Here is a 115,343-nt window from a genome sequence, read left to right as displayed (position 1 = left end):
CTAAGTCCAATAAACGCAATTAATTTAAATTTAGAAACCAAAATATCATTAGCAAGAATTTTTCCTAAAATAAAAAAAGTACAGTGTGCTGCAGATAAAAAATACAACGAAAAGACAAATATAGGTTTTAATTATAATTATCAAAAAAGAATTCAATTATATTCTATACATACTTTTAATTTAAATTACGGATATGAGTGGTATAATGATAAATATAGACATCTATTTACACCTTTAGGTTTAACTTATGTCAGACCTACAAGTATATCTGATTCATTTCAAAATAGATTAGATTCAAATATTATATTACAAAGAAGTTTCGACCAACAATTTATTTTAGGACAAGATTATACTTTTCTATATACTAACCAACAAATAAATGTGGGTAAATATAAAAATCACTTTTTCTTTAGAGGAAATATAAATTTGGCAGGAAATATATTAATGGCATTCTCATCATTAACCAATAAAGATAAAAACAAACCATATAAACTCTCTAAAATACCTTTTGCTCAATACATTCGCTTAGAAGCAGAGCCAAAATACTTCTTCAATTTTAAAAGAGGTCAAGCTTTGGGTTTAAGATTTTTTGGTGGTATAGGTATTCCTTATGGTAACTCTTACTACGATAATAGTAGAATATTACCTTATGTAAAACAGTTCTATGCTGGTGGCCCAAACTCACTCAGAGCATGGCAATTTAGACAAATTGGTCCTGGTGGATATAATTTTCACAACACCAATGTTAGTCAATTAGACCAAACTGGTGATATTCGTTTAGAATTAAATGCAGAATATAGATTTAATATTTATAAATATTTTAAAGCTGCACTTTTTTCAGATGCGGGAAATATTTGGCTGATTAAAAAAGATGAAAACAGACCAAATGCAGAGTTTAATGTTAAACGATTTGGTAAAGAATTAGCTTGGGATGCTGGTATTGGCATGCGTTTAGACTTAAGTTTTTTTATTATTCGTTTTGATGTTGGTGTTCCACTACACGATCCAAGTTTTGATAAAGGTCATCGTTGGATTGGACAAATTATTAAAGACAGAAAAGACTATATCGAAACACAAAGAGAATTAGAACCATCTTTAAGTAAAAAGTATATTCGTAAAAACGATTTAGGTAATCTTCTAGGATTTAATATTGCTATCGGTTATCCATTTTAATTATTTTATATGATTAAAAATACACTTCTTATATTATTGATTGCTTTACTACAAGCTGGATTTAGCCAAACCTATCAACCAACTTACAATATCGATTTTATTGATAACGGCGTTCAAAAAAAGTTTCCATTGGTTGGTGGACTTTCCTACATTCAAATTGCAAATGTAGATGTAAACAATAATGGCATTGAAGATTTAGTAGTCTACGATGTATATTCAAACAGAATAGAAGTGTTTAGAAACAGTGGTATAAACAACAGCATTCACTACACTTACGACACTATAGACTATGGTTTTCCAAATAATTTAGGTGGTTGGGTTTTATTTGAAGACTACAATTGCGATGGCATCAAAGATTTATTTACAGCTAATCAAGAAGAAGGTTCTATTAGTGTTTACAAAGGATATTATTCAAACAATAAAATGAATTATACTTTATCTTATTATAAATTAAATACACTTTCTATTTCTGGAAATATCAATCTATACAATATATCTATCGACAAACCAGCTATTTATGATGTAGACCAAGATGGCGATTTAGACATTCTTTCGTTCAATACAAGTGGCACGAGAATAGTATATTATAAAAACCAAAGCGTAGAACTAAATTTACCTTGCGATTCTTTACAATATAAAACCAACGATTTTTGCTGGGGAAATATCTCAGAAGGAACTTCTTCTTCTGTTATAACATTTAGAGATACATGCGATGGTAAATTTCTTAGAATTGCTAATCCAAATAACATCAAACACGCTGGTTCATCTATTACATTAAAAGATTTAAACAATGATGGTTTGGCCGACTTATTATTATCTGATGCATCTTATAACAATATAAATTTAACATATAATGTAGAAAGTCATGATTATGCGAGTTTTTTATCACTTACTAACGATTTTCCTACTGCTAATCAAAAAGTAGATATTGCTTCGTTACCCAATGTAAATTTTGTTGATATTAACAACGACACAGAAGAAGACATGGTAGTTGCCAACTTTTCAGATTATCTTATCAATAAAGACAATATATGGTATTACCAAAAAAATAATACAAGCAATACTCTTGATTTTACACTCCAAAATAAAAACTTTTTACTAGAAGATATCGTAGATGTTGGTAATAATTCTTATCCATTATTTTTAGATTATAATAATGATGGATTGCAAGATATTTTAATTGCATCTGGTGGAATTAAAAGCACTAACGAAGTTAACAGTACTTACAAAATTAAATTATATAAAAATATAGGAAGTATAATTCAACCAATCTATAATTTAGTTAACGACGATTATTTAAATATTAGTACTCTACAACTTACAGAAATTTCACCATGTCTTGGAGATATAGACAATGATGGAGATGATGACCTAATTATAGGTACAACCAATATAATTGATGGACTAATATTTTGGTGGGAAAATACAGCAAATGCCAATGAAGCACCAATATTTACTTATAGAAATATACTATTAAAAAACAGCAATAACCAAATAGAAAAAGTAGGTTCTTCGCCAAAACCAAGTGTATACGATTTAAATAATGATAATCTAAACGACTTAATTATAGGAATAAGTGCTGGAAGATTGCTATATTATCAAGCCAATAACAACAATTTATCTTTTACTAAGATAAGTGATACCTTATCTGGAATTGATGTTAGAAATACTTCAATTAGTCAATACGCTGGCTTTGCTTATCCAACTTTTGCAGATATAGATAATAATGGTATTACTGATTTAGTATTAGGTTCTTATTACAATGGTGTACAAATTTACTACGATTATCTATTACATTACACCAACAACAACTTGCAAGCAGATGCAGTAATTAATAATAAAAATATAGAACGCTCAACACCTACTTGTATCGACTTAAACAACGACCAACAAATGGAAATTTTAATTGGCAATAAAGTTGGTGGTTTATTATGTTATTCTACTACGCCAAATCTATTTATTAATACTTTTGAAGATAAAAGAATTCCAACAATATTTGTTTATCCAAATCCAGCAACTGATTATATATCAATACATAATAATATCAATATTAATTCCTATGAAATATTTGATATTTTAGGTAAAAACTGGAAATCTGCTACTAGTATCTTTCAGAATAAAATAAATATTAACTTATTACCAAAAGCTTGTTATATTATTCAAATTACAGACATCAATCAAAATAAATACCTAGCAAAATTTATCAAGCAATAATAAAAGCTTGTTTTGTTTTTTAAACAAATAAGTATATTAGAAAGAAAATAAGTATCTATTTTTTACTTTTGCACCATGCAACAACTATTTCCTACAATTGGCATTATTGGTGGTGGTCAATTAGGTAAAATGTTATTAGAACAAACCATGCTTTGGCAAGTTCCAACAATTGTATTAGACCAAGATGCACATTGTTCAGCTGCACCATATGCTCACGAATTAATTATAGGAAGTATTACCGATGAAAATGCTATCGAAGTACTCGCCAATCAGTCTGATATTCTTACTTTCGAGATTGAGCATATCAATGTAAATAAGTTATTGTCATTGCATCAACAAGGAAAAAAAATAATTCCTTTTCCAAGCGTTTTAAATATCATTAAAGATAAATCCAAGCAAAAACAATTTTATAAAGAAAATAATATACCAACTGCACCTTTTGTAATAGTAGACAATAAACAAGCACTACTACAACATTTAGATTATCTACAACAACATCATCAAAAAGTAGCTGTAAAAACTTGTACTGGTGGTTACGATGGGAAAGGTGTTTTTATTACTTCTATCGATGCATTAAAATCTGATATTAATAGCATTCCGTTTGATGGTGCTTTAATGGTAGAATCTTTCGTCAATTATACTAAAGAGTTAGCTGTAATTGTAGCAAAAGATACGAAAGGCAATATCAAAACCTATCCTTGTATAGAAATGGAGTTTGATGAGCACAGTAATTTAGTTGCTTTTTTAGTTTCACCAGCAGATATTAATCCAACAATTGAGAAGAAAGCACAACAAATTGCACTACAAGCAGTACAAGCATTTGATAGTCCAGGTTTATTTGCCGTAGAACTTTTTTTAACAGATGATGATGACATACTTGTCAACGAAATTGCACCACGACCACATAATTCTGCTCATCATACCATCGAAGGTTTTTATACTTCGCAATACGAGCAACTCATTAGAATTTTGTTAGATATGCCTTTAGGCAATACCGAAATGATTATGCCATGTGCTATGATTAATATTGTAGGAACGAATAAAGGCAGTGGAGCATACCAATTAAAACATTGGGAAACACTCAATAGCATGACTGGCGTTTATGTACATTTGTACGGAAAACAAGAAAGTAAACCAAACAGAAAGTTAGGACACATTACGATAATTCATCCAGATAGAACAAAAGTTTTGGAATTAGCACAAAAAGTAAGAACTTTAACCGAAATAGAAATCATCAATGAATAAACCAGTAGCAATAATAATGGGTTCTGACAGCGACAATAGCGTTATGCGTGAAACTGCTCTACTTTTAGATGAATTGGGTATTGCTTACGATTATCGTATTATTTCTGCACACAGAACACCACAAGCTATGTACGATTTTGCTTCAACGGCTCATAAAAATGGTACAAAAGTCATTATTGCTGGTGCTGGTGGTGCTGCTCATTTACCAGGAATGGTTGCAGCAATTTCGCCATTACCTGTAATTGGTGTGCCTGTAAAATCAAGTAATTTAAGTGGCGTAGATTCTATTTTATCAATAGCACAAATGCCAGCAGGTGTTCCTGTAGCTACTGTAGCAATAAATGGTGCAAAAAATGCAGGCATATTAGCAGCACAAATTTTAGCTACGCATGATGTTACTCTACTTCAAAAAATAATAGCATACAAAGAACAGTTAAAACAAATGGTTGAAGATAAAAACAAAGACTTCAAACCATAATTGAACTTTTAGTAGCCAATTATTGTTTATAACCAAAAGAAAGATAAATAAGTTATGATTTTTATAAGCGACACAGCAAAGAAAAGAGTAGAACAAATTTGGCAACAAGACCAGTTGACTAGTGATTATTTTGTTCGTGTTTCTGTAAACAGTGGTGGTTGTAGTGGTTTATCGTATGATATGAAGTTTGACAATGAAAATAAAGTTGGCGACGAAATTTTTGAAGACAAAGGCATTAAGTTAGTAGTTGATGCAAAGAGCTTGTTATACTTATTAGGTACTACTTTAGATTTTTCTGAAGGATTAGATGGCAAAGGATTTTATTTTAACAATCCAAATGCTAGTAGAACTTGCTCTTGTGGCGAAAGTTTTAGTTTGTAATGTATGCAAACCTATATTTCAATTTTAAGAGGTATTAATGTAAGTGGACACAGAATTATTAAGATGGACGCATTAAAAAAAATGTGTGCTGACTTAAAATTTGAAAACATTAAAACTTATATACAAAGTGGAAATATTGTTTTTCAGGCAAACGAAAAAACAACTCAAGCTATAAGTGAAATTTTAAAAACTAATATTGAAAAAATATTTGGCTTTGATGTTCCTGTTATAACATTAACACAAACAGAGTTAGAAAAGATAGTTAACTCAAATCCTTTCTTAAATGATAAATCAAAAGATTTGGCATTCTTTCATATCACATTCTTATCAGAAAAACCAAAAACTGAATACACAGAACTACTAAAACAAATAAATTTAAAAAATGACCAATTTAAAATAATAGATAAAGCACTTTATTTATATTGTCCAGATAGTTACAGCAATTCTAAACTAACTAATAGTTTTATAGAAAGTAAATTAAAAGTAACAGCTACAACAAGAAATTGGAAAACAGTCAATCAACTCTTAAAAATGACAATGAATTAATTTCTAAGCATTAAAGGAATTTTATTTTATCTGAATGCAAGCAGAATATGCTCTTGTGGCGAAAGTTTTAGTTTGTAAGATTAACAAAAGCACATCATATTTCATTTCAAAGTTCAACTAATTTACACAAAAAATTAGCAGTAAGTATTTCTATAATTAATAACAATTAACTATTTTTAGTGATATAAATTTAGAAACATGAAATTTGTTATCATAACCTTAGTCAGTATTGTATTTTCATTTCAAATCATTCAAGCAGCAGAAAACACTAGCTTACCTTACTCTTTGCGTTCTGCTGTCGATGAATCTTTAGCTCCATTTTATCATGGTGTCGCTTCTGGCGATCCAACTCCAAATGCTGTAATTATATGGACAAGAGTAACTACAGAAGATTTGGCTGGAACTGTTAACGGAACTTGGCGAATGGCTACCGATACACTTTTTAATAATGTAGTACAATCTGGCACATTTACAACAGACAGTACAAGAGATTTTACAGTTAAAATAGATGTAACTGGTTTACAACCTTACTCGTGGTATTTCTATGAATTTATTGTTGATGGCAAACACTCTTTAACTGGACGAACTAAAACAGCACCAGTTGGTGGTGTTGACCAATTGCGATTTGCCTTTGTTTCTTGTTCTAATTATGTGTCTGGTTATTTTAATGGTTACGATAGAATTTGGGAAAGAAATGACATTGACGCAGTACTTCACTTAGGAGATTATATCTACGAAAACAACTCTGGCTATTTGTTTGATATTAGAACTGACCAAGAACCACAAAAAGAAATCATTACACTCGAAGATTATCGTTTAAGACATTCTACTTATAAACTAGATAAATCGTTGATGCGTTTACACCAACAGTTTCCTTTTATTTGTGTTTGGGACGACCATGAAACAACCAACAATTCCTATACTACAGGTGCCGATAATCATACGCCATCTACCGAAGGATCTTGGGATGTAAGAAAACATGCTGCTCAAGTAGCTTACGATGAATGGATTCCAATTCGCTATCCAGAAAGTGATGATATCAATAAGATATGGCGTAAAAAATCATATGGCGATTTGGCTGATGTTTTTATGTTAGATACTCGATTGTATGATAGAGATAAACAGAATAGCGATTTAATTAATGATACTTCTAGACATTTACTAGGTCCAGAACAATTAAATTGGTTAAAAAATGAACTCATTAACTCTACTGCTACATGGAAAATCTTAGCACAACAGGTAATGATGGGACAGTTAAATCCGTTTGGCATTGTATTAAACGACGACCAATGGGATGGCTATCAAGCAGAAAGAAAAAGACTGTATGATATAATACTAGATAATAACATACAAAATGTTATTGTATTAACTGGTGATATTCATACTGCTTGGGCAATGGATTTACCATATAATCAAAATAACTATAATAAAAATACAGGACAAGGTTCCGTAGCCGTAGAATTTGTTACTACAAGTATTAGTTCTCCAGCATCTCCAATTCCATTACCACCAGTATATCAAATCATCAAAACTATTTTGCCACATATTAAATATGTAGACTTAAGTAAAAAAGGATATGGTTTATTAAACTTAGAACCTACGCAAGCACAAGCAGACTTTTATTCTGTTCCAAGAGTAGATCAACTAAATCCAAATCAAAGATGGGAAGCTGGTTATTATACAGACATTGGTACAAGATGGATAAGAAGAGATACCGTACCAACTCAACAAATTGCACCAAAAATGTACTATGCTCCTTTTACACCATTACAAGAAGTTAATACTGGTATTAAACCAAACAACAATGACTTTATTGTGTTGAGTATATATCCAAATCCTGTACAAAATGACTTGTTTATTCAATACAATTTAAAACAATCAACAGATGTAAATTTATTGGTTTACGATATAGGCGGCAAGCAAGTCATCAATAAAAATTTAGGATATAATTCTGCTGGCTTACATAATATTCAAGTAGATTTAGACCACTTAGCCAATGGTGCATACAAAGTAGTTTTACAAAGCAAAGATGGATTTATAGAAAAAACAGTTGAAAAAATGTAATTCTTTCGTATATTTATTATAACAAACCTATTATTTTAATTTGTAGGCAACAAATCTAAATATTTTATCTTTTGAAGAAGTATTTTAGCTGAATTTCTTATCATTTTTCTGCTTAATAAAAATTTAACACCAAAATTAAACTGATTATCAATAGGTTACAAAGGTGTAATTTTTATTTTCTATTAAAACAGATAAATATTCAAAATTAAAAGAGTACTTTTGCAGTCCAAAAATTAATATTAAAATTTTTTAGAGTGAAAGCATTAAGTTATAAAACAAAAACGGTTACGCCAAGAGAAGTACAACAAAAATGGTACTTGGTAGATGCCGAAAACAAAACAGTAGGTAGACTAAGCTCTGAGATTGCTAAAATCTTACAAGGAAAAAACAAACCTTCTTACACACCTAATATCGATACTGGCGATTTCGTTGTAGTTATCAATGCAGAAAAAGTAAAATTTACTGGTAATAAACTATACGACAAAAAATATATTCGTCATACAGGGTATCCAGGCGGACAAAGAGAAATGACTCCAAAAGAAGCATTAGACAAAAAACCAACTTTTATTTTAGAAAATGCAATTAAACATATGTTGCCTAGTACAAAATTAGGAAGAGCAATGTATAAAAAATTAAGTGTATATGCAGGTAGCGAACATCCACATGCAGCACAAAATCCTCAACCATTAAACATATAACATGGCAAATAAAGTAAATTTAATCAACGGCTTAGGCAGAAGAAAAAATGCTATTGCAAGAGTTTATCTTCAAACAGGTAATGGTAAAGTTACCATCAACGGTAAAGATATCGAAGACTATATCAATTTAAAATTCTTAAGAGATAGAGCTTTAAGACCTTTAGCAGTTACAGAACAAGATGGCAAATACGACATCTTAGTAAATGTAAAAGGTGGTGGTATCAAAGGACAAGCAGAAGCTATTTCTTTAGGTATCTCAAGAGCATTAATAAAAATTGATGAAGAATTAAAACCTGCTCTTAAAGCCGAAAAATTAACCACTCGTGATCCAAGAATGGTTGAAAGAAAGAAATTTGGTCAGAAAAAAGCGAGAAAAAGCTTTCAATTTAGTAAAAGATAATATTAATCCATCATTCAAAAAAATTATAGAATGTCTAAAATATCTCAACAAGAACTATTGGATGCAGGTGTACACTTCGGTCACCTTAAAAAGAAATGGAATCCAAAAATGTTACCTTATATTTTCATGGAGAAAAAAGGTATTCACATTATAGACTTAAATAGAACACAAGAAAAATTAGAAGAAGCTGGTGCTGCACTTAAATCAATTGCAAAATCTGGTAGAAAAATTTTATTTGTGGCTACAAAAAAACAAGCTAAAGATATTGTAGCTCAAGCAGCACAAGAAATCAATATGCCTTTTGTTACCGAAAGATGGTTGGGTGGTATGCTAACAAACTTTGTTACTATCAGAAAATCTATCAAGAAAAAACAAAACATAGAAAAAATGTTGTCTGATGGTAATGTAACCAACATCACTAAAAAAGAAAGATTAATACTTTCTCGTCAACAACAAAAATTAGACAAAGTGTTAGGTGGTATCGAAAACTTACCAAGAACTCCAGCTGCTTTGTTTATGGTAGATATCAATCACGAGCATATTGCACTAGCAGAAGCTAAAAAATTAGGTTTAAGAACTTTTGCAATGGTAGATACAAATGCAGATCCAAACTTAGTAGACTTTCCAATTCCTGCTAACGACGATGCTACAAAATCTATTAAAGTAATTACGCAATACATCGTAGATCAAATTAAAGACGGTTTAGCAGAAAGAAAAAAAGATAAAGATGCAATGCAATCAGCTCAAGAAGAAAAAGCTAAACCAGAAGAAACAAAAACAGAAGAATAATTTTAATCAAAACAAAAAAATATCATCATGTCAGTTACAATAACAGCAGCAGATGTAAATAAATTAAGACAAGAAACAGGTGCAGGTTTAATGGACTGCAAAAAAGCTTTAGTAGAAACAAACGGAAATTTTGAAGAAGCTATAGACTACCTTAGAAAAAAAGGTGCTAAAATTGCAGCTAACAGAGCAGAAAGAGAAGCTAACGAAGGTGTAGTAGTAGCAATTACTACTGAAGATGGAAAATTTGGTGTAGCAGTAAACTTAAGTAGCGAAACAGATTTCGTTGCTAAAAACGAAGACTTCATCAACTTAGCAAAATCTATTGCAGATGTAGCTTTAAACAACAGAATTAAATCGGTAGAAGCATTAAACGAACAACAATTAGATGGCGTAACTATCAAAGATAAATTGCTAGATACTGTTGCTAAGATTGGCGAGAAAATCGAAGTAAAAAAATACGAATTCATGGAAGGCGAAGGCATCGTTCCTTATATTCACATGGGTTACAGAATGGGTGTTTTAGTAGAGTTAAACAAAGCGTTAAACGATGCTAACACTGCTGTAGGTAAAGATGTAGCAATGCAAATTGCGGCTATGGCTCCAATCGCTGTAGATGCATCTGGTGTGTCTGATGAAATGAAAGACAGAGAAAGACAAATTGCATTAGAAAAAGCAAAAGAAGAAGGTAAACCAGAGCAAATTTTAGATAAAATTGCTGATGGTGCTGTAGCTAAAATGTTGAAAGAAGCTACATTACTAACGCAGCCATTTGTTAAGAACAACAAGCAAACGGTTGATGAATATGTAAAGTCGGAAGATAAAGATTTGGCTATCGTAGATTTTAAACGAGTTACTTTAGCGTAATAAATTTTAAAGAGAGCTTTTTTAGCTCTCTTTTTTTTTGCTATTTTTATAAAACCAAAAAAAATGACACAACAACCAATCAAAAGAATTTTACTTAAACTTAGTGGCGAAGCACTAATGGGCGAAAAAGGTCATGGCATCAATCCAGAAACTTTAAACCAATTTGCCGATGAAATTGTAAGCGTTATCAAAGCAGGTTATCAAGTCGGAATTGTTGTTGGTGGTGGCAACATTTTTCGTGGTTTACAAGCAGACAGCATTGGCATAGAAAGAGCTCAAGGCGATTATATGGGAATGTTGGCTACAGTTATCAATGGTATGGCATTACAAGGTGCTTTAGAAGCTAAAGGCATTTACACTCGACTAATGTCTGCACTTGATGTATCTCAAGTATGCGAACAATATATTAGAAGAAGAGCCATTCGTCATCTCGAAAAAGGAAGATGTATTATTATTGTAGCAGGAACTGGTAATCCATTTTTCACTACAGATACAGCAGCTGCACTTAGAGCCAACGAAATAGAAGCCGATGTCATTTTAAAAGGCACTAATGTAGATGGTGTATATTCTGCCGATCCAAAAAAAGATCCAAATGCAATAAAATACGAAAAAGTTTCTTTTGATGAAGTCATGCAGAAAAACATCAGAGTAATGGACCAAACAGCTTTTGCTTTGTGTAAAGAAAATAATATGCCAATCATCGTTTTTGATATTCATACAAGAGGCAATATATTAAGAGTTTTACAAGGCGAAAATATTGGTACCTTTATCAACTAAAATAACAATACAATGAAAAAATTACTCATCATCTTATCTGTAGCAATGCTATGGTCATGTTCAAAAGACAAAAGCTATGAAGAACCTTACGAAGAACAAGTCAGTAAAATTGCGTTTGGCTCTTGTTCTAATCAAATAGGAGATAAAGGAATTTTTAATACCATTGTCGATAAAAATCCAGACTTGTATATTTCTATGGGTGATGCAGTTTATGCCGACAATCCTTTAAATGCAGATTATGGAGAATGGTTTGATTTACAGTATAATTTATTAGCAGCAGATGCGGCGTTTAAAAATCTAAGAAGAAATGTACCTATGATTGCAACTTGGGACGACCATGATTATGGTACAAATAATGCTGGAAGAGAATTTCCTTATAAATATGTTGCTAAAAATAAATTTGTACAATTTTGGCAAGTACCAAGTAGTCAAGATATATACGGACACAATGGTGTTTTTTCTACTTATAATTATGGCGATGAAGCACATCGAGTACAAGTAATTTTATTAGATACTAGATGGTTTAAAGATTTTATTGGTGGCGAACCAATACAACCTACACTAGATAGTGCTAAAGGATTACTAGGTGAAGAACAATGGACTTGGCTAGAAAATGAGCTAAAGAAACCAGCTAAAATTAGAATTATTGGCTCTAGTACACAACTTTGTATCGAAGCAAATGGCTGGGAATCTTGGGCAAACTATCCAATAGAACTGGATAGATTTTTTAGCTTGATTAGAAAAACGCAAGCCAATGGTGTATTTGTTATTAGTGGCGATGTACACTATGCAGAATTAAGTATGCGTCAACCAACAGGCAATTATCCAATTTACGATTTAACTTCTAGTGGATTAACGCATACAGAAAATAGTTTAGCTACAAATAGTTATAGAATTGGTGATGGATTTAATGACTTAAACTTTGGAATGATAAACATCAATTGGAATGCTAGTCCAATAGAAATTAGTTTAGAAATTTATGACAAAGCAGGTACACAACAAATCCAAAAAACAATCAACTTAAACGAAATTAGTTTCTAAGTATCTATTAAAATGAAAATTACACATATAGGATTTATTGTGTTATTGCTTACAACCGCTTGTTCTACACAAAAGCAATTACAAAAAACAAGCAATATAAAAACCAACTTACAAGTTGAAGCAATAAATCTAAGTGAAAACTTTACTACACTAGCTTCGCAAAACGACGAAGTCTTTATTATTGTACTACAAGGCAACAAAGACAGTGCTACCGTAATTCATAAAACATATACTATTTTCGACTATAACAAATCTTCTTACGAAACAGTACTTGCATTAAAAAAGTTCAATAATGACGATATGCTTGCAGTAGTACTAATTGAAGAAGATACAGGCATAAGTTTAGACGCAATTTCTAAGAAAGTTAGCAATAATTTTGCAGCACTACAATCTGCCTATCAAAATAAAGATTACGCATCAACCTATGATATTTTAGCAGATGATGATTTACTAGGAATAGCAATATTTACCAAAAAAGAGTTACTACAAAAAAATGGTACATTACTTAGCATCAAAGGCAGTCGCTTATTAGACAAATACAATTACAGCGTTCACCTACAATAATGATATATTCGTGATTTGCCATTAGATCAATAATCACTTGTTTTTCATATATTGAGCGATAGTGAAATATCTCATTATACTGTCGTCATGCTCTGAGCAAAGCAAAAGCATCTCCAACACTTACTGAACTCGTTTCAGCATCTACTTAGCAAACAAACCAAAACGGTCAACCTATTTCAGGGACGGACAACTACTAACCAATGACTAATTCCAAATGACTAATAAATAACTTATCTTTATTGCATGGATAATAGAAGCATTGCACAACACTTCGATTTGTTGGCAAAACTAATGGAATTACACGACGAAAATCCTTTTAAATACAAAAGTTACAACTTTGCGGCTCGACATATAAAAAACATAGCAACGCCTTTGCAAAATCTAAATATCAATGAATTAGAACAAATAGAAGGCATTGGAAAAGCAATTGCAGCCAAAATTTTTCATTTATGTCAAACTGGTCACTTAGATTTACTAGACAAATATTTACAAGTTACGCCAAGTGGTGTCGTAGATTTGTTGGCAATAAAAGGCATTGGTCCAAAAAAGATTCGTTTGCTTTGGCAAGATTTAGAAATTGAAAGCATAGGCGAATTGTATTATGCTTGTAAAGAAAATCGTTTAATTACGCTAAAAGGATTTGGTGCTAAAACACAACAAAATATCTTAGAACAAATAGAGTTTCTACAACAAAATGCCAACTCGTTTTTATATGTTACTTTAGAAAATTTAGCGTTGGAGATTATTGAAGAACTACAAACCGAATACAGTTTTCCAATTCAACTTTGTGGCAACATCAGACGATTATTTCCTATTCTAGAACAGATTGATATTTTAATAGCTACAACAAATAATGATATTCAATCTACTATAAAAAACAAATATCAACAATATCCAATTCAACTTCATTTTTGTTCTGAAGATAATTTTACATTTGAATTATTTAAACTTTCATCTGATGAAAGTCACTTCAATAAAGTTAAGGAACAACTCAATAGCAAAACAGATTTTGAAAGTGAACAACAGATTTATGAAACTGCAAAACTACCATTCATTATTCCAGCACTAAGAGATAATCATTTAGAATGGAAATTAATAGAAAATAATCATATAGATAAAATAATTAAATTTTCAGACATCAAAGGTGTAGTACACAATCATAGTAAATACAGCGATGGTAGTAATACCATTACAGAAATGGCTCAAGCATGTATTGACTTAAATTATGAGTATTTAGTAATGTCTGATCATAGTCAGAGTGCTTTTTATGCTAATGGATTAAAAGAAAATGATATCATCAAACAACATCAAGAAATAGATAAACTCAATCAAAATATTTCTCCATTTAAAATATTTAAAAGTATTGAAAGTGATATTTTATACGATGGAAGATTAGATTATCCTAACGAAATTTTAGCTCAGTTCGATTTAATCATCGCATCGGTTCACAGTCAACTCAATATGCAAGAAGACAAAGCCATGGAACGGCTTATCAAAGCGATTGAAAATCCATACACTACAATTCTTGGTCACATGACTGGTAGATTGTTGTTGAGTAGAAAAGGATATCCAGTCAATCACAAAAAAATTATAGATGCTTGTGCTGCTAATAGAGTAGTAATTGAAATTAATGCCAATCCACATCGTTTAGATATTGATTATACTTGGATAGATTACTGCATGGAAAAAGGTGTTTGGATAAGTATCAATCCAGATGCACACAACATTAATGGCATAAAAGACATTCGCTATGGTGTAAATGTAGCTCAAAAAGGTGCTTTACTCAAAGAGATGACACTCAATGCGTTAAATTTACCAAAATTTGAAGCTTGGTTAAAAGAAAATAAAAAGTGGTAGCGTATATTTGTGAAAAATAATTGAATGAAATATTTAACCTTATTCGTAATTGTACTACTCTCGTTTACAGCTTGTAATTCAAAAGAAAAAGCAGAACAAAGAGAAAGAGAGCAAAAGTATAAAGCAATGAAAGAAGATTATCAAAGGAAATTTGATTCTACTGTAAAAGCTCAAGCATTCGATTCTTCAAGTCCATATTTTGTAGATACTGTTAACCAAAAAATTACTTCAATTAAATTTGAACAAGAAATATATAATTTTGGAAAAATGATTGAAGGCGATACATTAAAAGATATTATGATTTATACCAACACAGGTAAATATCCTTTAATTATTAAAAATGCTTGGGGAAGTTGTGGCTGTACACAACCAGAGTTTTCTACTGAACCATTAGCACCAGGAAAATCAGATACTATTGTAGTTGGATTTAATTCTAAAAATAAAGTAGGCAATAATACCAAATCTATTATGATTGATGCCAATACCAATCCACGAATTACTACAGTACAATTTAGTGTAAAAGTGAAAGCCAAGTAATTTGAAAAACTATTTAAGCTTAGTCAAATTTTCGCATACCATTTTTGCAATGCCATTTGCAATGATTGGTTTTACTTTAGGTTTATATTATAGTATAATATATGATCCTACTATTAGAGAGAATTCAAACAGTTATTATCTATTAAAGTTTATATTAGTACTTGTTTGTATGATTACTGCTCGCAATGCAGCGATGGCTTTTAATCGTTGGGCAGACAGACAACAAGATGCACTTAATCCTAGAACAGCGATTAGAGAAATTCCTAGTGGCATCATCAGCGAAAAAAATGCATTGGTATTTGTAGTAATTAACTGTGTTGTTTTTATTATAAGTACATTTTTTATTAATAGATTATGTTTTTATTTATCGCCAATTGCTTTGTTGGTAGTTTTAGGATATAGCTATACCAAAAGATTTTCGTTTTTGTGTCATTTAATTTTAGGTATTGGATTGGGTTTAGCTCCAGTTGGAGCTTTTGTTGCAGTAACAGGAAAATTTGGAATAGTTCCAGTACTATTAGGAATTGTAGTAATGCTTTGGGTAAGTGGCTTTGATATTATTTATAGTTTACAAGACGAACAGTTTGATAAAGACAATAATTTCTTTTCTATTCCTGCGAAGTTTGGCTATCAAAATGCAGTGTCTATATCAGTAATTTTACACATATTTGTAATTGGATTATTAGTTTTTATTGGTGTGTTTGGTAATTTTGGTTTGCTCTATTGGATAGGAACTGTTGTCTTTGCTTGTCTGTTAATTTATCAACATGTTGTAGTACAAAAATTTGGATTGGAAAGAATTAATCTAGCATTTTTTACTTTAAACGGATTGGCAAGCATTTTATTTGGCATGTTAGTCATTACAGATATTATTATGAAATTGACATTGATACGATGAGTAAAATTGTAGCAATAGATTATGGTAAAAAAAGAGTTGGCTTTGCAATTTCAGACGAAACCTTAACTTTTGCATTTGGCTTATCTACACAAGAAAATAAAAATGCATTACAATATATTATTAATCTTATAGAAAAAGAAAAAATAGAAACTATTATTATAGGTTATCCTAAGAATTTAAATAATGAACTCATGGATTTAACCAAAGCCATAGATGTTTTCATTAAACAAATCCAACAAAAATATAGTAGCATTACTATAGAAAAATTAGATGAACGCTTTACTAGCAAACTCGCTTTTCAGTCGATGATTGATAGTGGACTCAAAAAAAAACAACGACAAAACAAAGCATTAGTCGATGAAATAAGTGCTACGATTTTATTGCAAGATTATATTACGCAATTAGCGTTCAGAAAAAAACAAAACAATTCGTAATTTTGTAGTATGATTTTGCCAATTATAGTATACGGACATCCAACTTTAATTAAAGAAACGGAAGATATTGATAAAGACTATCCCAATCTTCAAGAACTAATTAACAATATGTGGCAGACAATGTACAATGCAAGTGGCGTTGGTTTAGCTGCACCACAAGTCAACCAATCTATTCGTTTGTTTTTGGTAGATACTGTACAAATGCAAGATAAAAAAGATGCCAATTTTAAAGGCATTAAAAAAGTATTTATCAATGCAACTTTAATAGAAGAAAATGGTAAAGTATGGAAATACGAAGAAGGTTGCTTAAGTATTCCAGGTTTTAGAGAGAATGTAGAACGAAAACCCAATATTAAAATTCATTATTTTGATGAAAATTTTAATGAGTTTGAAGAAGAATATGATGGCATTAACGCAAGAGTGATACAACACGAGTATGACCATGTTGATGGTATTTTATTTACCGACAGACTGAAACCATTAACGAAAAAACTAGCACAAAAGAAATTAGAAAAAATAAGAAAAGGCATTTTCGAAGCAGATTATAAAACTAAGGTGTATTAGTTGTTTGTATTAAACAACAATCAGCTTAATTTATTTTCTAAACAAAAAATAAATACTTATATTTGATTTATCTATTTTTTATTAATGATGGATAAATGCTAAAAGAAACATTCATAGAATTACTTACCAATTACACAGACAATAATAGTCTGATAAATGAACTATGGACAGAAGTTGAAAAGAATTATTCTAACAAAAAAAGGTATTATCATACGCTACAACATCTTGACAATCTCTTAGAAAATCTAAGCAAAGTAAAACAAGCAATACAAAATTGGAATGGTATTTTATTTACATTATACTATCACGATATTATTTACAACGCACTAAAATCTAACAACGAAGAAAAAAGTGCAGCACTTGCCGAAAAAAGAATGCAACAACTTGCTGTTGATGATAATACCATAGTTCTTTGCAAACAACAAATATTAGCAACTAAATCACACATAAAGTCAAGCAACAACGATACGAATTATTTTACAGATGCAGATCTTTCTGTATTAGGTCAACCTTGGGAAGTTTATGAAATGTATTATCAAAATGTAAGAAAAGAGTATGCTATTTATCCTGATTTTGTTTATTATTCAGGACGCAAAAAAGTTTTAAATCATTTTTTGTCAATGGACAGTATATTTAAAACTGACTTCTTTTATCATCATTTCGAAAAACAAGCAAAGCAAAATATACAAAAAGAAATAGCATTTCTTAATTCATATTATACTATATAATAATACTTATCATTCTGCTACCATCTTCCACACTTTCTCACAGATTTGATAAGTAAGATGTGCTATTAGATAGTTGCCTTTATTTATATTTTTGATTTCGTTAAAATTACTTTCATGCAATAGTAATAGTTGTGTATTTTTTGCCATTCGTTTTCCAAAATTATTGTCTTGATGTGGCGTTACGATTAAGTGATTGCACTGTCCAATAATAGCACTCATCGCTTGTGTCGTATTGTACAATAAATATTTATTTTCATCATTTATTACAGTAGGTAAAACCGTTTGTGCTATAATAATTGGTGTTGAATTTTGATGCAACTTAGACCATAACCATCGAAATGCATTTAAACTAGCAATTGCTAAAAGATAGTGTTGTGGAATTGGAAACAAAACGACATTACTTTTGGTTGTAGTACTTTGCATAAGTAAATCTGCTAGTAAGTAAGTAGTAAATTTATGTGTTTGTTTTGCTTGAATAATTGATTTTTTATTATCAATATTTGAATTTAAAAAATAAATTGGTGCTATATTTATAATTATATCTTTCGATAATATTTTAATTTGTTCCGCTGAAAAATCTTTATGCCGTAAATCAAAAACAATTGAGTTAATTCCATTATTTAAACTATCCAAAGCATCTTGATTAGCTAGTGCAATATTATTTTCGTCAACAATAATTTTTTCGGTAATTAACCAATCTGTATTTTCTTTTTGTGGAATATTGAGTTGATATTGCAATGAATTTTCATAAGTATAAAATGGTTCAATTATAATATTATCATCAATAGATGAAATCAAAGTATTATAATTTTCACCTTTTAATTGTTTATCAATAAGTGCTTTCCAATCTTCGGCTGTAGCATTTTCAAAATCAGCTAAAATATTTTCTAAGTTCCATTCTTGCATAGTGTAAAGATACTAAGCAAAATTATTTATTGTCTACACTTAAGATTTTAATTTCCACTCTTTGATTTTTTGGATTGCCAGCATCTGCAATTAAATAGCGTTTTCCGTAACCAACCGAAGTTAATTTATCAGCAGTAATACCTTTTTTTATTAAGTATTGCATTACTTCATTGGCTCTATCACCAGATAGTTTATTACAGAAATCAGCATCACACAAACCATTGGTATGTCCGCCAACTTCAATTTTTATATTTTTATGCGACTGTAAAAATGCTACCAATTTATCTAATTCTGGATACGATTTTGTTTGAATAAACGCAGCATCTGCTGTAAAATAAATACTACTCATTACAGCAATTGCACCAACTTCTATAGGCACATCAAAAATTTCGTAGCGTTTTACTTCTTGAGCTGCTTTAATCGCATCTGCTTGTTCTTGCTTTAGTTTATTGATATTGGCACTCAGTGTATTAACTTCTGATTGTTGTTGTTTTTTTAATTGCTCTAGTAAATATTTATCTTTTTCTATTTGTTCTTTTTCAGCAGCCAACTTATCTTTCTCTGCTTTCATTTTTGCTAATAAATCGTCCATTTGTTTTTTCTCTGCTTCTAATTGAGCTTTCTCTGCACTCAATTGTTCATTGGTATTATTCAAATTTTTATTTTCATTATTTATTTTATCTTTTTCTGTTTGCAAACTATTGATGTCATTTTCCAAATCTTGTTTGCTTTCATTGAGTGTATTTAAAGTATTGTTTAATTTATTATTCAATTTATCTTGTTCTTGCTGCAAAGCTTCTAATTGTGCTTTCTGTTTAGCCAAATCATCTGGATTTACCGTTGGTTGTTCTTTTACTACTTGATTGTTGTGAACCAATTTTGGTGCTTCTACTTCATTAGTAGAAATAGTATTATTTGTTGTTGGTGTATTTGTAGTAACAATATTGGTAGGCGTTTGATTTTCTTTAATCTGATTTTTTATAGCATCTAATTGATTACTCAACTGCTGTACTTCATCTGTTGTAGTCGTACTTTGCTTTAGTGGTAAATTTTGATTAGGTGTATTGTTTGATTCTACATTTGCCAAAGTAGTTGATGTTGGTTGATTATTAGTATTGCCTATAGCATTCATTTTATCTTGAATGGCTTTCAATTTATCTTCGTACTTGTCTAAATTTATTTTGCTAGATGGTTCAACCGAAGCCGTTGTTGTTACAGTACTTGGTGCATATTTAATGTTTGGATTGTTGTTATCTACTTCTATTTGTGATGCTTTTTTAGGTTTATTTCCAGAAGTTGCATTTTGTTGTTGCTGATTTTTTAGTGCATCAATCTTCGCTTGCATTTCATCATAATCATTACCAAATTTATCTTCTTGTTTTTCTTTTAAAGGTGCATTTTGTTGTTGATAATATGGATTATTATACGATTCTGTTGCTGGCAACTTAGTACTCTGTTGCACTGGTTGATTTAAGTCTTGTAGCTTTTGGTTTTGTGCTTGTGTACTATTATTTGGACTATTATACACTGGCGTCGTTGGATTATTGTAATCTTTTGGCTGAGTATATTCACTATAAGAAGAAGTTGTAGTACTTGTTGGTGTACTGAGTTTAGCTTGCTCTTGCTGTTTTTTCAACTCATCTAATTTTTGTTGATATGGATCTATATACGACTGAGTTTTGAGTGGTGCATTATTTGTTGTAGGTGTTGTTTGATTAATATCAACCTGATTAACTTCTATATTATTAGGTGTTGTTGGTGTATTACTTATTGTTGGATTATTTAAAACTGGATCAACTGTTTTAGGTTTCACCTTAGGCGAACTATTTAAATTATCAAATACTTTTTTATTATAATCGTTATTTTCTACTGCAGGAATATCTTTAAAATCATCTACTTTATAATTGTTTTCTTTAGGAACTTCCATTGTAGCAGAAGGTGGTAGTGTACTATTATTTTTAATTACTTCTGTAGGTTGATGATTGGTAACTGATGCTGGAAGTGTACTATTGCTTTTTACAACTTCTGGTTGCGTAGTTGTAGTAGGTGTACTTTTTACTTGTTGTTGTTGATTTTTTAGTGCTTCTAACTTTTGTTGTAAATCAGCCACTGCGTCATTGTTTGTCGTAGTAGGTTTTGGTGTAGTTGTAGTAGCTACTGGATTGTTGTTTACTGGTACATTCGTAGTAGTAGGTGTATTTACGACTGTAGGTGTTGGTACATTTTGTTGTTGATTTTTTAGTGCTGCCAATTTATCATCTAATGAATTTGTAGTTGGTGTAGTTTTTAAAGGCGTATTGTTTACTACTAATTCGTTTACAAAAACTGGTTCTGGTTTTGCTTCTTTAGGCAGTTTCATTCTATACAAATCATTCAAACCAAAATACGATTTACCACTAGAAAAATAAGCATACTCACCATCAGATGTAATGGTATAATATATGTCCATTTCTGGTGTATTTATTTTTGATCCTAAATTAAGTGGTGTGCTCCAATTCGTCCAAGAATTGTCTAGTCGTTTGGTTACAAACATATCATAATCGCCATAACCTTGATGACCTGTAGAAGCAAAATACATTGTTCTACCATCAGCAGCTAAAAAGACACTACCTTCTGCACCAACAGTATTAATTATTGGTCCTAAATTTTTAGGTTCACTCCAACTACCATCGCTATATTTCAAAGAAACATATAAATCTAAATCGCCGTATGAGTCACTTCTTTGTACAGCCATTAAAATTACTTTTTCATCTAAACTTACATGATAATGTGCAAACTCATTTAAATTGCCAATATTTGGAATAGGAATTAATTTTGGTTCAGACCATGAACCATTGGTTTGCTTGGTACTCAATGATAAACCTTCGCCACCTTTTTTTCTATATCTGTTGGCTAAGTACAATCGCTGATTGTCTGAACTGATATAGCATACAAAATTATTTTTTAAAGTATTTAATGGAGCTCCAATATTTTCTGCTTTGCTAAACTTTCCATTAGGTAATTTTTTAGCATAGTAGATGTCATCTTTTTCATCATCATCAATAAATTTTCTAGCAAAATAAAGCGTAGAGTTATCTGGCGAAATCAAAGGTAAATGATCGTAATAAGAAGAATTAATAAATGGTCCTAAATTCTCTGGATTAGAAACAGTTTCACTATAAAATAATTCGTTTATTTTTAACTTAACTGGTTGTGTACCAGATGAAATCCCAATACAATCAATTTGTTGCATGTTGCCAACTTTTTTGGTATTGAGTATGAGTTTTAATTTATCTACATTTCTAGTATAAGGAACTTTATAAGGAATAAGTGTTTCTCCATAGTTATTTTTATAGGTTAACTCTTTATTCTTGTACACCGAATAACTTTTTCCATCTGTATCGTATAAAATAATTTCTTGCACAGCACCAGCATTAAAAGTTTCGCCAATAATTACTTGTTGTACATCTTGTGGTGTAGCAAAACCAACCGTAATATGCTCTTTGCCTTCAGTGCTTCCTTTTGGTGCCCAAGCCAAACCAGAAACTTTTACAGACATCGTATTAGGCACACCAAGTACTTGCGTTGCTTTGTAGCGAGTAGTATTTTCTGGCATGTCTTTAGTCCATTCACTAGAAAAATTAATTAATTGAGATGCCCATTGTACTTGTTGACTAAAGCCGAAATAGGCACAAAAAGTTAGAATAACAACTAAAAATTGTTTCATAAACAGCAAATTAACACATTAATATAGTTTATTCTAACAATAACTGTTCCATATTTTTAAGTGCTTTTGATTTTTTAACATAAAAGGATAGTTGCATAAAAAGATAATGGCTTCTTTTAATTCTACAAAAAAGATATTAATACCTAACTCTAATAAATATCAAAGACAAATAAGTAGATTAATTACATAATTAAATTTTGTAAATTTGTTGCAGTAGTATTTAATATGGCAAAAAAGAAGAAAATAGAAGTTGAAGGCAAAGAAATAAGTATAATTTTTGAAAATGAACAAGAATATATTTCATTAACAGATATGCTTAAAGCCAAAGATGGAGAATTCTTTATTTCAGACTGGCTTCGTAATAGAAACACTGTTGAATATCTTGGAATTTGGGAAAGTGTTTATAATCCAAATTTTAATTATGGCGAATTTGCCATAATTAAAAGTCAAGCTGGTTTAAATAATTATAAGCTAAGTGTTAAAGATTGGACTGAAAAAACAAATGCTATTGGATTAAAAGCAACGACAGGAAGATACGGCGGAACTTATGCTCATAAAGATATTGCCTTTGAATTTGGTATGTGGATTAGTCCGCAGTTTAAAATATACTTAATTAAAGAATTTCAAAGACTAAAAAGTGAAGAAAACGACAGACTTCAACTTGAGTGGAATTTACAAAGAACCTTAGCTAAAGTAAATTATCAAATTCATACAGATGCAATTAAGGCAAATCTTATTCCACCAGAAATTACTAAACAACAAATTAGTTGTGTTTATGCAAACGAAGCTGATTTATTAAATGTTGCTCTTTTTGGAACAACTGCTAAAGACTGGAGAAAAAATAACATCGATAAAAAAGGAAATATCAGAGATTTTGCAACCTTAGAACAGCTAGTTGTTTTGAGTAATTTAGAAAGCATCAATGCACTACTTATTCAACAAGGATTATCTCAAAATGAACGATTAATAGAACTCAATAAAGTTGCCATTACACAAATGAAGTCGCTTTTAGAAAGCAGTAGTCTAAAAAAGCTAAAATAAGACACTCAGTAATAATTTCTTCATTAGTAGCTATTTACATCTAAATTGTCATTAAAAAAGTGTAGCTTTATTGCTAGTTAATTTCAATAATTATTGATATGTTTCAAAAGCAAATAAAAACACACAACAAATGGACTTAGTATTAGGTAGTAAAATTGGCATCTTATTCAGTGGTATTTTTTTACTGATTGGCATGATAACTGGAGCTTGGAAATATTGGGAAATAAGGCATTCTAGTGAATTTAAAGCACACGATTATGTAGATATTGCACATAGAGCAGCTTTAATGTACGCACCAGCATGTTTAATTTTAGCAGTAATGGCTACCTTTTCTATTTGGTCAGAGCAATTAAGTTGTATTTTAGTTGTTGGCAATATATTTTTCTTTGTTTCGGCAGTTATAAGCTATACTTTTCACGGAATATTAAAAGACACCAACAATCAATTTAAACTACCACATAAAATTGGAAATATCAATTTGCCACCAATATTAATGACACTATTCATGTTTTCATTAGTTATAGTAGAAATAGGATGTACTTTTGTACTAGTAATCGGCACAATGAAATATTTGTTTTGAAGTACAATATTATTCTATTTAACTTGTTGTTTATTTAGAAAAAAATCGTTATGTTTTCGTCATTCCGTAATTTCGAAGCATGAGAAATATACAAAATATATTATAATATAATATATTTCATGATAGATTCCTGATAAATTTCTCCGTTACTCTACGAAATTTTCAAGAATGACGCCCAAATGCACAACAGACTACTATAATTACAAATTATTATACCACTTGATTCTTCCAATAAAACTACTACTTTTGTAGTATGACTACTATCATACATTTTTTTGAATCACTAAATCCAATTATAGCTGCTTTACTAGCCACTACATTTACTTGGTTGGTAACTGCTTTAGGTGCAAGCTTAGTATTCTTCTTTAAAAAAATGAATAGAGCTGTACTAGATGGAATGCTTGGTTTTACTGGTGGTGTTATGGTGGCTGCTAGTTTTTGGAGTTTGCTAGCTCCAGCTATAGCAATGAGTGCTGGCGAAGGATTTAAAAAAGTAATGCCCTCTGCTATTGGTTTTTTACTAGGAGCTTTATTCCTTTTTATGCTCGATAAAATTTTACCACATTTACACATCAACTTTAAAGAAAATGAAGCGGAAGGTGTTAAAACCAAATGGCACAAAACAACGCTATTGGTTTTAGCTATTACACTACACAATATTCCAGAAGGTTTAGCAGTAGGTGTTTTATTTGGTGGTGTTGCCGCAGGAATTGAAGGTGCTACTATTGCTGGTGCTGTTGCTTTGGCTATAGGTATTGGACTACAAAATTTTCCAGAAGGTATTGCAGTAAGTATGCCTTTGCGTAGACAAGGTTTAAGTAGAACTAAAAGTTTTTGGTACGGACAACTTTCTGCTATTGTAGAGCCAATGGCTGGTTTTTTTGGTGCTTGGGGAGTGTTACAATTTCAGCCAATTTTACCATACGCTTTGGCTTTTGCTGCTGGTGCCATGATTTTTGTAGTAGTAGAAGAAGTAATTCCAGAAACACAATTAGACAAGTACACTGATATTGCTACACTTGGTTTTATACTTGGTTTTATTGTCATGATGACTTTAGATGTTGCCTTAGGTTAATTTCACACATTTACTTATTGTAATTCATAATTTGGTATTAATTTTGTCGTTATCAATACTATGTTACAAAAGTTTGGAATTATACTGCTGTTTTTATTATCAATGAATACAGTAAAAGCACAAGTTGCAGCTAATGATTTAGCATTTATTCACTCTATGGAAGATACTTTAATTACTATTGGCGACACTATGATATATTCACCAGTAGAAGCATCTAGATTTATTGCCAGCTATAGAATGATTCGTGGTCTTAAAGCAATTTTAAGTGTTTCAAATTCTTATCAATATCAATTTGATAGTATGTTACCCATTAAAGTACTATATGCTCCAGATAATAAATTTAGAATTATTACTTGGAATGTTATCAGCGATGAGCAATCGTATCGATATTTTGGAGCAATACAAATGAATACAGATACGCTTACACTGTTTCCTTTAATAGATTATTCTGATTATACAGAACAACCAGAAAACAAAACACTCGACAACAACAATTGGTATGGTTGTATGTACTATGATATTATTCCAGTTAAGAAAAAGAAAAAAGGACCAATACAATTTTACACTTTACTAGGTGCTGATGGAAGTGATATTAAATCAAATAAAAAAGTAATAGATGTATTATGGTTTGATGAAGGTCAACCACGATTTGGCTATCCAATACTTAGTATAGACAACAAATTACAATATAGATATGTATTAGAATTTGCAGAAGAAGCATGGGCGACCTTACGATTTGATAAGATAGAAAACAAAATTATTTACGACCATGTAGAACCAAAAGACGAAAATATGGCAGGATTTTTTCCGCAGTATTTACCAGATGGAACTTACGAAGGATTTGAACTCATTAAAGGCATTTGGCATCATATTAATGAAATAGCGTATACCAAAAGAGAAGATGGCGATGTGCCAAACTATCAAAAAACCAAAGGCAAAACACTACGCTACCAAGGCGGAAAATGATTTTCTTCTTAGAATAAACTCATGCTACATCTATTTGTAGTAGTAGATTTATTCAAAATCAATCTAAAATAACAAAGCAGTAGTATCATCTGTTAATTGTATCTTTGCCTATATGCAAAATCCACTAAAAATAGTATTTATGGGAACACCAGATTTTGCTGTTCCATCACTACAAATCCTAGTAGAAAACAACTATAACATTGTAGCAGTAATTACTGCACCAGACAAACCAGCTGGAAGAGGAAAACAAATCAACGAAAGTGCTATTAAACAATTTGCCATACAACACCACTTAAATGTATTGCAACCAACTAATTTAAAAGACAGTGCATTTATAAAAACACTACAAAACTTACAAGCCGATTTATTTATTGTTGTTGCTTTTAGAATGCTACCAGAAATAGTTTGGAAAATGCCAAAACTAGGAACATTTAATTTACACGCTTCGCTTCTACCAAAATACAGAGGTGCTGCTCCAATAAATTGGGCAGTTATTAATGGCGAAAAAGAAACTGGTGCTACTACCTTTTTTTTACAACACGAAATTGATACAGGCAACATCATCTTACAAGAAAAAATTGCCATTACAGATGAAGACAATGCAGGTACAGTACATGATAAATTAATGCTATTGGGTGCAGACTTAGTTCTAAAGACAGTACAAGCAATTGAGCAAAATAATTATACCTTACAACAACAAGACTGGAACGAAAACCTACCACATGCTCCAAAAATTTTTAAAGAAGATGGCAATATTAATTGGCAAGATACGGCTACAAACATTCACAATAAAATAAGAGGTCTATCGCCATATCCAACAGCATATACTACATTACTTAGTAAAAATTTAAAAATATATAAAACAAGAATTACTAAAGATACAAATATAGAACAACATTATATTGCAAACAACATTTATTCTGATGGTAGTTTATTCCTAGCATTTAAAACAGCCGATGATTTTATACTAGTACAAGAATTGCAACTAGAAGGCAAAAAAAGAATGTTGGTACAAGACTTTTTAAGAGGTTTTAAGTTTTAAGTAATTAGACATGCTAGATTCTGAATTTATTTCAGAATCTTTTCTATTAGTAGCATCTTTATCAACAACGCAATCTTTGCTTATTATCTTTTGTTTAGTGCTTTTTTGGTTTTAGATAAAAAAGAACATGACAACCAGAAGCTAAAATTCGTAATGATGATTTTGTTGGAGATGTTTTGCTTTGTTTTCTATAGTAGATGCTGAAATAAATTCGGCAAGTGTTAAGATGCTTTGATTGGTTTTCTAAGTAGATACTGAAACGAGTTCAGCAAGTGTTAAGATGTTTTGATTGGTTTTCTAAGTAGATGCTGAAACGAGTTCAGCATGGCTTGGAGATGCTTCGCTTCGTAAACTTCGCTCATTAGGACAAAATAAGAAAGTCTAAAAATCATGACTCTAACAATCTAAAAATCTTATAAGAAAAATCTTGCTACTTGTATTACTCGTTTAGTTTTAGTACAGCCATAAATGCTTTTTGTGGTACTTCTACTTTACCAATCTGACGCATTTTTTTCTTACCTTTCTTTTGTTTTTCTAGCAATTTTCTTTTTCTGGTAATATCACCACCATAACATTTTGCTGTTACATCTTTTCTGATGGCAGAGATAGTTTCTCTTGCAATTACTTTTGCTCCTATGGCTGCTTGAATGGCAATAACAAATTGTTGTCGTGGTATGAGTTCTTTTAGTTTTTCGCACAAGCGTCTTCCAAAGTCGTATGCTTTGCTTCTATGAATTAACGCAGACAATGCATCTACATTTTCTCCGTTGAGTTTAATATCTAATCGTACTAAATCGCTTTCTCTAAAATCAAACATTTGATAATCGAAACTGGCATAACCTTTAGAAATAGATTTTAATTGGTCGTAAAAATCAAACACAATTTCTGCTAATGGCATTTCAAATTGCAACTCTACTTTTGATGTAGATAAATAAACTTGATTTTTTAATATACCTCTTTTATCCATACATAATTTCATCAAACTTCCAATATAGTCTGGTTGTGTAATAATTTGTGCTTTAATGTATGGTTCTTCTACAAAATCTAAATACGCTGGTTCTGGTAAATCTGATGGATTATTGACCATTAATTTTTCGCCAGATTTGGTATAAGCGTAGTAGGTAACATTTGGAACAGTTGTTAAAATAGATAAGTCGTATTCTCTTTCTAAGCGTTCTTGTACAATTTCTAAGTGTAGTAGTCCTAAAAATCCGCATCTAAAACCAAAGCCAAGTGCTAGTGAAGTTTCTGGTTCAAACACCAAAGAAGCATCATTGAGTTGTAATTTTTCTATAGAATCTCTCAACTCTTCATAATCGTCGTTATCCATCGGATAGATACCAGCAAATACCATTGGTTTTACATCTTCAAAACCTTTTATTGCAGTAGTACAAGGATTGGCAACATGTGTAATGGTATCACCAACTTTTATTTCTTTAGATTGTTTGATTCCTGTGATGATGTAGCCAACATCGCCAGCTTTAATTTCTTGTTTTGGATCTAAGTCCATTCTCAGTACACCAACTTCATCAGCGTAATATTCTTTTTTGGTATTGACAAATTTTACCAAATCGCCTTTTTTTATAGTGCCATTTTTCACTCTAAAGTAAGCAATTACACCTCTAAACTGATTGAAAACAGAATCGAAAATGAGTGCTTGTAGTGGTGCATTTTCATCGCCTTTTGGTGCAGGAATTCTTTCTACAACAGCCGCTAAAATTTCATCAACGCCAATACCTGTTTTTCCACTTGCTTGAATGATGTCTTCATAATCACAACCTATTAAATCAACAATTTGGTCGGAGACTTCTTCAATCATTGCACCATCAACATCTACTTTATTGATGACAGGAATTATTTCTAACCCATTTTCGATGGCTAAATACAAGTTAGAAATAGTTTGTGCTTGTATGCCTTGCGTAGCATCTACAAGTAATAAAGCACCTTCGCAAGCTGCTAAAGAACGCGATACTTCGTAAGAAAAATCGACATGTCCTGGTGTATCAATTAAGTTAAATACATATGTTTTCCCATCTGTATGATGATAGTTCATTTGTATTGCATGACTTTTAATGGTAATGCCTCGCTCTCTTTCCAAATCCATATCATCTAAAGTTTGCTGTTGCAAATTTCTATCATCAATGGTTTTGGTCGTTTCCAAAAGTCTATCTGCCAAAGTACTTTTACCATGGTCTATATGTGCAATAATACAGAAGTTTCTAAAGTGTTGCATGGTGCAAAATTACAATATTAAAAGATTTATTGAATAGTGTATGAAAATAATAATTCGTTAAGCAATTTAGTGTATATATAAATGCCGCTTTGTATTTTATGTTTTCAGATACTCAGCGTCCTCTATGAGTGACTCTGAGTGGAAGAAAGTACTTGAAATAACTATACTTCTTTAAGTACTGTGCTAAAATAAAGTACTTTTTCGCCATATTTGTTGGTGATTTGTTCTAGAAATTTTGGTTCTTTAAATAGTTTATAGTTGTTGAATGCTGCTAAATCATCGAAGTGTATTTGTAATGCATACGAAATATGTTCTTGCGTATCTACATTTTGTAATTCTAGGAAATAAGCATCTTGGCATTCTTTATTGCTTTTTAAATCTAATAAAATAGTAGTTTTAATTTCGTAGATGAAGTCTGTAGCTTCTTTTAAGTCAACCACAAATGTAGTATTGTAAATAATCATACTTTTTCTTTATTAAATTGCATATTATATAATTTCTGATAATATCCATTTTCAATCTGAATTAATGATTGATGATTACCATACTCTTTAATTTCGCCTTTGTCTAACACTAAAATATGATTGGCGTTTTTGATAGTAGACAATCGATGTGCTATAACAATAGCTGTTCTATTTTTAATTAGTGTAGCAATGGCTTCTTGTAGTAGGTTTTCTGTTGCTGTATCTACAGAAGATGTAGCTTCATCTAATATTAATATTTTGGGATTATAGACCAATGCTCTTATGAAAGAAATTAGTTGTCGTTGACCTACCGAAAGTGTAGCTCCTCTTTCTTTTACTTCGTAATCGTAGTTGTTTGGCAACTCCATAATAAAATCATGTGCATTAACCATTTTTGCCGCAGCAATTACTTTATCTTTTGATATATTTTTATTTTTAAGTGTAATGTTGTCATAAATAGAGCCAGAAAACAAAAACACATCTTGTAGTACTGTACCAAAATAAGCTCTTAGTGTTTGTAGTTGATATTCTTTTGCATTAATATTATCAATTAATATTTCTCCTTCTTGAATTTCATAAAAGCGATTTAAAATATTAATCAACGATGTTTTACCTGAACCAGTTGAACCAACGATTGCAAGTGTTTCTCCAGCATTTACTTGAAAGTTAATGTTTTTTAGTACATAATCATCGTCGTTATAAGCAAACCAAACATTTTTAAAAGCAATGTCGCCTTTAATTTCTTTTGTAGTAATTGTGCCTTTGTCTTCAATTATTTCTTGCGTGTCTAGCAATTTAAATACTCTTTCGGAAGCAATGATTCCCATTTGCAATGTATTGAATTTGTCTGCCAACATACGCATTGGTCGAAATGCCATATTGAGTAGCAAAATAAATTCTGCAAAAATACCAACTGATAAATCTTCTTCTCCCATTATATTTTGTTGCATAATGAGTGTTGCTCCGTACCAAATCATCAAAGCAAAAGATATCGCTAAAATTATTTCTACCAATGGAAAAAATATAGAAAAGTACAATACTGATTTATCATTGGCTGCGTAGTGTTCTTGATTGATTTTTTTAAACTTTTCTAGTTCTCGGTCTTGTGCATTAAAAATTTGAATGATACGCATACCAGAAATTCTTTCTTGCACAAAAGCATTGAGTTCTGCTACTTTATTTCGTACTAAGTGAAAAGATGATTTTACTTTCTCTTTAAAAATATAAGTTGCAATCAATAAAAATGGAAAAACAGTTAAGCAAACTAGCGTTAGTTTCCAGCTTTCAAAAAACATCATACCAATTACAAAGAAAAGTGTAAGAATATCTGTAACTAGATTAATAAATCCATCAGAAAAAATATTATTAATTGTTTCTATATCATTAATTGTTCTAGTGGTAATAATTCCTACTTGTGTTTTATCGAAAAATTTTAGTTTTAATCGTTCTACATGATCGAAAAGTTGAGTTCTTAGTCGTTTCATTACTGACTGACCTAAGAGTGATGAGTAATATCCAAAAGCATATCTAAAGAAAAATTCGAGAATGACTATTGCTATGATTAGTATAGTAATTTTAGTTAATGCATTCATATCATTAATCATGATATATTTGTCAACTGCAATTTGAATTAGTTTAGGTCGTACTGGCGAAATGACTGCAATAAGTAAACCTGTAAACATAGAAATAGCAAAAAGTTTTTTAAATGGATTTGTTAGCGAGAGTATCCTTTTAAAAGTTTGCCAATCTGTAGTTTGTTTTGTTGTATTGCTCATTATATATTATCGTAATCGATTTGCCACAAAAATAAACCTTTTGCTGGTACTACAAGTTTTAGTGGCATTTGTTTTTGTGTTATAAAATTGTCTAGAAATGTTTGTTCTGTCATTTTACGAGTACCAATCATCAATAACGATGCTGTAATTGCTCTTACCATATTTCTTAAAAATCTGTCGGCAACTATAGTAAATATTAGTTGTTCATCTTGTTGCGTCCACAAAGCGTGTTTAATAGTACAGATAGAAGTTTTATTATTACTTCCTTTTTTTTCAAAGCTAGTAAAATCATGCGTACCAATTAATTGTTGTGCTACTTGATTCATTAAGTTGACATCTAACTGATTATTGTGCAACAAAAAACTACCTTCATTCAAAAACGGACTAGCTTTGGTATGTATAAAATATTTATAGGTTCTAGCAGTAGCATCAAATCGTGCATGAAAATGACTATCAACTTGTCGAAGCTGGCTAATAACAACATCGTTATTTAATAATGCATTCCATTGATATAAATGTTTTCCATCTAAGCATTTATCATAATCGAAATGTGCAATATAATGTTTTGCATGTACACCTTTATCTGTTCGTCCACAACCAGTAATTTCTATTTTATGATGTTGGAAAGTATAAAAACAATCTTCTAGATGTTGTTGAACAGACATTGCATTGTCTTGTCTTTGCCAACCACAAAAATTAGTACCTTTATAACTTAATTCTAACACAAAACGCATCGACACAAAAATACGCAATGCTAAATAGAATACTAAATGTATCTTTTAATTATGATATTTATTTTATTTTTGAGGCAGTAAAAAATTCATTATGCAAAGGATTCAGAGTGTATACTTATTTTTAAGCAGTTTAGCTGGTATTTTATTTTTGTTTTTGCCACTTGGAAAAATTAATGAGAGTGAGGTTTTTACTGATGTAAAAGGTATAGACGATGTTATTTTTATAATTCTTTCTTGTGTGATAAGTATTATTGCTTTAGGAAGTATTTTTTTGTTTAGAAATAGAAAACTACAAATGAAAGTAATATTGTTTAATATTTTGTGTAGTCTTGCTTTAGTAGGATATACTGTTTATGTTTTTCTAGGATTTCAAGAAAGTGAATTTAAATTTGGTCCTGCTTTAATTTTACCAGTATTTATCTTAATTTTTAATGTGTTGGCATATATTGGCGTAAAAAGCGATGAACAACTCATTGAGAGCATGAATAGATTGAGATAAGATATTTAAACTAATAAGGTGATTTTATTTCACTACTATAGATATCATTATCTAATACTTGTTGCTGTGTAGATATTATAAGTATGTACTACAAAATAATAATCATCGATCTAATAATCAGCTAAAAATCGTAATACTTACTACTCAATACACACTATTATTATAAAAAATATTCGTACCTTTGCACCAAAATTTGAGTATAAAACTAAAACACAATATTTATGATTTTCGATTTAGATATGATTAAAGAAGTGTATGCTAACTTTGCTACGAAAGTAGATAAAGCAAAACAACACTTAAACAGACCATTAACTTTGGCCGAGAAAATTTTATTTGCTCACTTACACGAAGAACAAGCAATTGAAAACTTTGAAAGAGGAAAATCTTATGTAGATTTTGCTCCAGATAGAATTGCTTGTCAAGATGCTACTGCACAAATGGCATTATTGCAATTTATGCAAGCAGGCAAGCAAAAAGTAGCAGTGCCTACAACAGTACACTGCGATCACTTAATTCAAGCTCGTTTAGGTGCTGAAAAAGATTTACAAGAAGCAATTAATCAAAGCAATGAAGTATTTAACTTTTTAGCTTCGGTTTCAAATAAATATGGTATTGGTTTCTGGAAACCAGGTGCTGGTATCATTCACCAAGTAGTGTTAGAAAATTATGCCTTTCCTGGTGGAATGATGATTGGTACGGATTCTCATACAGTAAATGCTGGTGGTTTAGGTATGATTGCCATTGGTGTTGGTGGTGCTGATGCAGTAGATGTTATGGCTGGTATGCCTTGGGAACTAAAATGGCCTAAATTAATTGGTGTTAAATTAACAGGTAAATTAAGTGGCTGGACAGCTCCTAAAGATGTAATTTTAAAAGTGGCTGGTATCTTAACAGTAAAAGGTGGTACTGGTGCTATTGTAGAATATTTTGGCGAAGGTGCTAAAGCTTTGTCTTGTACTGGTAAAGGTACTATTTGTAATATGGGGGCCGAAATTGGTGCTACTACTTCTACTTTTGCTTATGATGATAGCATGGCTAGATATTTAAAAGCGACTGGTAGAGCAGATGTTGCGGATTTAGCAGATAGCATCAAAGATTATTTAACTGCTGATGCTGGTGTGTATGATAATCCTGAACAATATTTTGATCAAGTAATTGAAATTGATTTATCTACTCTAGAGCCACACTTAAATGGTCCTTTTACACCAGATTTAGCGACACCTGTTTCTGAAATGAAAGATAGATTGAAACACGAAGATTGGCCTAAAGAAGTAAAATGGGGTTTAATTGGTTCTTGTACCAACTCTTCTTATGAAGATTTATCAAGAGCAGCTTCTATTGCTAAACAAGCTGTAGCCAAAGGTTTAAAAACTAAAGCTCGTTTTGGTATCAATCCAGGTTCTGAGCAAGTAAGATTTACGGCAGAAAGAGATGGTTTGCTAAGTATCTTTGAAGATTTAGGTGCAGTTATATTTACCAATGCTTGTGGTCCTTGTATCGGTCAATGGGATAGAGTAGGAGAAGACAAAAATGAGAAAAACAGTATCGTTCACTCTTTCAATAGAAACTTTGCGAAAAGAGCAGATGGTAATCCAAATACTTATGCTTTTGTAACTTCACCAGAAATGGTGGCAGCAATTGCAATTTCAGGCGATTTAAGTTTTAATCCTGCTACAGATAAACTGATTAATGAAAATGGAGAAGAAGTAATGCTAGATGAACCTACTGGTGATGAATTACCACCAAAAGGATTTAGTGTAGATGATCCAGGTTTTATTGCTCCAGTAGAAGATGGCTCTGGCGTAGAAGTTGTAGTTAATCCAGATTCTCAAAGGTTACAGTTATTAGCTGGTTTTGCTCCTTGGGACGGAAAAGATTATACTGGCTTAAAACTATTAATCAAAGCAAAAGGTAAATGTACTACCGACCATATTTCTATGGCTGGTCCTTGGTTAAAATTCAGAGGTCACTTAGATAATATTTCTAACAACTTATTAATTGGTGCAGTTAATGCATTTAACGACAATACCAATAATGTTTGGAATGAAGAAAATGGCGAGTACGATGAAGTACCTGCTACTGCAAGAATGATTAAAGCTAAAGGCGATGCATCTATTGTTTTTGGTGATGAAAATTATGGCGAAGGTTCTTCTAGAGAACATGCGGCTATGGAACCAAGACATTTAGGTGTTAAAGCAGTTGTAGTAAAATCGTTTGCTAGAATTCACGAAACAAACTTGAAAAAACAAGGTATGTTGGCATTGACTTTCGTTAATAAAGACGATTATAACAAAGTTCAAGAAAAAGATACGGTTGATGTTGTAGGTTTAACAACATTTGCACCAGGTAAAAACTTAACCATAGTGTTGCATCATGAAGATGGTACTACCGATTCTTTTGAAGTAGCACATACTTACAATGCACAACAAATAGAATGGTTTAAAGCAGGTAGTGCATTAAACTTAATTAAACAACAAAATAATCAATAATAGCAACGCAGTTTATCCTAAGCGAAGCGAATTATCTATTAAAATGGGTCGGTTAAGAAACTGACCCATTTTTTATTGGATACATTTCGAACTTGTTTCGGAATTTGCGAATAAGCTTATTGAGACCGTTGCAAAAGGTGAAATTTTTGTTTTTTATTTATTATATTAATTAGTTTATATTTGTTATATTTTAATTTGTTTGTTTTATTGGCTTATTTTGTTATTTTTTATCTTTTTTGATTGATTTTTGTTTGTTTAGTACTCTTTTTTTTTACTTTTCTTCGCTTTTTTATGCTTTGGACATAAGTATCCCTGGACTTCTGTATAAATTATATGCTATGGCTTCCATTATGTTTTGTGTGTGCATCTTGGCTATGCCTCTGTATCTTGCTATACCGCCGTTAAACCATCTTTTTATACTGCCAAAAGTGCGTTCTATTTTATATCTGGTTTTGCTTATTAGTTTGTTATAATCTGTTTGGGCTTGTGTTAATGCTTTATTTTTAGTTGCTTTTTTTAATATGTTATTTTTTAATCCTAATGTCTTTAACAATTCATTATTCTTCTCTGATTGATAACCTTTGTCTGCTTTTACTGCTATGTCTTTTGGTAAGTCTGCTGTTTTTAATACCGTTTCTAGATTACTAATTTCATTTACACTTGCTTTGGTGGTTAATACGCCTAATACTAATCCTTCGTTGTCTGTTACATAGTGTTTCTTATAGCCATATTTTAGTTGTTTGCCTCTCTTTATCCATGCTGCTTCTATGTCTACACTTGTACTGTATTTTTTTTCTACCGTCTTTGTTGGTACTTCTTGTGATTGCTCTTGTTGTTGTTGTTGTGCTTCAAGCTCATAATTACTTTTTCCTTTGGGTTTTAATGGTGTTTCTACTATACTGGCATCTACTATAGCTCCTGTCTTTACTAGTATTTGATGTTGTTCTAATTGTTTGTTTATGCTTTTTAATAATTCATCATATGCTCCTGCTCCTGTCATTGCTGTTCTAAATCTGCTTATGGTACTATGGTCTGGTGAGGTTTGGTCTATGGTTAATTCTAAGAAAGAACTAAAGGAGAGGCTGTCATTTATTCTGTCTTCTACTTCGTAATCACTTAGTCCGTACCATGTTTGTAGTAAACAGATTTTGAATAATAACAATCCATCATAACTTGGCTTGCCTGTTGCACTTGTGCCTTTGGTGTAATACTTATCTATTTCTGTACTAATTTGTTGCCAATCTATTAACTGGTTAATTTGTGTAAAGAAAACTTGTTTAACTTTCTTTACGCGTGTATCGCATATACTGTCTGCTAATGTGAGTGGCTTATTTATTTTCATAACTCTAATATACTAAATTATAGTATAACTACTAGCATTATTCTATATTATTTTTTATCACTGCCTTGCAACGGTCTTTTATTATAAGTTTTTTTCTTTATCATTTTATAACTATTCAATCCATAGTAAACCATAAAAATCTACTATTTTTGCAAAGCTAATGCCAAAGAAAGAATTTTTAGAACACGAAAGAGAAATGTCGTTTTTCGACCATGTTGAAGAATTGCGTGGACACATTATTCGTTCTTTTATAGTCGTATTAGTACTAATGATAGTAGCATTTTTAAATAAAAAATTTATTTTCGACTACTTGATTTTTGGACCAACACGAGCAGATTTTCCTACTAATAAATTCTTTTGTTACTTAGGCAATCATCTATCTATATTTTCTAGCTTATGTATGGATGGTATTGAATATAAATTTATAAATACCGATTTAGCAGGACAGTTTATGCTACACTTAAAAACATCGGCAATGGCTGGCGTAGTATTTGCCTTTCCTTATATTTTCTGGGAATTTTGGCGATTTGTAAAACCAGCACTCTACGAACAGGAAATTAAAAATACACAAGGCATTGTTTTTTTTACATCTATCTTATTTGTAATAGGATGTTTGTTTGGTTATTTTATAATAGCACCTTTTTCTATTAATTTTTTATTCAATTATCATGCAATAGATCAAGCAGAAAACTTAATTTCTGTCGATAATTATATTGCCAATATTACAAGTATGGTTATTCCAACAGGCATTATGTTTGAATTGCCTATGCTCATGTATTTTTTAACAAGAATAGGTTTAATAGGTCCAGACTTATTACAAAACTCAAGAAAAATTGCCTATGTAGTAATACTTTTTGTAATAGCAGTAATCACACCACAAGGCGATATGTTTAGCTTAATGTTGGTTTCGTTTCCAATTATTTTATTGTACGAAGCGAGTATAGGCATCTCTAAACGAGTGCACAATAGAACGGTTAACGATTTGGCTTAGCTTTTGCTTCTAATACAACACCATAAGTAATAAGTAATTGTGCTACAATATAGGTACTCATAATAACTAATCTATCTAAAGTAAAATGCTTGTAAAATAATGTAACAGCAATAGTACTATCTGATATTACAAATAAAATAGCACCAATAAATACCAATAGATAAGATGAATTGCTAACAAAACCTTTTCTGTTAAAAGCTAAAATCAACATCGCAATAATAGTAATGGCATAAAGCGTAACAGGAATTTTCATAACAGCTAAATGTGGATATAAAAACCAAAGCAAACCAATTCCATAAATTAAGAAAGGAAGCGAAGTATATGGTTTTGAGGTGACTAAGCTTAAATCTATTTTATTTCTTAAGTCTTTTAAAAAAAGTAAGATGTATTGTATATGTGCAATCAAAAAAGCAGCTAATCCAGCTATAAACAATAATTTTGCAGTCGATTCACTATACTGCTCTCTTGGAAACATCAAGAAAATATCACCTAACCAAGAAAAAAATAAACCAAGAATTAAAAAAATATACCTTTCTCTAATTTTAATTTGACTAAAAGCATAAATCGCCAATAAAGGCATCAAGAAAACTTTTGAAGCCATTATTAGTGTAATATTGTTAGTTGCAGTAACCATTAAATGAAAAACACCAAGGATAATATAAAGTATCAGCCAAATCATTTGATAAAATTAACTAAAATAAATATAGCAAATAATAACTATATTGTACAATTATAATAATTGATTTTGTATGGTTGATCAATCTAAAAATAATAAGGTCGTACTAGTATTTATATTAACAATTTCTGTTTTTATAATCTGGATTTTATCTGTAGTCGTTATTTTTTTTATAGGCAAAGATTGGACAGAAAGAGGAACTATTGGTGATGCCTTTGGCTCTGTAAATGCGTTGTTTTCAGGTTTGACTTTTGTTGGATTATTCTATACTATATTACTACAACGAGAAGAAATAAAAATCAATAGAAAAGAGATAGAACAAAATAGAAAACAATTACTCAGTGCTAATAAAACACAAGTAGAATTGCAACAAATTTTATTAGAACAATCCAATCAAACAAAACTAACAGCCAAACTCAATGCAATGTCAACAGTTATTAATTATTATAATAATCAAATTAATAATGATAAATATTCAGTAGAAATACAAGAAAATGCTAGAGTAAAACGAAGAGCATTAATAAAACAAATAGATAGTATGATTGAAGGTTTGCAAAACTCAGACACAGACTAAATCATTCAATTATTAAAAAGTATAAATTATCACTAAATATTTGTATTTATTCTTTCTAAATGCTTGTTTATATTTAAACTTATAGCTAACTTTAATATACCTATTATAAAATATAAATTTATGCAAATAATTCTGTCAAATTTTAAACTTAAATTAATTGCTTTCGTAATTATTGGAACTTTATTCTTCACTGCTTGTAAAAAAGAGAAAAGTACAGATAGTAAATTAAATCCCAATATTTTATTTCAAGTAGAATATTATAACATGGCTTGGGCTTACACACATTTAGGTATATTTATAGATGAAAATGGTAATGTTTTAAAGTACAATCTAAGCAATAATTATCCTAATAATTGGAAAAGAGTAGATAGTTTAGATTATATAAGCTCAAAAGATTTATTAAGTAATATTAATTTCGCTACAATAGATAGTCAAATTAATGTAGATACTTTATTGCAAAAAGCAACTTTAATTCAAGCAACTATAAATGGAACTCTTTCTGATATTCAATACTTAGGAGCAGATATAGGATTGCACAGTTATTATTGCTACTATTGGGATAGTAATAAAAATAAATATAAAAGACAATTATTATTTGTAACAGGAGATTATCAACAATATAACACTACTGCAGAAGCTATAGAGTTAACTGAATACTTAAAAACAATTACATTTTAAACAGATAATCATACTACTTTTTCACACTTCCCACTTAATGAAAATTTAATTTGGAAATTAAACAATCGTTTAATTAACTTTGTGCATGAATTTAAACAATCGTTTAATTAAATATCATGGAAGTAAAAACAGATAAACGAGAAGAAATTATGAATGTAGCAGAGCAACTCTTTGCTCAACATGGTTTCGATGCGGTTAGTATTAGAGCAATTTCTAAAGCTGCAGATATTAATATTGCTATGATTTCCTATTACTTTGGTTCTAAAGAAAGTTTATATGAAGAAGTCATCTCAAGAAAATTAGTGTCTACCGATTTACTCATTAAAACAGTCAATCAATATGAAAATAGCAAAGAGGCACTATTTAGTATTGTCGATTTATTTATCGATCGATTTTTTGCCAATAGAGAATTTCAAAATATCATCTTTAGAGAAATTGCACTCAGCCAAAGAAAAGAAATGCCAGAGTTCATCACCAAAAAAGTGCATCAAAACTTTTCAATAGTATACGATTTAATTGAAAAAGGCATTCAACAAAAAATATTCAAACCAGTAGATATTGAATTAACAGTCATTGCAATTTTAGGAATTATTCGTTCTTATACTACTTCAGGAAATATTGTTTGTAAAGTAATGAATACCAAAACTTCAGAAACTTTTAACAACAAAAACAAAGAACGATTGAAAAATTTTATCAAAGAATTATTAACTACTCATTTAGATATTAAATAATATGAAAAATAATATTTTAACTATTTTAATTTTAATGTTAATGCACTTTTCAAATGCACAAAGCGTAAAACAATTAAGTTTAAACGAAGCATTTAGTTTAGCAACTCAAAACAGTCATCAACTACAGTTAGACAGCATACAAGCCAATGCCATTAGTATTAAAAAAGAGCAAGTAAAAAATGCTATGTTGCCAATAGTAGGTATTTCTACAGCTTATGCACGATTAAGCGATAATATTCCTGCTTTTGGTTTTGATTTACCAGGTGTTGGAAGTGTTGAAATCAATACCAATGTGCCTAATCAATTTAGAAATCAAGTATCGGTACAACAACCAATATTTCAAGGTTTAAAAAATTGGAATACCATTAAAGCACTCGACCAACAATTAATGGCTACAGATTTTGACAAACTGAAAGATGAAGAAGATTTAAAATTAATGGTAGTTCAATACTATTATCAATTATATATTTTACAACAAAGATTAAACTTATTAGATTCTAATATACTTCAAATTTCTTATAGAGTAGATGAATTAACGAAGCAAAGAGATGCAGGTTTAATTTTAAACAATGATGTAATGCGTGCCGAATTACAAAAAACAAATTTCTTGGTAGAAAAAGTAAATACAGAAAGCAATTTGGCTACTATAAATTACTATCTCAATGTTTTATTAGGTTTACCAACTGATACCAAATGTGTAGTTGCTGCACCAAATATTACTACAACTTCTATTGCAAGTGATGTAGCTTATTTAATAGACGATGCTCAAAAAGACAGAGTAGAATTTAAAGCTCAAGATTTTAGATTGTCGGCTTCTAACTATCAAATTAAAGCAGCTAAAGCAGCGTATATGCCAACGATTAGTGCAGTTGCAAACGGACAGTACAACAATCCAAATCAAAGAGTTTTTCCACTCGAAGCAAAGTTTAAAGCAACTTGGGATGTTGGTATCAGTTTAAATTGGAACATCATGCAATTATATACAGCTCGCTCTGTTGTCAACGATGCAAAGAATCAAAAAGCACAGCTAGAAATTGTAACGAAACAATTAAAAGACAAAGTTGCTACAGAAGTCAATACCAATTATCAAGCATTAAAAGTAGCACAAGCAAAAATTGATTTAGCACAACAGGCAATCGACCAAGCAACTGAAAACAAAAGAATTTTAGACAATCGATTTAATGCACAAGTCGCTTTATTAACAGATGTTTTAGATGCTGATGTCTTTTTATTTCAAGCAAAAACCAATTTATTTAATGCCAAAGCAGATGAAGCAATTGCCTATTATAAATTACAAAAAAGTTTAGGAAGAATAAAATAATATAAATAAGAATAAAAATAATTAAAATGGAAAATACAATCGAAACACCAAACCAAAATCCAACCAAAGAGAAAAAAAGTAAAAAATTAATTTTTACTATTGTTGGAATTGTATTATTACTAGGAGCTGCATTTTTTGCATATAAGAAAATTTCGTATGCAATGCAAAATGAAGATACCGAAAATTCGCAAATTCAAGCAAACATAGTACCTATTGCTCCAAGAATTTCAGGTTATGTTGCAGCAATTTATATTAGCGACAATCAGTTTGTAAAAGCTGGCGATACTTTGATAAAATTAGACGACAGAGATTTAAAAATTAAAGTAGAACAAGCAGAAATTAACTTAGAAAATGCTAAAGCCAATGTAGCAGTTGTAAAAGGAAATATTAGTTCTGCCGATGCTTCTGCCAATGCAGTTTCTTCTTCTGTTGCTACAGCACAAGCCAATATTGCTACAGCACAAGCTAATGTAGAAGCTGCTAAAGTAAGAGCTTGGAATGCCAACGAAAATTTTAAAAGAATTGAACAGTTGTACAATCTTACTTCTGCTACAAAACAACAATACGACCAAGCACTTACCGAAAAACAAGCGGCAGACAACCAAGTAATTATTGCACAAAAACAAGTTACTGTAGCACAAACACAATTAAATGCAGCTAAACAACAAAGCAATGCTTCTAAAACACAAGCCAATAGTATCAATACACAGGTTGATGTTGCTCAAATCAATATTAAACAAAGAGAGCAAGATGTAGCGTTTGCAAAGCTACAACTATCTTATGCTTATGTAATTGCACCTTACGATGGTTATATTGCCAAGAAAAATGTACAAATAGGTCAGTTGTTAAATCCAGGTCAAATCATTTGTTCTATTGTCGATGAAAATAAATTGTGGATAGTAGCCAACTTCAAAGAAACACAAATCGAAAAAATGAAAGTAGGTCAAGAAGTAGAAGTTAAAGTAGACGCATATCCTAAAGCAAAAATCGTAGGAAAAGTAGAGTCAATACAAGCAGCTACAGGTTCTACATTTTCATTGTTACCAGCCGATAATTCTACAGGAAACTTTGTTAAAGTAGTACAAAGAATTCCGGTAAAAATCTTGTTAGATAAAAACCAAGGCAATGACATTCAGTTAAAAGCAGGCATGAATGTAAAAGTTGCTGTAAAAGTTAAATAATTATATAATTTATTATTATGGATATAGTTGCAGCAGATAATAGTTTAGTAGAATACGGTTTTCGTAGAGCCATTATTACCATTACGGTAGTAGTTTGTACACTTCTAGAAATATTAGATACAACTATTGTTAATGTAGCTACTAATAATTTAATGGGAAACTTAGGTGCTACACTTAGTGAAGTGAGTTGGGTGGTAGCCGCTTATGCTATTGCCAATATTATTGTTGTGCCAATGAGTGGTTGGTTGTCTACACAATTTGGTAGAAAAAAATACTTTGCTGGTTCTGTAGCACTGTTCACTTTTGCTTCTTTTATGTGTGGCGAGTCTTCTACAATATGGACACTCATTTTTTGGAGATTTGTACAAGGTGTTGGTGGAGGTGCTTTGTTTGCTACATCACAAACTATTTTAAAAGAAATTTATCCACCAGAAAAAATGGGAATGGCAATGGCTATGTTTGGTATGGGTGTAATTGTTGGTCCAACTATTGGTCCTGTTTTAGGTGGATATTTAGTAGATAATTACGAATGGCCAATTATATTTCATGTAAATGTACCTATTGGTATTATCGCTACATTTTTAACTTTAAGATATATTAAAGATAATCCAAATGAAGAAAAAAATAGTGGTAAAATTGATATTATTGGAATTATACTATTAATTATTGGTGTAGGTGCTTTGCAATTAGTTTTAGAGCAAGGAGAAAGAAACGATTGGTTCGAATCTAGATATATTGTTTCTTTTACTATAATTGCTTTATTAGGTATATTCGGATTTTTATTTAGAGAATTAAGCATTAAAAATCCAATTGTAGACTTAAAAGTAATGAACCGAGGAAATGTTGCTATTGGTTCTTTCTTAAATTTTTTACTAGGATTTATATTATTTGGAACAGTATTTGTTTTTCCAATATATTTTCAAGGTTACTTAGGATTTACAGCCATGCAGTCTGGTTTAATGTTTACACCAGGAGCAATTGCCAGTGCATTGTGTATGCCTTTTATTGGTATTATGCTAACTAAAGGTGTACCACCAAAATTTTTAATTATGGCAGGTTTCGCTATTAACGCAGGATTTGTTTGGTGGTCGCAATCATTACTTACAACAACTACAAGCGAAGATGCATTCTTTTGGCCATTGCTTATAAGAGGCGTTGGAACTGGTTTGTTATTTGTACCATTATCTAACTTAACTTTAGGTGGTTTACACGGAAAAGACATAGGACAAGCATCTGGTTTATCCAATATGGTTAGACAGTTAGGTGGTTCTATAAGTGTTGCTTTAATTGGTGTAATGACTGAAAGATTTTCTGGACAGCACTACGCCGATTTAGCCAATAACATCACGCTAGATAATCCACAATTAATCCAAAGATTAAACGGATTTGGTGCAGCACTATCAACACATACAACAGATAGAAGTCAAGTATCAACACAAAGTTTGGAGTTAATACATTTGGCTATAAAAAAACAAGCCATGATATTATCTTATATAGATATATTTCAGTTATTTGTAGTATTTATATTAATTGCAATACCAATCGTAATGATAGCCAAAAACTATAAATTAGATGCAGAAGCTCAAGGTGGCGGACATTAATTAAGAAGCTTACTCACATTTAAGTTTGTTTATTTAGAATGAATATTATATCAAACTCAATTTAATATTTATTATTAGAATAGCTTTGAATGTGTATATATTGTTAAGTTATGAATGCTATATATAACTAATTGTATAAAATCTATTAATTTTTATGGATAAATAACTATATTGGCGACTCTATAAATAATTAAACTTATGAAGTTAGTAAAATCAAATTTTATTGTATTAATAGTGTTATTAATACTTGGTGCAAAATCCTACGGGGCTGAAACTATTAAAGTGTCTATAAAAGATAAAACACTTGTAATACCTATGCTAAATTATTCTAAAGATTTTGAAAGTTATTTAGTGAAAAAAGGAAAAATATCAGATCTCGAAAAAGCAAAAGCAAAAGTAGAGGAGTATAACGAAGCATGGAAAAAAGGTATTTCTCAATCATTATATGATGCAACGCCTTATGAATTATCTACAGATATTGAAATGTCAGAAATAGATAAAAATTCAGATAAGTACTTAAAATTATTATTTTCTTATAACAGAAAAACTTCTAGTTTTTTTACAATCAAAACATACGATAGCAATAAAGAGTTAGTAAAAAATAAATATAATGGATTATGATTTGAATGATCCAAATGATGTACGAAGAATAATGAATATATTGAGTTATAAAATGAAAGAATATGCAGCTAATGAAGATATAAAAAAAGGAAAGATACCCGAATCATTCAAATCAGATATAGCTAATAAAACATTCTATTTTGCAGAACTTACAAAAGATGATACAAAAAAATATAATAGATATAATAAATCATTATCTAAAACATTAAGAGAAAAGTGGAAAATATCTAACTATAAAGTGGTATCTCAAGAAAAATTAAATGAAACCATAGTAAATGGTGAAGATCCAAACGGATTTTATATGATAGCTCAAAAAAGAAAACCAATGGTTGCTTCTTTGTTTATTTATTCGCTTTATAGTGGAGGATTAGCAGGTATGATATATGGTTTAAAGAAACATGCTAGACAGACTGTACTCTCTACAGATGATGAAAGTGTTGTAATGCAGTTTAAATCATATTCTAGATTCAAAAAAGGAAAGGTGCTAAAAATGCAAAAATATCTTCAAAAGAAAGACACTTATAAAGTATTAGATTATATCAAATAACGCAAGTTAGCAAGCTTAGTGGCGTAAAAAGAAGTAACATTTTAAAGAACATATACAACTGTGGTATAATTATTGTATCATATAAATAATAGTATAAAACTTATTATTTTTTATTGGTAAATTGTTATATTAGTAGTTTGGAAATAACTAAACTCATGAACTCAACAAAATTAAACTTTTTAGTATTAACTGTGTTTTTAATACTCGGTGGAAAAATGTATGCATCAGAAACATCTAAGGTGTCTATAAAAGACAAAACACTTATAATTCCTATGCTAGACTACTCTAAAGACTTTGAGAATTATATGTTGAAAAAAGGCAAAGTACTTAAATTACAAAAACATTTAAAGAAAGGTAAATAGTTTAATCACTATTCTATCTCATTATAAATAAAATATTATTTATTTAAATATAAAAATATGATTTTTCTTATAAAAAATAAAACGCTAAGAACCATTAATTTACTCCTATTACTTTTGTTCTTTAATGTGGCTTATACTCAAACAGATATAGACTATACTAATTTAAAAAGTCAATTTCCTAATGAAGATGCAGTAGTTGTAGACAATAGTATTACCATAAAATATTTTGTAGATAATAATGGAAATATAAAAGCAAAAGCTATAGTAAGTGAAGCTTATTTTGTATTAAAAGATAATATAAGTGCTTTGCAATCTGTAGAAGTACCTTTTAATGAATTTGAAAAATTAAACTTTTTAAGTGGAAGACTTTTTTCTATTAATGACAAAAATGAAAAGAATTTAATAGAAAATATCAAGTTTAAAAATGCTTCAGATAAAGATTATTATATAAATAATATTTTTTATAGCGATTTAAAGCTGAAAACATTATCACTAACAACAAAAGTTAAAAAAAATAACTTGCTTGTATTTAGTTATGAAGTAATATATGATGACTTAAAATTTTTGACTTCTTTTAAGCCAAGCTATGAATATCCAACTATTAACTTTTCAATTAATTTAGAAGCACCAAGCAATAAAGTTAATGCAGACTTGGTACCATTTAATTTGCCGAATAATGTCTTAAAAAAAGAAACAGATAATAATGGCATAAAAAAAATTACTTATACACTTGATACCATTTCACTGCACAATTATAAAAATGATAATGGATTTTCTGCACCAGCAAGCTATTTTCTACCACACTTTGTTGTAGTTACAAAATCATATACCAACAGCAAAAATCAAAAAGAAAAAGTAATTGAAGATGCAACAGATTTATATGCTTGGTATAGCGATTTGGTAAATGAACTTAATCCAGATAAAGAATATCTTAAAAAACTAAGTGACGAAATAGTGAGAGGACAGAACACTAAAGAACAAAAAATAGAAGCCATTTTTGATTGGGTTAAAGCCAATATCACTTATGTAGCATTTGAAAATGGCATAGCAGGCTTTAAACCAGAAGAAGCTCAAAAAGTAGAAAAAAATAGGTTTGGAGATTGTAAAGGAATGGCTAACTTACTTACAGAATTATTAAAAGCTCAGAATTTAGATGCTCATCTATGTTGGATAGGTACAAATGCATTACCATATTCTTATGACTTACCTTCGCTCTGTGTAGATAATCATATGATTTGTGCTTTATTTAATAATAATAATACTTATCTATTAGATGCAACAGGAAAAAATAATACTTGGGATAATTATCCATATTATTTAGAAGATAAAGAAGCTCTGATAGAAATGGGAGAAACTTACAAACTATTTAAAGTACCTATAACAACAGCTAATGATAATCTATGTAATGTAAGCTATACACTAGACTTAAATAACTATGAAATAAGTGGAAAAATTATATTAAAAGGAGCATTTAAACATATTTATCAAAGTATATATGAAGATACTAGAGTAGAAGAAAAACAAGATTTTACTAATGAGTTAGTATTAAACCTATTTTCTAAATCAATATTTCCAAAGCAATCTAAACTCAATATTACAGCTACAGAAATTCAAGTAGATTTTAAAGGAGATGCTAGTATGTTATTACAAAAAAACAATAATAATTACTACATATATAAACCAAAATTTAATTTTCTTCCACAAACAATTGTAAATAAATCATCTAATGCACCACTATTCTTTGAATTTCCATTTACCTATTCTGTTAATGCAAAATATAATGGTAACTATAAACTCAACTCAAAAGCAAATTATAATATTAATAATGATGTTTTTGATATTCAACAATCAGTCACAGTAGCTGCATCACAAATACAAGACAATAGTACCGTAAAAGTAAAGAAAGCCATTGTTAATGAAAATGAATTTAATAATTGGAATGATGGTGTAATACAGTATTTTTATCAAAATGGTATTGTTAATATAGCTAAATAAATTATTAGTAATAAATAAATAAATATGAAAATTAAAATAATTTTTCTCCTTTTTATATTATTGATATTCAAATCTAACTTTTCAAGATCAATTCAGTTAACCAAGAATTACGAACAGGTAGATGATAATATTATTAAAAATAATAGTGCTTATGTATTACTAGATAATAAACATGTAGAATATAAATTTGAAGTAGGTTCAACTTCTAGCTACTTCTTTAAAGTAAATACACTTTACAAAGCGTATGAGGTTACAACTTATCATAGAAAAATTAGAATTAATAACTTAAATGTTATTAATGATTTTAATAAAATATATATACCAATTTTTAGTAAATCAACAACCGAAGTTGAAAATATTAAAGCCGTAACTATAAAACCTGATGGCTCTACTGTTGAATTAGATGTTAGCGATGTTAAAGAAACCACTTTGCCTGCAAATATACCTTATTTAAGAAAATATAAAGGTTTAGTTAAACTGTTTGTTCTGCCTAATGTAAATGTAGGAGATGAAATTGAATATATGTTTACTGTAAAAACACAAATCAACTCAAGAGTTAATACCAACTACTTTAATGTATTTGATGTTAATTATTTTGAAGCAGAATATCCTACAAAAGAAAAGAACTTAACAGTTACGATGTCTAAAAAATTTACTTTTAAAAGCTTTCCAATTAATATATCTGAAAAATTTGTAGAAACAACACAAGGAACAGGAAACGACGCAATGAGTATTTACACTCTAACACTTAAAAATCTTCCTGCATTACTTTCTGAAGATTATACCATTGAAGCCAATCAAATTCCTGGTGCTATTTATCAAGTTATAGGCAAAAATGTATCAGATAATGGAGCTACAGCAACATGGGATGATGAATTAGATGACTTTTTTAAGAAAACAAAAACATCTTCTATTGTTACTGAAGATTTAACGATAAAAGATATTGTTAAGAAAATAGCTGCAAAAAATGGCTTTAATAATCAAATGCAAGAATTATGTAGCATTATCAATAAATCATATTATACTAATGACGGAGAATATATTGATGACGCTTACAATGCTGCATTTAGTAATCAAGACTATAATATATATAATAAAATTGCCGAAGAATTAAACTATACAGTTAATTTTTGGTTTGTAACAAATATAAAAAATGGTAAACTTAATAAAGACTTTCCTAGCTTAGAACAGTTTGATGATGTTGTTGTGGAATTTGTAAATCCACAAACCAAAGAAACTGCTTTCTTGCCTTTATTTAAACCATTAGATTTATTGAACTATGTAAACTATGATTATAACAATGAAGCACTTAAAGTTTACAATACAAAAGAAGGAACCAAATACGAATTCGTAGATTTCAAAACTAAAAAAGTTTATCCAAGTAATAAAATAGTATTCGACTATAATGTAAAATTTAATACCAACAGTGGTTATAGTACAAATTATGATGTAACTACTACATATTATGGTAAGTATATGGAAAAATATAAAACTGAGTTTTACAAATATAAATATAATGATAAAGATAATAAATTATATAGATATATGGAAAATTCTATATATAATATGGCAGAGAATGTTCAATTAACCGATTTAAAATTGAATCCTTATGATTATGAAAAAGATACAGACTTATCTATTAATAAGAAATTTTCTATAATTAATAATACTGCTACAGTACCATATTATCCACTTACTTTAAACAAAATAATGGATAGTTATTCAGATATTATTATTAATACAGAGAATAGAAAAACCGATGCTTATTTCGGTGTACCACATGCTTTTGAATTTAACTTTAAGTTCGATTTAGATCAAGGTAAATTTATATCAAATGATATATTTAATACCAATTTCTCTAATGAAATAGGAAGCTTAAAATCTACAGTAACAAATACTTCAGATAAATCAATAACGGTTAATATTGTTTATAAAATTGATGCAGACAAATGTAGTAAAAGTGACTGGAGTAAATATAGTGAATTAAATAATAAATTTGAATCTTTATTCTTAATCTCATTTTTAATTGCCAGTAATTAATTACCCAACACTTACAGAACTCGTTTCAGCATCTATAGAATAGTAATGAAAAACCTAGAAACCACTCAATTTTAATTCATGAATAATATGTGCCATGTATCGTTTAGCATCAAATTTCGTATTGCCAATAAACTGACTTAAACCAACCATATCACCATGACTTACACTATTCACTGTAGTCGTTTGCATCAGTCCTTTGTAATTTCCCCATTTTGCTGATTCAATACCAACAATACCATCATTACTGCCTTCAAATGGTTTTAAAATTGCAGCCATTGCTTTCCACATTTGGCTACTATAATCTTTATTTATATGTGCAGCATAACTTTGATAGTAGATAGAAGCAATATCAGGCACTTCATCATTAAATTTTTTCATAGCATCAGTAGTCACTTGTATTACTGAGCGTAAGCTATCAGGTCTATCATCACCAATTAATCTTGCATATATATTAACTAATCTTGATAATGCTATTTTAGGTATAGGGATTTTTCCTAGCACAATTTCTGCTAATTTAGCTCCATGGTGTGGCGTTCCTAGCGTAGTTACACTTGCTATGTGTTGATGAATGCCTAGCATACTTGCAGTATATCTTGCTTCAATACCACCTTTAGAATGTCCAATTATATTTATTTTATCTTTATTGGTAGTAGATAATATATCTAAAATTCTATATTTTAATTTAACACCATTATCAGCAATACTTAAAAAAGCATCTTGATTGGCAGTATACACATCACAACCATATTGTTTTAAAAAATCAGGAATAATTCCCCAATAGTGTAATAGTCTTGTTTGGTCTTTTAATCCTAAACCACTCACTAAAATCACAGGATATTGTGTGTCACAATAGGAGAGTTTCTCTACAGCACTTAAATTTTTTATTTCAGAAAAGTCCAACATTAACTCGCAATATTAAATATTAAATCTTTATTTCAGTAAAAATCAGCTCAAATTATTTGTTAGTTTTTTTATTATAAGGAAATTTTATGAAAAAGTAAAAACGAAATGAGGTTTTACTACTGAATCATTTTCAGCAATAGATGTAAATGTCTCGAAATTGCATTGCGAGGAACGAGCAATAGGCATGAAGAGACAAATTTATCATCGGTTTGCTTCACCAAAACAAAAAAATAGAGAAAAGCAAAATTGCCTTAAATGCTTCTTGATTTTTTGCTTCGTTTTGTATCAAGACAAAATGAAGATAAATACCTATATTGTCTTTTCCGTAAGTAAATATTTTAATAAAAATTGATAGCTATTAAGTTTATAGTAGCATTTTTTAGAAATAAGCTTTAGTTTGTAAATTGCTACTTAATACATATTTAACATACACACTGTTTGTTTTATAAATTTATTTGATTTGTTTTGTTGTATGAATAAATTTTTCTTTTACGGTTTTTATTATGTACTACACTAGTGGGACAATTATAACTGTATGAGAAATAGTAATAAAAATGTCCCGCTTCGTAGCGGGATTTTTTTTTGAAAATAAACAACATGAAAAAGAAAATTGCAATACAAGGTTTTAGTGCTTCTTTCCACGAAATAGCTGCTTTAAAATATTATGGAAACGATATTGAGTGTGTTGAGTGCAATACATTCAGACAGCTGTTTAACTATACTACCAATAAAGAAGTCGATTTTGCAATTTGTGCTATAGAAAACTCTTTGGCAGGTGCTATTTTACCAAATTATGCTTTGCTAAGAGAACATCATCTAAAAATTATTGGCGAAGTTTATTTGCGTATCGAAATGAATTTAATGGCTTTAGCTAATCAAAATATAACTGATTTAAAAGAAGTGCATTCACATCCAATTGCTTTGTTGCAATGTGGCAATTTCTTCAAAGATTATCACAATATTCAATTGGTAGAATCTGATGATACGGCTTTGAGTGCAGCTATCATTAAAGAACAACAAATTATAGGAAGAGGTGCTGTGGCAAGTAAAAGAGCTGCCGAATTATACAACTTAGAAATTTTAGCAGAAGATATTCACGACAATAAAAGAAACTTTACTCGATTTTTAGCTTTAGCTACACCAGATTTCCAACAAGAAATAAATTTCAATAAAGCATCCTTGTCGTTTAGAGCCAATCACACACCAGGAAGTTTAGCAAAGGTATTAACTATTATTGGAGAAAATAATATAAATCTTACTAAAATACAATCATTACCAGTTATAGGAGAAGAATGGCAATACTATATGTATGCAGATTTAGAATTTAATGATGCCAATCAATATCATACTATGATAGAACAAATCAAACCATTTACTTCTGAGTTGATGATTTTAGGAGAATATAAACAAGGTGAAAAAATAATATAAAATAATATGATAATCCAAGCAGCCAATAAATTACAACATATTAACGAGTACTATTTTAGTACTAAGCTTAAACAAATTGCTCAGATGAAAGCAGAAGGCAAGCCAGTCATTAATTTAGGTATTGGCAATCCAGATATGCCAGCATCTCAAGCAACAATCGATGCTTTGGTATATTCTGCACAACAACAAAATACCAATGGTTATCAAAGTTATGTTGGCATTCCTGAACTACGACAAGCAATGGCTGTTTGGTATGAAAAAATTTATCGTGTTCATCTAGATAGCAATACAGAAATTTTACCGTTGCTAGGTTCTAAAGAAGGAATTGGTTTTATTTCCAATGCTTTTTTAAATCCAAATGATGTAGTTTTAGTACCCAATCCTGGTTATCCAACTTATACTTCTGCAACTTATTTGGCAGGTGCAATTCCAGTAAATTATAATTTAGATGAAAACAATCATTGGTTACCAGATTTATCTTCAATTGATGAAACTTCGTTACAACAAGCTAAAATTTTGTGGTTAAATTATCCCAATATGCCAACAGGTGCAGATGGAAATATAGAAGCACTTAAGAAAATAATTGCTATTGCTAAAAAATATGAAATATTAATATGTAATGATAATCCATATAGTTTAGTTTTAAATAAAGAACATCCTTTTTCTATTTTTCAAATTGAAGGTGCAAAAGAAGTAGCTATAGAATTAAACTCATTAAGTAAGTCGCACAATTTAGCTGGTGCAAGAATTGGTATGCTATTAGGCGATGCTGCTTACATTCAAACCGTACTCAAAGTAAAATCAAATGTAGATAGTGGTATGTACTTGCCAGTTCAACAAGCAGCAATTGCAGCACTATCTAATTCTGATGTTTGGCATGAAGAAAGAAATAAAGTATATGAAAAAAGAAGAACTATTGTTTGGCGAATTATGGATGCACTACATTGTGTTTACGATAAAGAGCAAGTAGGTATGTTTATTTGGGCAAAAATTCCTGTAACATATAATAGTGTAGAAGATTTAACCGAACGCATTTTACACGAAGCCAATGTTTTTATTACACCAGGATTTATTTTTGGCAGTAATGGAAATAGGTATATAAGAATTTCGTTGTGTAGTAATGAAAATGATTTGAACGAAGCGTTAAATAGAATTAAAAGTTTATCAAATATATAGTATGAATATTTGTATTGTAGGTGTTGGATTAATGGGTGGTTCTTTAGCACTCGATTTACGCAAAGCAAATTTTGCACAGCACTTTATTGGCGTAGGTCGTTCTGAAAAAAACAATCAGTTGGCTTTAGAATTAAATTTAGTAGACGAATTTTTACCAAAGCTAGAAGCTATTCAACAAGCAGACTTAATTGTATTGACTGTTCCTGTAAATATTTTAGTCAACGAGTTGTTGTTTGTGCTAGATAATATTCAAGCACATCAAATTGTAACAGATATGGGTTCTACTAAATCTAATATTATAGAAGCAATTAAAAATCATCCAATGCGTAGCAGATTTGTAGCAGCTCATCCAATGGCTGGTACTGAAAATTCTGGAGCTAATGCAGCTATTTATGATTTATATAAAGATAAAGTATGTATTATTTGCGATAAAGACAATTCTGATGAAGATGCATTACAGTTAGTAGAACAAATGTATCAAACATTAGGAATGCATATTAAATATAAAGATGCAAAAAGTCATGATATGCACGCTGCTTATGTGTCGCATGTGTCGCACATTAGTTCTTTTATTTTAAGTGCTACAGTTTTAGAAAAAGAAAAAGACGAAGCTGCTATCTTAGAAATGGCAGGTGGTGGTTTTGAAAGCACTGTACGATTAGCAAAGAGTTCACCAGAAATGTGGACACAAATCTTTGAACAAAACAAAAACAATATTTTAGAAGTAATGGATACTTATATAGAAAAGATGTATCACTTCAGAAATTTAGTCAACAAAAACAAATTCGATGAACTTAAAAACTTCATGCAAGAGGCAAATCAAATTAGAAAAATCTTGAAATAAGTAAAAGCTAACAACAAGTAAAATATAAATCAATATTATCTTAACATAAAACAAAAAATTAATATTAAAGCAAATTAAATCACACTAAATTTGAAAATTATGGCAGTATTAGACATTATACCTATTAAAGATTGGGGTTTTAACTTTGAAAAACCAATTATCATCAGTGGACCATGTTCTTGCGAAACTGAAGAACAAATGATGGAAACAGCAAAGCGATTAGCAGACAAAGGCATCGATGCTTTGCGAGCTGGAATTTGGAAACCAAGAACAAGACCTGGAAGTTTTGAAGGTATTGGCAAAGAAGGTTTGCAATGGTTGGTCAATGCAGGTAAAGCAATTAACAAACCAGTTACGGTTGAAGTTGCTACAGCTCAACATGTGCAAGATTGTTTAGAATTAGGTGTAGATATTTTGTGGTTAGGTGCAAGAACTACGGTAAATCCTTTTTCTGTTCAAGAAATTGCTGATGCATTACAAGGCGTTGATATTCCAGTTTTGGTAAAAAATCCTATCAATCCAGATTTACAATTGTGGATTGGTGCTATGGAAAGAATGAATAGAGTAGGTATTAAAAGATTAGGTGCTATTCATAGAGGTTTTTCGAGCTATGAAGAATCGCAGTATAGAAATAAACCTACTTGGGAACTACCAGTGGAGTTAAAAAGATTATTTCCTACAATGCCAATTATTGTAGATCCATCACATATTTGTGGTAATAGAGAGTTATTACAAAGTGTTTCTCAAAAAGCATTAGACTTAGATTTTGATGGTGTGATGATAGAATCGCATAGAGATCCAGACAATGCTTGGAGTGATGCTAAACAACAAGTAACACCAGAAAGATTAGGAGAAATTGTAGCTTCTTTAGTTGTTAGACATAGCAATTTAGATGGTTACGAAGAAAATAAATTAGAAGCATTAAGAGGTAAAATTGATAGAATTGACAATTATATCTTAGAAATAATGAGTGAAAGAATGGATATTGCAAGAGCAATTGGCGAGTTTAAAAGAGACAATGGCATTACGATTTTCCAAAATACAAGATGGGACGAAATTGTAAAAGATAGAATTGTAAAAGGAGAGGAGAAGCAACTTTCAGAAAGATTTGTAAAACATATTTTTGAAGCCATTCACCAAGAATCTATCAGTAATCAAGAGAAAATAATGAACGAAACCATAGTTGAAAAATAGTTTCTCCAGTGTTTGTTATGCTGAGAATAGTAAAGCATCTCAAAATAAAAACAAAGAAGTCAACCAAAAAAGGTTGGCTTTTTTAAAACTAAGAGAGTATTGAAATAATTTAGTTTTATAGTAAATATTTTAACTTTATTACTATATTTATAGAACTATATTTTTTAAATCGTATATTATGAGAAACAAAACTTTATTTTTATTGCTTGTGTTATTTATCATCAGTGCATGTAAAAAAGAAAATGATACTAGCAACGATTTAGTGGAAGGTAGTTGGAAATTAGTTAAAGTAGAACAATATAATTCCGTAGCTGATAGTTTAATGTTGTTTGATTATTCATTAAATAATATAATATATAAATTTAATGATGATAATAAATTAATTGTATCAGGCGTAGGACACAATACTACGCTTACTTTTAATCCATTTTTAGATGGAACATATGATTATAAGTTAGTGTATGATTATTTCAGTGATCATCCTGCAAATGAAGAATTGAAAGCACATTATTTACTTCTTAGAAATTCAAAATATGTAGTTGATATAGAGAACAATCAATTAAAATTAGATAATAGATATATAGATGGTTCTTTGTTGATTTTTGAAAAATTAAACAACTAATAATTATAATGATAATAAAAAATATAATATATATTATAATTAAATAACAGGGTAATGTACTGAAAAATAGTTGGTGAATTTACCAGAAATAATACTTAGCTTGCTCCAGTTTATCTAAAGAAGACAAAAGCTTTGGTAGATGTCAACCTTTTTAGCAATAAGATTAATGTATATACAAAAAAAATGATAGTTATCTGTCACCTTTTTCAATAAATTTCTTTCATAATTCATGCACTTCAAAGCAGCGTCTTCTAAAAGAGACTCTGCGAAAGTATTTTTTACCTTTAAATTATCGCAGCGTCCTTTTACGAGAAACATCTGCTACGAATAAACTAAAAAAGACTTATCAGTAACATCTATTATTATGAAAGAAGTCTAATGATTAAGTTATTAAAATTGGTATTGTCAATAATAATATGTGCTAGTTGTTCTGGCTGATTTAAATCTATATACATCGCAGATGCTTTGTGATATCGATTATTATATTTTTCTATAGCTTTATCAATTCCACCTAATAATGGAGCATCTCTCTGAATGCCACGATTTAAAGCAGTTTCAAAATCTGTTTTAAGATAAATGATTAAATCCCAATGTGGTTGATATATTGGTTTAAGTAAATAAGCACCATCTGTAATAAGTATAGTGTTGTTGCTTATTGCTATTGGTTGAACATCAATTGATTCATCAGTATCTAAATTATGAATAGCAGTAACAATTGTTGCCTTTTCTTTCTGAGAATTTTTGAGTACTAAATCTACAAATGCTTGTTCATTATAAGCATCTTCATAATAACCTAAAGCACTATCATTTCCTTGTTGGTATCTTATTGCTTTCGTATGATGAAAACCATCTATAGAAATATGAATGACATTTGCATTTTTATGATTTAAATAAGCAGTGAGTTTTTGAGCAAAAACAGTTTTTCCAGTTCCTTCAATACCATTTATAACAACACGAATTGGTTTTAACTTTTGTAATGCCTTTGTTTTTATCTGTTGATGAACAATTTCAAAAACTTCATTTTCTTGCATATAAAATACAAATTCATTTATTCCAAATGCAACTTAGCTTTTTTAGCTAATAACTCATCTTCAGTTTCTTCAAATAGTTCGTCAGGAATACAACAATCTACTGGACAAACTGCTGCACATTGTGGTTCTTCATGAAAACCTTTACACTCTGTACATTTATCAGTTACTATATAATATAAATCATCAGAAACTGGTGCTTCTTTTTCATCTGCATCTACAACAGTACCATTCATTAAAGTATAACTACCTTTAACTTCTGTTCCATCTGCAATACACCATTCCATTCCACCTTCGTAAATAGCATTATTCGGACATTCTGGTTCACATGCTCCACAGTTTATACATTCTTCGGTAATTTTGATAGCCATTTTGCTTACTTTTGTAACAAAAATAGAACAAGAATATCTAAAACCACTAAAATTTGGTAAAAAAATAGTTAATGAATAATCAAGAAAAAATAAATGCATTAGTACAACTCGGAAATTATTTGCTAAACAATACAGAAGCATATCAAGCTATTATTAATGAAGCATATCTAAAAAATCCTTGGTTTACTAAAGAAAATAGTGTCTTGGCTATAAATGCAATTGCCCAAAATTATTTAAATGCAACACAATTAGAACAATGGATTACTCAATATGATACTTCTAGTCAACAAAACAAAATAGTAGGTTTGGTTTTGGCTGGTAATATTCCTTTGGTTGGCTTTCATGATATATTATGTGTACTAATGAGTAATAATATTGCTCAGATTAAATTATCAAGTAAAGATGAAGTCTTACTGCCATTCATTTTATCTAAATTAATTGAAATTGATGAACGATTTAAAAACCAAATTAATATCGTTCCTAGATTAAACAATTTTGATGCCATTATAGCTACAGGAAGTAATACTACAGCACTACATTTTGAACAATACTTTGGCAAGTATCCACATATTATTAGAAAAAACAGAAACAGTATTGCTATTATTGATGTTGCTACTACAAAAGAAGATGTACAGGCATTAGGTAAAGATGTGTTTAGTTTTTTTGGAATGGGTTGTAGAAATGTGTCTAAAATCTATGTACCAAAAGACTTTAATTTTTCTATTTTAAATGAAGCTTGGGACACTGATTTTGGTGATGTAATGCTACATCATAAATATAAAAACAACTTAGACTATCAAAGAACTGTTTATTTAATGACGAATACTCCATTAGTAGATATCGACTTTATAAATATTGTTGAAAATAAACAAATTAGTTCGCCAATTGCTTGTTTGTATTACGAGTATTATGATGATATAACTGCTTTAAATGAACAACTACAAACCAATGCAGATGAAATTCAATGTACTGTTGGAAAAAATCATATACCATTTGGTGATGCACAACAACCAACACTCAACGATTATGCAGATGGAATTGACACCATGCAATTTTTATTAAGTTTATAGCCAATAGTCATTAGGTCTATCGGCTATGCTGAGCGTTAGCGAAGCATCTCCAATCTATGCTAAGCAAAACAAAAGATTTCATGTCTTGGTTCTAACAATCTTGTTTCTTACAATCTTACTCAAATTTAATATTGCAATAATTGGCTAATAAAAATATTTTTCCGATATTTGCACCTCGTTAAAAAGAATAACATGTCAAGATTTTGTGATTTAACAGGGAAAGGACCATTAGTAGGCAATAAAGTGTCGCATTCTAACATTAAAACTAAAAGAAGATTTTTACCAAACCTTCAAAAAAAGTCATTCTATATTCCAGAATTAGATAAATGGGTAGATTTGAAAGTATCGATGAAAGCAATGCGTACTATCAATAAAAAAGGGATTTTTAATTATTTAAAAGAACTAGAAAAGAAAGGAGAAATTTCTTTAGGTTTATAAAATTATATTACAATGGCTAAGAAGAAAGGCAATAGAATACAAGTAATATTAGAGTGTACCGAACACAAAACTTCAGGTATGCCTGGAACTTCAAGATATATTACTAAGAAAAACAGAAAAAATACACCAGATAGATTAGAATTAAAAAAATTCAATCCTATCCTTAAAAAAATGACTGTTCACAAAGAAATAAAATAATTTGTTATGGCTAAAGTATCAAAAAACGCGAAAGTAAACAGAGGTCAAGATGTTGGAGAATCTAAAAACATGGTTAAAATTATCAAGTTTTTAAAGTCTGATAAAACTGGTTCTTATACTACAAGAGAAAAAATTGTTCACAAAGATAAACTTCAAGATACTTTAAAAGACCTATAAATCTTTTAACCGTTATCTTTGTTTAAAATAAATCAAGCTTCTCTTGTAGAAGCTTTTTTTTAATTTTACAACATGGGTGTTTTCGACAGAATTTTTAAAGGCAAATCTAATAAATCAACCGAAGAGTTGGTTAAAGAAGAAGCCGATTTACAACAAGGTTTAGAAAAAACCAAGCAAGGTATCTTTTCTAAAATTTCTAAAGCTGTAGCTGGTAAATCTACTGTAGATATTGCTTTTTTAGATGATTTAGAAGAAATTCTCATCACTTCTGATGTTGGTCTTCAAACAACTATTAAAATAATTGATAGATTAGAAGCACGCGTTGCAAAAGACAAATACATCAATACCAATCAACTCAATCAAATTCTAAAAGACGAGATTGCTACAATTCTTGCTGAAAACAACACCACCGATGTCTATAATTTTACAGATGGAATTACCAAAAAACCACATGTAATTTTGGTAGTTGGTGTAAATGGTGTAGGTAAAACAACTACAATAGGTAAGTTGGCATATCAGTTTAAACAAGCTGGTAAAGAAGTCGTTTTGGGTGCAGCTGATACTTTTAGAGCTGCTGCTGTAGATCAATTAACTATTTGGAGCGAAAGAGTTGGCGTTGGTATTGTAAAACAAGCTATGGGAAGCGATCCTGCTGCTGTTGCTTTTGATACAGTACAATCTGGTTTAGCCAAAAATGCAGATATTATTATTATTGATACTGCAGGAAGATTACATAATAAGTTAGCATTAATGGACGAGCTAACCAAAATTAAAAAAGTAATGGCTAAACTCATTCCAGATGCACCACACGAAGTGTTATTAGTTTTAGACGCATCAACTGGACAAAATGCAATGGAACAAGCAAAAGCATTTTCGGCGGCTACACAAGTTACCGCATTGGCACTAACAAAATTAGATGGTACAGCTAAAGGTGGTGTGGTATTAAGTATTGCAGACGAATTTAAAATTCCAATTAAATATATTGGCGTTGGCGAACAAATGAACCAACTACAAGTTTTTAACCGATTAAGTTTTATTGAAACACTATTCAATTAATAAATTATGATTACAATTAGAAAAGGAACCATAAACGACTTAGAGCAAATAGCTATTTTATTTGATGAATATAGACAGTTCTACGCTCAAAAATCTGATGTAGAAAAAGGAAAAGCTTTTCTTAAAGATAGAATTACCAATAATGAATCTATTATTTTTGTAGCAGAAAAAGACGAACAATTAATTGGTTTTATACAATTGTATCCAACATTTTCTTCTGTTTCTTTACAGCCAGATATTATTATGAACGATTTATATGTTTTTCCTAAAGAAAGAAAACAAGGTATAGGAAAAGCATTGTTAGATACAGCCAAACAATTTGTAATTGATAATGGATATAAAGGCATTTGGATTGAAACAGCAAATGATAATCCAGCACGATTCTTATACGAAAGTCTATCTTGGGAAAAAGATGTTGCCTTTACTAATTATTATTGGCAAGTATAGTTTCGTTTGATGATTAAATTTCTAAAGGGAATATTATTTCTAATCATCACATTGATAACACTATTCGTAGCGTATCACTTTCTTAGAAAAAATCACATTATATCTAAACAAGAAGCTATTGCAAAATATAAACATGCAGGTAGTGAGTTTATAAAATGGAATAATTTAGACATACAAGTTGTAGAACAAGGTAAAGGTACTACTGTTTTTCTAATTCACGGACTAGGTGGAGCATTACACGAGTTCGATTTACTAGCAGATAGTTTAGCCAAACATTATAAAGTTGTCCGATTTGATTTGCCAGGATTTGGTCTATCTGATGGAACAAAAGACGAACAACCAGAATTTCAGCAAGTGTATAAAGACTTCATGCATTTTATCATCAATAAGTATAGTACAGATAGTTGTTTTGTAGTAGGCAATTCAATGGGTGGATTAATTGCTTGGAATGCAGCTTTAGATACGAGTAATCACATTAAAAAATTAGTATTGTTAGCAGCAGCAGGTTACGAAATGGAACAAATGGCTAAGGAAAATGCTGAGTGGATTGATAAACCAATGATTAAATTTCTATTGGCAAAAGGTGCACCAAAATTTGTAGCCAAAATGAATGTACAATCTTGTTTTTATCACGATGATGCTATTGACCCAACATTATATGATATAAAATATGGTATGATGAATAAACAAGGGAATTTAGAATGGTTAAAAAAACTAGCAAAGTATAATAACTATACCGATTCTGCTACTATAAAAAATATTGCTTGTCCTACACTAATTATTTGGGGCGATAAAGACGAAATCATACCATTCAATCATGCCAGTAGATTTAAAAGAGATATTCCTAACAGTCAACTCATTACTTACAAAGACTGTGGTCATGCACCAATGACAGAAAACTATCAACAATGCAGCACAGATATTATACACTTTTTTGAAAAATAAATATCTTTATAACTAGGTATGTTTTTAATAAGTGAAAGAAATCAAAAAATAATTGTCATTTCACTTACAGTTATTTTTATTGGATTATTTTTTTTCTTGTCTGAAAAAGAACACAACAAGTTAGACAAAGAAAGAAAAGAAAATGCTAAATACACTATTGGTATTACTAAAGGAGTAGACTGGGTATATAAATCATCGGCTGTACATATAAAATATGAGTATAAAATATTTATAGATACTTATACGGCTACAGATGTTAAACCATCAAAACTAAAAGTAAAAAAGAAAGGTGGATATTATATCGTAGAATTTAGTAAAAAAAATAGACAAAACTCAAAAATGCTGTTTGATTTAGGAGAAATTCCGCCTAAAAAAGTAAAAGAATTATTTGAGTACTCGATTGGTTTTTGGGATACAATTCCAGCATGGTAGCTCAAATTTATTGGTAATGACCATATAGAGCAAAAACAACAATTCTTGTATCTTCAACTTTGTAAACAATACGATGTTTTAAATTTATTCTTCTAGACCAATAACCACTATAATTGGCTTTAAGTGGTTCTGGCTGTCCTAAACCATCAAAAGGAGTTTTACAACAATTTTCAAGTAATGCATAAATCTTTTTAACAGTTTTAATATCATTTTTAATCCACCAACCTAAATCGTACCAAGCATTAGGCATAAAAACAAGATCAAGCATCAATCATTGCTTTAAGTTCGTTTAAACTAAGCGGCGTTGGTTTTATCTTACCTTGTTCATAAGCTTCAATGTTATCAAGTAAAGTAGCATTAGAAATATGTTTTTCATTAATAGGTTTAGCATTTTTTAAAAAAGAAACAGACTTAAAAAACTCTTCAGCAAAAGCTACTTTATCATCAGGTATTTCTAAAATATATTTCATTATTTAATTTTTTGACAATTCATTATTATATTGATAGTAAATATACAAATTTTAAATGGTATTGGTAATTTTACTATTGTTATTTAAAATTCACAGCAGAGTTTGTTAAAAGGGACTCTGCATAAAATATTTTCACATTAAAATTTAATAATACAATTCGCAGAGTGCTATACTAAAAACTTCTATTTTTAAATTTAACCCAAATTACGCATTAGGAAAAATAGGTTTTCATTTTAGGTGGCGTAGCTGCATCACACTTTATTTAAAAGAAAGCGATAATAAAGTTGAAGCACTACGCACTTCCTCTCTAGACCTAGAAGTATGAAATACTTCAATTTGAGTAACCATGTGTGCAACTCATGGCATAATACCAAATTAATTTATAAACCTGAGTTCGGTTTTTAAAATACCAAAAAATATTATAAGTACTTAATTTATATTTTATTATTTGTATATTTTAGTAACTTAATAAGTGCGTAGCACTTCAACCTTATTAGAAATGATAGAAAATTTATAAAATACAGCGTAGCTGTATCACCTTTAAAATCTGTTTTTAAAAGACTCTGAAATAGGTTCAGGATGGAGTCATATGTAATTTTTGTCTATTTTCAATATCACTTTGGTATAAAAAGTATCTAATGCGTAATTTGATATTTTTGAATAAATATTAATTATATTTAAATAATAATAAAAATAGATTAAGCATCTTTATTGTCAATCAATAACAAAATTATAATTACATAACTTCTTATCTTAAGTAAATTCAATTTTTAGAACTATATTGCCACTTTAAAAACAAGTTTTATGAGAGAAGTATATATTGTATCTATGGCACGAACACCAATAGGTAGTTTAGGTGGTGTTTTAGCAAGCGTTAATGTAATAGATTTAGGAGCTACAGTAGTAAAAGCGGCTATGGAAAGAGCTGGCGTTAATGGAAATCAAATTGATGAGGTGATACTAGGCAATGTACTACAAGCTAATGTTGGACAAGCACCAGCACAGCAAGTGTCTATAGCAGCAGGAATAAATACCAATACACCATGTACTACAATCAATAAAGTATGTGCTTCTGGTATGAAAGCAATAATGTTAGGTGCTCAATCTATTTTATTAGGAGATAATGATATAGTTGTAGTAGGTGGAATGGAAAGTATGAGCAATGCACCACATTACATTCCTACAGGCAGAACTGGTATAAAATATGGCAATGGCGAAATTTTAGATGCTATTGTAAGAGATGGCTTACAAGATCCGTATAAAAAATACATGATGGGAAATGCTGGCGAGGTTTGTGCTAAACACTATAACTTTACTAGAGAAGACCAAGACAATTACGCTATTGCTTCATATAAAAGAGCAGCAGAGGCATATCAAAATAATTATTTTAAAGATGAACTGGTAGATGTAGTCATCAAAACAAGAAAAGGAGATATTATTATTAGCGAAGATGAAGAATACAAAAAATTCGACGAAAGCAAAGTCGGACAATTAAGACCTGCTTTTGAAAAAGAAGGAACCATCACAGCAATCAATGCCTCTAAAATTAATGATGGTGCAAGTGCAATGGTATTAATGAGTGGCGAAAAAGTTAAAGAATTGGGTATTAAACCATTAGCTAAAATCTTATCATTTGCCGATGCTTCTCAAGAACCAGAATGGTTTACTACAACACCAGCAAAAGCTTTACCAAAAGCTCTACACAAAGCAAATTTGTCTACTACAGAAGTAGATTTCTATGAAATTAACGAAGCTTTCTCAGTAGTAGCATTAGCTAACATGAAAGAAATGGACTTAGCACATGATAAAGTAAATGCATTAGGTGGAGCTGTTGCATTAGGACATCCAATTGGTTCTTCTGGTTGCAGAATTGTTTGTACGCTTATTTCTACACTACAACATAAAGAAGGAAAAATTGGTGCTGCTGGTATTTGTAATGGTGGTGGAGGTGCTAGTGCAATTGTAATCGAAAAAGTATAATTCAATTATCAAAAGTTAATAGTTGACAAAAATTTGTTGATTGTCAACATAAGTTTATATTTAAATGTTGTCTTTTAATAATATTTATACAATATTTGTGTCAAATTAAAAATTATGAGAAAAATACTAATGACATTAATGATTGGTTTAATAGTTACCAGTCTTTCGTTTGCTAGCGAAGCATTCGATTATCAAGCAAAAACTATTGAAACTGCTATGCTAAAAGCTAATTACATGGCTAAAGGCGATAATGCTGGCGGAAGTGGTGCTGCTCACAAAGGTATGTTTATTTTACAACCAGATTTAAATGTTGGAAGCAATTATGGTGGAAGATACTACAATGGTGGTTTTTTTATGCCAGGATTTACTTTTAATATTGATATAGGTGTTCACGACTATGTAAGTGTTGGTCCTTATGCTGGATTTGGTGCTAGAAATGGATTTTACTATATTGGTGCTGGTGCTAGAGGAGTTTTTCACTGGTGGCAATTAGTAGATGATAAAGTGAGTGCTGACTTAAAATCTGATGCAATTGATTTCTATTTACCTGTATTTTTAGGTGTTGATTTTGGTAAATACAAAGGTTATGGTAGTGGCGCTAGATTTAAAGGCGGTGCTGGTCTTGGTTTTAGATACTATTTTGTGGAAAAATTTGGTGTTAATCTAGAATGGGGTTGGATGGAAATGTCTTATGCTAAAATTGGTGTAACTATCAAAGTAAAGTAAGCATTTAAAGGTTAGTGTCTACACCAACCTTATCTAAACTAAGCTAATATTTAATTAAATTATTATATGTCCTGAATATTAATTATTCAGGACTTTTTTTTTATTAATTCTGCATTCTGTATTTTTACAAAAAAATATTTATACCATGAAAAAAATAAAATATCTGTTAGTTAGCATAATAATGCTTAGTACAGTTTCTACTTATGCTGTAGAAAAAGGAGATTTTCATTTAAATGTAACTACCAACTTAGGTCATCATAGCTTTATTGGAAACTCAACAGGAGTTAAAGGTTACGGTTTTGTTCCTGGAGTAACAATTAATATGGATTATTTAGTAAGTGATTATTTTAGTTTTGGAGGTTGGTTTTATTTCAATGGGAAAAAAATAGCAGATACTTATAAATACAGAAACTTTGGTTTAGGTGTAAGAGGTAATTTTCATTTATATCAATTAATCTCCGAAAAAGGTAATACTAGTTTAGATAGCGATGCATTTGATTTATATATTCCTCTAGCAATTGGTGGAGGTTTCATTTTAAAAGATAAAAATGCTGGTACTAAATTTAGAGGTGGTGCTGTTGTTGGTGCAGGTATTGGTGCTACTTATTATTTTGTAGAACACATTGGTGTTAATCTAGAAGCTGGTTATATGGAATCTTCTTATGCAAAATTTGGTTTATCATTTAAATTTTAATCAATAAAAAATATTCAATGAAAGTAACAGTTGTAGGCGTCGGTGCAGTTGGCGCAACTTGTGCAGATAATATTGCACGAAAAGAAATTTGTGAAGAGTTAGTAATGCTCGACATCAAAGAAGGTATGGCTGAAGGTAAAGCAATGGACTTAAATCAAACTTGCTCGCTTTTAGGTTTCGATACTAAAATCGTAGGTTCTACTAACGATTATAGCAAAACTGCTGGTAGTGATGTTGTAGTAATTACTTCTGGTTTACCAAGAAAACCAGGTATGACTAGAGAAGAATTAATCGGAACCAATGCAGGAATTGTAAAAGGTGTAGCAGAAAATATTTTAAAATATTCACCAAATGCTATCTTTTTAATTATTTCTAATCCAATGGATACCATGACTTACCTTACACTTAAATCTACTGGTTTACCAAAAAACAGAGTAATAGGTATGGGTGGTGCTTTAGATAGTGCAAGATTTAGATACCGTTTAGCAGAAGCTTTAAATTGTTCTCAAAGCGATTTGAATGCAGTAGTAATTGGTGGTCATGGAGATACAACGATGATTCCTTTAACAAGATTTGCTAACTTAAATGGAATTCCAGTTACTGAGTTATTATCTCAAGAAAAATTAGACGAAGTTTCAGCAGCAACAATGGTTGGTGGTGCTACATTAACTAAACTAATTGGTACTTCAGCTTGGTATGCTCCAGGTGCTGCAGGTGCTGCGGTTGTAGAAGCTATCTTAAGAGATGAGAAAAAAGTAATTACTAGCTGTGTTTATTTGGAAGGAGAGTACGGACAAAACGATATTTGTATAGGTGTTCCTGCTATCATTGGTAAAAATGGTGTAGAAGGCATTTTAAATTTCGACTTAAACGAAGCAGAACAAGCTAAATTTAATGCTAGTGCAGATGCAGTTAGAAACATGAATGATGTTTTAAGCACACTATAATTAGTACAAAAAAATATTTACAAAAGCATCAGCAATTTTGTTGATGCTTTTTTTGTTTATATTCTTTTAATTTTCGCGAACCAAAATTTTTAACTATTTTTACATTCCATAACAAGCACATTGGTTATGGCAAAATATATCTTCGTTACAGGTGGCGTAACTTCTTCTCTCGGAAAAGGCATTCTCGCAGCTTCACTCGCAACTTTACTACAAAATCGTGGATTAAAAGTAACTATTCAAAAGTTAGATCCATATATCAATGTCGATCCTGGAACAATGAATCCTTATGAACATGGCGAATGTTTTGTTACTGAAGATGGTGCAGAAACCGACTTAGACTTAGGTCATTACGAAAGATTTTTAGGCACACCAACTTCGCAAGCAAACAATGTTACTACTGGTAGAGTCTATCAAGAAGTGATTAATAAAGAAAGACGAGGCGATTATCTTGGAAAAACAGTACAAGTAGTTCCGCATATTACAGACGAAATTAAAAAACGCATTAAACTACTAGGAAAAAATAATCAGTACGATGTTATCATTACTGAAATTGGTGGCACTATTGGTGATATTGAATCTTTGCCTTTTATTGAAAGTATCAGACAGTTAAAATGGGAATTGCCAAAACAAGATTATTTGGTTTTACATCTTACGCTAGTTCCATATTTAGCTTCTGCAAAAGAATTAAAAACCAAACCAACTCAGCATTCGGTAAAAGAAATGCAAAGTGCAGGTGTACAACCAGATATTTTAATTTGTAGAACAGAATATGAGTTAGGAAAAGAACGCAAGCAAAAAATTGCCAACTTTTGTAATGTAGAAAAAAACTGTGTAATTGAAGCACTCGATGCAGAAAGTATTTACGATGTGCCATTGCATCTTCAAAAAGAAAAGCTAGACGATATTGTAATAGAAAAAATGCAGTTAAAAGCAACACCAAAAGCCAATTTAAAACTTTGGAAAACATTTTTAAAGCAACTTAAAAATCCAACACAAACAGTAAATATTGGTTTCATTGGAAAATATATCGAACTAAAAGATGCTTACATTTCTATATACGAAGCATTGATTCATGCAGGAGCAAAACAATCTACCAAAGTCAATATTATTCAATTGCATGCAGAAGAAATCAGCAAAAAAAATGTAGCACAAAAATTAAAAGACATCAATGGTATTTTGGTAGCACCAGGTTTTGGCGAAAGAGGTATGGACGGAAAAATTGCAGCCATAGAGTTTGCTAGAAAAAACAATATTCCATTTTTTGGTATTTGTTTAGGAATGCAAATGGCTGCTATAGAATTTGCTAGAAATGTGCTACAACTTAAAGAAGCTAATTCTACCGAAATGAATGAAAAAACACCTTTTCCAATAATCCACTTTATAGAAAATCAAAAGTATATAAAAAATAAAGGTGGTACTATGCGTTTAGGTAGCTACGACTGTAGTATTGATAAGAAATCATTAGCATATAAAATATATAAATCTACAGCAATAAGCGAAAGGCATAGACATAGATATGAATTCAACAACGATTTTTTAACTCAGTTTGAAGAAAATGGTATGTTGGCTTCTGGAAAAAATACGCAAAACAATTTGGTAGAAATTATTGAATTGAAAGACCATCCATTTTTTGTAGGTGTACAATTTCATCCAGAATATCAAAGTAGTATTTTACAACCACATCCTTTATTTAATGCTTTTATAAAAGCAACTTTAGGAAAGTAATTATTTCTTTTTTATAGTGTTGAGAAATTCTGTAATTGTTAAGATTGTAGTTTTCTTAATTCTTTTCAATTCGAGTAAATCTTTATCACCAGTAACTAAATAATCAGCATTTGAGTCTTTAGCTAATGACAGTAAAAAGTTATCCTTCTTATCTCTGCACAATTCAATTTTTGATGTAACTTGAACAAAGTTGGCATATTCTTCTATAGTTTCTAATAACTCTTCTATGTCTTCACTATTAAAAAAATTTCTAAACTTTGGTCTCTTTACTACATCAAGAAATTCTTCCAAAAGTTCTTGACTAAATATTAAACGAACATCTTCGACAAATAGAATATGGTCAAGTTGATTGTAATTTTTAGTTATCAGAAAACTAATCCAAAGATTAGTATCAAGAATGAGCTTTTTTTGATACTTTGTCATATCTTTTACTTCTTACAAGTTCAACTTCTTTAGTAATTTCTGCTAATGTGGGTTTAGTTAATTCTTTTGAGCGTAATTTTTCTAGCAATTTAGTAAAACCACTTTCTGAATTGTCTCGAATAGCAATTAAATCTAAATCTTCTAAATTTTTTAAAAGTTTTTTAGCTTTTGGATTTAATATATCAACCTTAATTGTAGTCATTAATCAAATTTACATAAAAAAATATTACATTACGAATAATAATGACTGCTTAAGAAATTTATTACAAAAAGGATAAAGCTATCTTTTGTACAAATTGATGAATAAGATTAAAAACTTTTAAAGCAAAGATTTGTTTCTATTATCTGTCGACTCATATATTTTTAAACGAATAGACAATGAAATCTGCCATTAACAAAACAGAATTAATTTTAAATAAATACCATTGTTTTACTAATCCTTGATTTTTAACTAACTTTGCATCTTTAATTGATTATGGATAAGAATACCATTACTGGAATTGTAATTATTGCACTCTTGTTTTTAGTGATGTCTGTTTACAACAACAAACAACAAGAAAAACTGGAAGAAACACAAGCAACCGAACAAAAAGCAGAGAATAAAGCATCTGAAAAAGCACTTAAAGATTCTATTCAAGAAACTGTTGTAGTAGATGAAACGAAAGATTCTGTAAATAATGTTCAAGCATTGGGAACTTTTGCTTCCTTTGCTAACGGAACAGCAGAAGAAATTCAAGTAGAAAACGAAGATTGTATTTATACTTTTTCTACAAAAGGTGGCTATCTGAAAAGTGTAGAACTAAAAGCTTATAAAACTTACTATCAAAAACCATTGATACTGTTTGAACAAAGTCCGAGCGATTTTAATATTTCGTTTGTAAGTAATAATGGACAAAAAACCATTGAAACAGCTAATTTATATTTTACACCTAATGGTGGAAATCAAAAAGTAAGTGGCGACAATCAATACAACCTAACATTTAGTATTCAATTAGAAGATGGAAGCTCTTATCAGCACGAATACATTATTCATGGTAAATCGTATATGGTTGACTTTAATATTCATGCTACGAATTTCGAGAAAGTAATTCCATCAACAGCAGCTTATTTTACGCTTAATTGGCGACAAGTATTGCATTCGCAAGAAAGAAGCGTACAAGACGAAAGAACTTTAAGTACTATACATTATTGCGATAACGAAGAAAGAGTAGATGATATTAGTCCGAGAAAAGATGTAGAGCAAACCATAGAAACACCTTTAAAATGGTTGAGTTTTAGTCAGAAGTTTTTTAATACTACTATTATCACTAAAGACAAACCATTCCCCAAAAATGCAAAAGTAACTACAACTGTACCAACAGATGATAGTTCTTTGGTAGTAAAAACCATGACTGCACAAATAAAAATTCCATTTAATCAGTCTTCAAAATTTGATTTTAATACAAGCATTTATACAGGACCAAGTAAATATAAATCATTAAAAAAACTTGGCAATAACATGCAAAAAATTGTAAGTATTGGAGGAAGTATTTTAGGTTTAGTCAACAAATGGATCGTAATTCCTTTATTCGATTTCTTACATAAATTCATTAAAAATTATGGTATTATCATATTAATTTTAGCATTATTTATTAAAATCATTACACTACCATTTACATACAAATCTAATCTATCAATGATTAAGATGCGTGTATTAAAACCAGAGTTAGATGAATTGAAAGAAAAATACAAAAACGATAAATCTACTTTTTCTGCAAAACAAATGGAGTTGTACCAGCAAACAGGTGTAAGTCCATTAGGTGGTTGCTTACCAATGCTTATGCAGTGGCCATTTTTAATTGCCATGTATCGTTTCTTTCCAAGTGCAATTGAATTAAGACAAGAAAAATTCTTGTGGGCAAGCGATTTATCTACTTACGATGCACCAATACATTTGCCATTTAATATTCCGTTAATTGGCGACCATTTGAGTTTATTTGCACTTTTAGGCGTAGCAACATCATTTGGTTATACTTTAATCATGATGAAATTACAACCACAACAACCTACAAGTTCTAGTGGCGATGGTGAAGACTTTGCAGAAGCTATGCAAAAACAAATGCGTGTAATGCAGTACTTCTTTCCAATTATGATTTTGTTTTTCTTTAATAAATCATCTGCTGCATTAAGTTATTATTTCTTTTTATATAATGCATTTTCATTATTACAACAATGGATAATGACAAAGTTCTTTATAGATGAAAAAGCAATTAGAGCACAGATAGAACACAATAAGAAAAATCCGAAAAAGAAATCGGCATTTCAACAACGCATGGAAGAAATGATGAAGCAACAGCAAGAGCTAAAAAATCAACAGAAGAAAAAGTAAACTAGAATCATTTCTATAGTATGATTGTAGAAGTAGCTATTTTAATTGTTAAAGCAGAACAAATTTCTCAATTTGAACAAGATTTTGCTATTGCTAAACAATACATTAGTTCAATTAAAGGTTATATAAAACATTCTTTACTAAAGTGTATTGAGCAAGAAAACAAATATATTTTACTAGCAGGAAATAATGATTTTCAAGAATTAAATAATGATTGGAAATTTCATGGTCAAGTTTTGTGTTTTTATGATGATTCTGATACCATTGCTGGAAAAAATTATGACTATTGGAAAAATAAACCTAACTATACGACTAAGTTTGAACAAATTAAAATAGATAAAAACTTAGGTCATGGTTTTTTGTATCAACCATATAAAGAATGGATTGAGCCAAGTAAAAAATGGATTTTATATCAAGAGTTGTAATTGCACAAAAAGAATTTTATAGTTTTAAAGACAATAGTTTATTATTTTAGTCAACTTTTTTATGAAGACAATAACCTATTTTTTATTAGTAATAATTTTGTGTAGCAGTTGCAAAAACTATCCATTCAACAAAAAACCATTTATACAGCAACCTAAAAAAATAGAAAAAGCATTTAATCAATTAGAAAAAGTAACTACACTTAATAATAACTTAGTTAAAATTATATTTGATTATGAAAGTGTAAACTTTATATCAGCTAATCAAAGTATTCATTTCTTTGTTGTAGACTCTACTCAGCAAATCAATAATTATACTTATTGCAATAAAATGATTATCGGACCAAACAAAGTCAGTTTTTCATTAAAAGGAGGTACTATAAAAGATATTTTGTTCGATAAAAAACGCATTAATTTTAATCAACTAGCAGCAATTGCAAAATCAATTCGTAAGCAATACAACATTTATCAAGTAGTAATAGATAAAACTGATGATAGCGATATTACAACTTGGCTAACTTATTCTTTTTATGTTGGACAGAATAAAATAGAGAAAAAAATGTTATATTCAGAACATGGAAAACGCATTAAAACTATCAATCAGTAAAATAATAATGAGGTTATAATTTGTGTATGAATGTTATGGTTCGTGTATGTACGCCATAGTTCGTGTCTCACGAACCATTATAAGAATAATTATTATGGATTATTTTAAATACGATAGAAAATCATATATAAATTTGGATCAAATTTATTTTTGGACTGCAACGATATACAATTGGCAACACTTACTTAGTGAAGATGAATCTAAAGATATTATTGTTGACTCTGTACGCCATGGTTCGTGTCTCACGAACCATTATAAGAATAATTATTATGGATTATTTTAATTACGATAGAAAGTCTTATATAAATTTGGGTCAAATCTATTTTTGGACTGCAACGATACACAATTGGCAACATTTACTTAGTGAAGATGAATCTAAAGATATTATTGTTGACTCTGTACGCCATGGTTCGTGTCTCACGAACCATTATAAGAATAATTATTATGGATTATTTTAAATACGATAGAAAATCATATATAAATTTAGGTCAAATCTATTTTTGGACTGCAACGATATACAATTGGCAACACTTACTTAGTGAAGATGAATCTAAAGATATTATTGTTGACTCTGTACGCCATGGTTCGTGTCTCACGAACCATTATAAGAATAATTATTATGGATTATTTTAAATACGATAGAAAATCATATATAAATTTAGGTCAAATCTATTTTTGGACTGCAACGATATACAATTGGCAACACTTACTTAGTGAAGATGAATCTAAAGATATTATTGTTGACTCTGTACGCCATGGTTCGTGTCTCACGAACCATTATAAGAATAATTATTATGGATTATTTTAAATACGATAGAAAATCATATATAAATTTAGGTCAAATCTATTTTTGGACTGCAACGATATACAATTGGCAACACTTACTTAGTGAAGATGAATCTAAAGATATTATTGTTGACTCTGTACGCCATGGTTCGTGTCTCACGAACCATTATAAGAATAATTATTATGGATTATTTTAAATACGATAGAAAATCATATATAAATTTAGGTCAAATCTATTTTTGGACTGCAACGATACACAATTGGCAACATTTACTTAGTGAAGATGAATCTAAAGATATTATTGTTGACTCTGTACGCCATAGTTCGTGTCTCACGAACCATTATAAGAATAATTATTATGGATTATTTTAAATACGATAGAAAATCATATATAAATTTAGGTCAAATCTATTTTTGGACTGCAACGATATACAATTGGCAACACTTACTTAGTGAAGATGAATCTAAAGATATTATTGTTGACTCAATGAAATATTTAAGTGATATGAATAAGATAGATGTATTTGCTTTTGTAATAATGCCTAATCATATACACATTATATGGCGAATTATTGAGAATGGAGTAAAAGAAACTACTGTTGGCTCATTTTTAAAATTTACAGCACATCAATTTTTGAAAAAAATAAACACCCAAAATAGTAATTTGTTAAACAAATATAAAGTAATTGCTCATAATAAACAACACGAATTTTGGCAAAGAGATTCATTAGCAATACCATTATTTACAAAAGAAGTAGCATTTCAAAAGTTAGATTATATTCATAACAATCCAATAGTAGAAAAATGGAGTTTGGCGAAAGAACCTGTCGATTATAAGTATTCTACAGCATCTTATTATGAAAATGAGATAAATAATTATACATTTATAAAAGATTTAAGAGAAGAGTTTTAGTTTAATTTGTGATTCGTGAGACACGAACCACTGCAATAGACTTATTCTTTTTATGTTAGACAGAATAAAATAGAGAAAAAAATGTTATATTCAGAACATGAAAAACGCATTAAAACTATCAATCAGTAAAATAATAATTCTACTGTTTACTATTTGCACAATCTCATCTTGTGATAAAACAAGAGAAGGAAACGGAATCGTTTTAGATAGCGTAACCAAACAACCATTAGATAGTGTTAATGTAGATATTTACTTAATGTCTATTCATAATGATTCATTGTTTCCAAAAGTATATACCAATGCAAAAGGAGAGTATCATGTAAAACACGAACATGGTAGAAAAATGGTACAGTTTTCTAAAGAAGGATACATTGGTTATGTAGCTGACCTCAGAAAAAATGACACCATTTATATGGAAGTCTATCATCCTGATGACTTTGAATAAATTCGCAATTCTTTTAATAACATTGAATATCCTTTCTTATTCGTACCTTTGCACTTTAATTTACAAATATGGACGGATTTAGAGCATTAGGACTCGGAGAAGAAATTTTACTAGCACTAGAAAAAAAAGGGTTTGAACAACCAACACCAATACAATCATTAACTATTCCTTTATTACTAAATGGAGAAAAAGATGTAGTAGGACAAGCACAAACAGGAACAGGAAAAACAGCTGCTTTTAGTTTACCTATCATCGAAAAATTTGATGAAAAAAGCAAAAAAATACAAGCGTTAGTTATTACGCCAACAAGAGAATTAGCATTACAAGTTGCCAACGAAATTGTTGCATACAAAGGAAGCAAACGCATGTGGATAACTACAGTTTATGGTGGTGCTCCAATTGGAAAACAAATGAGCGAATTAGAAAAAGGAACGCATGTAGTAGTTGGAACACCAGGAAGAATCATCGACTTAATTAAAAGAAGAAAATTAATATTAGACGATGTAAAATATGTAGTTTTAGATGAAGCCGATGAAATGCTAAATATGGGTTTCATAGACGATATAGAACTCATACTACAATCATGTAATGAAGATAGAAGAATGTTATTGTTTTCTGCAACAATGCCAAAACCAATTTTGCAGCTAGCAAAACGATACATGAAAGATTTTGAAAAAGTAGAAGTACAAAAAGAAGAATTAACCAACGAAATGATAGATCAACTCTACTACGAAGTAGGAGAGAGAGATCGTTTTGATGCACTGTGCAGAGTATTAGATGTAGAAGAAGATTTCTATGGCATCATCTTTTGCAATACTAAGGCAGAAGTAATAGAAATTTGTAATCACTTAAACGATAAAGGATATTATGCAGATGCTTTGCATGGCGATATCCAGCAAAATTTAAGAGAAAAAGTAGTTAAGAACTTCAAACAAAATAAATACGGTGTTTTAGTAGCTACAGATGTAGCAGCAAGAGGCATCGACATACAAGACTTAACACATGTAATCAACTACGGTTTGCCACAAGATCCAGAATCATATGTACACAGAATTGGAAGAACTGGTAGAGCAGGAAAAACAGGTAAAGCCATTGCATTTGTTTCAAGAAATGAAAAACGCAAAATGCTAATGATAGAAAGAATTAGCAATAGCAAAATGCAAAAAGTAAATTTACCAGATGCTTTTGAAATGGTAAAAATTAAGAAAAATCGTATTAAAGATGATATTGAATCTATTATAGAAACAGAACATTACGAAGAATACTTAACTTTTGCTCTCGACTTACTAAAAGAAAACGATCCAACTACTTTAGTAGCAGCAGTTCTAAAACATTTTGTAAAAGACGAACTCGATCCAAAGAGTTACAAGAAAATCAAAGAATCTACTTCTGAAAATTATAGCAAAAAAGTAGTACGATTATTTTACGCTAAAGGCAGACAAGATGGCATTACGCCAAAAGTTATCTTAAACGAGCTGAAAGACAAAACAGGTGTAGATAGTAGAAAGATTAACGATATAAAAATTATGCAGAATTTCTCTTTCTTCAATACCAATGGCGATGATGCAGAATTAATTTTAGCAGTTTATAAAAAGAACAAAGGCAAACGACCAATTGTAGAACGAGCTAGAGAGAGAAATTAATTTTCTGCTTATGTCTTAGCTTTAATTCAAAGCAGCACCTTCTAAAAGAGACTCTGCGTGAAAAAAATCACATTAAAACACAAAAGAATAAAGCTGTTTTGAATGCTTATTAGTATCAATTCAAATGTCAAATTCTTCTTAGCTAAAATATTCAGTCAATACTTAATATAAGTTGTACCTACTTATAGTGATTTTAACTTTTTTCTTGATAATTTTAATAATGAATATTACTTTTACACCGACTACTAGCTAAACTCATTTTCGTTTAGCAACATATTGAAAAAAATAAAATGTTGAATATGAAAGCATTCTACAGTTCATATTTGTACATTGTTGTTATCATATTGTTTGCAGCAAATACAAATATAATTAATGCTAATGAGGTTGAAAAAAATACTATTTTTAATAGTATCAACAAAACCATTAAAATTAATTACTTTATTGTAGATAAAGAAGTAAATGAAAAAGAACCAATAGTCCACCAATTGAGTTTAGTAATTCCTAAAGAAAATTTCTATTTATTTACTCATAATAAACTAGGTAAATTTTTAGTTAACCACAATTGCTTAGATGAAGAAAAAATAATAAATACATCTGTGTATGCATCTATCAACGATATAAGTAAAGATGGAAACTGCTTACTAGAAGTTTGGAAACATAAAAACCCAATTAATGTTTCTAATTATACTTTCAATCTCGCATGGACACTAGCAGATATTGGTGCTTCATGCGATTTTGATGGTATTGTTAATAGCTTAGCTATAGATAATCCTAGAATTATAGATGCAGTAGGAAATTCAAATATGTCAGCCGCAATTATTCAAACCATTACTTTAAGTTTAATAAGTACAAAAGATAATCGAGCTGATGGTATTCAAATACTACAAAATAGATTAAATGCTTTGACTTTTAACTACAGTGAAGGTTAAAGCATCATTATTAATTATATAGAGGTCTAGACCAGTATATATAAACATATTAACCCTTTTTTTGGCCGCACATTTCTTATGAAAGTGTGGCTTTTTTTCTATATTGTCAGCAATATAAATGAAACAATTAGAAAATATATTTAGTAGATTTCCGCAAGCACTTATACAAGAAATCAAAGAAAAAGCAACAATAAAAACACTAGCAACCAATAGTATGTTGCTTAAATCTGGTGCGTACTTAAAAAGTGCCATGTTGGTTATTGATGGTGTTATAAAAGTGTATAGAACAGATGAAAATGGCAATGAGTTTTTTGTCTATTTTGTTCAATCTGGAGAAGCTTGTGTAGTAAGTATGATTTGTTCGCTAGAAAACTATCAGAGTAATATTGCAGCAAAAGTAGACGAAACAGCAACTATTGCATTTATTCCATTGTCAGAAATGAGTAATTGGATGAATGAATATCCAGTTTGGTATGAGTTTGTCATTCAGTCGTACAGAAAACGATTTGATGAATTGTTGACAGTAATAGATCACATAGCATTTAAATCAATGGATGAAAGACTAAGTTTTTATTTGAAAAAATACGCCAATCAACATCAACAAAATGAAATTAATTTATCGCATCAAGAAATTGCAAATGATTTAAATACATCAAGAGAAGTAGTATCACGATTGTTAAAAAAAATGGAGCAAAATGAACAAGTCGCATTGTACAGAAATCAAATTGTATTGTTGCCAAAGTTAATAGCAGATTAATCAAAAAAACGAAAGAACTTTACTTTTTTATAAAAATACTATATATTTGTGCAAGACACGCTTTGTAGGCGTGTCTATTTTTTTCATTAAAATTATAGATTATGTCAGATATAGTTTATGTTACAGAAGAAGGTCTTGAGAAATTGAAACAAGAACTAAATCAATTAATTGCAGTAGAAAGACCAAAGAGTGCTGCTGCCATTGCCGAAGCTAGAGAAAAAGGAGATTTGTCTGAAAATGCAGAATACGATGCAGCTAAAGAAGCACAAGGATTGTTAGAATTAAGAATTTCTAAGTTACAAGCAGATATAGGCAACGCACGAATTTTAGATCCAAGTCAATTAGATATGTCTAAGGTATCAGTGTTGTGCAAAGTGAAAGTAAAAAACCTTAAAATGAAAAAAGATTTTACTTATCACTTGGTATCAGAAAAAGAAGCCAACTTAAAAGAAATGAAGATTTCAGTAAAATCGCCAATTGGTGCTGCATTATTAGGAAAATCAGTAGGCGATGTTGTTGATGTACAAATTCCAGCAGGAATGATGTCTTTAGAAATATTGGATATAAATATATAAAAATGCCTAGTATATTTACTAAGATAATCAACGGAGAAATTCCATCTTACAAAATTGCAGAAGATGATAACTTTTATGCTTTCTTAGATATTAGACCACTGCATCTAGGACATACATTAGTAGTACCAAAGCAAGAAATAGATTATATTTTTGATATAGATGATGACTTGTTGGCAAAGATGATTGTTTTTGCAAAAAAAGTAGCTTTAGCAATTCAGAAAGCTGTGCCATGCGAGAGAATTGGAATGACCGTAATTGGATTAGAAGTTCCACACGCACACATTCATTTATCACCAATAAATACTATTCACGACTTAAACTTTAGCAATACCAAGCAATATTCGCTAGAAGAAATGCAAGACATTGCTCAAAAAATAAGTGGTTATTTGTAATTAGTCATTGGTCATCAACTGACTAGCGACAAATAACTAACAACTAATACCTAGTTTTATCTTGTTTGGCTGTCCATTGTTCAAAAACAGGTATTGCTTCTTCTTGCATTATTTTAATAAATTGTATATTTCTATTAGATATATCTTTATCTAATTCATTATAAATGAACTGATCATCAAAATTAATTTTTGCTGCATCTTCTTTAGTACAAGCATAAAATACCATTTTAGGTCTTGCCCAATAAATTGCACCTAAACACATCGGACATGGTTCGCAAGATGTATAAATAATACAATTGTCTAACTGAAAAGTATTCAATTTTTTGCAAGCCATTCTAATAGCCACTACTTCTGCGTGTGCCGTTGGATCATTGGTAGAAGTTACACAATTATGTCCTTCGGCAATTATTTCGTCATCTTTTACTATAACACAACCAAATGGTCCGCCTGCATTTGAGTTCATTCCTTTTGCTGCCATTTGTATAGCACGACTCATATAATACTGATCTTTTTCTGTCATAATGAATGATTTAATACACAATCAAAAGTAAGTAATTAAATACATTATACTTATTACCTTATTGTTTCGTGTGATATTAAATACTACTCACTAAAAAGGTGTATTCAATTTTATATAAAATTTATTTATTTTTGTGTTGATGCAGTTGAATAATAAACAGAAAGATATCGTTGAAAAATTAATTGACTCGTGGAAAGACAAACAACTGGTTGATGAAACACTTGCCAATAAACTAAAAGAAGATATTGCTATTGAAACTAGCAATTGGCGACAGTTGGCTTTCTATGCTTTTGTTGTTGCTATTGTTTGTATTGTACTATCGATAGTTGTTTTTTTAGCTGATGAGCAATTGAGATTTCTGCTAGAGAAAATACTAGACTTATCTAATTTTGGCATTGCTATTTTACAAAGTCTTATTGCTATTCTATTGTTTTTTCTCGCCAAAAAAAGTATAGATAAACGACCACAAAAAGTTTTTACCAATGCTAGTTTATTAATTATTGCTTCGTTCTTTGCTATTATAGCACTTTCATTTTATGGCAAAGCATTTAGCTTAGGCGAAAGTCAAATGTATGGACTATTTTTATTCGGAACATTCTTATATGTTTTATTGTACTTTATTTTTAAATACAAATATCTTTGGGTAATTGCATTATTATTTTTGTATATGAGCTACGCTGCAATTACGGTTCAATTACAAAGAGATGACGACTACTTTCTAAGAATGAATGTTTTTGTAAGATGCATTCCGTTTAGTATGCTCTTAATTTTTTCTACTTATGCTATTCAACAAATAAAATCACTACAATCGATAATAAAAACTCATTTTATAACTAATTTAATACTATTATTATTTATACTTTGGCAAGTGTCTTTATTTGGTAATTACAATCAATATGAGCAATGGTTAACAACACCACAGTTGCACTACTTTCCATTTGCTATTATCAGTATGATTGTTTGTACTGCTGTACTATTTTATGGTTGGAAAAAACAAAATGAATTGGTCGCTAATATTGGTTTAATTTTTTTAGTGATTAATTTACTCAGTAGGTATTTTGAATACTTTTGGAAGCCATTACATAAATCGGTATTTTTTATAATACTAGGAATTATTTTTGCAATCATTGGTTGGAAAGCAGAAAAGCTATGGAATAAAAACAGTTAGATTACTGTTCAAACATACAAGTAGTGCCTACAGTTAGTTTGGCTTTTTTTCCTAAAATAATAGCTCTGTTATCTGCAATGTGTCCTGCTGGAAAATTATAACAAATAGGGAAATTATATGCAGCACAGTGTTCTTGTATAATTTCATAAGCAGTTTGTCCGTATGGAATATCGTTATCTATCATATTGGTCATTCCACCAACAATTAATCCTTTTATAAATTGCAGTTTTCCTGCTCGTTTTAGTGCCATCATCATTCTATCTATATGATATAAATATTCATCTAAATCTTCAATAAATAAAATAGCATCTTTAGTATGTACTATACTTTTTGTACCTAATAAACTATAAATAATAGACAAGTTGCCACCAATAACTTCTCCTTCTGCTACTCCATTTCGGTTCATTTCATGTGCATCAAAAGTGTAGTGTAGTAATTTACCAAATAGTGCCTCTTTAATGGAATGAATACTTGCAGTAGTACTATTTTTTAGTGTGGTCATCATTGGTGCATGCAAAGATTCCACACCAATATTGCAGTTTAATAAAATATGTAAATAGGTAATATCTGAAAAACCAACAATCCATTTTGGTTGTTTCATAAAAGCAGTAAAATCTAAATCGTCTATAATTTTAACCGTTCCATAACCACCTCTTCCACAAATAATGGCATTAATATTTGGATTGTTCAACATCTGCTGAAAATCTTTTCTTCTTAAATCATCATTACCAGCAAACTGATGGTGTGAAGCACCTACGGTTTCGCCAAGTACTACATTTAAATCCCAACTTTTTAAAATATTAATAGCTGTTTCAATTTCTGCTACGGTTAGTTTTTTAGCAGGACAAGTAATACCAACAGTATCTCCAGCTTTTAAATAAGTAGGTTGTATCATAACACAAAAATAGACAAATTTACTAAAGCCAAGTTATAAAGCGTACTTTACTCATCGTTAAAGATTTAGTTAAACTAAAGTGTGCATAATTGAGTAATTTTACAAAATAAAAAATAAAACATTTATGAAGTTTTTAAGCACATTTAGTTTAATATTTATCGTATTATTTAGTTTTGCACAAACAGAAAGTGTTAACTACGATTATTTAGAAAATACATTTGAAGGAAGATATCCATTACCAGCAGATAAAAGATTTAATATTGTTGGTGATGCATTTGAAGATTTAGCATATGTTGAAATTGCTATTTATAAAAATATTGAGAAACCAAAATCTCAAGTAGCTAAAGCCAGTTGGTCGCAAAATTACTATAAGTCGAACGATAAATACACCTTAGAAATTGTTGATATTTTAGAAGGCGACAAAGCTTATGATATTGAATTTAAATATTATAGAAAAGCAGATGAAACTTTTAAAAATTTATTTTTATCAGAAATTAGTGAACAAGTTGCTTTGTTTTTAAAACACAGTAACACCACAGGCAAAAAAAATGTAAACTGGAACAGCAATCCTAAAGATATTAAAGCTGAAGTAGAAAACATTATAAAAGCAGCTATTGCAGATATTAGAACTGATGAGACTAACATTCAGTTTAAAGACTTATCAGACAATGTTTTAGTTGGTATTGAATATGTAGAACAACTACAACTTAGTAAAAGCCAAGTAATGAATGATGCTAATAATTTTGTCGTTGAACAAGCCATTGACGAACTTACAAAACAAATTGCTTTTGAAGTAAGTAATGTTTTGCCAAATACTTATTATATCTTAAGTGAAAAAAAAGTAATTAAACAATATAAAACCGAAAAAGGATTTCATACATTGGCAATTCAAGCAGGTTATGGCGTAGCTTGGTTTAATGGTGGTTTTAATAAATTTAACTACGGACATGCACCTTATGCTGGCTTTGGTATTCCTTTATCTAAAAATCCAAATAGAGGAAACTTTATTAGAAACTTATCTATTAATGCTGGTGTTTACTTTTTAAATTTTAAAGATGTAAACGATGTAGAATATTCTGGTCCGTTTATAAAAAGACCAATTTATGTAAACCTAGGATATAAGTTTTTAAAAATAGTAAAATTTCAAGCTGGAGCAGTGCTTTTAGAGCAAAAAAGCAATAATGGCAACTATGTTAATTTTAACAAGATTACAGTCAGACCAAATATTTCTTTAGGTTTAGAACTAGATTTATGGTTAGGCATTAAAAATAATAGATAATGAAAAATATAATATTCATTGTAGTTTTTGTGCTAAGTATTTTAGGTGGTTTTGCACAAAGAGCCAACAACAGCTTTTTTATTAAAGGTGGTGTAGGTGCTTTACAATACTACGGAGATTTAAGCAATAAATTTATCAACATAAAAGAAAGTACACTTGGTTATCATGCTGGAATTGGCTTTCAACCGAATAATTTTTTAGGTATTGAGTTGAGCTACTTACAAGGAACTGTAAAAGGTGACGATAGAGCTAGTGCATGGTTAATTAAAAACAATGCCACTAAAAATAACAATTATAGTCGTTCATTAAATTTTAAAACAGATATTAAAGATTTAAATTTAAAACTCTACTTAAATTTTGATAATGGCAAAATGATTTCAAAATATAGTGCCGTTGCTCCATATTTAATTGTAGGATTTGGTGTAGGAAAGTTTACGCCTTATGCTGACTTATTAAATAGCAATGATAGATATTTTTATTGGACAGATGGTACTATTAGAGATATAGACCAATCTGCTACTAATGCAAATGATGCACAAATTATTGAAAGAGATAATACTTACGAAACAAATTTATCAAATTTAAATATTGAAAAAGACTATAAACAATGGAAAATGCAATCGTCTTTGGGTTTTGGTTTAAACTTTAAGTTGGCTAAATTTATGTATTTGTATTTGCAAACAGAATGGACTTATAATTTCACAGATTATATTGATGATGTTAGCAATGGAAAAGTAGAGTACACTACAAATGATTTCAAAAACTATGCTGCTAATCCTGCAAATATGATAACCAATACAAGAAGCAACAACAATAATAAAATTGGCGATAACTACTTATACACTAGTGCTGGCATTGCTTTTTACTTTGGAAAAAAGAAAACTAACTACCTAACTATTAATACTAAAAATTTATACAATGATATGTATGGTTATAAAACTCCAAAGTTTTTAAATGATACCACTACTATTGCTATTAAAAAAGATAGTATTGAAATTAATTTAAATGATAGTTTACTAATAGACACTATTAACTTAAGCACTATCAAAAAAATAAACGACAGTACTTTTTATTATAAATGGATATCTAATAATAATTTTAATACTAATGACAGTATGATTATTTTAATAGATACACTAAATCTAGCAAACAACAAAAAAATAATTACTAAAAAACTAATTTATATCTATAATGATACTATAAATACAGTTGTAGATAGTATAAAACCAAGTACACTTAGTAATACATCAACAGATAGCTTACTTAAAGTACTTGATGTAGAAATTAAAAGTCTTTATAATGATTTAAAAATAGACAGTACTAATACTAGTATTCAAAATGATTCTTTTGTTTGGATTCAAGTAGATTCATTAAATCAACCAATATTTATAAATAACTCAATAGATACTATAAAAAACAATAAAAAAGTAAGTTATATTACAATATCTACTGATGCTATTAAAGACACCAACAACAATGATTACATCAACAAACATTTAATCTACTTAAAAAATCAAGATACAATTAAATATAACTCATTAGATAGCTTAAAATTAGTATATAATAATATATTAAATACTAAAAAAGATACCAATAAAATTATTGATACAGTTGTTATCAAACAAATAGTAAAAGATACTATTATTAAAATAAATGCAGTAGATACTTTTAAAACTAATATGCTTAAAGATTCTATTTCTGCTACTAAACCATATATTTCAACTACAAATAATAACTTTTTAGATAAACTAGATAGCTTAAGAAATGAATTGAATATCATCAATACATCATCTGATAAAAAGAAAAAATCTAAAAAAGATAACTCAACTACAGCAGTAGATTACAACTATGTAAGCAAGTTAGCAAATGCTAATACAGATACGCTTGTTATTGCTAATACGAATAATAATGTAGTAAGTAAAACTATACAAAAAACAGATACCATTAAAATAGTACAGTACAATACACCAAGTATTTCTAGTACTTTTCCGACTACAACAACTACAACTGTTGCCAATGAGCAAGCACTACAATCATTACAACAAAATGATGTAATACTAAATCAGAAGCTAAATGAAATATACAATTTACTTCAACAAAAAAGTTTAAGTACATCAGCAACAATACCAAATAACAATTATACAATACCAAACAATACTATTCCTTCAAATTCAATAAATTCAAATATAGTTCCCAATACTACAAGTACTAATATTGATAATGCATTAAAAGATAGTGTAGCACTACTACAAAATCAAATAAAAGCAATGCAACAAGTTAACCAATCGCAACAAATGCAAATAACACAACAGCTAAAAAGTATGCAAAAAAGCGATTCTCTAATGTTTGAATTACTACAAGCCAATGCCAATACACCATCAAATAGTACTAAAAAACAAAACAACGATGTTAAAACTCAAAATCAAATATTGCTAGACGACATCAATCAAATGCTACAACAATACCATATTAAAAGTATAGATACACAGTCGTTAAACAATCAAAAACAAGTAAGTGCTTTATATAATGAGTTGAACAATATAAAATCAGAACTTAAAAATATTCAAACAAGTGTAGAGAGCAAAGAAGCAACATCTACAGTAAATCCAAATAAAGAAACACTGGTATTAAGTATTTACTTTGGTGTTAACAAAACAAATATTGACAACCAATATACCAGTCAACTAAATGATATTGTTAATTTACTTAATCAAAATACAAAACTAAAATTGCTACTTAAAGGTTATGCCGATGCTTCTGGAAATGTAGCTTACAACAAAAAATTATCGGTAGAAAGAACGCAAAGTGTCAAAGATTTCTTTATATTGTTAAACGGAATTAATTATTACAGAATAAACGAGTTAGGTTTTGGCGAAGATTATGCAAATATTGTAGGCGATAGTCAACACAACCGAAGAGTTGATATTTATGTAGTAGGAAATTTTTAATTTTAAAATTATGACAACTGTAAGATATATATTATTAGTACTATTATTATTAATTGTTTTAGTTTTTGGCATTCTAAATGTAAATGAAGCAAGAATCAATTTTTTACTGTTTGATGCAAGAATTTCTATTGCATTAATTATTTTCTTATCATTTGCATTAGGTAGTATCATTACTGTATTATTTTCAATTCCTTCTTATTTTAAAAGAAGAAAAATGAAGAGCGAGTTTGAATCTAAAATTAAAACCTTAGAAACAGATTTAGCTCAAAAAAGTAATGAGCTTAAAATTGCTAATGAAAACTTAGTAAAAGCTAAAGGAAATATTCAGTAAAATAATATTAGTCTATTTAGGAATCTTTTTTCGTTTCTTAAGTTCGTACCAAATGCCTACATGTGGTTGAAAACCGAGTACCTGCGAGTAAGAAGTAGCAAAGTCGATATGCAAACCTTGTTTTAAATTTACACCAACACCAGCTGTTCCAATTGGTGGATCTGTAGAAACACCACCTCTAAAACTAATAATTTCTTTATAAGTATAATCAAATCCTGCTCTAAAACGCATTTTCTCGCCAAATTGTTGTTCTAATTCTATGCTTACAAAAAACTTTTTAACGGCTTCGTAGGTAGCACCAAATTTTAAAACCGTAGGTACTTTTTCTGTATTCGCATCATCTAAATAAATTTTTACAGGATTATAGATATGAGCTGCAATACTCAATTCTTTCAATGGTTTTGCCAAGATACCTAACTCAAAAGTAGCTGCATTTTTACTTCCATAACCTACAATTTGTGTATTCAACCAATCTAGTTGCATACCAATCGACATAAACTTGGCGAGCTTAATAGCATAGGACAAACCCAGTTTCTTTTCATTAAATGCATCGTAACCAAAGTAACCAAATGACAAGCCAAATGTGCCTGCTTTTTTTGCAGGAAAAGCCATTACCGAAGAAATATTATTTACGCCTTGTCCTACAAAAACTGGACTATAATAAAAACCTATAGATGGTCGTTCTATAAATGCAGAAGCAGCTTGATTATTATATACAGAATAAACAGAAACTAATGAAATAGAATTCATTCCCATTCCTACTTGTCTTGCACCACTCGTTCTTGGTTCGCCAGTTGCAAAAGCCACAACTTCTAAAAACAAGAATAAGTATAAGAATATAAATAGTTTTATTTTGTATTTACAATACAAGCTCATTAAAGAACAAAGTAAGTAATATTCTTTAAATTTTTAATATCAGATGAAAAATCAATAAAAAAAATAGCTGAAATTGACATAATTGTGGAAAACTAAAAAAAATAGTACGGTTTTTGTATTTAATATTGCATAAATAAGAAAAAGTATGAAAAGGTTAGCCATTTTAATAAGTTTTTACGCTCTATTTTTGATGAATATGAATGCTCAATCATCATTTAATGATTATGAATTTTTGCAAGATATCACCTTTAAATTGTACAATGATAATCTAGCACCGTATCAATTACCAGAAAGATCTAAATCTGTAGAAGAGTCTTTATTGTATGATGTTATTCATGCTGTTTGGAGCGAAAATAAATGGGTAGCTTATACTTTAAATAAAAATTTGTTAGGCACCTACAAAGTTGGTAGTCCTGCATTACTAGATAAAGGAGATTTTAAAAGAGTGGTTTTTTTAGCTAATTTTCCTGGAAGTAGAGGTGGAACAGATTTATATATGGCAGAATATGCTAATGGTGCGTGGTCAAATCCAAGAAATATGGGCGATGGTGTAAACTCTAGTTATAATGAATCTAATCCAGGATTTTTAGATGACAATACACTTACATTTTCCTCTAATGGAGTAATTAAAAAAGTTGATTTAAATTCTTTCTTAGTTGAAACGGTAAATAATAATGCTACTACGGCAAGCAATAATACTCCACCAGTAATAAAAAATGAAGTAAAGCCAACAGCACCTGTTGTAGTAAAAACCAATTCGCCTGTAGTTAGTAGCAATAGTATTATTACTTATAACAATCAGCCATTAAAATTAGGCGTACAAGATAAAGAGTCAATGAAAGCTCAATATCCTAATGCAATACAATTAGGTGTATTTAGTAATCCAAATTGGGGAATTTTAAAGCAATTTGCTACACTTGGTAATTTAGTAAGTTTTCAAAATAGTTCTGGCATTAACACTGTATGGTTAACTGGTTACGATAGTATGAGTCAAGCGAATGAAGTACTTGGAAAAGTTAGAAGTTACAGTGGCTTTGAGAAAAGTTTTATTGTAAAGTAAGTGTGTATCTTCTAATTAAACCAATTAATACATATATTTTATATTAGGAATAGTACATCTGTTGTCTTCGCAGAGATATTTTAAGAATAGTTCTAAGGCAACTTTTTTGTCATCATCTAAGTAATATTGTATCGATTGATTTAAGTAGTGTGCTACAGAAAAATTAGGATAAGTATGCTGATATTGTTGTACTACTTCGCTTCTGTGTTCTAAACCTAAATTAAATGCTGCATTTAATTCATCAACAATAGATTTATTAATGTCTTGTTTGGCTATCCAAGCTGCAAACACAAAAGGCAAACCAGTATACGCTTTCCAAGCTTCAGATAAATCATATATATACTTATATTGATTAAATAAATTAATTGTTCTATCTCCAATTACAACTACTGCTGTTTTATCACTTGCTTTTTTTTCAAAACCTGCCGTAGCTTGTATAAACTGCACTTCTTTCTTCCAAAAATTTCTACATAAAATTTTAACTAATTGTACTGAAGTTTTAGATTGATAATCGAGTAGGATAGTGTCAATCTCTTCTAGTGGAACATTGGCAAATAAACAAACAGTTGCTACTTTTCCATTTGCTCCAATACAATAAGGTGAAATGATTTTAGGTGCATCAAGTTGCGGAATTACTGCTACTGGAACTAAGGCAATGTCTACTTCATTGTTTAATAATTTTTGAGCAGCAATTGCAGGAATATCTTCTGATAGAATACAATTAAAATTAAATTGATAATTATTTAATCCATAAATAAATGGCTTGGTGTTTAAATACGATACTGCTGAAATACGACACTGTTCTTTCATTAATCAACATTAATAGTATTTAAATGATTGATATTGTTAGATAATATCAATTCTATCGTATCATTATTTAATGCTAGTTGGTACAAACAAGTATTGCTGTGCGAATAATTGTCCATATTGGCAATAGTTTCGTTATTAAACAAACACAACAATGCTCTTAAAGTTCTACCATGTGTGCAAATTAAAATATTTTGATATTCAGACGATTTTATTTCCTCTATAAATGGTAGCAATCTTTGTTGTAAATCGTAGGCACTTTCTCCACCTTCTATTTTTATAGTTAGGTTGCCATTTTTCCACTCATTAATTATATTATAATATTTTTCTTTTAGTGTAGGATGATGTTCAATGCCTTCAAAAATTCCCCAATCAATTTCATCAATACTCTCTCTAATAATATGATTAAAATTATCATTTAAAAACGACTGAACTGTTTGTTGAGTTCGTTTTAGTTTAGAAGTATATACTACATCAAACGGAATGTTTTTATATGCTTGATAAAATGCTTCTGCTTGTGCTATACCTGTTGTATTAATATCAGAATTAATGCCTCTACCTTGCACTACTTCTCTTATATTAAAATCAGTTTGTCCGTGTCTAATAATGTAAATATTCTTCTGCATGATTTGCTTGCAAAGATAAATATTAGTAGATTAAGTTAATATTGTTTCGTGAGACACAAATCAAGGTATAGATTTATTGAATAGTGTATGAAATAATAATTTGTTGAGTAATTTAGTGTTTACATAAATGCTGCTTTGTTTTTTAGTGTTATCTTTTTTTGATGAATAAGATTTATGCTAAAATATTTTTAATTAATTTAAAAATTATGAATTAATTCAATTTAAATAAAAAAGTCCCAAATAAATTGGGACTTAAAAAATATTTTAGTTTAGTTACATCAAGTAAAAAGACTCTTGAAATAGCTACTACAATGACATTTTTACATCATGCCAGGCATTCCGCCTCCACCCATTGGTGGCATTGCAGGTTCATCTTTTGGTTTTTCTACGATAGCACATTCTGTTGTTAAAATCATAGAAGCAATTGATGCTGCATTTTCTAAAGCTACTCTTGTTACTTTAGTTGGATCGATAACTCCAGCTTTAAATAAGTTCTCATATTTTTCTGTTCTAGCATTAAAACCGTAGTCTTTTTTGCCTTCTTTTACATTGTGAACAATGATAGAACCTTCTAAACCAGCATTAGCAGAAATTTGTCTTAATGGAGCTTCTAAAGCAATTTTAATAATTTCAATACCTGTTTTTTCGTCTTCATTATCACCTTCTAATTTATCTAAAGCTCCTTGAGCTCTAATTAAAGCTACACCACCACCAGGAACGATACCTTCTTCAACAGCAGCTCTTGTAGCGTGTAAAGCATCATCAACTCTGTCTTTTTTCTCTTTCATTTCTACTTCTGTAGCAGCACCAACATAAAGCACACCAACTCCACCACTTAATTTAGCTAATCTTTCTTGTAGTTTCTCTCTATCATAGTCAGATGTAGTGGTTTCAATTTGAGCTTTAATTTGGTTAATTCTTCCTTGAATATCTACTTTTTTACCAGCACCATTAATGATAGTAGTATTGTCTTTATCTACTACAATTTTTTCAGCAGTACCTAATTGATCTAACTGAGCATCTTGTAATTTATATCCAATCTCTTCAGAAATAACTTGTCCACCAGTTAAGATAGCAATATCTTCTAACATCGCTTTTCTTCTATCGCCAAAACCTGGTGCTTTTACTGCTGCAATTTTTAATGAACCTCTTAATTTGTTTACTACTAAAGTTGCTAATGCTTCGCTTTCTACATCTTCAGCAATAATTAATAAACCTTTACCAGTTTGAACTACTTTTTCAAGCACTGGTAATAAGTCTTGCATAGAAGATACTTTTTTATCAAAAATTAAAATGTAAGGATTATCCATTTCTACTTCCATAGACTCAGAGTTAGTTACAAAGTATGGTGAGATATATCCTCTATCGAATTGCATACCTTCTACTACTTTGATTTCTGTTTCAGTACCTCTAGCTTCTTCAACAGTAATAACACCTTCTGTAGTAACTTTTTCCATTGCACTAGCAATTAAAGTACCTATTTCTTCATCGTTATTAGCCGAAATAGCTGCTACTTGTTGAATTTTACTAAAGTCTTTTCCTACTTTATTAGATAAAGCTTTCAACTCTTCTACCACTTTAGCAACTGCTTTATCGATACCTCTTTTTAAATCCATTGGATTAGCACCAGCAGTAATACTTTTTAAACCTGGACCAATGATAGCTTGTGCTAAAACTGTAGCAGTTGTAGTACCATCACCAGCTGCATCGTTGGTTTTAGAAGCTACATCTTTTACCAGTTGAGCTCCCATATTTTCAAACGGATCTTCTAATTCAATTTCTTTTGCAACAGTAACACCATCTTTAGTAATTTGTGGTGCACCAAATTTTTTCTCTATAATTACATTTCTACCTTTTGGACCTAATGTTACTTTAACTGCATTAGCCAAAGTATCAACACCTTGCTTTAATTTATCTCTCGACTCAGTGCTATAATTAATTAATTTTTCACTCATAATTTTTTATTTTATTCTTTTTATTTTTAAACAATTGCTAAGATATCAGCTTCTCTCATAATTAAATAGTCAACACCATCTATATTGATTTCAGTACCACTATATTTTCCGTATAATACTGAATCGCCAACTTTAACTGTCATAGGTTCCTCTTTTTTACCAGCACCTACCGCTACAACTTCGCCTTTTTGTGGTTTTTCTTTAGCAGTATCAGGAATAATGATACCAGATTTTGTTGTTTGTTCAGCTTCGGCAGGTTTAAGTACCACTCTATCTGCCAATGGTTGAATGTTTAATTTACTTTTCGACATACTATAATTTTTTGTTGTTTGATTAAAATTTCTGCAAAGATAAACAACTAAAGTTATGCCAAGTACTAAATAATGTCATTTTGGCAATTGATAATTCTGTTAGTCATAATAATATGCTATCAAACGAAAATATGTCAGTTGAAATTAGTCTATAGCCAACTTATTCTAGATACTTTTTGTACTTTAATATTTATATTTATTACATTTTGTGTTGATACAAAAGGTAAGCAAAAAATCAAGAAAAAAAGATTACTGCTTAATAAAATTGGTTAAGTGTGTTGCTACAAATTTATCATCATAAAAAACAATAAGGTAATGATTATTAGCTAAGTGAATTTGATTGGTGTTTAATGTGCTTGTATAATAATTCTGTTGATATACTTGTTTGCCATTCATATCTATAATATTCAATGCATGATATGGTATATTATCGAAATAAATCATATCACTTGTTGGATTTGGATAAACCGCTACGCTTTTAATTGTTTGTTGTTGTATTGCTGTTGGCGTACCGCATAACATATAATTAAAATAATTATTCATATACCAAATGGTCGAATCAAAATATGGTTGTACTACAAAACCAAAAAAGTCCATTTCAAATGAAGTATGGTCTTTTGTAGGAATAATATAAAACGGATTATACATTCCTAACTCATTTGCTCTTTGATGTAAGATATTACTTCCATCTACAGTTGGTAAAAATGGAATATTATATGGTTTTCCAGAATTAAATGGTACTTCTGGATCTAAAGTATTGTGTATACTTAAAAATGGAAAGTGCTGATTGTTCATAAAATCGACATCACCTAATGCTCCATTAATATTGACTAGACCTTTTATTTTACTAGGAAAATCTATAAAATTATAATCGCCAAAAATGCCACCAATTTCGTTGAGATTATTTGACCAATCGCTTGGTAATGTATCTGCTTCATCTAAAAAAATAGTATGTAGTACATTAAAACTTCCAGCAGATGAACCAGCTAAAAATATATTATTGGTATCAATTTTATATGGATTGCCTTCGTTTCGTGCAGATTCAAAAAAGAATTTAATTGCAGTTTTGGTATCTTGAATGCCTCTGCCAACTGCTTTAATCATTAAGTCGGAATTTAATAAAGACAAAGGTGATGACTCTAAACGATAGTTGACAGTACTATACACATAACCTCGTTGTGCAAACTCTTTTCCCATTTCTTGGTTAGACTGATAATCTTTAGTGCCTGTCCAAAATGCACCACCATGAAAAAAAATAATTAATGGACGAACGGAAAGAGTGTCGTATCGTGGTTCGTAAACATCTAGATATTGATTGAGCATTGCTCCATTTGCCAAAGGTGCTGTTTGGTATTTTATTCCTTTATATGTATTTACTTGGTCGAATATTTTAGCAGAATATCTTCCATTAAGACATTGAGCATTAGTAGTAGATACTATGACTGAAAAAATTACTATAAACCAAATAAGTTGTTTCATGTATCATAAATATACCTATTTTTTATTTGTTCTATATAGAAGTAGAATGAAAATTATTTTTTGAATGTGCAGTGCTGAACACTATCAAAATTTAAAACCTTAACAATGCTTAGATATTTTAATTTTTCTGCTGTTGTTGTTGATGGATAAATTCTATATCGTCGAGTGCTGGTGGATAAACTTCTTTTTTTATCCAATTGCTTTTATCTGCTCTATAATATTTATATAGTTTTTTAATACTTACAGCTAAATCGTAATCGCTAACATTTTGCATAAATTCGTAAGGTAAATTCATATATGATATAAAATTATCATAATCGTTTTCTGGTAAATCAATTATATTATAATTGTTGTATAATCTAAACAACTCTTTTAAAACTATTCTTTTGGCTTCTTCGGTTTCTAATTTAGCAACTAAAGCTTTTTCTTTTTCTTTCTTAGAAATCAATTGATATAAATAAGACAATGGATTCATGAGTGGTTTAGCATCTGGATGTAAACGATAGTCTGGCTCTGCAATTTTATTAATTTCTTTTCTAATTTGTTGATGTGATTTAATGGCACTAATTTGAACTTCGGTCAACTCAATAGGTACTCTTGGCATTTCTATTTTTAGAAAATAGTCTTTCTTAGATAATGAATCTTTTAAACTAATAATTTGAGTAACATAACCTCGTTTTAATAAAATCAAGGAATCTGTTTTTAATAATTGCGTAGTAAATTTTCCTTCTTTATCAGATGAAAATCCAAACTGTATTCTACGATTAGCAACATCTACAAAAGGTATTACAAAACCGTTTTCGTCTTTAATTTCAACATGAATAGTAACTGTATTTTGTGCTATTAATCCACAAATGGAGAAAACAAGTATATAAATAAGTGCTACTACCTTTTTAAACATCACTCAAAACTATTAAATTTATACGCTAAGGAATGATTAGATTTGTTAATTAATGTTTGTTTATAATTTATTGATAATGGTATGAGTACGCAATCTTTAGACGATTTAGCTTTGGTTAGTGCTTTTAAGCAAACTAAAGACCAACAGTATTTGGCAGTGTTGTATAATAGATACCACTTATTTGTATTTGGTTTGTGCTACAAAATGACACAAGATACCAATGATGCCAAAGATTTAACTAGCGAAATTTTTATGCATGTAATGGAAAAATTACCAGATGCAACTATTAGTTTCTTTAAAAGTTGGTTGTATAGTGTAAGCAAAAACTATATTTATTCTGAATTACGCAAGAAAAATAAGATAGTTGAATCATTAGAAGAAAAAAATTGGGAAGAATTTATGGAATTTGATGAAGAACTGCGTCTTAATATCAAAGAACAAAATGTAACACTATTAGAACAAGCATTGAGCAACTTAAAACCAGAACAAAGAGCGTGTATAGAACGCTTTTATTTACAAGACCAAAGCTATAACGAGGTTGCTTTACACACAGGATACGATATTAACAAGGTAAAAAGTTACATTCAGAACGGTAAAAGAAATTTGAAAATTTATTTTGAACAAAATCAAAACCATGATGAATAAAACGATTATACAGTATGTCAATGGCGAAATGACTGAGCTTGAACGCAATGCTTTTGAAAAAAAGATGGAAGCTGACCCATTTTTAAAAGAAGCTGTTGAAGGTTATTTGCTAATGAAAGCCAACGGAGAAAATATTGAAGCACTCATTAATGATGTTGGTGCTAGCAATCCGTTTACCACTACATCAAAGAAAACAAGCATTATACAAATGCCTATTTTTAAAATTGTAGCAATTGCTGCTACTGTTTTAGCTATTTTATTTGTAACACTTCAGGTGTTTCAGAAAGAAAGATTGCTACAACACGACAAAGTATTTAAAGCATACTTTAAACCTTTAACCAATCCTGATGGTAAAATAAGAACTGCTGAAGATGATAGTTTAGTTGATAAGACTACTAGTACTCAAGCAATAGAAAAAAAAGCGATTGATTTCTACGAAAAGGAAAATTTTAAGAAAGCCATCTATTTTTATAAAGAATTAGTAGAGCAAGATTCGTTGAATGCAAAACACAATTTATTTTTAGGCATTAGTTATCTTGCTAATTATCAAACAAAAAATGCTATTAAAACTTTAGAAAAAGATTTTGCTACTGATGATTTTAAAGACGATAGAATTTGGTATTTAGCTTTGGCGTATATTAAAAACAATCAATTAGATGATGCTAAACCATTGCTACAAACACTAGCTACCAATGATTCGTATTATAGTAGCAATGCTACATCAATTTTAGATGATATTACTACAAGTACTGCACAGAAAAATTAATTGCTGTACAGTTACTCTATCTCCAAAATTCGTCTTCCCAATTATCAATAATAGCATCATGATGATTTGCTGCTAATGATTGCAAGTCTTCTTCGTTAGCATGTTCTTGAATAAAAGCAAATAATTTTCTTTCTTCAAATCGTATGTGTGCTACAATTGCAGTATCTATTTGAGCTAAGCTTTCTTTTAAATCGTTTGTATTGGTTAAAAACAAATCTTGTATTGTGTTATGTTCATTAATTGTTTGTTGATACAAAGGATTTTTTTCGTCTAGTAAAGGCAAAATATATTGTTCTTCATGTTCAAAATGTGCTTGAAGATAATTCGTCCAAAACCAATCGGCGTACAACTTTATTCTTTTAGTTGCTATTTCTTTTCTTAATCCTTCTCTAATTTTCCAACAAAACAATAGCGTATGATGATGTTCTCTGCTTACTGCTTGTAATGCAATATGTCTTTTGAGAGGAACTTTAGACATTTTGTAAGCGTTTTTCTGCATTAATTGCTCTAGGAAAAAGAATATTATTTTCTAAATGAATGTGCATATGCAAATCGTCTTCAAATTCTTTAAGCAAAGCATAAGTTACTCTATAAGTATTACAAGCATCGTTTGGTGCTGTGTAATTACTACTTAATTCAGCAATTTTTCTAAATCGTTCACCTTCAATATTATGCTCGTGTTCCATCATGTGTATTGGATTTTCAACACTTCCAAAAGGAGCTTGTTCATTTAATTGTTGTTTTGCTAATTTGTTGATGTATGGAAACAAAATCAGCTCTTCTTTCTTCATATGTGCTGTTAAATCTTGAGCAGAAGCAATAAATAAATCATAAATTTCATATAATTCTGGATGATGATTGCCATGTACACTGCTTACTTTTTTTAGATATGGTATAATTTCTTCAATTTTTTGTTCTACATATCTATGATGTTTCTTTACAATATAGTCTACCAACAAATCCATGTCCCAAGCATTAAAATCTATATTAGCGTTATTGTCAGTACTATTGATAATTTGATTAAGTGTAAGTAAAACTTCGTCGGTATTTTTATTGGCTTTTTCACAAGCACTAGCAATTGATTTATTGCCATTACAACAAAAATCTATTTTATTAGCTTTAAAAATAGCTGCTGTTTTGTAGTTGTTTGCTACTACTTCTCCTACGATATTGTCTTTTGTAATTTCCATGATATATTATTTAGATGTTTTGTAATTATTTCATTTTTATGCTAGTTTATATCGGACAAATTTATCCGATATAAAGATAAAAAAAACTATTGTTTTAAACAAGCAATACCAAATTCTATTTCATTGGCTAAGTTATTAACTGTTGTTTTTTCTAACATTTCTTTTAAATCACTTCTAATTGTTTTAAACTGATTATGAATAGGACACGGTTTTTTATCGCTACAGTTTTCAAAACCTAAAGCACAACCATTATAAATTTGGTCGCCATCTATCGCCGTAACAATTTGTAATATATTGATAGGTTTCTTGTCTTGTTCCAAAATAGAATAACCACCATTTGGTCCTTTTGCAGAATTGATAATTTGCTCTTTTGCTAATGATTGTAAGATTTTTGCAGTAAAAGCAACAGGCGAATTAATTGCTTTAGCAACATCTTTTAAACTTACCACTATATTGTTTTTAGATTGAGTAGAAATATAGATTGTTGCTTTTATTCCGTATTCACAAGCTTTAGAAAACATTGTTTTGTAATTATAAATGCGAAGTTAGTTAATTCTTTTATACTACAATTGTTATGTTTATTTAAATATCTGTTTAATTCAGCTATAAGGTTATTATTTATTGTAATGTATTATATTATATTAATAATATAGGTAAAGTATAAAAGAAAAACTTTAGACACTGGAATTATATGATGCTATTGTTTAACTTTAATAAAAAAACATGCAATTTATAGATTTAGCTAAAAAAAGATATGCTACTAAAAAATATAATAAAGATTATATTATAGATAAGGATAAAATTGAAGACTTAAAAGAAATTCTGAGATTATGTCCGTCTTCAATTAATGCACAACCTTGGCGATTTTATTTTGTTACTGATGAAGTTGTAAAAGCTAAATTGGCAACAGTGTCATTACACAACGAACATAAAATAAAAGATTGTAATTTGTTGATAGTATTTACAGTACAACACGATTTAGCTGATTTTGGAAATTTTGTAAAAGAACAACTTGGAGAAGTTGCAACAGAGAAATTTAAAGTAGCTCAACAAAATTTAAGTACAGAACAGATTATAGGTTGGATGACACATCAAGTATATATTGCTTTAGGTTTTTGTTTAAGTGCTTGTATTAGCATGGATTTAGATGCCACGCCAATGGAAGGTATTGAACACTTACCTTATAAAGCAATTTTAAATTCTGGAACTTACTTTCCGCAGTTTGCTGTAGCAGTTGGACAACATGATACTGATGACTTTAATCATCCATCTGTAAAACCCAAAACTAGAAGAAACCAAGAAGATGTAATTATAAGTATTGAATAGTTTGTTATACTTTTATTTATAAATAGACTATAGGTATCATTACAATCTCGTGTGAAGTCTAAACAAAATAGAATAATCTAAATTATGCTATTAATAAATATCATACAACTGAAATTTACAAGGAAGTTTACCATTATATACTTCAATTTTCTTAGATGGTTTTAGTCCGATGTATTTCAACGCTTCAAAGTTTGAAGAAATAATTCCACAAGTATAACCTTGATATTTGTTTTTAAAAGCATCGCCAATTTTTTTGTAGAGTTCATTAATTTCTTTTGTTCTCATTCTTTCACCATACGGTGGATTGATAATACAAACGCCTTTCGTTTTTGGTACAGTATAAGTAAAGAAATTAGCATTGGTAATTCTAACTTTATTTTGAAGATTTGCAGCAATTAAATTTTTATCAGCTAATAGTAAATTTTTAAAATCACTTTCAATACCAATTAGCTTAGTAGGTATATTTTCTTTTATAGTATATAATTTTGTTTGATGAAATAAACTATCGTCAAAGTCTTTCCAATGTTTAAAAGCAAAATCGTTTCGTTCCATATTTGGCGGAATATCATAAGCCATAAATGCAGCTTCGCAAAGTATAGTAGCACTTCCACACATACCATCTATAAATGTATCTTCTTTATTCCAATTACTCAAAGCAATCAAACCAGCAGCCAACACTTCATTTATTGGTGCTTGGTGTTGCGATTGTCGATAACCTCTTTTGTGCAAACTCTTTCCAGAAGCATCTAAAGCAATAGTAATTCTTTCATTATATATGTGTAAATGCAATGGAATATCAGGATTTTCGGTATCAATGTTTGGTCTTGCATTTGCAGCTTTTCTAAAATAGTCACAAATAGCATCTTTCATTTTTAAAGAAGCAAACTTAGAGTGTTTAAAATATGGCGACTGCACCGTAAAGTCTATAGTAAATGTTTGATTAATATTAAATATATTATTCCAATTAAAATTATAAATTTCTTTATAAAAATTATCAATATCGTTACTAGTGAATTCTAATATAGGAATCAATGTTTTAAGTGTAAATCTGCTTCGTAAATTTATCGTATATAATAACTGTTGATTATATTCACAAGCAACTGCTCTTTTTAGTTTTCTAATGTTTAAAGCACCAAATTGCTGTAATTCATCAGCTAAAATAGTTTCTAATCCAAAAAAAGTTTTACAAATTATTTGTTTTTTCATGTATCAACAACAAAGGTATTATAATATAGCAATTTTTGCTTATATTGAACATCAAAATTAATAGCTTTGAGTAAGTCTATTGAACAACAAAAATTACTGCGAGTCCTAAATGCTACCGAAAAAGAATTAGCATTCATTGATAAATTAAACGAAGCTGAAATTGAAAATCTGCGTTTAAAAACAAGTGAGCAGATAGAATTAAATCAGTCAGAGCTTTGGGAAAGATTTGCAAAAGTAGCTAAGTTCATGCCAAATTTTGTCAATGCAAAAGTAGCCGAAACCATTTTAGGAGCAATGATTACAGCCAACTTGAGTTATTACATTCCAGTAAAAGATGCAGTTGCAGTACTACAATATTTGTCTATCAATTTTTTGGTAGAAGTCACCGAACACATCATTCCAGAAAAATGTCCAGCATTAATCAATGCTATTTCTATTAAAATTTTAAGCAAAGTAACCAAGCAATTAATTGCTCAAAAAAAGTTTTTTACAGCGGCAGCTTTTGTCGATGTTTGTGATTTAGATAAGATTATGATTTTATCGAACGATATACATCGAGAAGAAGATTTAATTGCAATATCTAAATTTGTAGAAAATAAAAAAGCCATTGCTAAAATTGTAGAGCGATTTGACAATAAAAGGTTAGAAAAAATAATATTAAAAGCATATGAAATTAATGAGCAAGAAGAGTTATTTATTGTTTTTGTTGAATTAAATTCCAATGCTATTCAAAAGGTGTTGTTCGTTATTCAACAAATGCACAGCGATAATCAAACAATGATATTAAAAGATTTTGAAAGCAGAATACAACGATAATTTATGAACGACTTATTTGAATCGTACAAAAAAAGACCTAAACTAGATACACATTATGATGCTATTTGTATTGGTTCTGGCTTAGGAAGTTTATGTACTGCTTCTTTATTAGCAAGAGCAGGAAAAAAAGTTTTGGTTTGTGAAAAACACTATACTCCAGGTGGTTATACACATGTATATACCAGAAATGACTATGAATGGGATGTTGGTATTCATTATGTTGGAGATATGGACAGAAAAGGTTCTTTGTTAAGAAAAGTTTTTACACATATTACAGATGATAATTTAAAGTGGGCAGATATGGGTGAAGTCTACGATAGAATTATAGTTGAAGGAAAAACATATAATTTTGTAAAAGGATTACAGAATTGGAAAAAACAAATGAAGTTGTATTTTCCTACAACAGAAGATGCTCAAACTATAGATAAATATGTAGAATTACTATTTGATGTAAACAAAACATCAAAAGGGCATTATATGAAAAAAGCATTACCAGATTTCGTTAACTTTTTTGTTGGTGGATTTATGGGCAATGCGTATAAAAAATATTATCAACAAACTACTAAACAAGTACTCGATAGCATTAGCAATAATGATACACTTAAAGCAGTACTAACAGCACAATTCGGCGATTATGGTATGCCTCCAGCAGAAAGTAGTTTTGTAATTCATGCAGCTGTTGCTCTACATTATATGAATGGCGGATTTTATCCAGAAGGTGGCTCTGAAGAAATTTTTAACACCATAGCACCAAGCATCATCAATGCTGGTGGAAAAATAATTATAAGTGCAGCTGTCGACAAAATTGTAGTAGAAAATGGAAAAGCGACTGGTATTAAAATGGCAGATGGTAAAATAATTTCAGCAGATGCAATTATAAGTGGCGTAGGTGCACATCTTACTTTCAATAAATTATTAAATGATACTAATAAAAAGTATATTTCATTTTTAGATGATTTAAACCAAGTACAACCATCATTTGGTCATTTTAGTTTATACATTGGATTGCAACATACAGCAGAAGAACTGAACTTACCCAAAGCCAATTATTGGTATTATCCAAATGGAACTAACCACGACGCTGCTATCAATAATTTTACAACTGATTATAAAAATGAATTTCCTGTAGTGTATATATCTTTTCCTTCGGCGAAAAATCCAAAATTTAATGAGAAATATCCAGGTAGAGCTACTATAGAAATAATTTCTATGGCAAAGTACGAATGGTTTGAACAATGGGAAAATACTCGATGGAAAAAAAGAGGTGAAGACTATGAAACATTTAAAGAATACTTTGCTCAAAGATTATTAAATCACTTATATCATTTAGAACCACAATTAAAAGGCAAAATAGATTTCTACGAACTCTCTACACCATTAAGCACTAAGAATTTTTGTAATTACGAAAAAGGAGAAATTTATGGTTTAGATCATCCACCAGAAAGATTTGAAAAAAAATATCTACGACCTAAAACACCTATTAAAAGTTTATATTTAACAGGACAAGATATTGTAACAGTTGGTATTGGTGGAGCATTAATGAGTGGTGTGCTTACAGCGTCTGCGGTTACCAATAAAAATCTACTAGCCGAAATATTAAAACAATAGTATAATGAATAAAATATCATTATTATTAATTATAGTAGCACTAATATCTAGTTGTAGCAGAAAAATGTCGTCAAATCATGCTAAAGCAATTTATAAAAGTGAAGATTTAATTATTACTCAAGTTTCACCAAATGTATTCATTCATACTACTTATTTACAAACCGAAAGTTTTGGCAATGTTCCTTGTAATGGAATGATAGTTACTAGTGAAAACGAAGCTATAGTTTTTGATACGCCTACAAATAATGAAAATTCAGAAGAGTTAATTTCTTGGATAAACAACAAACTACATTGCAAAATTAAAGCAGTTGTGGCTACACATTTTCATACAGATTGTTTAGGAGGTTTACAAACCTTTTATAATCATGGCGTAGCAGCTTATGCTAATAATAAAACGATAGATTTTGCTAAAAATAACAACGAATCAGTATTACCAAATCATACATTTTCAAATCACATAATATTAAATGTAGGCAATGATTCCGTAATCGTTACATTTTTTGGTGAAGGACATACCAAAGACAATGTAGTCGCTTATTTTCCAAAAGAGGAAATTTTATTTGGAGGATGTCTAGTAAAAGAGTTAAATGCTAGCAAAGGTTATCTAGGAGATGCCAATGTCGACGATTGGTCAGCTACAGTAGAAAAAATAAAAACGACTTATCCAAATTTAAAAACAGTCATTCCAGGTCATGGAAAATATGGCAACACCAAACTACTAGATTATACCATTGAGTTATTTAAGAAATAATTTATAATATATAATTGTACACAATAATTATATTCTCTGCGAATGTCTGCGTTGTCTGCGAGAAATATTTGCTATTTTTTATTAGCTTTATAATATGAATTTAAATAAAGCAGAATTAATTATAACTATATTAGCTTTAGTTTTAATTATTGCTATTCCGCAATATGGTGTCATTGCTGCATTTGTTATAGTAATTGCTTACTTAAAACGAAATAAATTATTTGCTACTATTGGATTACAAAAACCTGAAAATATAATTTCTAAAATAATAACTTGTGCTTTAATGGGTGTAGCAATAGAGTTAATTGCAGAAACAGTTTTAAATCCATTAATAGAGAATATTACAGAATCTAAAATAGATTTATCTGCAGTAGATTTAAGTAGTGTTACTAGTTATCTGATTTGGATTGTAATTGGATTTGTGCTTGGTGGGTTACTAGAGGAAATTTTGTTTCGTGGTTTTCTAATTACTAGAATCTCTAAGATGATAAAAGACAATCAAATTTCAGATATTATTGCATTACTCATATCTTCTTCAGTATTTGGATTGTGTCATTTATATCAAGGTTGGAGTGGTGTTATTAGTACAGGCATTATTGGTTTGATTTTTGGAATTATTTTTCTTGCTTTTAAAAAGAATCTTTGGTATTCTATTTTAACACACGGATTTGTAAATCTAACTGGTTTAACAATTCTCTATTTTAATTACTACGATACTATTGAGAAATTAATATTTAAATAATTATAACTAAAATATCACTACTCATTACTCCACACTCACCACTACAAAACATTCTAACAAAACCATAAACTGTATATTTATTCATAGTTGCTACAATTAACTTACCTTTGCATTTTATTTTAACAAAGCTATTGCAACATGAACAACAATATTTTCAATGCTCAAGAAATAGACAAACAAGCCAATCAAATTTGGGACGCTCAAAATGTCTATCAAGTCGAAATCAATCACAACAAACCTAAATACTATGTGTTAGATATGTTTCCATATCCAAGTGGAGCTGGTTTGCATGTTGGTCATCCATTAGGTTATGTTTTTTCTGATATTCAAGCAAGGTATAAAAGAATGCAAGGATTTAATGTTTTGCATCCAATGGGTTTCGATGCATTTGGTTTGCCAGCAGAGCAATATGCTATTCAAACAGGTCAGCATCCTGCAATTACTACGAAAAAAAATATCGAGACTTTCAAAAAACAATTAGCTAAAATTGGTTTTTCTTTCGATTGGTCGAGAGAAGTCATTACTTGCGATCCAAGTTACTATAAACATACACAATGGATTTTCCTGCAACTATTCAATGCTTGGTATGATAATAATGAGAATAAAGCCAAAAGTATTGATGAATTAAAAACAATATTTACTCAAAGTGGAAATACTACAATCAATGCTGCTTGTGGCGATGATAGTTTATATTTCACAGCAGAGGAATGGAACAACTACGATGCTTTGCAACAACAACAAGTTTTAATGCAATATCGTTTGGCATATCAGTCAGAAGCTATGGTAAATTGGTGTCCAGAGTTAGGAACTGTTTTAGCAAATGATGAAGTAGTAAATGGTGTTTCTGAAAGAGGTGGATTTCCAGTTATTCGTCAGAAAATGACACAATGGTTTCTACGAATTACAGCTTATGCAGATAGATTGTTACAAGGTTTAGATACACTTGATTGGAGTCACGCCATGAAAGAAATGCAACGCAACTGGATTGGTAAATCTAAAGGAGCTTCGGTTAAGTTTCCACTACAAAATCACGACGGAAACATAGAAGTCTTTACTACAAGAGTAGATACCATTTTTGGCGTTTCATTTTTGGTAATTGCACCAGAACATGAGTTAGTACAAAAAATCACTACCAACGAATATAAAAATGAAGTAGAAACTTATATTTTAAATACAAGTAAAAAATCAGATATAGAACGACAAGCAGAGGTTAAAGAATCGAACGGACAGTTTACTGGTGCTTTTGTGTTACATCCTTTTACGCAAGAAAAAATTCCTGTATATATTGCAGATTATGTTTTGGCTTCTTATGGAACTGGTGCTGTTATGGCTGTTCCAAGTGGCGATCAAAGAGATTTTTTGTTTGCTAAAAAATACAATTTGCCAATTATTCCAATTTTAGATGCACAGCAAAATTTAGAAGTAGAAGCTGATGCTACTAAAGAAGGAAAATACATCAATTCTGATTTTATTAATGGAATGGATTATCAAGCTGCTACAGATTTGCTAATTGCAAAACTAGAAGCATTGGGTTTAGGCAAAGGTAAAATTCAGTTTAAAATGCGAGATGCAGGTTATTCTCGTCAAAGATATTGGGGAGAACCTTTTCCTATTTACTACGATGAAAATGGACTGATTCATACAGTTGATAAATTACCAGTAGAATTGCCAGAAGTAAGTTCTTATAAACCAACAGGCACTGGAGAAAGTCCTTTGGCAAATGCTACAAAATGGGTACATCAATTCGGAGAAAATACGAGAATGGAAACCGATACTATGCCTGGTTATGCTGGAAGTTCTTGGTATTTCTTACGCTATATGGATGCACACAACAACAATGCTATTGCTAGTAAAGAGAGCTTAAATTATTGGCAATCGGTAGATTTTTATGTAGGAGGAAATGAACATGCAGTCGGTCATTTATTGTACAGTAGATTTTGGCATAAGTTCTTGTACGATTTAGGTATAGTGCCAACACAGGAGCCATTTCAAAAAATGGTCAATCAAGGAATGATACAAGGTAGAAGTTTGCTAACCAAAGATGGTCAGATTAATGGATTAGCTGCTGGTTTACATATTCCAATTGAATTAACACAAAACGATAAAATTTCTAAAGCTAATTTTGAAGAACTACAAACTAAAGACAATCGTTTTGAAAATATAGATTTGAATAAAGATGTCAATTGGGAAGAAAAAGATGGTGAACAATTTTTGACACTACAAGCACAAGTAGAAAAAATGAGCAAGTCATTACTTAATGTAGTCAATCCAGATGATATTATTAACGAATACGGAGCAGATACTTTTAGAATGTATGAAATGTTTTTAGGTCCAATAGATGCTTCAAAACCTTGGGATACTAATGGAATTTCTGGTGTGTATAATTTCTTAAGAAAATTCTGGCGTTTGTTTTTTGATGATGAAGGCAATCAAAAATATACTACGAATAAAGCAAGCGAAGAAGAATTAAAAATTGTACACAAGTGTATTAAAAAAATAACAGAAGATATAGAACGACTGTCATTCAATACTTGTATTTCTAGCTTTATGATTGCAGTAAATGATTACGGAAAAATCAAACAAGCCAATCAAGAAGCATTAGAGTTGTTGTTAAAGCTAATGTCGCCATTTGCACCACACATTACAGAAACACTGTGGCATAAAATCGGACATCAAGAAAGTATTGTCAATGCTACTTTTCCTATATGTGATGAATCATATTTAGTAGAAAACACCATTACTTATCCAGTGCAAATCAACGGAAAACTAAGAGCAAATATACAAGTAGATGCCAATGCAAGCAAAGAAGAAGTTGAAAAATTAGCACTAAACGATGAGCAAGTTTTAAAATACATCGAAAACAAAACACCAAAAAAAGTAATTGTAGTACCTAATAAAATTGTTAATATAGTACTATAATTGAGCTTTTTTCACTATTTTTAACAAGTAAATTATAATATATGATCAAAAGAATTTTACCTATCATTTTAGTTTTATTAGTAGGAGTTACTTTTTCTAAAGAAAGTACAAATATAGTTGCTACACTAAAACAAAATAAAGCTGTTTTAAATATATCAGATAAAGATATAGACAATCTAGTATTAGAAAGTAGTTTCACTGATGAGAGTACTGGTATAACACACTACTATTACAGTCAAACTTATAATGGTATAAAGTTGTATAATAGTCAGCTAAGTGTTCACATGAAAGATGGAAAAATAGTCTATTCAACACCAAGCCAAGTAAATGATTTAGCTACTCAAGCTACTCAAGTTAAAAGTGATGTTGTTACTGCAAAAAGTGCCATTCAATATTCAGCAAAAGCACTTGATAAAAAGAACATTGGAGAAATTAAGACAGTAAAGAAAAATTTAGAGTATCAACCAGTTGAAAACTTATCAAAGTATCCTGTTTATACAGAACAAATTTATTATTTCGATGATGCTAATAAATCACTAGTAAAAGCATGGAAAGTAAATGTGTTTAGTGATGATCATAATAATGTATGGAATATTCTCATTGATGCTTCTAATGGAAAAATAGTAGAAAAAATTGATCAAGTGGTTCATTGCTCTTTCCCCAAAGGATCATTTAAAAGTGCAGAGGATAATCACAGTAACCATTCACATACTTACAAAGTAATTAACTCAAACAATGCTACACAATCAGTAGCCAATCCAAATGCAGGTGCTTATAATGTATTTCCATATACAACAGAGTCACCAACATACGGACCAAGAGTTTTAATCTCTAATCCAGATAATGCAACTGCTTCACCATATGGTTGGCACGATACCAACGGAGCAACTGGAGCAGAATATACTATTACACGAGGAAACAACGCTTATGCCTATGTTGATGCTGATGATAATGATAGTCCAGACGCAAATTCATCTCCAGATGGAGGTGCAACGCTAACTTTTAATTACTCATTAAATTTTAATGCAGCAATGAATAGTGGAGATAATCAAAAAGCAGCAGTTACTAACTTATTTTATATGAATAATATCATGCATGATGTTTTCTATCAATATGGTTTTACAGAAGCTGCTGGTAATTTTCAATCAAATAATTATGGTAAAGGTGGACTTGGGAATGATTTTGTTTATGCTGAAGCCCAAGATGGTTATAGTTTAACTGAACCTAATATGGATAATGCTAACTTCTATACTTCTCCAGATGGAGTAAACTTTCCTTTTAACAGATCTAGAATGCAAATGTATATGTGGAATGGTACACCGCCTTCAACATTAACATATAATACACCATCTACAATAGCAGGAGATATTCCTCATGGTTCTCAATCAGATTGGGGTCCTTGCTCTTATAATATAACAGGTGCTGTTGCTAATGCTACAACCGCCGATTTAACTTATCCAGCTTCTTATGTATGTGGAGCAGTAAATAATTCATCAGAAATAAGTGGAAAGATAGCTTTAATAGATAGAGGTGGCTGTGATTTCTCTGCAAAAGTTTATGCTGTTCAGTTAGCAGGTGCAATTGGTGCCATTATAATTAACAGACAAACAGCTGGTGATTCTTTAATTGGTATGTCTGGTGGAACTAATGCTGGGAGTGTTACAATTCCTGCAGTTTTTGTAACTTATGCTGAAGGACAAAAACTTAGAGATAATTTAGCAACAGCAACAGTAACTTTGGTTAGAGAATCCAGTAATAATTGTTTAGATTTAGATGGGAGTTTAGATAATGGTATTATTGCTCACGAGTATGGTCATGGTATTTCTACAAGATTGACAGGCGGGGCTAGTTCTAATACTTGTCTAAATAATGCAGAACAAATGGGTGAAGGATGGAGTGATTTCTTTGCTTTGGCTTTAACTAAAAATCCTTCTGATAATAAATATACAGCAAGAGGTATTGGAAACTTTGCTAGTGGCTTAGAAGCTAATGGCGAAGGAATTAGAACTTATCCTTACTCTTATGATATGTCTATTGATCCATGGACATATGCAGATTTAGCTAGTATTGAACCTTATTCTGATGGTGCTACTCCAGTACATACTATTGGAGAAATTTGGGCATCGACATTATGGGATTTATATTGGAATTTAGTAGATCAATATGGTTATGATAATGACCTGTATAATGGTAATGGTGGAAATAATATTGCTATAAAATTGGTTATAGAAGGATTGAAATTACAACCTTGTAGACCTGGTTTTATTGATGGTAGAAATGCAATTCTTGCGGCCGACTCAATTTTATACGGTAAAGCAAATGAGTGTTTTATATGGCAAGCATTTGCTAGAAGAGGTATGGGTGCTAGTGCTTTGCAAGGTAGTAGCTCTAGTTATACTGATCAAACCGCAGCATTCGACTTACCAGCTGCTTGTAATTTAGATTTAACTGCTAATTTTGGTGCCAGTAAATTAATAGCTTGTGTAGGTGAAGCTATTTCATTCTCAGATTCTACAGTTGGATCGCCTACTAATTGGTTGTGGACATTTGGTGACGGTACAACTTCATCATCTAGCAATCCAACGCATGCTTATGCAAGTGCTGGTACATATAATGTTAAATTAGTAGTTACTAATAGTTCAGATGCAGATTCTATTGTAAAGTCTGCTTTTATAACTATTAATGCAAAGCCAGCTGTACTTGCTAGTGCAGATGTTGCTATTTGTCAAGGAGAATCAACTACATTAACAGCTAGTGGAGCAGTTAGTTATTTATGGACTAGTGGAGGTACTACAAACTCCGAAAATGTTCAACCAAGTGCAACAACTACATATTTTGTAACTGGTACTACTAATGGTTGTACTAATATAGATTCAGTAATTGTAACAGTTAAAGCAAAACCAGTAGTAAGTGTTAATAATGCTACTATATGTAGTGGTCAATCTGTTACTTTAACTGCAAGTGGTGCATCAACTTATAATTGGTCAACTGGTGCAGCTACAACTTCAATTTCCGTATCACCAACAAGTACTACAAGTTATAAAGTGGCAGGTTCTACAGATGGTTGTCCTTCTGATTCTGTTACAGCTACAGTTACTGTAACTACAACTGCACCTACTATTACTACTACGAGTAACGAAAGTGGTAACTTAATTTGTGTTGGTCAAAGTATCACACTTACAGCTTCTGGTGCTAATAACTATACATGGAGTACTGGTGAAACAACTAACTCAATTACAGTTTCACCAACAGCAGATTCAGTTTATACTGTAAGTGGCTCTCTAACTGGTTGTCCTACTTTAGTTGGCGATACTACAATTACTGTTTCAGTAAATACTACAATTCCAACTGTAACAGTTAATAGTCCTTTTATTTGTGCTGGTCAATCTACAACATTAACTGCAAGTGGTGCTACAACATACACTTGGAATACTTCTGAAACAGGAAATACCATTTCTGTTAATCCGAATACAAGTACTGCTTATGTAGTTACAGGTACTACTAATAAATGTAGTGGTACTGCTACAGCTACTGTTACAGTAAATGCATTACCAAGTGCTGGAACTATAACTGCAAATGTCACAAATGATACTATATTTATAAGTGGCGCAACTGGTTCAAATTACAATTGGTATTTAAATGACATTTATTATACTTCAACATCAACTACTAGTCTTCCAGTAGATACAGTTGGAATATTTACAGTAAAAATTTCAGATGGAACTTGTGAATCTGTATTTTCTAATTCAGTGGCTATTAATAATACACCAATCATCAATAATAAATTAGCAGTTGAATTTGCTATTATGCCAAATCCAAATAATGGTATTTTTGATATGTATTTAACCGTTGAAAAATCGACTAAATATCAGTTGGAAGTATATAATAGTATTGGTCAAGTATTTTTATCAGAACCAATTCAATTACAAGCGGGTAAAAATCATAAGCATATTAGTTTATCCAATATTGCAAAAGGTACATACTTTATTAAGTTGTCAAATGATGAAGGTGTTGCAACGCATACAATAGTAGTGCAATAATTCAAACAGCATATAAATTTGAAAGGGATAGTGTTTAGTACTATCCCTTTTTTATTAATTTTGTAATTATGAAACAAGTAAAAATCGTAGAATGCCCTAGAGATGCTATGCAAGGAATTACTCAATTTATTCCTACAAAAGAAAAAATAGCTTATCTCAATCAGTTGCTAAAAGTAGGTTTTGATACATTAGATGCTGGTAGCTTTGTGTCGGAGAAAGCTATTCCACAAATGAAAGATACATTTGAAGTAATTAGCCAATTAGATTTAAGTGAAACAGATACTGCTATTTCTGTTATTGTTGCTAATAGTAGAGGAGCAGAGGAAGCTACTAAATTAGATGCAATTACATATATTGGTTATCCATTTTCTGTGTCAGAAACTTTTCAAAAAAGAAATACCAATTGTGGTTTCGAAGAATCTTTATCAAGAGTTGATGAAATAAAGAATATTTGTGAAATTAATGGGAAAGAATTTGTAGTATATATTTCTATGGCTTTTGGAAATCCATATGGCGATATGTATGATATAAGCTTAGTAGAACATTGGATTGATACATTAATTGAAATGGGTATTACTAAGTTTTCAATTTCTGATACTATTGGTGTTGCTACGCCAAGTTTAATTCACGATTTATTTAGTCAGCTAAACGAAAATTTTCCTAAAATTGGTTTTGGTGCACATTTTCATACTACACCAAATACTTGGGAAGAAAAAGTGAATGCTGCTTGGGAAGTTGGTTGTAACAGATTTGATGGTGCAATAAAAGGTTTTGGTGGCTGCCCAATGGCAAAAGATAAACTAACAGGAAATATGCCTACCGAAAATTTATTGGCTTTTTTTGAACAAAAAGGCGTGCTGCACAACTTAGATAAAGAACAATTTATAGAAGCAATGAGCATGGCTAAGCATATCTTTGGAAAATAAGTTTTCAATAGATGCTGAATCTATTTTAGTATCTATTTTAAAATATCATTTTCCTTTTCCTTTTATAACAGTATTGATAGTATAGAATATAATTTTTATATCTAATAGTAAACTAATATTATCTAAATAAATTAAATCGTATTTGGCTCTTTGAATCATAGATGCAATAGTATTGGCATATCCAAATTTTACCATACCAAGCGAAGTAATACCAGGTTTTATTTTTTGTAGTAAACTATAATGTGGCATTTGATCTTTTATTTGATTGATATAAAACTGTCGCTCTGGTCGTGGTCCAACTAAAGACATATCTCCAATAAAAACATTGATGAGTTGTGGTAGTTCATCAATTCTAAACTTTCTAAGAAATTTTCCAATAGTTGTAATCCTATCGTCATTATTAGCAGTAAGCATTGGTGTGGTTGCTTCTGCATTTTCAATCATAGTTCTAAATTTTAAGATACGAAAAGGTTTTCCGTTTTTGCCAATTCTTTCTTGTGTATAGAAAATGTTGCCTTTAGAATCTTTTTTTATTAAAAAAGAAATTATTGGAAATATTATAAATAATAAAAAAGGCAATGATAATAGTGATATTACAATGTCAAACAATCTTTTACTCATTGCTTGATATGGTTTTAAATACTGACTGTCAATAGCAATCATATCTGAACCTAAAACATTATCGGTTTTAAATTTTCCAGTCAAAAAATTAATATCATCGGCTCGTAAGTAAACATCAACATTATGAACTAGTGCATCTATAATAGTGCGATTAACATCATTTATCGCATTTATTGGAATAGCAAAGAAAATACTATCATTGTTCTGAATATCAATAGTGTTAATAACTTTGTTGTCATCTAAAATCAACTTTTTAAAAGCGTATAATGCAGTTTGTTGTTGTTCAGAGGCAATTAAATTGTCACAAGCAATAGCATCACCAATAACCAATGCATGTAGTTGTATCTTTTTTTGTTTGATTAAATAGTGGAAATATTTAAATAGAACAATTCTAAAAATAAGTGTAATGCTATAATGTATTCCAAGATAAATAAAATATAAAATATAGTAATCTTTATAAGAGTGAATTTTATCATTCAGCATTAAAATAAAGAACAAAATAAAACAACCAACTATCGATTGAAACAATGTTTTAAATAGAATAACACTAATATTTTTTCTAAGCACATGATAATAGTCGTTGCTACAATAATATAAGAGCAACCAAAAACAAGGAATAAGAACAATGCCAAACAATAACTTAATATCTTTATAGATAAGTGTAGAAATCACTTCCTGCTCAATAAGAAACTTCCTAGTAGTAAAAAAAAGCAACCAAGCCAATAAGGCACTTATAAAATCAATAGTTAAATAATAATTGTTATATTCTCTTTTTTGTTGCATCTTCTAAATGTTAAAGATAATAATAAAGCCATCTAAATCTAATATCTTGACTCTGTTAATCTAACACCTAATTATAAGTCTTACTACAAAAAGTCTTACTACTTACTACTAATCAAACAATTAACAATTTATTTTCTATTATCCACATAAAATGTTTGTAATTCTTGGAAAACTTGCCTAAAACATCTGCAATTTAAACTATATTTTTGAAGCGTGAAACATTATTTTTTAAGCAGTTCAATTTTATAAATTATGCAATTTTCATACTACGGTCATTCTTGTTTTGCTGTAACCATTAATCAAAAAACAATTTTGTTTGATCCATTTATTACACCAAACGAATTGGCTAAAAATATAGATATTACTACTATTTCATGCGATTATATAGCTATTTCTCATGCACATGCCGATCATATTGCAGATGCAGTTGCTATAGCAAAACAAACCAATGCGACTATCATTTGTGCTTTTGAAATTTATGAATGGTTAGCCAAACAAGGACTAAACAATTTCAGACCTATGAACACTGGTGGAAAATGGTCAACTGATTTTGGTACTATAAAATGTGTGTCTGCCATTCACTCTTCTGGTTTGCCAGATGGTTCATATGGTGGAAATCCAATGGGTTTTGTAGTGAAAAATGATGAATTTGGTAATTTTTACTATGCAGGAGATACGGCTTTAACATTAGATATGCAGTTAATTCCAGATTTTGCAAAGCTTAACTTTGCCATTTTACCAATTGGCGATAACTTTACTATGGACATTGATGATGCCATTGCTGCTGCAAAACTATGCAAAGTCAATAAAGTAATAGGCGTGCATTTCGATACTTTTCCTTACATTGTAATCAATCATCAAGAAGCAAAAGAAAAGTTTCAAGCAGCCAATATAGAATTAATATTACCAAAAATTGGTATAACGATAGAAATTTAAATATGAGTAAGATAATAAGTATAGCCAATCAAAAAGGTGGAGTTGGTAAAACAACAACTGCTATAAATTTAGCTGCGAGTTTAGCTGTTTTAGAACAAAAAACGCTAATCATTGATGCCGATCCACAAGCAAACAGTACTAGTGGTTGTGGCTTTGATCCTAGACAAATAAAAGTGAGTTTGTACGAATGTCTAATCGAAGAAAAGAAAGCTGCTGATATTATTTTGGAAACCGATACACCAAACTTATATCTTTTACCAGCTCATCTTGATTTAGTTGGTGCAGAAATTGAGTTAATCAATCATCCAAGTAGAGAAAATATATTAAAAGGTGTAATTGAACCTATAAAAAACGACTACGATTTTATCATCATCGATTGCTCACCATCTTTAGGTTTAATTACCGTAAATGCATTAACAGCATCTGATAGTGTTATAGTTCCAGTGCAATGTGAGTATTTTGCACTAGAAGGTCTAGGTAAATTATTAAATACCATTCGTATTGTTCAATCTCGATTAAATACCGATTTAGAAATTGAAGGTATTTTACTAACTATGTACGACCAACGATTAAACTTATCGAACCAAGTAGTAAGCGAAGTAAAACGAAGATTTGAAAACAATGTGTTCAATACAATTATACATAGAAACACAAGACTTGGCGAAGCTCAAAGTTTAAGACAACCTATTATTATGTACGATGCAGAAAGTAAAGGTGCAGTAAACTATTTGAATTTAGCAAGAGAAATTCTACAAAACAACAATTTAACAGCTATTGCCACCGAAGATAAAATCATTGCAAAAGAAAATTTGAACTAATATGTCTACTGTAAATAAAAAAAAACAAGCACTAGGTAAAGGTATCAGAGCTTTATTGTCTGATATTGATGAAGATACCGAAGTACTTAAAATCAATACACAAAATGACGACTCTATTGTTAACACTGTTCCACAAATTCCACTAGAACAAATTGAAGTCAATCCATTTCAACCAAGAAATGAATTTAATCAAGATGCCTTAGAAGATTTAGCTAACTCAATCAAAGTACATGGAGTAATTCAACCAATTACTGTTAGAAAAATTGGTCAGAAAAAATATCAATTAATTGCTGGTGAAAGAAGATTAAGAGCATCTAAAATGGCTGGACTGACTGAAATTCCTGCTTATGTTAGAACAGCAAACGACCAAGAAGTAGTTGAAATTGCGTTGATTGAAAATATTCAAAGAGAAGATTTAAATGCAATTGAAGTAGCACTAACTTATCAACGATTAATAGATGAATGCGAATTAACTCACGAAAATCTAGGTGATAGACTAGGAAAAAATCGTTCTACAGTAACCAACTATTTAAGATTGTTG

At 30.0% G+C, this 115,343-nt stretch carries 114 protein-coding genes (2 of these 114 cut by a window edge); 85 read left to right on the top strand and 29 right to left on the bottom strand.

Translation table 11 applies throughout. The features are described 5' to 3' along the window. The 20 genes from H6553_12965 to H6553_12870 all read left to right on the top strand — a co-directional run. Positions 1-1,173, top strand: the 3' end of a protein-coding gene (locus tag H6553_12965) for a BamA/TamA family outer membrane protein (protein MCB9034745.1). It extends 1,392 nt beyond the left edge of the window; only the last 1,173 of its 2,565 coding nucleotides appear in the window; its start codon lies beyond the left edge, outside the window; it ends in the stop codon at positions 1,171-1,173. Positions 1,174-1,182: 9 nt separating this feature from the next. Further along, positions 1,183-3,387, top strand: coding sequence for a T9SS type A sorting domain-containing protein (locus tag H6553_12960; GenBank protein MCB9034744.1), 2,205 nt, complete (start codon positions 1,183-1,185; stop codon positions 3,385-3,387). Positions 3,388-3,462: 75 nt separating this feature from the next. Next, complete coding sequence (locus tag H6553_12955) at positions 3,463-4,632, top strand: 5-(carboxyamino)imidazole ribonucleotide synthase (protein MCB9034743.1); 1,170 nt, start codon at positions 3,463-3,465, stop codon at positions 4,630-4,632. After that, positions 4,625-5,110, top strand: a complete 486-nt coding sequence (gene purE / locus H6553_12950; protein ID MCB9034742.1) for a 5-(carboxyamino)imidazole ribonucleotide mutase — start codon at positions 4,625-4,627, stop codon at positions 5,108-5,110. The genes H6553_12955 and purE overlap by 8 nt, the downstream gene beginning before the upstream one ends. A gap of 54 nt (positions 5,111-5,164) precedes the next feature. Next, complete coding sequence (locus tag H6553_12945) at positions 5,165-5,491, top strand: iron-sulfur cluster assembly accessory protein (GenBank protein ID MCB9034741.1); 327 nt, start codon at positions 5,165-5,167, stop codon at positions 5,489-5,491. A gap of 3 nt (positions 5,492-5,494) precedes the next feature. Then, a complete protein-coding gene (locus tag H6553_12940) occupies positions 5,495-6,037 on the top strand; it encodes a DUF1697 domain-containing protein (GenBank protein MCB9034740.1) in 543 nt (180 codons plus the stop codon). Positions 6,038-6,235: 198 nt separating this feature from the next. Continuing rightward, positions 6,236-8,101 (top strand): alkaline phosphatase D family protein, encoded by a 1,866-nt coding sequence (locus H6553_12935; GenBank protein ID MCB9034739.1) that lies wholly within the window; start codon positions 6,236-6,238, stop codon positions 8,099-8,101. Positions 8,102-8,355: 254 nt separating this feature from the next. Beyond that, complete coding sequence (rplM, locus tag H6553_12930; GenBank protein ID MCB9034738.1) at positions 8,356-8,799, top strand: 50S ribosomal protein L13; 444 nt, start codon at positions 8,356-8,358, stop codon at positions 8,797-8,799. A gap of 1 nt (position 8,800) precedes the next feature. Beyond that, the gene (rpsI, locus tag H6553_12925; GenBank protein ID MCB9034737.1) at positions 8,801-9,199 is read left to right on the top strand and encodes a 30S ribosomal protein S9; all 399 of its coding nucleotides are present in this window, start codon (positions 8,801-8,803) and stop codon (positions 9,197-9,199) included. Positions 9,200-9,229: 30 nt separating this feature from the next. After that, positions 9,230-9,988 (top strand): 30S ribosomal protein S2, encoded by a 759-nt coding sequence (rpsB, locus tag H6553_12920; GenBank protein MCB9034736.1) that lies wholly within the window; start codon positions 9,230-9,232, stop codon positions 9,986-9,988. 27 nt (positions 9,989-10,015) lie between these two features. Continuing rightward, the gene (locus H6553_12915; protein MCB9034735.1) at positions 10,016-10,852 is read left to right on the top strand and encodes an elongation factor Ts; all 837 of its coding nucleotides are present in this window, start codon (positions 10,016-10,018) and stop codon (positions 10,850-10,852) included. Positions 10,853-10,915: 63 nt separating this feature from the next. Beyond that, positions 10,916-11,629 (top strand): UMP kinase, encoded by a 714-nt coding sequence (locus H6553_12910; protein MCB9034734.1) that lies wholly within the window; start codon positions 10,916-10,918, stop codon positions 11,627-11,629. Between the two features lie 12 nt (positions 11,630-11,641). Next, positions 11,642-12,670 carry an alkaline phosphatase family protein gene (locus H6553_12905; protein MCB9034733.1) on the top strand — a complete coding sequence of 343 codons (1,029 nt, stop codon included), beginning with the start codon at positions 11,642-11,644 and terminating at the stop codon, positions 12,668-12,670. Between the two features lie 12 nt (positions 12,671-12,682). Further along, entirely contained in the window at positions 12,683-13,234 is a 552-nt protein-coding gene (locus H6553_12900) for a hypothetical protein (GenBank protein ID MCB9034732.1), read from the top strand. A 243-nt stretch (positions 13,235-13,477) separates the two neighbouring features. Next, on the top strand, positions 13,478-15,091 hold the full coding sequence (locus H6553_12895) for a DNA polymerase/3'-5' exonuclease PolX (GenBank protein ID MCB9034731.1): 1,614 nt from the start codon (positions 13,478-13,480) through the stop codon (positions 15,089-15,091). 24 nt (positions 15,092-15,115) lie between these two features. Then, positions 15,116-15,628 carry a DUF1573 domain-containing protein gene (locus H6553_12890; GenBank protein ID MCB9034730.1) on the top strand — a complete coding sequence of 171 codons (513 nt, stop codon included), beginning with the start codon at positions 15,116-15,118 and terminating at the stop codon, positions 15,626-15,628. Between the two features lies 1 nt (position 15,629). Continuing rightward, a complete protein-coding gene (locus H6553_12885) occupies positions 15,630-16,526 on the top strand; it encodes a UbiA family prenyltransferase (GenBank protein MCB9034729.1) in 897 nt (298 codons plus the stop codon). Then, positions 16,523-16,960: a Holliday junction resolvase RuvX gene (gene ruvX, locus H6553_12880; protein ID MCB9034728.1), complete on the top strand. Its 438-nt coding sequence runs from the start codon at positions 16,523-16,525 to the stop codon at positions 16,958-16,960. Before H6553_12885 ends, ruvX begins: the two co-directional genes overlap by 4 nt. Positions 16,961-16,969: 9 nt before the next feature. Continuing rightward, positions 16,970-17,524, top strand: a complete 555-nt coding sequence (gene def / locus H6553_12875) for a peptide deformylase (GenBank protein ID MCB9034727.1) — start codon at positions 16,970-16,972, stop codon at positions 17,522-17,524. A gap of 95 nt (positions 17,525-17,619) precedes the next feature. Then, complete coding sequence (locus H6553_12870) at positions 17,620-18,252, top strand: hypothetical protein (protein ID MCB9034726.1); 633 nt, start codon at positions 17,620-17,622, stop codon at positions 18,250-18,252. A gap of 9 nt (positions 18,253-18,261) precedes the next feature. Here the strand turns inward: H6553_12870 and H6553_12865 are convergent, their stop codons facing one another. Continuing rightward, positions 18,262-19,158 carry a hypothetical protein gene (locus tag H6553_12865; GenBank protein ID MCB9034725.1) on the bottom strand — a complete coding sequence of 299 codons (897 nt, stop codon included), beginning with the start codon at positions 19,156-19,158 and terminating at the stop codon, positions 18,262-18,264. Positions 19,159-19,180: 22 nt separating this feature from the next. Beyond that, a complete protein-coding gene (locus H6553_12860) occupies positions 19,181-22,864 on the bottom strand; it encodes a PD40 domain-containing protein (protein ID MCB9034724.1) in 3,684 nt (1,227 codons plus the stop codon). A gap of 225 nt (positions 22,865-23,089) precedes the next feature. On the opposite strand from H6553_12860, the gene H6553_12855 reads away from it, so the two are divergent. The 5 genes from H6553_12855 to H6553_12835 all read left to right on the top strand — a co-directional run bounded on the left by H6553_12855 (position 23,090) and on the right by H6553_12835 (position 27,568). Then, the gene (locus tag H6553_12855) at positions 23,090-23,905 is read left to right on the top strand and encodes a KilA-N domain-containing protein (GenBank protein ID MCB9034723.1); all 816 of its coding nucleotides are present in this window, start codon (positions 23,090-23,092) and stop codon (positions 23,903-23,905) included. A gap of 130 nt (positions 23,906-24,035) precedes the next feature. Then, entirely contained in the window at positions 24,036-24,485 is a 450-nt protein-coding gene (locus H6553_12850; GenBank protein ID MCB9034722.1) for a hypothetical protein, read from the top strand. Between the two features lie 253 nt (positions 24,486-24,738). After that, positions 24,739-25,560 carry a ZIP family metal transporter gene (locus H6553_12845; protein ID MCB9034721.1) on the top strand — a complete coding sequence of 274 codons (822 nt, stop codon included), beginning with the start codon at positions 24,739-24,741 and terminating at the stop codon, positions 25,558-25,560. 102 nt (positions 25,561-25,662) lie between these two features. Then, positions 25,663-26,526, top strand: a complete 864-nt coding sequence (locus tag H6553_12840) for a hypothetical protein (GenBank protein MCB9034720.1) — start codon at positions 25,663-25,665, stop codon at positions 26,524-26,526. A gap of 112 nt (positions 26,527-26,638) precedes the next feature. Further along, a complete protein-coding gene (locus tag H6553_12835; GenBank protein ID MCB9034719.1) occupies positions 26,639-27,568 on the top strand; it encodes a methionyl-tRNA formyltransferase in 930 nt (309 codons plus the stop codon). A 439-nt stretch (positions 27,569-28,007) separates the two neighbouring features. On the opposite strand, the gene lepA is transcribed toward H6553_12835, so the two are convergent. From lepA to truA, 4 genes are all read right to left on the bottom strand, one after another. Beyond that, a complete protein-coding gene (gene lepA, locus H6553_12830) occupies positions 28,008-29,801 on the bottom strand; it encodes an elongation factor 4 (protein ID MCB9034718.1) in 1,794 nt (597 codons plus the stop codon). A 161-nt stretch (positions 29,802-29,962) separates the two neighbouring features. Then, positions 29,963-30,265, bottom strand: a complete 303-nt coding sequence (locus H6553_12825; GenBank protein MCB9034717.1) for a DUF4286 family protein — start codon at positions 30,263-30,265, stop codon at positions 29,963-29,965. After that, positions 30,262-32,040 (bottom strand): ABC transporter ATP-binding protein, encoded by a 1,779-nt coding sequence (locus tag H6553_12820; protein MCB9034716.1) that lies wholly within the window; start codon positions 32,038-32,040, stop codon positions 30,262-30,264. Before H6553_12820 ends, H6553_12825 begins: the two co-directional genes overlap by 4 nt. Then, on the bottom strand, positions 32,040-32,780 hold the full coding sequence (gene truA / locus H6553_12815; GenBank protein ID MCB9034715.1) for a tRNA pseudouridine(38-40) synthase TruA: 741 nt from the start codon (positions 32,778-32,780) through the stop codon (positions 32,040-32,042). The genes H6553_12820 and truA overlap by 1 nt, the downstream gene beginning before the upstream one ends. An 85-nt stretch (positions 32,781-32,865) precedes the next feature. Between truA and H6553_12810 the strand changes: the two genes are divergently transcribed. After that, positions 32,866-33,273, top strand: coding sequence for a DUF4293 domain-containing protein (locus tag H6553_12810; protein MCB9034714.1), 408 nt, complete (start codon positions 32,866-32,868; stop codon positions 33,271-33,273). Positions 33,274-33,494: 221 nt separating this feature from the next. Next, positions 33,495-35,762: an aconitate hydratase gene (locus H6553_12805; GenBank protein MCB9034713.1), complete on the top strand. Its 2,268-nt coding sequence runs from the start codon at positions 33,495-33,497 to the stop codon at positions 35,760-35,762. 289 nt (positions 35,763-36,051) lie between these two features. Here the strand turns inward: H6553_12805 and H6553_12800 are convergent, their stop codons facing one another. Further along, complete coding sequence (locus H6553_12800; GenBank protein ID MCB9034712.1) at positions 36,052-37,104, bottom strand: IS5 family transposase; 1,053 nt, start codon at positions 37,102-37,104, stop codon at positions 36,052-36,054. A gap of 160 nt (positions 37,105-37,264) precedes the next feature. Between H6553_12800 and tatC the strand changes: the two genes are divergently transcribed. Next, positions 37,265-38,095: a twin-arginine translocase subunit TatC gene (gene tatC, locus H6553_12795; GenBank protein MCB9034711.1), complete on the top strand. Its 831-nt coding sequence runs from the start codon at positions 37,265-37,267 to the stop codon at positions 38,093-38,095. Here tatC and H6553_12790 read toward each other — a convergent pair. Continuing rightward, positions 38,079-38,774 (bottom strand): lysoplasmalogenase, encoded by a 696-nt coding sequence (locus H6553_12790; protein ID MCB9034710.1) that lies wholly within the window; start codon positions 38,772-38,774, stop codon positions 38,079-38,081. The two genes, tatC and H6553_12790, sit on opposite strands and share 17 nt — an antisense overlap. A gap of 70 nt (positions 38,775-38,844) precedes the next feature. Here H6553_12790 and H6553_12785 point away from each other — a divergent pair, with 70 nt between their 5' ends. The 11 genes from H6553_12785 to H6553_12735 all read left to right on the top strand — a co-directional run bounded on the left by H6553_12785 (position 38,845) and on the right by H6553_12735 (position 50,422). Further along, positions 38,845-39,345, top strand: coding sequence for a hypothetical protein (locus H6553_12785; protein ID MCB9034709.1), 501 nt, complete (start codon positions 38,845-38,847; stop codon positions 39,343-39,345). 120 nt (positions 39,346-39,465) lie between these two features. Continuing rightward, complete coding sequence (locus tag H6553_12780) at positions 39,466-40,023, top strand: hypothetical protein (GenBank protein ID MCB9034708.1); 558 nt, start codon at positions 39,466-39,468, stop codon at positions 40,021-40,023. A 116-nt stretch (positions 40,024-40,139) separates the two neighbouring features. Further along, complete coding sequence (locus tag H6553_12775; GenBank protein MCB9034707.1) at positions 40,140-40,754, top strand: TetR/AcrR family transcriptional regulator; 615 nt, start codon at positions 40,140-40,142, stop codon at positions 40,752-40,754. Position 40,755: 1 nt separating this feature from the next. After that, positions 40,756-42,075, top strand: a complete 1,320-nt coding sequence (locus H6553_12770; protein ID MCB9034706.1) for a TolC family protein — start codon at positions 40,756-40,758, stop codon at positions 42,073-42,075. Between the two features lie 26 nt (positions 42,076-42,101). Continuing rightward, positions 42,102-43,256, top strand: a complete 1,155-nt coding sequence (locus H6553_12765) for an HlyD family secretion protein (GenBank protein MCB9034705.1) — start codon at positions 42,102-42,104, stop codon at positions 43,254-43,256. Between the two features lie 17 nt (positions 43,257-43,273). Further along, positions 43,274-44,857: a DHA2 family efflux MFS transporter permease subunit gene (locus H6553_12760; GenBank protein MCB9034704.1), complete on the top strand. Its 1,584-nt coding sequence runs from the start codon at positions 43,274-43,276 to the stop codon at positions 44,855-44,857. Between the two features lie 198 nt (positions 44,858-45,055). Next, positions 45,056-45,478: a hypothetical protein gene (locus H6553_12755; protein MCB9034703.1), complete on the top strand. Its 423-nt coding sequence runs from the start codon at positions 45,056-45,058 to the stop codon at positions 45,476-45,478. Next, entirely contained in the window at positions 45,468-46,025 is a 558-nt protein-coding gene (locus H6553_12750; protein ID MCB9034702.1) for a hypothetical protein, read from the top strand. Before H6553_12755 ends, H6553_12750 begins: the two co-directional genes overlap by 11 nt. A gap of 155 nt (positions 46,026-46,180) precedes the next feature. Beyond that, on the top strand, positions 46,181-46,387 hold the full coding sequence (locus H6553_12745; GenBank protein MCB9034701.1) for a hypothetical protein: 207 nt from the start codon (positions 46,181-46,183) through the stop codon (positions 46,385-46,387). A gap of 57 nt (positions 46,388-46,444) precedes the next feature. Then, positions 46,445-48,382 (top strand): transglutaminase domain-containing protein, encoded by a 1,938-nt coding sequence (locus H6553_12740; GenBank protein MCB9034700.1) that lies wholly within the window; start codon positions 46,445-46,447, stop codon positions 48,380-48,382. 24 nt (positions 48,383-48,406) lie between these two features. Further along, entirely contained in the window at positions 48,407-50,422 is a 2,016-nt protein-coding gene (locus tag H6553_12735) for a DUF3857 domain-containing protein (protein MCB9034699.1), read from the top strand. A gap of 54 nt (positions 50,423-50,476) precedes the next feature. Here H6553_12735 and H6553_12730 read toward each other — a convergent pair whose 3' ends face one another. After that, on the bottom strand, positions 50,477-51,325 hold the full coding sequence (locus tag H6553_12730; GenBank protein ID MCB9034698.1) for a hypothetical protein: 849 nt from the start codon (positions 51,323-51,325) through the stop codon (positions 50,477-50,479). 597 nt (positions 51,326-51,922) lie between these two features. Between H6553_12730 and H6553_12725 the strand changes: the two genes are divergently transcribed. From H6553_12725 to H6553_12705, 5 genes are all read left to right on the top strand, one after another. Continuing rightward, positions 51,923-52,753 carry a prephenate dehydratase gene (locus H6553_12725; GenBank protein MCB9034697.1) on the top strand — a complete coding sequence of 277 codons (831 nt, stop codon included), beginning with the start codon at positions 51,923-51,925 and terminating at the stop codon, positions 52,751-52,753. A gap of 6 nt (positions 52,754-52,759) precedes the next feature. After that, positions 52,760-53,929, top strand: a complete 1,170-nt coding sequence (locus H6553_12720; GenBank protein MCB9034696.1) for an aminotransferase class I/II-fold pyridoxal phosphate-dependent enzyme — start codon at positions 52,760-52,762, stop codon at positions 53,927-53,929. A 1-nt stretch (position 53,930) separates the two neighbouring features. After that, positions 53,931-54,773: a prephenate dehydrogenase gene (locus H6553_12715; GenBank protein ID MCB9034695.1), complete on the top strand. Its 843-nt coding sequence runs from the start codon at positions 53,931-53,933 to the stop codon at positions 54,771-54,773. A 99-nt stretch (positions 54,774-54,872) separates the two neighbouring features. After that, positions 54,873-55,967 carry a bifunctional 3-deoxy-7-phosphoheptulonate synthase/chorismate mutase type II gene (locus H6553_12710; protein ID MCB9034694.1) on the top strand — a complete coding sequence of 365 codons (1,095 nt, stop codon included), beginning with the start codon at positions 54,873-54,875 and terminating at the stop codon, positions 55,965-55,967. A 178-nt stretch (positions 55,968-56,145) separates the two neighbouring features. Beyond that, positions 56,146-56,589: a hypothetical protein gene (locus H6553_12705; GenBank protein MCB9034693.1), complete on the top strand. Its 444-nt coding sequence runs from the start codon at positions 56,146-56,148 to the stop codon at positions 56,587-56,589. A 362-nt stretch (positions 56,590-56,951) separates the two neighbouring features. Here the strand turns inward: H6553_12705 and H6553_12700 are convergent, their stop codons facing one another. Beyond that, complete coding sequence (locus tag H6553_12700; protein MCB9034692.1) at positions 56,952-57,620, bottom strand: hypothetical protein; 669 nt, start codon at positions 57,618-57,620, stop codon at positions 56,952-56,954. Between the two features lie 17 nt (positions 57,621-57,637). Beyond that, positions 57,638-57,988 (bottom strand): 4Fe-4S binding protein, encoded by a 351-nt coding sequence (locus H6553_12695; protein ID MCB9034691.1) that lies wholly within the window; start codon positions 57,986-57,988, stop codon positions 57,638-57,640. A gap of 71 nt (positions 57,989-58,059) precedes the next feature. Here H6553_12695 and H6553_12690 point away from each other — a divergent pair, with 71 nt between their 5' ends. The 8 genes from H6553_12690 (at position 58,060) to H6553_12655 (ending at position 62,751) form a co-directional block, all read left to right on the top strand. After that, positions 58,060-59,058 (top strand): acyl-CoA reductase, encoded by a 999-nt coding sequence (locus H6553_12690; GenBank protein MCB9034690.1) that lies wholly within the window; start codon positions 58,060-58,062, stop codon positions 59,056-59,058. A gap of 192 nt (positions 59,059-59,250) precedes the next feature. Further along, positions 59,251-59,496 (top strand): 50S ribosomal protein L28, encoded by a 246-nt coding sequence (gene rpmB / locus H6553_12685; GenBank protein MCB9034689.1) that lies wholly within the window; start codon positions 59,251-59,253, stop codon positions 59,494-59,496. Positions 59,497-59,508: 12 nt separating this feature from the next. Further along, positions 59,509-59,694, top strand: coding sequence for a 50S ribosomal protein L33 (rpmG, locus tag H6553_12680; GenBank protein ID MCB9034688.1), 186 nt, complete (start codon positions 59,509-59,511; stop codon positions 59,692-59,694). A gap of 6 nt (positions 59,695-59,700) precedes the next feature. After that, complete coding sequence (locus tag H6553_12675) at positions 59,701-59,871, top strand: DUF4295 family protein (GenBank protein MCB9034687.1); 171 nt, start codon at positions 59,701-59,703, stop codon at positions 59,869-59,871. Positions 59,872-59,943: 72 nt separating this feature from the next. Further along, positions 59,944-60,927: a signal recognition particle-docking protein FtsY gene (ftsY, locus tag H6553_12670; protein MCB9034686.1), complete on the top strand. Its 984-nt coding sequence runs from the start codon at positions 59,944-59,946 to the stop codon at positions 60,925-60,927. Positions 60,928-60,933: 6 nt separating this feature from the next. Continuing rightward, on the top strand, positions 60,934-61,374 hold the full coding sequence (locus H6553_12665; protein ID MCB9034685.1) for a GNAT family N-acetyltransferase: 441 nt from the start codon (positions 60,934-60,936) through the stop codon (positions 61,372-61,374). Positions 61,375-61,383: 9 nt separating this feature from the next. Next, on the top strand, positions 61,384-62,319 hold the full coding sequence (locus H6553_12660) for an alpha/beta hydrolase (GenBank protein ID MCB9034684.1): 936 nt from the start codon (positions 61,384-61,386) through the stop codon (positions 62,317-62,319). Between the two features lie 18 nt (positions 62,320-62,337). After that, positions 62,338-62,751 carry a hypothetical protein gene (locus H6553_12655; protein ID MCB9034683.1) on the top strand — a complete coding sequence of 138 codons (414 nt, stop codon included), beginning with the start codon at positions 62,338-62,340 and terminating at the stop codon, positions 62,749-62,751. A gap of 7 nt (positions 62,752-62,758) precedes the next feature. On the opposite strand, the gene H6553_12650 is transcribed toward H6553_12655, so the two are convergent. Both H6553_12650 and H6553_12645 read right to left on the bottom strand, forming a co-directional pair. Then, positions 62,759-63,001: a Txe/YoeB family addiction module toxin gene (locus H6553_12650; protein MCB9034682.1), complete on the bottom strand. Its 243-nt coding sequence runs from the start codon at positions 62,999-63,001 to the stop codon at positions 62,759-62,761. 10 nt (positions 63,002-63,011) lie between these two features. Continuing rightward, positions 63,012-63,221: a hypothetical protein gene (locus H6553_12645; GenBank protein ID MCB9034681.1), complete on the bottom strand. Its 210-nt coding sequence runs from the start codon at positions 63,219-63,221 to the stop codon at positions 63,012-63,014. A gap of 804 nt (positions 63,222-64,025) precedes the next feature. Here H6553_12645 and H6553_12640 point away from each other — a divergent pair. The 5 genes from H6553_12640 (at position 64,026) to H6553_12620 (ending at position 69,293) form a co-directional block, all read left to right on the top strand. Next, complete coding sequence (locus H6553_12640) at positions 64,026-65,201, top strand: acetyl-CoA C-acyltransferase (protein ID MCB9034680.1); 1,176 nt, start codon at positions 64,026-64,028, stop codon at positions 65,199-65,201. 114 nt (positions 65,202-65,315) lie between these two features. Further along, positions 65,316-65,927 (top strand): hypothetical protein, encoded by a 612-nt coding sequence (locus H6553_12635; GenBank protein ID MCB9034679.1) that lies wholly within the window; start codon positions 65,316-65,318, stop codon positions 65,925-65,927. 145 nt (positions 65,928-66,072) lie between these two features. Beyond that, positions 66,073-66,621, top strand: coding sequence for a hypothetical protein (locus H6553_12630; protein MCB9034678.1), 549 nt, complete (start codon positions 66,073-66,075; stop codon positions 66,619-66,621). 17 nt (positions 66,622-66,638) lie between these two features. Next, complete coding sequence (gene mdh, locus H6553_12625; protein MCB9034677.1) at positions 66,639-67,568, top strand: malate dehydrogenase; 930 nt, start codon at positions 66,639-66,641, stop codon at positions 67,566-67,568. A gap of 126 nt (positions 67,569-67,694) precedes the next feature. Next, positions 67,695-69,293, top strand: coding sequence for a CTP synthase (locus H6553_12620; GenBank protein ID MCB9034676.1), 1,599 nt, complete (start codon positions 67,695-67,697; stop codon positions 69,291-69,293). Here the strand turns inward: H6553_12620 and H6553_12615 are convergent, their stop codons facing one another. Next, entirely contained in the window at positions 69,294-69,716 is a 423-nt protein-coding gene (locus tag H6553_12615; GenBank protein MCB9034675.1) for a putative toxin-antitoxin system toxin component, PIN family, read from the bottom strand. Next, positions 69,685-69,918 (bottom strand): hypothetical protein, encoded by a 234-nt coding sequence (locus tag H6553_12610; GenBank protein MCB9034674.1) that lies wholly within the window; start codon positions 69,916-69,918, stop codon positions 69,685-69,687. The genes H6553_12615 and H6553_12610 overlap by 32 nt, the downstream gene beginning before the upstream one ends. Before the next feature lie 273 nt (positions 69,919-70,191). On the opposite strand from H6553_12610, the gene yidC reads away from it, so the two are divergent. From yidC to H6553_12560, 10 genes are all read left to right on the top strand, one after another. Next, a complete protein-coding gene (gene yidC / locus H6553_12605) occupies positions 70,192-72,084 on the top strand; it encodes a membrane protein insertase YidC (GenBank protein ID MCB9034673.1) in 1,893 nt (630 codons plus the stop codon). A 20-nt stretch (positions 72,085-72,104) separates the two neighbouring features. After that, positions 72,105-72,509 (top strand): hypothetical protein, encoded by a 405-nt coding sequence (locus tag H6553_12600; GenBank protein MCB9034672.1) that lies wholly within the window; start codon positions 72,105-72,107, stop codon positions 72,507-72,509. A gap of 61 nt (positions 72,510-72,570) precedes the next feature. Then, positions 72,571-73,113, top strand: a complete 543-nt coding sequence (locus H6553_12595) for a hypothetical protein (protein MCB9034671.1) — start codon at positions 72,571-72,573, stop codon at positions 73,111-73,113. A 1,177-nt stretch (positions 73,114-74,290) separates the two neighbouring features. Next, the gene (locus H6553_12590) at positions 74,291-74,812 is read left to right on the top strand and encodes a transposase (protein ID MCB9034670.1); all 522 of its coding nucleotides are present in this window, start codon (positions 74,291-74,293) and stop codon (positions 74,810-74,812) included. A 97-nt stretch (positions 74,813-74,909) separates the two neighbouring features. After that, a complete protein-coding gene (locus H6553_12585) occupies positions 74,910-75,257 on the top strand; it encodes a hypothetical protein (protein ID MCB9034669.1) in 348 nt (115 codons plus the stop codon). A 68-nt stretch (positions 75,258-75,325) separates the two neighbouring features. Further along, positions 75,326-76,900: a DEAD/DEAH box helicase gene (locus tag H6553_12580; GenBank protein ID MCB9034668.1), complete on the top strand. Its 1,575-nt coding sequence runs from the start codon at positions 75,326-75,328 to the stop codon at positions 76,898-76,900. A 299-nt stretch (positions 76,901-77,199) separates the two neighbouring features. Then, positions 77,200-77,829 (top strand): hypothetical protein, encoded by a 630-nt coding sequence (locus H6553_12575; GenBank protein ID MCB9034667.1) that lies wholly within the window; start codon positions 77,200-77,202, stop codon positions 77,827-77,829. 118 nt (positions 77,830-77,947) lie between these two features. Beyond that, entirely contained in the window at positions 77,948-78,586 is a 639-nt protein-coding gene (locus H6553_12570) for a Crp/Fnr family transcriptional regulator (GenBank protein ID MCB9034666.1), read from the top strand. Positions 78,587-78,687: 101 nt separating this feature from the next. Continuing rightward, on the top strand, positions 78,688-79,161 hold the full coding sequence (gene greA, locus H6553_12565) for a transcription elongation factor GreA (protein MCB9034665.1): 474 nt from the start codon (positions 78,688-78,690) through the stop codon (positions 79,159-79,161). 2 nt (positions 79,162-79,163) lie between these two features. Continuing rightward, the gene (locus H6553_12560) at positions 79,164-79,553 is read left to right on the top strand and encodes an HIT family protein (GenBank protein MCB9034664.1); all 390 of its coding nucleotides are present in this window, start codon (positions 79,164-79,166) and stop codon (positions 79,551-79,553) included. Positions 79,554-79,596: 43 nt separating this feature from the next. Here the strand turns inward: H6553_12560 and H6553_12555 are convergent, their stop codons facing one another. After that, complete coding sequence (locus H6553_12555; GenBank protein ID MCB9034663.1) at positions 79,597-80,073, bottom strand: nucleoside deaminase; 477 nt, start codon at positions 80,071-80,073, stop codon at positions 79,597-79,599. 139 nt (positions 80,074-80,212) lie between these two features. On the opposite strand from H6553_12555, the gene H6553_12550 reads away from it, so the two are divergent. Next, positions 80,213-81,241, top strand: coding sequence for a hypothetical protein (locus H6553_12550; protein MCB9034662.1), 1,029 nt, complete (start codon positions 80,213-80,215; stop codon positions 81,239-81,241). 1 nt (position 81,242) lies between these two features. Here H6553_12550 and H6553_12545 read toward each other — a convergent pair whose 3' ends face one another. After that, positions 81,243-82,136: an LD-carboxypeptidase gene (locus tag H6553_12545; GenBank protein ID MCB9034661.1), complete on the bottom strand. Its 894-nt coding sequence runs from the start codon at positions 82,134-82,136 to the stop codon at positions 81,243-81,245. A gap of 124 nt (positions 82,137-82,260) precedes the next feature. On the opposite strand from H6553_12545, the gene H6553_12540 reads away from it, so the two are divergent. From H6553_12540 to H6553_12530, 3 genes are read left to right on the top strand one after another with little or no spacing between them, the layout of a single operon-like run. Continuing rightward, the gene (locus H6553_12540; protein MCB9034660.1) at positions 82,261-83,415 is read left to right on the top strand and encodes a hypothetical protein; all 1,155 of its coding nucleotides are present in this window, start codon (positions 82,261-82,263) and stop codon (positions 83,413-83,415) included. Further along, positions 83,415-86,363 carry an OmpA family protein gene (locus tag H6553_12535; GenBank protein MCB9034659.1) on the top strand — a complete coding sequence of 983 codons (2,949 nt, stop codon included), beginning with the start codon at positions 83,415-83,417 and terminating at the stop codon, positions 86,361-86,363. Before H6553_12540 ends, H6553_12535 begins: the two co-directional genes overlap by 1 nt. A gap of 10 nt (positions 86,364-86,373) precedes the next feature. After that, positions 86,374-86,694, top strand: a complete 321-nt coding sequence (locus H6553_12530) for a LapA family protein (protein MCB9034658.1) — start codon at positions 86,374-86,376, stop codon at positions 86,692-86,694. Between the two features lie 12 nt (positions 86,695-86,706). Here the strand turns inward: H6553_12530 and H6553_12525 are convergent, their stop codons facing one another. Then, entirely contained in the window at positions 86,707-87,501 is a 795-nt protein-coding gene (locus tag H6553_12525; protein MCB9034657.1) for a hypothetical protein, read from the bottom strand. Positions 87,502-87,760: 259 nt separating this feature from the next. Between H6553_12525 and H6553_12520 the strand changes: the two genes are divergently transcribed. Then, the gene (locus tag H6553_12520; protein ID MCB9034656.1) at positions 87,761-88,630 is read left to right on the top strand and encodes a hypothetical protein; all 870 of its coding nucleotides are present in this window, start codon (positions 87,761-87,763) and stop codon (positions 88,628-88,630) included. A gap of 24 nt (positions 88,631-88,654) precedes the next feature. On the opposite strand, the gene H6553_12515 is transcribed toward H6553_12520, so the two are convergent. The 6 genes from H6553_12515 to H6553_12490 form a co-directional block, all read right to left on the bottom strand. Continuing rightward, entirely contained in the window at positions 88,655-89,440 is a 786-nt protein-coding gene (locus H6553_12515; protein MCB9034655.1) for a menaquinone biosynthesis protein, read from the bottom strand. Further along, positions 89,440-90,063: a histidine phosphatase family protein gene (locus H6553_12510; GenBank protein ID MCB9034654.1), complete on the bottom strand. Its 624-nt coding sequence runs from the start codon at positions 90,061-90,063 to the stop codon at positions 89,440-89,442. The genes H6553_12515 and H6553_12510 overlap by 1 nt, the downstream gene beginning before the upstream one ends. 320 nt (positions 90,064-90,383) lie before the next feature. After that, positions 90,384-92,018, bottom strand: a complete 1,635-nt coding sequence (gene groL, locus H6553_12505) for a chaperonin GroEL (protein MCB9034653.1) — start codon at positions 92,016-92,018, stop codon at positions 90,384-90,386. Positions 92,019-92,044: 26 nt separating this feature from the next. After that, positions 92,045-92,329: a co-chaperone GroES gene (locus H6553_12500; protein MCB9034652.1), complete on the bottom strand. Its 285-nt coding sequence runs from the start codon at positions 92,327-92,329 to the stop codon at positions 92,045-92,047. A gap of 249 nt (positions 92,330-92,578) precedes the next feature. Beyond that, the gene (locus H6553_12495) at positions 92,579-93,808 is read right to left on the bottom strand and encodes a carboxylesterase family protein (GenBank protein ID MCB9034651.1); all 1,230 of its coding nucleotides are present in this window, start codon (positions 93,806-93,808) and stop codon (positions 92,579-92,581) included. Between the two features lie 118 nt (positions 93,809-93,926). Then, positions 93,927-94,709: a hypothetical protein gene (locus H6553_12490; protein MCB9034650.1), complete on the bottom strand. Its 783-nt coding sequence runs from the start codon at positions 94,707-94,709 to the stop codon at positions 93,927-93,929. Positions 94,710-94,790: 81 nt separating this feature from the next. Between H6553_12490 and H6553_12485 the strand changes: the two genes are divergently transcribed. Then, positions 94,791-95,354, top strand: a complete 564-nt coding sequence (locus H6553_12485; protein MCB9034649.1) for an RNA polymerase sigma factor — start codon at positions 94,791-94,793, stop codon at positions 95,352-95,354. Further along, complete coding sequence (locus tag H6553_12480; GenBank protein ID MCB9034648.1) at positions 95,326-96,120, top strand: hypothetical protein; 795 nt, start codon at positions 95,326-95,328, stop codon at positions 96,118-96,120. The genes H6553_12485 and H6553_12480 overlap by 29 nt, the downstream gene beginning before the upstream one ends. Before the next feature lie 16 nt (positions 96,121-96,136). Here H6553_12480 and H6553_12475 read toward each other — a convergent pair whose 3' ends face one another. The 3 genes from H6553_12475 to H6553_12465 all read right to left on the bottom strand — a co-directional run bounded on the left by H6553_12475 (position 96,137) and on the right by H6553_12465 (position 97,831). Then, positions 96,137-96,598 (bottom strand): hemerythrin domain-containing protein, encoded by a 462-nt coding sequence (locus tag H6553_12475; GenBank protein MCB9034647.1) that lies wholly within the window; start codon positions 96,596-96,598, stop codon positions 96,137-96,139. Next, the gene (gene ric, locus H6553_12470; protein MCB9034646.1) at positions 96,591-97,310 is read right to left on the bottom strand and encodes an iron-sulfur cluster repair di-iron protein; all 720 of its coding nucleotides are present in this window, start codon (positions 97,308-97,310) and stop codon (positions 96,591-96,593) included. Before ric ends, H6553_12475 begins: the two co-directional genes overlap by 8 nt. A gap of 86 nt (positions 97,311-97,396) precedes the next feature. Continuing rightward, the gene (locus H6553_12465; GenBank protein ID MCB9034645.1) at positions 97,397-97,831 is read right to left on the bottom strand and encodes an Rrf2 family transcriptional regulator; all 435 of its coding nucleotides are present in this window, start codon (positions 97,829-97,831) and stop codon (positions 97,397-97,399) included. 202 nt (positions 97,832-98,033) lie between these two features. On the opposite strand from H6553_12465, the gene H6553_12460 reads away from it, so the two are divergent. Beyond that, positions 98,034-98,636, top strand: coding sequence for a nitroreductase family protein (locus H6553_12460; GenBank protein MCB9034644.1), 603 nt, complete (start codon positions 98,034-98,036; stop codon positions 98,634-98,636). Positions 98,637-98,726: 90 nt separating this feature from the next. Here H6553_12460 and H6553_12455 read toward each other — a convergent pair whose 3' ends face one another. Further along, positions 98,727-99,842 (bottom strand): class I SAM-dependent RNA methyltransferase, encoded by a 1,116-nt coding sequence (locus tag H6553_12455; protein MCB9034643.1) that lies wholly within the window; start codon positions 99,840-99,842, stop codon positions 98,727-98,729. Between the two features lie 66 nt (positions 99,843-99,908). Between H6553_12455 and H6553_12450 the strand changes: the two genes are divergently transcribed. From H6553_12450 to H6553_12420, 7 genes are all read left to right on the top strand, one after another. Continuing rightward, positions 99,909-100,658 (top strand): hypothetical protein, encoded by a 750-nt coding sequence (locus H6553_12450; protein MCB9034642.1) that lies wholly within the window; start codon positions 99,909-99,911, stop codon positions 100,656-100,658. 3 nt (positions 100,659-100,661) lie between these two features. Further along, a complete protein-coding gene (locus H6553_12445; GenBank protein MCB9034641.1) occupies positions 100,662-102,266 on the top strand; it encodes an NAD(P)/FAD-dependent oxidoreductase in 1,605 nt (534 codons plus the stop codon). A gap of 4 nt (positions 102,267-102,270) precedes the next feature. Continuing rightward, on the top strand, positions 102,271-103,017 hold the full coding sequence (gene bla / locus H6553_12440; protein MCB9034640.1) for a subclass B1 metallo-beta-lactamase: 747 nt from the start codon (positions 102,271-102,273) through the stop codon (positions 103,015-103,017). A 94-nt stretch (positions 103,018-103,111) separates the two neighbouring features. Next, positions 103,112-103,759: a CPBP family intramembrane metalloprotease gene (locus tag H6553_12435; GenBank protein ID MCB9034639.1), complete on the top strand. Its 648-nt coding sequence runs from the start codon at positions 103,112-103,114 to the stop codon at positions 103,757-103,759. A gap of 138 nt (positions 103,760-103,897) precedes the next feature. Beyond that, positions 103,898-106,678, top strand: a complete 2,781-nt coding sequence (locus H6553_12430) for a leucine--tRNA ligase (protein ID MCB9034638.1) — start codon at positions 103,898-103,900, stop codon at positions 106,676-106,678. 41 nt (positions 106,679-106,719) lie between these two features. Next, on the top strand, positions 106,720-110,718 hold the full coding sequence (locus H6553_12425; protein ID MCB9034637.1) for a M36 family metallopeptidase: 3,999 nt from the start codon (positions 106,720-106,722) through the stop codon (positions 110,716-110,718). Between the two features lie 68 nt (positions 110,719-110,786). Beyond that, positions 110,787-111,644, top strand: coding sequence for a hydroxymethylglutaryl-CoA lyase (locus tag H6553_12420; GenBank protein ID MCB9034636.1), 858 nt, complete (start codon positions 110,787-110,789; stop codon positions 111,642-111,644). A 45-nt stretch (positions 111,645-111,689) separates the two neighbouring features. Here H6553_12420 and H6553_12415 read toward each other — a convergent pair whose 3' ends face one another. Continuing rightward, the gene (locus H6553_12415; protein MCB9034635.1) at positions 111,690-113,048 is read right to left on the bottom strand and encodes an exopolysaccharide biosynthesis polyprenyl glycosylphosphotransferase; all 1,359 of its coding nucleotides are present in this window, start codon (positions 113,046-113,048) and stop codon (positions 111,690-111,692) included. A 252-nt stretch (positions 113,049-113,300) separates the two neighbouring features. On the opposite strand from H6553_12415, the gene H6553_12410 reads away from it, so the two are divergent. The 3 genes in view from H6553_12410 to H6553_12400 are tightly spaced (at most 2 nt apart) and all read left to right on the top strand, a layout consistent with a single transcriptional unit that may run on beyond the window. Next, positions 113,301-113,984: a metal-dependent hydrolase gene (locus tag H6553_12410; protein ID MCB9034634.1), complete on the top strand. Its 684-nt coding sequence runs from the start codon at positions 113,301-113,303 to the stop codon at positions 113,982-113,984. A gap of 2 nt (positions 113,985-113,986) precedes the next feature. Beyond that, complete coding sequence (locus H6553_12405) at positions 113,987-114,802, top strand: ParA family protein (protein MCB9034633.1); 816 nt, start codon at positions 113,987-113,989, stop codon at positions 114,800-114,802. A gap of 1 nt (position 114,803) precedes the next feature. Then, positions 114,804-115,343, top strand: the 5' portion of a protein-coding gene (locus H6553_12400) for a ParB/RepB/Spo0J family partition protein (GenBank protein ID MCB9034632.1). Its footprint extends 381 nt past the window's final position; 540 of the gene's 921 nt are visible here — the first part of the coding sequence; it begins with the start codon at positions 114,804-114,806; its stop codon lies beyond the right edge, outside the window.

This window comes from Chitinophagales bacterium, assembly GCA_020636535.1.
Taxonomy (GTDB): Bacteria; Bacteroidota; Bacteroidia; order Chitinophagales; family JADIYW01; genus JADJSS01.
This window is presented reverse-complemented; position numbering and strand designations above follow the sequence as displayed.

Excerpts from the sequence above, each read along its gene's own strand:
- H6553_12960 (MCB9034744.1), top strand. The coding sequence starts at position 1,183 with ATGATTAAAAATACACTTCTTATATTATTGATTGCTTTACTACAAGCT.
- H6553_12955 (MCB9034743.1), top strand. The coding sequence starts at position 3,463 with ATGCAACAACTATTTCCTACAATTGGCATTATTGGTGGTGGTCAATTA.
- purE (MCB9034742.1), top strand. The coding sequence starts at position 4,625 with ATGAATAAACCAGTAGCAATAATAATGGGTTCTGACAGCGACAATAGC.
- H6553_12945 (MCB9034741.1), top strand. The coding sequence starts at position 5,165 with ATGATTTTTATAAGCGACACAGCAAAGAAAAGAGTAGAACAAATTTGG.
- H6553_12940 (MCB9034740.1), top strand. The coding sequence starts at position 5,495 with ATGCAAACCTATATTTCAATTTTAAGAGGTATTAATGTAAGTGGACAC.
- H6553_12935 (MCB9034739.1), top strand. The coding sequence starts at position 6,236 with ATGAAATTTGTTATCATAACCTTAGTCAGTATTGTATTTTCATTTCAA.
- rpsI (MCB9034737.1), top strand. The coding sequence starts at position 8,801 with ATGGCAAATAAAGTAAATTTAATCAACGGCTTAGGCAGAAGAAAAAAT.
- rpsB (MCB9034736.1), top strand. The coding sequence starts at position 9,230 with ATGTCTAAAATATCTCAACAAGAACTATTGGATGCAGGTGTACACTTC.
- H6553_12915 (MCB9034735.1), top strand. The coding sequence starts at position 10,016 with ATGTCAGTTACAATAACAGCAGCAGATGTAAATAAATTAAGACAAGAA.
- H6553_12910 (MCB9034734.1), top strand. The coding sequence starts at position 10,916 with ATGACACAACAACCAATCAAAAGAATTTTACTTAAACTTAGTGGCGAA.
- H6553_12905 (MCB9034733.1), top strand. The coding sequence starts at position 11,642 with ATGAAAAAATTACTCATCATCTTATCTGTAGCAATGCTATGGTCATGT.
- H6553_12900 (MCB9034732.1), top strand. The coding sequence starts at position 12,683 with ATGAAAATTACACATATAGGATTTATTGTGTTATTGCTTACAACCGCT.
- H6553_12895 (MCB9034731.1), top strand. The coding sequence starts at position 13,478 with ATGGATAATAGAAGCATTGCACAACACTTCGATTTGTTGGCAAAACTA.
- H6553_12890 (MCB9034730.1), top strand. The coding sequence starts at position 15,116 with ATGAAATATTTAACCTTATTCGTAATTGTACTACTCTCGTTTACAGCT.
- ruvX (MCB9034728.1), top strand. The coding sequence starts at position 16,523 with ATGAGTAAAATTGTAGCAATAGATTATGGTAAAAAAAGAGTTGGCTTT.
- def (MCB9034727.1), top strand. The coding sequence starts at position 16,970 with ATGATTTTGCCAATTATAGTATACGGACATCCAACTTTAATTAAAGAA.
- H6553_12870 (MCB9034726.1), top strand. The coding sequence starts at position 17,620 with ATGCTAAAAGAAACATTCATAGAATTACTTACCAATTACACAGACAAT.
- H6553_12865 (MCB9034725.1), bottom strand. The coding sequence starts at position 19,158 with ATGCAAGAATGGAACTTAGAAAATATTTTAGCTGATTTTGAAAATGCT.
- H6553_12860 (MCB9034724.1), bottom strand. The coding sequence starts at position 22,864 with ATGAAACAATTTTTAGTTGTTATTCTAACTTTTTGTGCCTATTTCGGC.
- H6553_12855 (MCB9034723.1), top strand. The coding sequence starts at position 23,090 with ATGGCAAAAAAGAAGAAAATAGAAGTTGAAGGCAAAGAAATAAGTATA.
- H6553_12850 (MCB9034722.1), top strand. The coding sequence starts at position 24,036 with ATGGACTTAGTATTAGGTAGTAAAATTGGCATCTTATTCAGTGGTATT.
- H6553_12845 (MCB9034721.1), top strand. The coding sequence starts at position 24,739 with ATGACTACTATCATACATTTTTTTGAATCACTAAATCCAATTATAGCT.
- H6553_12840 (MCB9034720.1), top strand. The coding sequence starts at position 25,663 with ATGAATACAGTAAAAGCACAAGTTGCAGCTAATGATTTAGCATTTATT.
- H6553_12835 (MCB9034719.1), top strand. The coding sequence starts at position 26,639 with ATGCAAAATCCACTAAAAATAGTATTTATGGGAACACCAGATTTTGCT.
- lepA (MCB9034718.1), bottom strand. The coding sequence starts at position 29,801 with ATGCAACACTTTAGAAACTTCTGTATTATTGCACATATAGACCATGGT.
- H6553_12825 (MCB9034717.1), bottom strand. The coding sequence starts at position 30,265 with ATGATTATTTACAATACTACATTTGTGGTTGACTTAAAAGAAGCTACA.
- H6553_12820 (MCB9034716.1), bottom strand. The coding sequence starts at position 32,040 with ATGAGCAATACAACAAAACAAACTACAGATTGGCAAACTTTTAAAAGG.
- H6553_12810 (MCB9034714.1), top strand. The coding sequence starts at position 32,866 with ATGCAAAGGATTCAGAGTGTATACTTATTTTTAAGCAGTTTAGCTGGT.
- H6553_12805 (MCB9034713.1), top strand. The coding sequence starts at position 33,495 with ATGATTTTCGATTTAGATATGATTAAAGAAGTGTATGCTAACTTTGCT.
- H6553_12800 (MCB9034712.1), bottom strand. The coding sequence starts at position 37,104 with ATGAAAATAAATAAGCCACTCACATTAGCAGACAGTATATGCGATACA.
- tatC (MCB9034711.1), top strand. The coding sequence starts at position 37,265 with ATGCCAAAGAAAGAATTTTTAGAACACGAAAGAGAAATGTCGTTTTTC.
- H6553_12790 (MCB9034710.1), bottom strand. The coding sequence starts at position 38,774 with ATGATTTGGCTGATACTTTATATTATCCTTGGTGTTTTTCATTTAATG.
- H6553_12785 (MCB9034709.1), top strand. The coding sequence starts at position 38,845 with ATGGTTGATCAATCTAAAAATAATAAGGTCGTACTAGTATTTATATTA.
- H6553_12780 (MCB9034708.1), top strand. The coding sequence starts at position 39,466 with ATGCAAATAATTCTGTCAAATTTTAAACTTAAATTAATTGCTTTCGTA.
- H6553_12775 (MCB9034707.1), top strand. The coding sequence starts at position 40,140 with ATGGAAGTAAAAACAGATAAACGAGAAGAAATTATGAATGTAGCAGAG.
- H6553_12770 (MCB9034706.1), top strand. The coding sequence starts at position 40,756 with ATGAAAAATAATATTTTAACTATTTTAATTTTAATGTTAATGCACTTT.
- H6553_12765 (MCB9034705.1), top strand. The coding sequence starts at position 42,102 with ATGGAAAATACAATCGAAACACCAAACCAAAATCCAACCAAAGAGAAA.
- H6553_12760 (MCB9034704.1), top strand. The coding sequence starts at position 43,274 with ATGGATATAGTTGCAGCAGATAATAGTTTAGTAGAATACGGTTTTCGT.
- H6553_12755 (MCB9034703.1), top strand. The coding sequence starts at position 45,056 with ATGAAGTTAGTAAAATCAAATTTTATTGTATTAATAGTGTTATTAATA.
- H6553_12750 (MCB9034702.1), top strand. The coding sequence starts at position 45,468 with ATGGATTATGATTTGAATGATCCAAATGATGTACGAAGAATAATGAAT.
- H6553_12745 (MCB9034701.1), top strand. The coding sequence starts at position 46,181 with ATGAACTCAACAAAATTAAACTTTTTAGTATTAACTGTGTTTTTAATA.
- H6553_12740 (MCB9034700.1), top strand. The coding sequence starts at position 46,445 with ATGATTTTTCTTATAAAAAATAAAACGCTAAGAACCATTAATTTACTC.
- H6553_12735 (MCB9034699.1), top strand. The coding sequence starts at position 48,407 with ATGAAAATTAAAATAATTTTTCTCCTTTTTATATTATTGATATTCAAA.
- H6553_12730 (MCB9034698.1), bottom strand. The coding sequence starts at position 51,325 with ATGTTGGACTTTTCTGAAATAAAAAATTTAAGTGCTGTAGAGAAACTC.
- H6553_12725 (MCB9034697.1), top strand. The coding sequence starts at position 51,923 with ATGAAAAAGAAAATTGCAATACAAGGTTTTAGTGCTTCTTTCCACGAA.
- H6553_12720 (MCB9034696.1), top strand. The coding sequence starts at position 52,760 with ATGATAATCCAAGCAGCCAATAAATTACAACATATTAACGAGTACTAT.
- H6553_12715 (MCB9034695.1), top strand. The coding sequence starts at position 53,931 with ATGAATATTTGTATTGTAGGTGTTGGATTAATGGGTGGTTCTTTAGCA.
- H6553_12710 (MCB9034694.1), top strand. The coding sequence starts at position 54,873 with ATGGCAGTATTAGACATTATACCTATTAAAGATTGGGGTTTTAACTTT.
- H6553_12705 (MCB9034693.1), top strand. The coding sequence starts at position 56,146 with ATGAGAAACAAAACTTTATTTTTATTGCTTGTGTTATTTATCATCAGT.
- H6553_12700 (MCB9034692.1), bottom strand. The coding sequence starts at position 57,620 with ATGCAAGAAAATGAAGTTTTTGAAATTGTTCATCAACAGATAAAAACA.
- H6553_12695 (MCB9034691.1), bottom strand. The coding sequence starts at position 57,988 with ATGGCTATCAAAATTACCGAAGAATGTATAAACTGTGGAGCATGTGAA.
- H6553_12690 (MCB9034690.1), top strand. The coding sequence starts at position 58,060 with ATGAATAATCAAGAAAAAATAAATGCATTAGTACAACTCGGAAATTAT.
- rpmB (MCB9034689.1), top strand. The coding sequence starts at position 59,251 with ATGTCAAGATTTTGTGATTTAACAGGGAAAGGACCATTAGTAGGCAAT.
- rpmG (MCB9034688.1), top strand. The coding sequence starts at position 59,509 with ATGGCTAAGAAGAAAGGCAATAGAATACAAGTAATATTAGAGTGTACC.
- H6553_12675 (MCB9034687.1), top strand. The coding sequence starts at position 59,701 with ATGGCTAAAGTATCAAAAAACGCGAAAGTAAACAGAGGTCAAGATGTT.
- ftsY (MCB9034686.1), top strand. The coding sequence starts at position 59,944 with ATGGGTGTTTTCGACAGAATTTTTAAAGGCAAATCTAATAAATCAACC.
- H6553_12665 (MCB9034685.1), top strand. The coding sequence starts at position 60,934 with ATGATTACAATTAGAAAAGGAACCATAAACGACTTAGAGCAAATAGCT.
- H6553_12660 (MCB9034684.1), top strand. The coding sequence starts at position 61,384 with ATGATTAAATTTCTAAAGGGAATATTATTTCTAATCATCACATTGATA.
- H6553_12655 (MCB9034683.1), top strand. The coding sequence starts at position 62,338 with ATGTTTTTAATAAGTGAAAGAAATCAAAAAATAATTGTCATTTCACTT.
- H6553_12650 (MCB9034682.1), bottom strand. The coding sequence starts at position 63,001 with ATGCCTAATGCTTGGTACGATTTAGGTTGGTGGATTAAAAATGATATT.
- H6553_12645 (MCB9034681.1), bottom strand. The coding sequence starts at position 63,221 with ATGAAATATATTTTAGAAATACCTGATGATAAAGTAGCTTTTGCTGAA.
- H6553_12640 (MCB9034680.1), top strand. The coding sequence starts at position 64,026 with ATGAGAGAAGTATATATTGTATCTATGGCACGAACACCAATAGGTAGT.
- H6553_12635 (MCB9034679.1), top strand. The coding sequence starts at position 65,316 with ATGAGAAAAATACTAATGACATTAATGATTGGTTTAATAGTTACCAGT.
- H6553_12630 (MCB9034678.1), top strand. The coding sequence starts at position 66,073 with ATGAAAAAAATAAAATATCTGTTAGTTAGCATAATAATGCTTAGTACA.
- mdh (MCB9034677.1), top strand. The coding sequence starts at position 66,639 with ATGAAAGTAACAGTTGTAGGCGTCGGTGCAGTTGGCGCAACTTGTGCA.
- H6553_12620 (MCB9034676.1), top strand. The coding sequence starts at position 67,695 with ATGGCAAAATATATCTTCGTTACAGGTGGCGTAACTTCTTCTCTCGGA.
- H6553_12615 (MCB9034675.1), bottom strand. The coding sequence starts at position 69,716 with ATGACAAAGTATCAAAAAAAGCTCATTCTTGATACTAATCTTTGGATT.
- H6553_12610 (MCB9034674.1), bottom strand. The coding sequence starts at position 69,918 with ATGACTACAATTAAGGTTGATATATTAAATCCAAAAGCTAAAAAACTT.
- yidC (MCB9034673.1), top strand. The coding sequence starts at position 70,192 with ATGGATAAGAATACCATTACTGGAATTGTAATTATTGCACTCTTGTTT.
- H6553_12600 (MCB9034672.1), top strand. The coding sequence starts at position 72,105 with ATGATTGTAGAAGTAGCTATTTTAATTGTTAAAGCAGAACAAATTTCT.
- H6553_12595 (MCB9034671.1), top strand. The coding sequence starts at position 72,571 with ATGAAGACAATAACCTATTTTTTATTAGTAATAATTTTGTGTAGCAGT.
- H6553_12585 (MCB9034669.1), top strand. The coding sequence starts at position 74,910 with ATGAAAAACGCATTAAAACTATCAATCAGTAAAATAATAATTCTACTG.
- H6553_12580 (MCB9034668.1), top strand. The coding sequence starts at position 75,326 with ATGGACGGATTTAGAGCATTAGGACTCGGAGAAGAAATTTTACTAGCA.
- H6553_12575 (MCB9034667.1), top strand. The coding sequence starts at position 77,200 with ATGAAAGCATTCTACAGTTCATATTTGTACATTGTTGTTATCATATTG.
- H6553_12570 (MCB9034666.1), top strand. The coding sequence starts at position 77,948 with ATGAAACAATTAGAAAATATATTTAGTAGATTTCCGCAAGCACTTATA.
- greA (MCB9034665.1), top strand. The coding sequence starts at position 78,688 with ATGTCAGATATAGTTTATGTTACAGAAGAAGGTCTTGAGAAATTGAAA.
- H6553_12560 (MCB9034664.1), top strand. The coding sequence starts at position 79,164 with ATGCCTAGTATATTTACTAAGATAATCAACGGAGAAATTCCATCTTAC.
- H6553_12555 (MCB9034663.1), bottom strand. The coding sequence starts at position 80,073 with ATGACAGAAAAAGATCAGTATTATATGAGTCGTGCTATACAAATGGCA.
- H6553_12550 (MCB9034662.1), top strand. The coding sequence starts at position 80,213 with ATGCAGTTGAATAATAAACAGAAAGATATCGTTGAAAAATTAATTGAC.
- H6553_12545 (MCB9034661.1), bottom strand. The coding sequence starts at position 82,136 with ATGATACAACCTACTTATTTAAAAGCTGGAGATACTGTTGGTATTACT.
- H6553_12540 (MCB9034660.1), top strand. The coding sequence starts at position 82,261 with ATGAAGTTTTTAAGCACATTTAGTTTAATATTTATCGTATTATTTAGT.
- H6553_12535 (MCB9034659.1), top strand. The coding sequence starts at position 83,415 with ATGAAAAATATAATATTCATTGTAGTTTTTGTGCTAAGTATTTTAGGT.
- H6553_12530 (MCB9034658.1), top strand. The coding sequence starts at position 86,374 with ATGACAACTGTAAGATATATATTATTAGTACTATTATTATTAATTGTT.
- H6553_12520 (MCB9034656.1), top strand. The coding sequence starts at position 87,761 with ATGAATATGAATGCTCAATCATCATTTAATGATTATGAATTTTTGCAA.
- H6553_12515 (MCB9034655.1), bottom strand. The coding sequence starts at position 89,440 with ATGAAAGAACAGTGTCGTATTTCAGCAGTATCGTATTTAAACACCAAG.
- H6553_12510 (MCB9034654.1), bottom strand. The coding sequence starts at position 90,063 with ATGCAGAAGAATATTTACATTATTAGACACGGACAAACTGATTTTAAT.
- groL (MCB9034653.1), bottom strand. The coding sequence starts at position 92,018 with ATGAGTGAAAAATTAATTAATTATAGCACTGAGTCGAGAGATAAATTA.
- H6553_12500 (MCB9034652.1), bottom strand. The coding sequence starts at position 92,329 with ATGTCGAAAAGTAAATTAAACATTCAACCATTGGCAGATAGAGTGGTA.
- H6553_12495 (MCB9034651.1), bottom strand. The coding sequence starts at position 93,808 with ATGAAACAACTTATTTGGTTTATAGTAATTTTTTCAGTCATAGTATCT.
- H6553_12490 (MCB9034650.1), bottom strand. The coding sequence starts at position 94,709 with ATGTTTAAAAAGGTAGTAGCACTTATTTATATACTTGTTTTCTCCATT.
- H6553_12485 (MCB9034649.1), top strand. The coding sequence starts at position 94,791 with ATGAGTACGCAATCTTTAGACGATTTAGCTTTGGTTAGTGCTTTTAAG.
- H6553_12475 (MCB9034647.1), bottom strand. The coding sequence starts at position 96,598 with ATGTCTAAAGTTCCTCTCAAAAGACATATTGCATTACAAGCAGTAAGC.
- ric (MCB9034646.1), bottom strand. The coding sequence starts at position 97,310 with ATGGAAATTACAAAAGACAATATCGTAGGAGAAGTAGTAGCAAACAAC.
- H6553_12465 (MCB9034645.1), bottom strand. The coding sequence starts at position 97,831 with ATGTTTTCTAAAGCTTGTGAATACGGAATAAAAGCAACAATCTATATT.
- H6553_12460 (MCB9034644.1), top strand. The coding sequence starts at position 98,034 with ATGCAATTTATAGATTTAGCTAAAAAAAGATATGCTACTAAAAAATAT.
- H6553_12455 (MCB9034643.1), bottom strand. The coding sequence starts at position 99,842 with ATGAAAAAACAAATAATTTGTAAAACTTTTTTTGGATTAGAAACTATT.
- H6553_12445 (MCB9034641.1), top strand. The coding sequence starts at position 100,662 with ATGAACGACTTATTTGAATCGTACAAAAAAAGACCTAAACTAGATACA.
- bla (MCB9034640.1), top strand. The coding sequence starts at position 102,271 with ATGAATAAAATATCATTATTATTAATTATAGTAGCACTAATATCTAGT.
- H6553_12435 (MCB9034639.1), top strand. The coding sequence starts at position 103,112 with ATGAATTTAAATAAAGCAGAATTAATTATAACTATATTAGCTTTAGTT.
- H6553_12430 (MCB9034638.1), top strand. The coding sequence starts at position 103,898 with ATGAACAACAATATTTTCAATGCTCAAGAAATAGACAAACAAGCCAAT.
- H6553_12425 (MCB9034637.1), top strand. The coding sequence starts at position 106,720 with ATGATCAAAAGAATTTTACCTATCATTTTAGTTTTATTAGTAGGAGTT.
- H6553_12420 (MCB9034636.1), top strand. The coding sequence starts at position 110,787 with ATGAAACAAGTAAAAATCGTAGAATGCCCTAGAGATGCTATGCAAGGA.
- H6553_12415 (MCB9034635.1), bottom strand. The coding sequence starts at position 113,048 with ATGCAACAAAAAAGAGAATATAACAATTATTATTTAACTATTGATTTT.
- H6553_12410 (MCB9034634.1), top strand. The coding sequence starts at position 113,301 with ATGCAATTTTCATACTACGGTCATTCTTGTTTTGCTGTAACCATTAAT.
- H6553_12405 (MCB9034633.1), top strand. The coding sequence starts at position 113,987 with ATGAGTAAGATAATAAGTATAGCCAATCAAAAAGGTGGAGTTGGTAAA.